The sequence below is a fragment of the Burkholderia sp. AU45388 genome (genome assembly GCF_030481585.1).
In the GTDB taxonomy this organism is placed as follows: Bacteria; Pseudomonadota; Gammaproteobacteria; order Burkholderiales; family Burkholderiaceae; genus Burkholderia; species Burkholderia sola.
On record NZ_JAUJPV010000009.1, the window covers coordinates 1 to 111,349 of the forward strand.

At 68.3% G+C, this 111,349-nt stretch carries 104 protein-coding genes, 1 tRNA gene, 1 other RNA gene, 1 pseudogene and 1 riboswitch (1 of these 108 cut by a window edge); of the genes and pseudogenes, 52 read left to right on the plus strand and 55 right to left on the minus strand.

Translation table 11 applies throughout. The annotated features are described in order from the left end of the window. Both QZM72_RS16605 and QZM72_RS16610 read right to left on the minus strand, forming a co-directional pair. Positions 1-335 (minus strand): ATP-binding cassette domain-containing protein (locus tag QZM72_RS16605; RefSeq protein WP_301738677.1); only part of this gene is annotated, 335 nt, incomplete at its 3' end. 22 nt (positions 336-357) lie between these two features. Then, positions 358-2,115 (minus strand): ABC transporter permease subunit, encoded by a 1,758-nt coding sequence (locus QZM72_RS16610; protein ID WP_089468155.1) that lies wholly within the window; start codon positions 2,113-2,115, stop codon positions 358-360. 503 nt (positions 2,116-2,618) lie between these two features. On the opposite strand from QZM72_RS16610, the gene QZM72_RS16615 reads away from it, so the two are divergent. Beyond that, entirely contained in the window at positions 2,619-2,885 is a 267-nt protein-coding gene (locus tag QZM72_RS16615; RefSeq protein ID WP_011545926.1) for a hypothetical protein, read from the plus strand. A gap of 42 nt (positions 2,886-2,927) precedes the next feature. Here QZM72_RS16615 and QZM72_RS16620 read toward each other — a convergent pair whose 3' ends face one another. Then, positions 2,928-4,247, minus strand: coding sequence for an ATP-binding protein (locus QZM72_RS16620; protein WP_301738678.1), 1,320 nt, complete (start codon positions 4,245-4,247; stop codon positions 2,928-2,930). Continuing rightward, entirely contained in the window at positions 4,231-4,956 is a 726-nt protein-coding gene (locus QZM72_RS16625) for a response regulator (protein ID WP_006493394.1), read from the minus strand. The genes QZM72_RS16620 and QZM72_RS16625 overlap by 17 nt, the downstream gene beginning before the upstream one ends. 223 nt (positions 4,957-5,179) lie before the next feature. On the opposite strand from QZM72_RS16625, the gene QZM72_RS16630 reads away from it, so the two are divergent. Then, complete coding sequence (locus tag QZM72_RS16630; RefSeq protein ID WP_089468157.1) at positions 5,180-5,734, plus strand: Spy/CpxP family protein refolding chaperone; 555 nt, start codon at positions 5,180-5,182, stop codon at positions 5,732-5,734. 68 nt (positions 5,735-5,802) lie between these two features. Here the strand turns inward: QZM72_RS16630 and QZM72_RS16635 are convergent, their stop codons facing one another. After that, positions 5,803-6,504, minus strand: coding sequence for a pirin family protein (locus tag QZM72_RS16635; RefSeq protein WP_301738679.1), 702 nt, complete (start codon positions 6,502-6,504; stop codon positions 5,803-5,805). Positions 6,505-6,869: 365 nt separating this feature from the next. Here QZM72_RS16635 and QZM72_RS16640 point away from each other — a divergent pair, with 365 nt between their 5' ends. The 4 genes from QZM72_RS16640 (at position 6,870) to QZM72_RS16655 (ending at position 10,079) form a co-directional block, all read left to right on the plus strand. Further along, the gene (locus tag QZM72_RS16640; RefSeq protein WP_144030096.1) at positions 6,870-7,652 is read left to right on the plus strand and encodes an ABC transporter substrate-binding protein; all 783 of its coding nucleotides are present in this window, start codon (positions 6,870-6,872) and stop codon (positions 7,650-7,652) included. A gap of 229 nt (positions 7,653-7,881) precedes the next feature. Then, complete coding sequence (locus tag QZM72_RS16645) at positions 7,882-8,571, plus strand: ABC transporter permease (protein ID WP_089468159.1); 690 nt, start codon at positions 7,882-7,884, stop codon at positions 8,569-8,571. Then, positions 8,568-9,281, plus strand: a complete 714-nt coding sequence (locus QZM72_RS16650) for an ABC transporter permease (protein ID WP_059576621.1) — start codon at positions 8,568-8,570, stop codon at positions 9,279-9,281. The genes QZM72_RS16645 and QZM72_RS16650 overlap by 4 nt, the downstream gene beginning before the upstream one ends. An 18-nt stretch (positions 9,282-9,299) precedes the next feature. Continuing rightward, complete coding sequence (locus tag QZM72_RS16655; protein ID WP_089468160.1) at positions 9,300-10,079, plus strand: ABC transporter ATP-binding protein; 780 nt, start codon at positions 9,300-9,302, stop codon at positions 10,077-10,079. A gap of 63 nt (positions 10,080-10,142) precedes the next feature. Here QZM72_RS16655 and QZM72_RS16660 read toward each other — a convergent pair whose 3' ends face one another. Continuing rightward, entirely contained in the window at positions 10,143-10,640 is a 498-nt protein-coding gene (locus tag QZM72_RS16660) for a GNAT family N-acetyltransferase (RefSeq protein WP_301738680.1), read from the minus strand. 134 nt (positions 10,641-10,774) lie between these two features. On the opposite strand from QZM72_RS16660, the gene QZM72_RS16665 reads away from it, so the two are divergent. Beyond that, positions 10,775-11,701 (plus strand): LysR family transcriptional regulator, encoded by a 927-nt coding sequence (locus QZM72_RS16665; RefSeq protein WP_301738755.1) that lies wholly within the window; start codon positions 10,775-10,777, stop codon positions 11,699-11,701. Positions 11,702-12,243: 542 nt separating this feature from the next. Beyond that, the gene (locus tag QZM72_RS16670; protein ID WP_089468269.1) at positions 12,244-13,329 is read left to right on the plus strand and encodes a porin; all 1,086 of its coding nucleotides are present in this window, start codon (positions 12,244-12,246) and stop codon (positions 13,327-13,329) included. Positions 13,330-13,506: 177 nt separating this feature from the next. Here the strand turns inward: QZM72_RS16670 and QZM72_RS16675 are convergent, their stop codons facing one another. After that, the gene (locus QZM72_RS16675) at positions 13,507-13,845 is read right to left on the minus strand and encodes a P-II family nitrogen regulator (protein WP_006398637.1); all 339 of its coding nucleotides are present in this window, start codon (positions 13,843-13,845) and stop codon (positions 13,507-13,509) included. A gap of 84 nt (positions 13,846-13,929) precedes the next feature. Beyond that, complete coding sequence (locus tag QZM72_RS16680) at positions 13,930-15,639, minus strand: NAD+ synthase (protein ID WP_089468162.1); 1,710 nt, start codon at positions 15,637-15,639, stop codon at positions 13,930-13,932. Positions 15,640-15,748: 109 nt separating this feature from the next. On the opposite strand from QZM72_RS16680, the gene QZM72_RS16685 reads away from it, so the two are divergent. Further along, the gene (locus QZM72_RS16685; RefSeq protein ID WP_089468163.1) at positions 15,749-16,927 is read left to right on the plus strand and encodes a GNAT family N-acetyltransferase; all 1,179 of its coding nucleotides are present in this window, start codon (positions 15,749-15,751) and stop codon (positions 16,925-16,927) included. A gap of 72 nt (positions 16,928-16,999) precedes the next feature. Here the strand turns inward: QZM72_RS16685 and QZM72_RS16690 are convergent, their stop codons facing one another. After that, positions 17,000-19,246, minus strand: a complete 2,247-nt coding sequence (locus QZM72_RS16690; protein WP_301738681.1) for a glycoside hydrolase family 3 C-terminal domain-containing protein — start codon at positions 19,244-19,246, stop codon at positions 17,000-17,002. Between the two features lie 151 nt (positions 19,247-19,397). On the opposite strand from QZM72_RS16690, the gene QZM72_RS16695 reads away from it, so the two are divergent. Both QZM72_RS16695 and QZM72_RS16700 read left to right on the plus strand, forming a co-directional pair. Beyond that, complete coding sequence (locus QZM72_RS16695; RefSeq protein ID WP_089468165.1) at positions 19,398-20,432, plus strand: AraC family transcriptional regulator; 1,035 nt, start codon at positions 19,398-19,400, stop codon at positions 20,430-20,432. Between the two features lie 49 nt (positions 20,433-20,481). Next, positions 20,482-21,336 (plus strand): GIY-YIG nuclease family protein, encoded by an 855-nt coding sequence (locus QZM72_RS16700; RefSeq protein WP_089468166.1) that lies wholly within the window; start codon positions 20,482-20,484, stop codon positions 21,334-21,336. Positions 21,337-21,390: 54 nt separating this feature from the next. Here QZM72_RS16700 and ppa read toward each other — a convergent pair whose 3' ends face one another. Then, complete coding sequence (gene ppa, locus QZM72_RS16705) at positions 21,391-21,918, minus strand: inorganic diphosphatase (RefSeq protein WP_006489643.1); 528 nt, start codon at positions 21,916-21,918, stop codon at positions 21,391-21,393. A gap of 338 nt (positions 21,919-22,256) precedes the next feature. On the opposite strand from ppa, the gene QZM72_RS16710 reads away from it, so the two are divergent. The 5 genes from QZM72_RS16710 to QZM72_RS16730 all read left to right on the plus strand — a co-directional run bounded on the left by QZM72_RS16710 (position 22,257) and on the right by QZM72_RS16730 (position 27,885). Then, the gene (locus QZM72_RS16710; protein ID WP_089468167.1) at positions 22,257-23,696 is read left to right on the plus strand and encodes an aldehyde dehydrogenase family protein; all 1,440 of its coding nucleotides are present in this window, start codon (positions 22,257-22,259) and stop codon (positions 23,694-23,696) included. A gap of 44 nt (positions 23,697-23,740) precedes the next feature. Beyond that, complete coding sequence (locus QZM72_RS16715; protein WP_175976488.1) at positions 23,741-24,499, plus strand: SDR family oxidoreductase; 759 nt, start codon at positions 23,741-23,743, stop codon at positions 24,497-24,499. Positions 24,500-24,695: 196 nt separating this feature from the next. Then, a complete protein-coding gene (locus QZM72_RS16720; RefSeq protein ID WP_301738682.1) occupies positions 24,696-26,000 on the plus strand; it encodes an MFS transporter in 1,305 nt (434 codons plus the stop codon). A 248-nt stretch (positions 26,001-26,248) separates the two neighbouring features. Beyond that, positions 26,249-26,662 carry a helix-turn-helix domain-containing protein gene (locus QZM72_RS16725; RefSeq protein WP_301738683.1) on the plus strand — a complete coding sequence of 138 codons (414 nt, stop codon included), beginning with the start codon at positions 26,249-26,251 and terminating at the stop codon, positions 26,660-26,662. Continuing rightward, on the plus strand, positions 26,659-27,885 hold the full coding sequence (locus QZM72_RS16730; RefSeq protein WP_301738684.1) for an alpha/beta fold hydrolase: 1,227 nt from the start codon (positions 26,659-26,661) through the stop codon (positions 27,883-27,885). Before QZM72_RS16725 ends, QZM72_RS16730 begins: the two co-directional genes overlap by 4 nt. A gap of 108 nt (positions 27,886-27,993) precedes the next feature. On the opposite strand, the gene QZM72_RS16735 is transcribed toward QZM72_RS16730, so the two are convergent. The 3 genes from QZM72_RS16735 to hemC are packed head-to-tail and all read right to left on the minus strand — an operon-like array spanning position 27,994 to position 32,158. Beyond that, positions 27,994-29,181 (minus strand): heme biosynthesis protein HemY, encoded by a 1,188-nt coding sequence (locus tag QZM72_RS16735; protein WP_089468172.1) that lies wholly within the window; start codon positions 29,179-29,181, stop codon positions 27,994-27,996. A 2-nt stretch (positions 29,182-29,183) separates the two neighbouring features. Further along, a complete protein-coding gene (gene hemDX, locus QZM72_RS16740) occupies positions 29,184-31,154 on the minus strand; it encodes a fused uroporphyrinogen-III synthase HemD/membrane protein HemX (RefSeq protein ID WP_301738685.1) in 1,971 nt (656 codons plus the stop codon). Then, the gene (hemC, locus tag QZM72_RS16745; RefSeq protein WP_301738686.1) at positions 31,154-32,158 is read right to left on the minus strand and encodes a hydroxymethylbilane synthase; all 1,005 of its coding nucleotides are present in this window, start codon (positions 32,156-32,158) and stop codon (positions 31,154-31,156) included. The genes hemDX and hemC overlap by 1 nt, the downstream gene beginning before the upstream one ends. A 208-nt stretch (positions 32,159-32,366) precedes the next feature. Between hemC and ppc the strand changes: the two genes are divergently transcribed. Continuing rightward, positions 32,367-35,393: a phosphoenolpyruvate carboxylase gene (gene ppc, locus QZM72_RS16750; protein WP_301738687.1), complete on the plus strand. Its 3,027-nt coding sequence runs from the start codon at positions 32,367-32,369 to the stop codon at positions 35,391-35,393. 141 nt (positions 35,394-35,534) lie between these two features. Here the strand turns inward: ppc and QZM72_RS16755 are convergent, their stop codons facing one another. Beyond that, on the minus strand, positions 35,535-36,287 hold the full coding sequence (locus QZM72_RS16755; RefSeq protein WP_301738688.1) for a class I SAM-dependent methyltransferase: 753 nt from the start codon (positions 36,285-36,287) through the stop codon (positions 35,535-35,537). Positions 36,288-36,511: 224 nt separating this feature from the next. Here QZM72_RS16755 and QZM72_RS16760 point away from each other — a divergent pair, with 224 nt between their 5' ends. The 3 genes from QZM72_RS16760 to QZM72_RS16770 all read left to right on the plus strand — a co-directional run bounded on the left by QZM72_RS16760 (position 36,512) and on the right by QZM72_RS16770 (position 39,634). Beyond that, positions 36,512-37,321 (plus strand): helix-turn-helix transcriptional regulator, encoded by an 810-nt coding sequence (locus QZM72_RS16760; RefSeq protein WP_301738689.1) that lies wholly within the window; start codon positions 36,512-36,514, stop codon positions 37,319-37,321. Positions 37,322-37,441: 120 nt separating this feature from the next. After that, on the plus strand, positions 37,442-38,851 hold the full coding sequence (gene argH, locus QZM72_RS16765; RefSeq protein ID WP_301738691.1) for an argininosuccinate lyase: 1,410 nt from the start codon (positions 37,442-37,444) through the stop codon (positions 38,849-38,851). A gap of 99 nt (positions 38,852-38,950) precedes the next feature. Continuing rightward, a complete protein-coding gene (locus QZM72_RS16770; protein WP_301738692.1) occupies positions 38,951-39,634 on the plus strand; it encodes an HAD family phosphatase in 684 nt (227 codons plus the stop codon). An 87-nt stretch (positions 39,635-39,721) separates the two neighbouring features. On the opposite strand, the gene QZM72_RS16775 is transcribed toward QZM72_RS16770, so the two are convergent. The 5 genes from QZM72_RS16775 to apbC form a co-directional block, all read right to left on the minus strand. Next, positions 39,722-40,540 (minus strand): lysozyme inhibitor LprI family protein, encoded by an 819-nt coding sequence (locus tag QZM72_RS16775; RefSeq protein ID WP_301738693.1) that lies wholly within the window; start codon positions 40,538-40,540, stop codon positions 39,722-39,724. Beyond that, positions 40,540-42,819, minus strand: coding sequence for an arginine/lysine/ornithine decarboxylase (locus tag QZM72_RS16780; RefSeq protein WP_006497175.1), 2,280 nt, complete (start codon positions 42,817-42,819; stop codon positions 40,540-40,542). Before QZM72_RS16780 ends, QZM72_RS16775 begins: the two co-directional genes overlap by 1 nt. A gap of 81 nt (positions 42,820-42,900) precedes the next feature. After that, positions 42,901-43,470: a dCTP deaminase gene (dcd, locus tag QZM72_RS16785; RefSeq protein WP_006398615.1), complete on the minus strand. Its 570-nt coding sequence runs from the start codon at positions 43,468-43,470 to the stop codon at positions 42,901-42,903. Between the two features lie 112 nt (positions 43,471-43,582). Further along, on the minus strand, positions 43,583-44,119 hold the full coding sequence (gene sodC, locus QZM72_RS16790; protein WP_048989052.1) for a superoxide dismutase [Cu-Zn]: 537 nt from the start codon (positions 44,117-44,119) through the stop codon (positions 43,583-43,585). Positions 44,120-44,252: 133 nt separating this feature from the next. Beyond that, positions 44,253-45,344 (minus strand): iron-sulfur cluster carrier protein ApbC, encoded by a 1,092-nt coding sequence (gene apbC / locus QZM72_RS16795; protein WP_301738694.1) that lies wholly within the window; start codon positions 45,342-45,344, stop codon positions 44,253-44,255. Positions 45,345-45,697: 353 nt separating this feature from the next. On the opposite strand from apbC, the gene QZM72_RS16800 reads away from it, so the two are divergent. Next, entirely contained in the window at positions 45,698-46,345 is a 648-nt protein-coding gene (locus tag QZM72_RS16800; RefSeq protein WP_050012048.1) for an OmpA family protein, read from the plus strand. 379 nt (positions 46,346-46,724) lie between these two features. Next, on the plus strand, positions 46,725-48,881 hold the full coding sequence (metG, locus tag QZM72_RS16805; protein WP_301738695.1) for a methionine--tRNA ligase: 2,157 nt from the start codon (positions 46,725-46,727) through the stop codon (positions 48,879-48,881). A gap of 94 nt (positions 48,882-48,975) precedes the next feature. On the opposite strand, the gene QZM72_RS16810 is transcribed toward metG, so the two are convergent. Further along, on the minus strand, positions 48,976-53,019 hold the full coding sequence (locus QZM72_RS16810) for a translocation/assembly module TamB domain-containing protein (RefSeq protein ID WP_301738696.1): 4,044 nt from the start codon (positions 53,017-53,019) through the stop codon (positions 48,976-48,978). 28 nt (positions 53,020-53,047) lie between these two features. Next, entirely contained in the window at positions 53,048-54,862 is a 1,815-nt protein-coding gene (locus QZM72_RS16815; RefSeq protein ID WP_301738697.1) for an autotransporter assembly complex family protein, read from the minus strand. Between the two features lie 249 nt (positions 54,863-55,111). Between QZM72_RS16815 and QZM72_RS16820 the strand changes: the two genes are divergently transcribed. The 4 genes from QZM72_RS16820 (at position 55,112) to panD (ending at position 57,711) form a co-directional block, all read left to right on the plus strand. Then, positions 55,112-55,300 (plus strand): DUF3460 family protein, encoded by a 189-nt coding sequence (locus tag QZM72_RS16820; protein WP_006478107.1) that lies wholly within the window; start codon positions 55,112-55,114, stop codon positions 55,298-55,300. Positions 55,301-55,304: 4 nt separating this feature from the next. After that, positions 55,305-56,177, plus strand: a complete 873-nt coding sequence (locus tag QZM72_RS16825) for a ScpA family protein (RefSeq protein ID WP_089468184.1) — start codon at positions 55,305-55,307, stop codon at positions 56,175-56,177. A gap of 263 nt (positions 56,178-56,440) precedes the next feature. Then, complete coding sequence (panC, locus tag QZM72_RS16830; RefSeq protein WP_089468271.1) at positions 56,441-57,280, plus strand: pantoate--beta-alanine ligase; 840 nt, start codon at positions 56,441-56,443, stop codon at positions 57,278-57,280. Positions 57,281-57,324: 44 nt separating this feature from the next. Continuing rightward, the gene (gene panD / locus QZM72_RS16835; protein WP_006484038.1) at positions 57,325-57,711 is read left to right on the plus strand and encodes an aspartate 1-decarboxylase; all 387 of its coding nucleotides are present in this window, start codon (positions 57,325-57,327) and stop codon (positions 57,709-57,711) included. Between the two features lie 138 nt (positions 57,712-57,849). Here panD and QZM72_RS16840 read toward each other — a convergent pair whose 3' ends face one another. The 3 genes from QZM72_RS16840 to QZM72_RS16850 all read right to left on the minus strand — a co-directional run bounded on the left by QZM72_RS16840 (position 57,850) and on the right by QZM72_RS16850 (position 60,930). After that, on the minus strand, positions 57,850-58,509 hold the full coding sequence (locus QZM72_RS16840; protein ID WP_089468185.1) for a ParA family protein: 660 nt from the start codon (positions 58,507-58,509) through the stop codon (positions 57,850-57,852). 148 nt (positions 58,510-58,657) lie between these two features. Then, positions 58,658-59,071, minus strand: a complete 414-nt coding sequence (locus QZM72_RS16845) for a DoxX family protein (RefSeq protein WP_089468186.1) — start codon at positions 59,069-59,071, stop codon at positions 58,658-58,660. A 356-nt stretch (positions 59,072-59,427) separates the two neighbouring features. Continuing rightward, complete coding sequence (locus QZM72_RS16850) at positions 59,428-60,930, minus strand: cobyric acid synthase (protein ID WP_301738698.1); 1,503 nt, start codon at positions 60,928-60,930, stop codon at positions 59,428-59,430. A gap of 74 nt (positions 60,931-61,004) precedes the next feature. Here QZM72_RS16850 and cobU point away from each other — a divergent pair, with 74 nt between their 5' ends. The 4 genes from cobU to QZM72_RS16870 are packed head-to-tail and all read left to right on the plus strand — an operon-like array spanning position 61,005 to position 64,423. Next, the gene (cobU, locus tag QZM72_RS16855; protein WP_089468188.1) at positions 61,005-61,559 is read left to right on the plus strand and encodes a bifunctional adenosylcobinamide kinase/adenosylcobinamide-phosphate guanylyltransferase; all 555 of its coding nucleotides are present in this window, start codon (positions 61,005-61,007) and stop codon (positions 61,557-61,559) included. Beyond that, positions 61,553-62,497, plus strand: coding sequence for an adenosylcobinamide-phosphate synthase CbiB (cbiB, locus tag QZM72_RS16860; protein ID WP_089468189.1), 945 nt, complete (start codon positions 61,553-61,555; stop codon positions 62,495-62,497). Before cobU ends, cbiB begins: the two co-directional genes overlap by 7 nt. Continuing rightward, positions 62,490-63,509: a threonine-phosphate decarboxylase CobD gene (gene cobD, locus QZM72_RS16865; protein WP_089468190.1), complete on the plus strand. Its 1,020-nt coding sequence runs from the start codon at positions 62,490-62,492 to the stop codon at positions 63,507-63,509. Before cbiB ends, cobD begins: the two co-directional genes overlap by 8 nt. Next, positions 63,506-64,423: a cobalamin-binding protein gene (locus QZM72_RS16870; protein WP_089468191.1), complete on the plus strand. Its 918-nt coding sequence runs from the start codon at positions 63,506-63,508 to the stop codon at positions 64,421-64,423. Before cobD ends, QZM72_RS16870 begins: the two co-directional genes overlap by 4 nt. A gap of 96 nt (positions 64,424-64,519) precedes the next feature. Here QZM72_RS16870 and cobC read toward each other — a convergent pair whose 3' ends face one another. From cobC to QZM72_RS16895, 5 genes are all read right to left on the minus strand, one after another. After that, positions 64,520-65,104 carry an alpha-ribazole phosphatase gene (cobC, locus tag QZM72_RS16875; RefSeq protein WP_089468192.1) on the minus strand — a complete coding sequence of 195 codons (585 nt, stop codon included), beginning with the start codon at positions 65,102-65,104 and terminating at the stop codon, positions 64,520-64,522. Then, positions 65,089-65,841 carry an adenosylcobinamide-GDP ribazoletransferase gene (locus tag QZM72_RS16880; RefSeq protein WP_089468272.1) on the minus strand — a complete coding sequence of 251 codons (753 nt, stop codon included), beginning with the start codon at positions 65,839-65,841 and terminating at the stop codon, positions 65,089-65,091. Before QZM72_RS16880 ends, cobC begins: the two co-directional genes overlap by 16 nt. A gap of 13 nt (positions 65,842-65,854) precedes the next feature. Next, positions 65,855-66,910, minus strand: coding sequence for a nicotinate-nucleotide--dimethylbenzimidazole phosphoribosyltransferase (gene cobT, locus QZM72_RS16885; protein WP_089468193.1), 1,056 nt, complete (start codon positions 66,908-66,910; stop codon positions 65,855-65,857). 61 nt (positions 66,911-66,971) lie between these two features. Next, positions 66,972-67,790, minus strand: a complete 819-nt coding sequence (locus QZM72_RS16890; RefSeq protein WP_089468194.1) for an ABC transporter ATP-binding protein — start codon at positions 67,788-67,790, stop codon at positions 66,972-66,974. Then, positions 67,787-68,785, minus strand: a complete 999-nt coding sequence (locus QZM72_RS16895; RefSeq protein ID WP_089468273.1) for an iron ABC transporter permease — start codon at positions 68,783-68,785, stop codon at positions 67,787-67,789. The genes QZM72_RS16890 and QZM72_RS16895 overlap by 4 nt, the downstream gene beginning before the upstream one ends. 157 nt (positions 68,786-68,942) lie before the next feature. Further along, positions 68,943-69,190, minus strand: a riboswitch (cobalamin riboswitch). Between the two features lie 154 nt (positions 69,191-69,344). Between QZM72_RS16895 and QZM72_RS16900 the strand changes: the two genes are divergently transcribed. The 5 genes from QZM72_RS16900 to QZM72_RS16920 all read left to right on the plus strand — a co-directional run bounded on the left by QZM72_RS16900 (position 69,345) and on the right by QZM72_RS16920 (position 71,724). Continuing rightward, on the plus strand, positions 69,345-69,695 hold the full coding sequence (locus QZM72_RS16900; protein WP_006478092.1) for an ATPase: 351 nt from the start codon (positions 69,345-69,347) through the stop codon (positions 69,693-69,695). Next, the gene (locus QZM72_RS16905; RefSeq protein WP_011352906.1) at positions 69,692-70,006 is read left to right on the plus strand and encodes a cell division protein ZapA; all 315 of its coding nucleotides are present in this window, start codon (positions 69,692-69,694) and stop codon (positions 70,004-70,006) included. The genes QZM72_RS16900 and QZM72_RS16905 overlap by 4 nt, the downstream gene beginning before the upstream one ends. An 81-nt stretch (positions 70,007-70,087) precedes the next feature. Beyond that, positions 70,088-70,269, plus strand: a non-coding RNA gene (ssrS, locus tag QZM72_RS16910) — 6S RNA. Between the two features lie 70 nt (positions 70,270-70,339). Beyond that, positions 70,340-70,801, plus strand: coding sequence for an EVE domain-containing protein (locus tag QZM72_RS16915; protein WP_089468195.1), 462 nt, complete (start codon positions 70,340-70,342; stop codon positions 70,799-70,801). 182 nt (positions 70,802-70,983) lie between these two features. After that, a complete protein-coding gene (locus QZM72_RS16920; RefSeq protein ID WP_089468196.1) occupies positions 70,984-71,724 on the plus strand; it encodes an SIMPL domain-containing protein in 741 nt (246 codons plus the stop codon). 150 nt (positions 71,725-71,874) lie between these two features. On the opposite strand, the gene lgt is transcribed toward QZM72_RS16920, so the two are convergent. Together lgt and QZM72_RS16930 are read right to left on the minus strand one after the other, a co-directional pair. Beyond that, the gene (lgt, locus tag QZM72_RS16925) at positions 71,875-72,771 is read right to left on the minus strand and encodes a prolipoprotein diacylglyceryl transferase (protein ID WP_089468197.1); all 897 of its coding nucleotides are present in this window, start codon (positions 72,769-72,771) and stop codon (positions 71,875-71,877) included. A gap of 89 nt (positions 72,772-72,860) precedes the next feature. After that, positions 72,861-73,766, minus strand: a pseudogene (locus tag QZM72_RS16930) (LysR substrate-binding domain-containing protein); the annotation flags it as partial. 144 nt (positions 73,767-73,910) lie between these two features. Between QZM72_RS16930 and ilvD the strand changes: the two are divergent. Together ilvD and QZM72_RS16940 are read left to right on the plus strand one after the other, a co-directional pair. After that, complete coding sequence (gene ilvD / locus QZM72_RS16935) at positions 73,911-75,584, plus strand: dihydroxy-acid dehydratase (protein WP_089468198.1); 1,674 nt, start codon at positions 73,911-73,913, stop codon at positions 75,582-75,584. A 125-nt stretch (positions 75,585-75,709) separates the two neighbouring features. Further along, positions 75,710-76,036, plus strand: a complete 327-nt coding sequence (locus QZM72_RS16940) for a c-type cytochrome (RefSeq protein ID WP_089468199.1) — start codon at positions 75,710-75,712, stop codon at positions 76,034-76,036. Positions 76,037-76,182: 146 nt separating this feature from the next. Here QZM72_RS16940 and QZM72_RS16945 read toward each other — a convergent pair whose 3' ends face one another. Genes QZM72_RS16945 through QZM72_RS16955 form a run of 3 tightly spaced genes read right to left on the minus strand, consistent with a single transcriptional unit; the run spans position 76,183 to position 78,923 of the window. Beyond that, on the minus strand, positions 76,183-76,935 hold the full coding sequence (locus QZM72_RS16945; RefSeq protein WP_089468200.1) for a DUF2486 family protein: 753 nt from the start codon (positions 76,933-76,935) through the stop codon (positions 76,183-76,185). A gap of 25 nt (positions 76,936-76,960) precedes the next feature. Continuing rightward, entirely contained in the window at positions 76,961-77,377 is a 417-nt protein-coding gene (locus tag QZM72_RS16950) for a DNA polymerase III subunit chi (protein WP_006484796.1), read from the minus strand. 34 nt (positions 77,378-77,411) lie between these two features. Then, on the minus strand, positions 77,412-78,923 hold the full coding sequence (locus tag QZM72_RS16955; RefSeq protein ID WP_089468201.1) for a leucyl aminopeptidase: 1,512 nt from the start codon (positions 78,921-78,923) through the stop codon (positions 77,412-77,414). Positions 78,924-79,045: 122 nt separating this feature from the next. On the opposite strand from QZM72_RS16955, the gene lptF reads away from it, so the two are divergent. From lptF to QZM72_RS16970, 3 genes are read left to right on the plus strand one after another with little or no spacing between them, the layout of a single operon-like run. Continuing rightward, a complete protein-coding gene (lptF, locus tag QZM72_RS16960) occupies positions 79,046-80,140 on the plus strand; it encodes an LPS export ABC transporter permease LptF (RefSeq protein WP_301738699.1) in 1,095 nt (364 codons plus the stop codon). Positions 80,141-80,143: 3 nt separating this feature from the next. Then, positions 80,144-81,292 (plus strand): LPS export ABC transporter permease LptG, encoded by a 1,149-nt coding sequence (gene lptG, locus QZM72_RS16965; protein WP_089468203.1) that lies wholly within the window; start codon positions 80,144-80,146, stop codon positions 81,290-81,292. 27 nt (positions 81,293-81,319) lie between these two features. After that, a complete protein-coding gene (locus tag QZM72_RS16970) occupies positions 81,320-81,700 on the plus strand; it encodes a sirohydrochlorin chelatase (RefSeq protein ID WP_089468204.1) in 381 nt (126 codons plus the stop codon). 84 nt (positions 81,701-81,784) lie between these two features. Here the strand turns inward: QZM72_RS16970 and cobA are convergent, their stop codons facing one another. The 6 genes from cobA to QZM72_RS17000 form a co-directional block, all read right to left on the minus strand. Further along, the gene (cobA, locus tag QZM72_RS16975; protein ID WP_301738700.1) at positions 81,785-82,534 is read right to left on the minus strand and encodes a uroporphyrinogen-III C-methyltransferase; all 750 of its coding nucleotides are present in this window, start codon (positions 82,532-82,534) and stop codon (positions 81,785-81,787) included. Between the two features lie 60 nt (positions 82,535-82,594). Continuing rightward, positions 82,595-83,911: a sulfate adenylyltransferase subunit 1 gene (locus tag QZM72_RS16980; protein ID WP_301738701.1), complete on the minus strand. Its 1,317-nt coding sequence runs from the start codon at positions 83,909-83,911 to the stop codon at positions 82,595-82,597. Positions 83,912-83,933: 22 nt separating this feature from the next. Then, a complete protein-coding gene (gene cysD, locus QZM72_RS16985) occupies positions 83,934-84,896 on the minus strand; it encodes a sulfate adenylyltransferase subunit CysD (RefSeq protein ID WP_089468207.1) in 963 nt (320 codons plus the stop codon). Between the two features lie 75 nt (positions 84,897-84,971). After that, positions 84,972-85,724 (minus strand): phosphoadenylyl-sulfate reductase, encoded by a 753-nt coding sequence (locus tag QZM72_RS16990; protein WP_301738702.1) that lies wholly within the window; start codon positions 85,722-85,724, stop codon positions 84,972-84,974. Further along, positions 85,721-86,263, minus strand: a complete 543-nt coding sequence (locus tag QZM72_RS16995; protein ID WP_089468209.1) for a DUF934 domain-containing protein — start codon at positions 86,261-86,263, stop codon at positions 85,721-85,723. Before QZM72_RS16995 ends, QZM72_RS16990 begins: the two co-directional genes overlap by 4 nt. A 24-nt stretch (positions 86,264-86,287) precedes the next feature. Beyond that, the gene (locus QZM72_RS17000) at positions 86,288-87,967 is read right to left on the minus strand and encodes a nitrite/sulfite reductase (protein WP_089468210.1); all 1,680 of its coding nucleotides are present in this window, start codon (positions 87,965-87,967) and stop codon (positions 86,288-86,290) included. Between the two features lie 214 nt (positions 87,968-88,181). Here QZM72_RS17000 and QZM72_RS17005 point away from each other — a divergent pair, with 214 nt between their 5' ends. From QZM72_RS17005 to QZM72_RS17015, 3 genes are all read left to right on the plus strand, one after another. Then, positions 88,182-89,123, plus strand: coding sequence for a CysB family HTH-type transcriptional regulator (locus QZM72_RS17005; protein ID WP_006478072.1), 942 nt, complete (start codon positions 88,182-88,184; stop codon positions 89,121-89,123). A 151-nt stretch (positions 89,124-89,274) separates the two neighbouring features. Further along, on the plus strand, positions 89,275-90,450 hold the full coding sequence (locus QZM72_RS17010; protein ID WP_301738703.1) for an ABC transporter substrate-binding protein: 1,176 nt from the start codon (positions 89,275-89,277) through the stop codon (positions 90,448-90,450). Positions 90,451-90,546: 96 nt separating this feature from the next. Beyond that, positions 90,547-90,631, plus strand: a tRNA-Leu gene (locus tag QZM72_RS17015). Between the two features lie 347 nt (positions 90,632-90,978). Here the strand turns inward: QZM72_RS17015 and QZM72_RS17020 are convergent. Then, positions 90,979-91,881: a LysR family transcriptional regulator gene (locus QZM72_RS17020; protein ID WP_089468221.1), complete on the minus strand. Its 903-nt coding sequence runs from the start codon at positions 91,879-91,881 to the stop codon at positions 90,979-90,981. 120 nt (positions 91,882-92,001) lie between these two features. Between QZM72_RS17020 and QZM72_RS17025 the strand changes: the two genes are divergently transcribed. Further along, on the plus strand, positions 92,002-92,739 hold the full coding sequence (locus QZM72_RS17025) for an SDR family oxidoreductase (protein ID WP_089468222.1): 738 nt from the start codon (positions 92,002-92,004) through the stop codon (positions 92,737-92,739). Between the two features lie 44 nt (positions 92,740-92,783). Then, a complete protein-coding gene (locus tag QZM72_RS17030) occupies positions 92,784-93,683 on the plus strand; it encodes an SDR family oxidoreductase (RefSeq protein ID WP_089468223.1) in 900 nt (299 codons plus the stop codon). Between the two features lie 30 nt (positions 93,684-93,713). Here QZM72_RS17030 and QZM72_RS17035 read toward each other — a convergent pair whose 3' ends face one another. Next, positions 93,714-94,604 (minus strand): alpha/beta fold hydrolase, encoded by an 891-nt coding sequence (locus QZM72_RS17035; RefSeq protein ID WP_301738757.1) that lies wholly within the window; start codon positions 94,602-94,604, stop codon positions 93,714-93,716. A gap of 106 nt (positions 94,605-94,710) precedes the next feature. On the opposite strand from QZM72_RS17035, the gene QZM72_RS17040 reads away from it, so the two are divergent. Continuing rightward, positions 94,711-95,598: a LysR substrate-binding domain-containing protein gene (locus QZM72_RS17040; RefSeq protein ID WP_089468224.1), complete on the plus strand. Its 888-nt coding sequence runs from the start codon at positions 94,711-94,713 to the stop codon at positions 95,596-95,598. A gap of 108 nt (positions 95,599-95,706) precedes the next feature. Here the strand turns inward: QZM72_RS17040 and QZM72_RS17045 are convergent, their stop codons facing one another. The 4 genes from QZM72_RS17045 to copC form a co-directional block, all read right to left on the minus strand. Then, on the minus strand, positions 95,707-96,636 hold the full coding sequence (locus QZM72_RS17045) for a LysR family transcriptional regulator (RefSeq protein ID WP_089468225.1): 930 nt from the start codon (positions 96,634-96,636) through the stop codon (positions 95,707-95,709). Between the two features lie 164 nt (positions 96,637-96,800). Continuing rightward, positions 96,801-97,574, minus strand: coding sequence for an SDR family oxidoreductase (locus QZM72_RS17050; protein WP_089468226.1), 774 nt, complete (start codon positions 97,572-97,574; stop codon positions 96,801-96,803). A 182-nt stretch (positions 97,575-97,756) separates the two neighbouring features. Continuing rightward, entirely contained in the window at positions 97,757-98,257 is a 501-nt protein-coding gene (locus QZM72_RS17055) for a DinB family protein (RefSeq protein WP_089468227.1), read from the minus strand. Positions 98,258-98,324: 67 nt separating this feature from the next. Beyond that, complete coding sequence (copC, locus tag QZM72_RS17060) at positions 98,325-98,699, minus strand: copper homeostasis periplasmic binding protein CopC (protein WP_089468228.1); 375 nt, start codon at positions 98,697-98,699, stop codon at positions 98,325-98,327. Positions 98,700-98,813: 114 nt separating this feature from the next. Here copC and QZM72_RS17065 point away from each other — a divergent pair, with 114 nt between their 5' ends. Next, on the plus strand, positions 98,814-99,530 hold the full coding sequence (locus QZM72_RS17065) for a 16S rRNA pseudouridine(516) synthase (RefSeq protein WP_089468229.1): 717 nt from the start codon (positions 98,814-98,816) through the stop codon (positions 99,528-99,530). 106 nt (positions 99,531-99,636) lie between these two features. Beyond that, positions 99,637-99,825 (plus strand): hypothetical protein, encoded by a 189-nt coding sequence (locus QZM72_RS17070; RefSeq protein ID WP_089468230.1) that lies wholly within the window; start codon positions 99,637-99,639, stop codon positions 99,823-99,825. Here QZM72_RS17070 and QZM72_RS17075 read toward each other — a convergent pair. After that, positions 99,808-100,845 (minus strand): NAD-dependent epimerase/dehydratase family protein, encoded by a 1,038-nt coding sequence (locus QZM72_RS17075; protein WP_089468231.1) that lies wholly within the window; start codon positions 100,843-100,845, stop codon positions 99,808-99,810. The two genes, QZM72_RS17070 and QZM72_RS17075, sit on opposite strands and share 18 nt — an antisense overlap. A 108-nt stretch (positions 100,846-100,953) precedes the next feature. Here QZM72_RS17075 and QZM72_RS17080 point away from each other — a divergent pair, with 108 nt between their 5' ends. The 3 genes from QZM72_RS17080 to QZM72_RS17090 all read left to right on the plus strand — a co-directional run bounded on the left by QZM72_RS17080 (position 100,954) and on the right by QZM72_RS17090 (position 103,919). Further along, positions 100,954-101,985: a CDP-6-deoxy-delta-3,4-glucoseen reductase gene (locus tag QZM72_RS17080; protein WP_089468232.1), complete on the plus strand. Its 1,032-nt coding sequence runs from the start codon at positions 100,954-100,956 to the stop codon at positions 101,983-101,985. 286 nt (positions 101,986-102,271) lie between these two features. Continuing rightward, a complete protein-coding gene (locus tag QZM72_RS17085; protein ID WP_301738704.1) occupies positions 102,272-103,456 on the plus strand; it encodes an acetylornithine transaminase in 1,185 nt (394 codons plus the stop codon). A 13-nt stretch (positions 103,457-103,469) separates the two neighbouring features. Further along, the gene (locus QZM72_RS17090) at positions 103,470-103,919 is read left to right on the plus strand and encodes a GNAT family acetyltransferase (protein WP_301738706.1); all 450 of its coding nucleotides are present in this window, start codon (positions 103,470-103,472) and stop codon (positions 103,917-103,919) included. A 36-nt stretch (positions 103,920-103,955) separates the two neighbouring features. Here QZM72_RS17090 and QZM72_RS17095 read toward each other — a convergent pair whose 3' ends face one another. The 8 genes from QZM72_RS17095 to QZM72_RS17130 form a co-directional block, all read right to left on the minus strand. After that, positions 103,956-104,627 (minus strand): DUF2278 family protein, encoded by a 672-nt coding sequence (locus QZM72_RS17095; protein ID WP_301738707.1) that lies wholly within the window; start codon positions 104,625-104,627, stop codon positions 103,956-103,958. A gap of 249 nt (positions 104,628-104,876) precedes the next feature. Then, the gene (locus QZM72_RS17100) at positions 104,877-105,593 is read right to left on the minus strand and encodes an ABC transporter ATP-binding protein (protein WP_089468236.1); all 717 of its coding nucleotides are present in this window, start codon (positions 105,591-105,593) and stop codon (positions 104,877-104,879) included. Further along, positions 105,593-106,369 carry an ABC transporter ATP-binding protein gene (locus QZM72_RS17105; protein ID WP_059576822.1) on the minus strand — a complete coding sequence of 259 codons (777 nt, stop codon included), beginning with the start codon at positions 106,367-106,369 and terminating at the stop codon, positions 105,593-105,595. The genes QZM72_RS17100 and QZM72_RS17105 overlap by 1 nt, the downstream gene beginning before the upstream one ends. A gap of 23 nt (positions 106,370-106,392) precedes the next feature. Beyond that, a complete protein-coding gene (locus QZM72_RS17110; RefSeq protein WP_301738708.1) occupies positions 106,393-107,562 on the minus strand; it encodes an ABC transporter ATP-binding protein in 1,170 nt (389 codons plus the stop codon). A gap of 19 nt (positions 107,563-107,581) precedes the next feature. Then, positions 107,582-108,532, minus strand: a complete 951-nt coding sequence (locus QZM72_RS17115; protein ID WP_174391173.1) for a branched-chain amino acid ABC transporter permease — start codon at positions 108,530-108,532, stop codon at positions 107,582-107,584. A gap of 211 nt (positions 108,533-108,743) precedes the next feature. Next, positions 108,744-109,382 (minus strand): amino acid-binding protein, encoded by a 639-nt coding sequence (locus QZM72_RS17120; protein ID WP_301738709.1) that lies wholly within the window; start codon positions 109,380-109,382, stop codon positions 108,744-108,746. A gap of 269 nt (positions 109,383-109,651) precedes the next feature. After that, on the minus strand, positions 109,652-110,632 hold the full coding sequence (ispH, locus tag QZM72_RS17125; protein ID WP_006488968.1) for a 4-hydroxy-3-methylbut-2-enyl diphosphate reductase: 981 nt from the start codon (positions 110,630-110,632) through the stop codon (positions 109,652-109,654). A 2-nt stretch (positions 110,633-110,634) separates the two neighbouring features. Beyond that, positions 110,635-111,090, minus strand: a complete 456-nt coding sequence (locus tag QZM72_RS17130; RefSeq protein WP_089468239.1) for a peptidylprolyl isomerase — start codon at positions 111,088-111,090, stop codon at positions 110,635-110,637. Positions 111,091-111,225: 135 nt separating this feature from the next. Between QZM72_RS17130 and radC the strand changes: the two genes are divergently transcribed. Then, on the plus strand, positions 111,226-111,349 hold the 5' portion of the coding sequence (gene radC, locus QZM72_RS17135; RefSeq protein WP_301738710.1) for a DNA repair protein RadC. It continues 650 nt past the right edge of the window; the window shows 124 of its 774 coding nt (coding positions 1-124); it begins with the start codon at positions 111,226-111,228; the stop codon falls past the right edge of the window.

Genomic DNA, 111,349 nt, shown 5'->3' on the forward strand with positions numbered 1-111,349 from the left:
GTGAGCCACGGGAACAGCGCGAAGGTCTGGAACACCATCGCGACGCCCTCGGCCGGGCCGCGCAGCGGCTTGCCGAGATAGGTCACCTCGCCGCCGGTCGGCTCGATCAGCCCGGCGATGATGCGCAACAGCGTCGACTTGCCCGACCCCGAGCGGCCGAGCAGCCCGACGATCTCGCCTTCGCGCAGCGACAGGTTCGCGTCGTCGAGCACGAGCAGCTCGCCCTGCGTCTTGTTGAAGCCGCGGCAGACGTGATCGACGCGCAGGATTTCTTCACCGAGGCGCGGCGGCTGGGACGTCTGGACGGGGGCGTTTACAGCATTCGGATTGTGCATCGCGTTTCGCTCTCAATCGGTCTCAGTCGAGCCGCAGCTTCGCCTCGGCGAAGGCATACAGCGGGCGCCACAGCAGGCGGTTGAACAGGGTGACGAACAGGGACATCACGGCGATGCCCAGGATGATCTTCGGAAAATCGCCGGCGGCGGTGGTCTGCGCGATGTAGGCGCCGAGACCATGCGCCTCGATGCGCGTGCTGCCCCACTGCACGGCTTCCGACACGATGCTCGCGTTCCACGCGCCGCCCGAGGCGGTGATCGCGCCCGTCACGTAGTACGGGAAGATGCCGGGCAGGATCGCCTGACGCCACCACTGCCAGCCGCGGATGCGGAAGTTGGTCGCCGCTTCGCGATAGTCGTTCGGGTAGGACGTTGCGCCGGCGATCACGTTGAACAGGATATACCACTGCGTGCCGAGCACGATCAGCGGCGACAACCAGATGTCCGCGTTCAGGTGGAAGCGCGCGATCACGATCACGAACACCGGGAACAGCAGGTTCGCCGGGAACGCGGCGAGGAACTGCGCGAGCGGCTGCAGCTTTTCGGCCAGCTTCGGACGCAGCCCGACCCACACGCCGATCGGCACCCAGATCACCGACGCGATCGAGATCAGCACGACCACGCGCAGCAGCGTGATGAGCCCGAGCACGAGCACGTGGCCGACTTCGGCCATCGTCACGCCGGTCGCCACGAAGCTGACGACGCGCCATACGATATAGGCCGTGCCGAGCAGCACGAGCCCCGCCCAGGCAATGTCGACCGTGCGCGACGCCTTCTTCTCGACTTTCGGCAGCGAGAAGCGCATCGCGCCCGACAGCGGCAGGCGCAGCGGGATCCGCGCGGCCTTCGCGAACAACCAGCCGGCCGGCACGAGCAACTGATGAATCAGCCGCGTGCGGCGCACGAGGTCGAGCAGCCACGATTGCGGCGCGTCGCCCGACGCGGTGTTCTCCATCCGGAACTTGTCGGCCCACGCGATGAGCGGGCGGAACAGGAGCTGGTCGTACGCGAGGATCACGACCGTCATCGTCAGGATCACCCAGCCGATCGCGCCGAAGTTCTTGTCCGAGATCGCCTGCGCGAGATACGCGCCGATGCCCGGCAGCGTGATCGTCTGGTTGCCGACCGTGATCGCCTCCGACGCGACGACGAAGAACCAGCCGCCCGACATCGACATCATCATGTTCCAGATCAGGCCCGGCATCGAGAACGGCACTTCGAGCTTCCAGAAGCGCTGCCAGGACGTCAGGTGAAAGCCGCGCGACACTTCGTCCAGGTCGCGCGGCACCGTGCGCAGCGACTGATAGAAGCTGAACGTCATGTTCCACGCCTGGCTCGTGAAGATCGCGAAGATCGCCGCGAGCTCGGCGCCGAGCACGCGGCTCGGGAACAGCGCGAGGAAGAACGTGACCGTAAACGAGATGAAGCCGAGCACCGGCACCGACTGCAGGATGTCGAGAATCGGGATCAGCACCATGCCCGCGCGGCGGCTCTTGGCCGCGAGCGTGCCGTAGACGAGCGTGAACGCCAGCGACGCGACCATCGCGGCGAGCATCCGCAGCGTGGTGCGCAGCGCGTATTCGGGCAGGTTCGACGGATCGAGCGAGATTTTCTGCGTCTGCAGCACGCCGATCGGCGCCATCGTTTCGTGAAAGCCGACCACCGCCATCGCGATCAGGCAGATGATCAGCGGAAAGGCGATGAAGTCCCACCGGTTCGGCAACACGCGCCACGCGGATGCGTTGGCGGTCCGGTTCGGATTGAAGAATCCGACGTTCATCAGGCGCCCTCCCCGGTAAGGCCGATCGAAGCCGGCAGTCGATGTTGATTCATGGCAAAGCGCACGGGCGCGGTAATTCGATTGACTGGCGATCTCGCGCACGCGGCGCGCCGTGCGTGCATGCATCGCCGCAGCCGGTCGAGCCGGGCCGCGACGGCACGACACTACACCAACCTGTATTTCAGGTACAACCGTCCGGGGACGGCGCAGGCAACGCATGGATCGTGCCCGGCGCGTGGACGGATGGCGGGCGCGCGGTACGGAACAGCCTGGCCGCAGTCCTGCGGCCGGCACGCAGGCCCGAATTATGCCGTGATCCGGCCCGGCCGTGAACCCGCCCCCCCGCACGCGGGCACAAACCGTGTCCCGGATCAGCAGCCGGATACGGCGAAGCAGGTATGATCGGGGCTAGCCCCCGGGGTCCGTTGCGGCCGTGTCGCCTCAAGGCGCACGCGCGCCGTGTCAACCGGCCCAGGGATCGACCGACGAGCGGGAGGAAGGGAATGGCAGGAAACTTGGTGATCGTCTGTCGCGATCAGGATGCCGACGCGTTCTATGAACTCATGCAGGAGTACGGGTCGTTCCAGACCCGGCTGTCGTCCACGGCGTGGTACCTGAACATGAACGTCGTGCCGGAATCGCTGCAGGAGGAAATCCTGGAGCGCCTCGGCCGGTATACGACCGTCTATATCTTCGAGGCCACCACGGTGACCTACAACACGATCGACAGCAACGCGGCCGAGACGCTCGGCACGCTGTTCGGCGAATGACGCCGTGCGGCGCCAGCCCGGCCGGGCCGGCGCCGCCACCGCTCATGCGGCCTGTGCGTGGGATTCGTCGTCTTTCGGCACGACGTCGAACGGGAACGTCATCGACACGCGCAGGCCGCCTTCGGGACGATTGCCGATGTCGCACGCGCCGCCCAGCCTGAGCACGAGCCGCTCGACGATCGCAAGGCCGAGCCCGCTGTGGCCGTTCCCGCCGCGCGCGGGATCGAGCCGCACGAACGGCCGCGTGGCGGCCGCGAGGTCGCGCGGCGCGATGCCGCCGCCGCTGTCGCCGACCGACAGCACGTAGCCGGCCGGCGTGCGCGCCGTCTCGACGAGCACGGGCGGCGCGCCGTACGCATGCGCATTGTCCAGCAGGTTCGACAGGATCCGGTCGAGCGTCGCCGTCGGCAGCCGGAAGCCGGGACCGGCCTCCAGCCGCGTCTGGACCGCGGGCGCGTTCGGCGCGACCGCACGATAGCTGCGCGCAACCCGCTCGCACGCCTGATCGACCGGCACCGGCTCGCTGCGGTCGGCCCCGCCATGCGCAAACACCAGGAACTGGTCGACGATGTGCGACATCGAGTCGACGTCGCGCACCACGCCGTCGCGCAGCCGCGCGTCGTCCATCATTTCCGCCCGCAGGCGCATCCGGGCGAGCGGCGTGCGCAGGTCGTGCGCGACGCCGGCCAGCATCACCGCGCGATCGCTCTCGGCCTGCGACACCTGCTCGACCATCTGGTTGAAGCCGTGCGTGAGCTGGCGCAGCTCGCGCGGCCCGCGTTCGCGCAGCGGCGGCACCGGCTGCCCGCGGCCGAAACGCGCGACCGCGCGCGCCAGCGAACGCAGCGGCTGCTGCAACTGCCAGGCCGCGAACAGCGCGGCGATCACGCCGGCCGAGAAGATCGTGCCGAGCCACAACAGCATCCGGTCGAGCGAGCGCGGCGGCCGCAACGGCTGCACGGGCACCACGATCCAGTTGCGGTCGGCCGGCTCCTTCACCCACAGCACCGGCGGATGGCCGGGCGTCCCGATCTCGACCTGCGTGCCGGGCGGCATGCGGTCGCTCACGTCGTCGCGGAACCGCTTCAGCGGCGGCGGCAGCCCCGCATCGCCGCCCTTCGGCACGTCGGCGCTATCCGGCGACACGAGCCGCACGCGCGACGGCAGCGGCTGGTCGGGCGTGCGCGCGACGTGCTGGCGCACCGCGTCGACCAGGAACGCGGCCTCCTCGACCGCATAACGCGTCTGCATCTGGTTGCGCTCGAGCCGTATCGCGAAGAACCACGCGAAGTGCGACAGAAGCAGGACGCCGACGACGAGCAGCGCCAGCCGCCCGAACAGCGAATCAATGGGTTTGCGCATGGGCCTCGCCGTCGGGCACGAACACGTAGCCGCGCCCGCGGACCGTCTGGATGAAGCGCGGCGTCGACGGATCCGTTTCGAGGATGCGGCGCAGGCGCCACACCTGGACGTCGATGCCGCGGTCGGTGCCGTCGTACTCGGGCCCGTGCAGCAGCTCGAGCAGCCGCTCGCGCGTGAGCGTGCGCAGCGCGTGGTTCACGAAGATCTTCAGCAGCGCGAATTCGCTGCTCGACAGCGTGGCCGGCTTGCCGTCGACCGACAGCGTGCGCGCCTGGAAGTCGAGCAGGAAGCGGCCGAACGCGAACGGCTCGCGCTGCTCGGGCGCGGCCGCCGACGGCGTCGCGCGGCGGCGGCGCAGCACGGCCTGCACGCGCGCGAGCAGCTCGCGCGGGTTGAACGGCTTGCCGAGGTAGTCGTCCGCGCCGAGCTCGAGCCCGACGATGCGGTCGACGTCGTCCGCCCGCGCGGTCAGCATGATCACGGGGATGTCGTCGCCGGCCGCGCGCAGCTGGCGCAGCGCGGTCAGGCCGTCCACGCCCGGCATCATCAGGTCCAGCACGATCAGGTCGGGCCGCTCGCGCTCGAGGCGCTTCTCGAGCGTCGCCGCGTCATGCAGCACGGACACTTCCATCCCCTGGCGCACGAGATAGTCGCGCAGCAGGTCTCGGAGTTCTTGGTCGTCGTCGACGATGAGGATCTGGGTAGTCATGGCTCGAAGTTTATCGCGCGAGGGAGGAGTGGAAGAACGAAACAAAGGGGCGAAAGGGTTACTGCGGGTTACCGCGCAAGGGAACTGTAATGCCCGGTAACCGGGCAGCCACCCCGCGTAACACCCGCCGGCGCCTGCATCGCTAACCTGCGTCTTACCGGATGCGGCACCGGCTTTCCCGGCACCGCATCGCCGGACCCTTTGGATACAAGGAGTTTCTGAAATGTATAAGAAGACTTCCCGCGTGGCCATCGCGGCCGCCACCGTGCTCGCTCTCGCATTCGGCACCGCGCATGCCGCGCAGCCCACCGACATGCCGCCGCCGGGCGGCCCCGGCATGCACCGGATGCACGACGGGCACGAAGGCGGCCCGTTCGGCGCGATCATGAGACTGCACGACCAGTTGAAGCTCAACGCGTCGCAGGAACAGCAATGGCAAGCGGCCGTCAACACGATGAAGCAGAATCGTGACGCGATGCGCAAGAGCCACGAGCAGATGCGCGAGCAGTTCAAGGCGCAGCAGAACCAGCCGATCCTCGACCTGAGCGCGATGCATTCGGCACGCCAGCAGGCGGAGGCGCAGAACGCGCAACTGCGCGAGCAGACGTCCGCCGCGTGGCTCACGTTCTACAACGGGCTGAACGACCAGCAGAAGACCATGGTCAGCACCGCGCTCAAGCAGCAGTTCGCGAAGATGGAACAGCGCCACGAGAAGATGAAGGAGCGCTGGGAGCAGCATCGCGCGGCCGCCAAGGGCGCGTCGACGCCGGCGCAGTAAGCTGGCGGGCCGCTTCCGCAGCGGCATCGAAGGGGACGCAGGCACTGCCCTGCGTCCCCTTTTTCGTTTCAGGCGACGTCGAACAGCAGCACCTCGGCCGCGCGGCCGCACGCGAACGCCACCGCGTCCACTCCGCCGATCCGCGCGCCGTCGCCGGCAGCCAGCGCGCGGCCGTTGACCTCGACCTCGCCGCGCGCCACGTGCACGTAGACGCTGCGCCCGGCCGGCACGTCGAACGCCGTCGTCTCGTCGCCGTCGATCAGCCCCGCGAAGAGGCGAGCGTCCGCCCGCATCGACAGTGCGCCGTCGCCACCGTCGGGCGCCGCGACGAGCCTGAGCCGCCCGCGCTTCTCGCCGTCGGCGAAACGCCGCTCCTCGTAGCCGGGCCGCCCGCCCCGCTCGGCCGGCTGCAGCCCGATCCGCAGCAGATGCAGCGGCCGGTCGCGCGACGCGTTGGTTTCGCTGTGCATGAGCCCCGTGCCGGCGCTCATCCGCGGGATGCCGCCAGTCCGGACGATCGCGCCGCAACCGAGGCTGTCGCGGTGCGCGAGTACGCCATCCAGCACGTAAGTGACGATCTCCACGTCGCGGCGCGGCTGCATCCCGAAACCGCGCGTCGGCGCGATCGGGCCCTCGCTCAGCACGCACAACGCGCCGACGGGCCGCACCGGCGCATGCGCGGTGCGGCAGGCGGACGAAAAACTTTGACTCGATTCGAGCCAGCCGTGACGCGTGCGCCAGCGGTCTTCGGCGCGCAGGATCTGGAACATTGGGGGGACGCTCGGCGGCGCGGATGTTCTGTTCGGGTTTACCTCCACTGCAGGGGGAGGCCGACAGCGCCACAATCCGCCGCCCGCGCACCGCATCGTTGCACTCGCGCAACCAATTGCAGAAATATTCGTTGCGAATACCACGATTGTCGCAACAGCCGAATCGAGGAATCGGTCGACCGTGCCGGATTGCCGTTTTCCGGGTATCGCGTTCGGGTAAAATACCGCCCTTTTGGCGTTCGCCGTTCCGGCGGCCGCCAACGTCAGAGCGCCGATCGGCGATTTTTGGCCGTCTAGAATACGCCGCGGCGCTCGGTTCGACCGGCCGCGAGCGCCCCCGGAAAGTCAGCAACAGAAGGATGGAAATGAAGAAGGCCGCCCTGTGCGCCGCCCTCGCCCTCGTGGCGGGCAGCGCCTTCGCGAAGGAGTGGAAGACCGTGCGGATCGGCGTCGACGCCAGCTACCCGCCGTTCGAGTCGACCGCGCCGAGCGGCGAGATCGTCGGTTTCGACGTCGATCTCACCAAGGAAATCTGCAAGCGGATCAACGTGAAGTGTGTGTGGGTGGCGCAGGATCTCGACGGGATCATCCCGGCGCTGAAAGCGAAGAAGTACGACGTCATCGTGTCGTCGCTGACCGTCACGGACAAGCGTCGTCAACAGATCGACTTCTCCGACAAGGTGTACGACGCGCCCGCGCGGATGATCGCGAAGACCGGCTCGCCGCTGCTGCCGACGGTCGCGTCGCTGAAGGGCAAGCGCGTCGGCGTCGAGCAGGGCTCGACGCAGGAAACCTACGCGAAGGCGTATTGGGAACCGCAGGGCGTGACGATCGTTCCTTACCAGAACCAGGACCAGGTCTATACCGATCTCGGCTCGGGCCGCCTCGACGCGACGCTGCAGGACGAGCTGCAGGCCGACTACGGCTTCCTGCGCACGCCGCGCGGCAAGGGCTTCGCGTTCGCCGGGCCGGAAGTGAAGGATCCGAAGACGATCGGCGACGGCACCGCGATCGGCCTGCGCAAGGAAGATACCGACCTGAAGCTCAAGATCAACCGGGCGCTGGCGGACATGCACAAGGACGGCACGTACGACCGACTGTCGCACAAGTATTTCTCGTTCAGCGTCTATTCGGCGCCGGCCCGCTGACCGCGGCCTAGGCAGAAGCAGCGGATGCGGGGCGGCCCCGCGTCCGGGCAGTACAGGCAGTCAACCACGCGCCGCCCGCTCCCTTGCCCGCCGCTCGCGCGACGGGCGGGCCCGGCACCGTTGCCGGGGCGGACGGTCATGATACGCACGGGGCGTTCCGCGCAGCTAGGCGGACGCGTCTTTCGCGGCGCACCGCGTGCGCCCTCAGGGACCACACCAGGGACCCCATATGTTTCTACAAGGCTACGGCCCGCTGATCCTCGCCGGCACCTGGCAAACCGTCAAACTGGCGGTGCTTTCGCTTGCGCTGTCGTTCCTGCTGGGGCTGCTCGGCGCCGGCGCGAAGCTGTCGCGCAACCGGGTGACGAGCGGCATCGGCACCGTCTATACGACGCTGATCCGCGGCGTGCCCGATCTCGTGCTGATGCTGCTGCTGTTCTACAGCCTGCAGATCTGGCTGAACATGGCGACCGACGCGCTCGGCTGGGACCAGATCGACATCGACCCGTTCCTCGCCGGCGTGCTCGTGCTCGGCTTCATCTACGGCGCGTACTTCACGGAGACGTTCCGCGGGGCGTTCCTGTCGGTGCCGCGCGGCCAGCTCGAAGCCGGCAGCGCATACGGGATGACGAACTGGCAGGTGTTCACGCGGATCATGTTCCCGCAGATGATGCGCTTCGCGCTGCCGGGCATCGGCAACAACTGGCAGGTGCTCGTGAAGTCGACCGCGCTCGTGTCGATCATCGGCCTGGCCGACGTCGTGAAGGCGTCGCAGGACGCCGGCAAGGGCACGCTGCGGTTCTTCTTCTTCACGCTGATCGCGGGCGCGGTCTACCTGGCCATCACGACGATCTCGAACTTCGTGCTGATGTGGCTCGAAAAGCGCTACTCGACCGGTGTCCGCAAGGCTGACCTATGATCGAACTCATCCAAGAATACTGGCGCAACTATCTCTACACCGACGGCTATCGCATCACGGGTGTCGCGATCACGCTGTGGCTGCTGGTCGTGTCGATCGGCCTCGGCTTCTGCCTGTCGGTGCCGCTCGCCGTCGCGCGCGTGTCGAAGAAGAAGTGGCTGTCGGGCGCCGTGTGGCTGTACACGTACGTGTTCCGCGGCACGCCGCTCTACGTGCAGCTGCTGCTCTGCTACACGGGCCTGTACAGCCTGCAGGCCGTGCGCGGCACGCCGATGCTCGATGCGTTCTTCCGCGACGGGATGCACTGCACGCTGCTCGCGTTCACGCTGAACACGTGCGCGTACACCACCGAAATCTTCGCGGGCGCGATCAAGGCGACGTCGTACGGCGAGATCGAAGCCGCGCGCGCGTACGGGATGTCCCCGTTCACGATGTATCGCCGCGTGATCCTGCCGTCGGCGCTGCGCCGCGCGCTGCCGCTGTACAGCAACGAAGTGATCCTGATGCTGCACGCGACCACCGTGGCGTTCACCGCGACCGTGCCGGACATCCTGAAGATCGCGCGCGACGTGAACTCGGCGACCTACATGTCGTTCCACGCGTTCGGCATCGCCGCCCTGCTCTACCTCGTGATCTCGTTCACGCTCGTGTGGCTGTTCCGCCAGGCCGAGCGCCGCTGGCTCGCGTATCTGCGCCCGCAAGGCAAGTAAGTTTCCGCAGGAATATTGATGAATTCCCAGACTCAAAAGCTTTTCGTCGACGATCTCCACAAGCGGTACGGCGACAACGAGGTGCTCAAAGGCGTGTCGCTGAGGGCGAACTCGGGCGACGTGATCAGCGTGATCGGCTCGTCCGGCTCCGGCAAGAGCACGATGCTGCGCTGTATCAACTTCCTCGAGCAGCCGAACGCGGGCCGCATCTTCGTCGACGGCGAGGAAGTGCGCACCGCGCTCGACAAGACGGGCGCATTGCGCGCGGCCGATACGAAACAGCTGCAGCGCGTGCGCACCAAGCTGTCGATGGTGTTCCAGCACTTCAACCTCTGGTCGCACATGAACGTGATCGAGAACGTGATGGAAGCGCCGGTGAACGTGCTCGGCATCCCGAAGAAGGAAGCCGAGGACCGTGCGCGCGAGTATCTCGAGAAGGTCGGCCTCGCGCCGCGCGTCGAGAAGCAGTATCCGTCGCATCTGTCGGGCGGCCAGCAGCAGCGCGTGGCGATCGCGCGGGCGCTTGCGATGCATCCTGACGTGATGCTGTTCGACGAGCCGACCTCGGCGCTCGACCCGGAACTGGTGGGCGAAGTGCTGAAGGTGATGCAGAAGCTGGCCGAGGAAGGGCGCACGATGATCGTCGTCACGCATGAGATGGGCTTCGCGCGCAACGTGTCGAATCACGTGATGTTCCTGCACCAGGGGCGCGTCGAGGAAGAAGGCGTGCCGGCCGAGGTGCTCGCGAACCCGAAGAGCGAGCGCCTGCGCGCGTTCCTGTCGGGCAGCCTCAAGTAACGCCCGCGCGCACCCCGCCCGAACGGGCGCCCCGCGGTCCGCCGCGCGGCGCCCGTTTTGCGTTTACGCGGTGCTCACCGGCATGCCGTCGGCGAACGCGCGCAGTTCGTCGCCCGCCAGCCGGTAGCGCACCCATTCGCTCTGCGGCGCCGCGCCGACGCTCTCGTAGAAGCGGATCGCCGGCTCGTTCCAGTCGAGCACGCTCCATTCGAAACGCCCGCAGCCCGACTCGACCGCGATCCGCGCGAGCGCCTTCAGCAGCCGCAGCCCCGCGCCGGCGCCGCGAAAACGCGGCGATACGTACAGATCCTCCAGATACAGCCCCTGCCGCGCGAGCCACGTCGAATACGAGAAGAAATACACGGCGAAGCCGGCCGGCTCGCCGTCGACCTCGCACATCAGCGCACGCGCCGGCGAGCCTTCGCCGAACAGGCTGCGTTCGAGCGATTCGGGCGTCGCGACGACTTCGTGCTCCGCCTTCTCGTAGACGGCCAGCTCGGTGATGAAGCGCAGGATCAGCGGCACGTCGGCGACGGTGGCGGAACGGATATCGATTTGCACGGGTTGAGCCCTCCTCCGGCCCGGATGTGAAACGGAAAGGCGGCGCCGCGTCCACGCGCTGGCGCCGCTCAAACCGTCATGCTACGTTCACGTGGCGCCTGCAGGAAGTGCAGTTTCTTCATCCGGACCTGAACATGATGCATCCCGATCTCCGCCGTCTCGACCTGAACCTGCTGCTCGTGTTCGATGCGCTATATCGCCACCGGTCGGTCGCGGCGGCCGCGCATGAGCTCGCGTTGAGCCCGTCGGCGTTGAGCCATGCGCTCGCCCGGCTGCGCGACGCGATCGGCGATGCGCTGTTCGTGCGCCTCGGCAACGAGATGCAGCCGACCGTGCGCGCCGACGACATCGCCACGTGGGCCGGCGACGCGCTCGACGCGATGTCGAAGGGGCTCGCCCGCGCGCGCCGCTTCGACCCGGCGCAAAGCGACCGTACGTTCGTGTTCGCCGCGACCGACTACACCGCGTTCGCGGTGCTGCCGGCGTTCCTCGCCCGCATCCAGCTCGTGGCGCCGCACCTGCGGATCCGCGTGGTCCATTCGGACCGCAAGATTTCCGTCGACGAGCTCGCGGCCGGCCGCATCGACTTCGCGCTCGGCTACCACGAGGAATCGGCGGCCGACGCGCCGGGCATCGAGGATTTCGACTGGTTCTCCGACGACTACGTCGTGATCGCGAGCGCCACGCATCCGGACATCCGCCGGCGGCTGACGCTCGACCAGTATCTGGCGGCCCGCCACGTGGTCGTCACGCCGTGGAACGAGTCGCGCGGCGTCGTCGACTACGTGCTCGATCGGCTCGGCCTCGCGCGGCACGTGGCCGTACAGTTGCCGACCGTGCTGGCCGCGCCGTTCGTGATCGCGGAGTCGGCACTCCTGATGACCGTACCGAATCGCGCCGCGCAGGCGCTGCGGCACGCGGCGCCGATCCGCATCTTCCCGGCGCCGTTCGAGATCCCGCGCTACACGGTGAAGGTCTACTCGCATGCGAAGCATGCGCGCACCGATGCGCATCGCTGGATTCGCGCGCAGTTGCTCGACGCACGGCCGAACCCGGACTAGCCGCGGCGCGTTGCCGGCCGGGTGTTTCCGGCACCCGCCAGCAATGGCGGCAATCGCCCGAATCATTACGAAATACTTACCTGTTTCGCGACTTTCGCGCTTACGCCGGCGCCTTTGCAACGTCAATAGTGGCAATCCTTGACCCACGTCCGTGGAATCCATGTCTCCCTTATGGCACAAGGGTTTTCCGGAAATCGAGCACCCTTGGCTCCCCGCTTGCGCACCGTGTTGCATGGCAATTTGGCGACAGCGGTTAGTCAAACAACGATTTCCATCGCCACAAAATTGTATTTTTGCTAAATTAGTAACCAAAGTAGCAAAACGAAGTTCGTGAAATGTAGTTTAGCTTCACGACACAACAAGGAGACCCCGCAGGCCGACCCGGCTGCGCGGGACCGCTCAACGGTTTTCCGTCTGCTTGCCCGCGTGCCGCGCTTACCAGCCCTGCACGAGGTCTCCCTGGTTATCCCGCTTTTGCCCGGCGCTCGCGCTCCGGGCATCTCGTGCAGTCTGGGTTGACTTTTTGACAGGGTATGGAGGAGATGATGAAGAAAGCTTTGGTCGCGGCCGCGCTGATGGCTGCTGGGGTGGTGACGGCGCACGCGCAGAGCAGCGTCACGCTGTATGGCCGCCTGGATGCAGGCATCGAATACCTGAACGGCCTGCAAAACGGCCACCAAGTGCGCGCGGAAAGCGGCGACTGGGGCACGAGCCTGTGGGGCTTGAAGGGTAGCGAGGATATCGGCGGCGGCAACAAGGTCCTGTTCCACCTCGAAGGCGCGTTCAACACGATGAACGGCGGCCTGGGCACGAGCGGCTCGATCTGGGATCGTTTCGCGACCGTCGGTATCTCGAACGAACGCTACGGTACGCTGCTGTTGGGTCGCGAGCTCGCGATCGCCAACGGCGTGTGGGACTTCGACCCGTTCGGCCAGTCGGCCTGGTCGACGGCCTCGCTGGTGCGCGGCCGCAACTGGAACAAGACCAGCAACAACGTGTCGTACCAGTCGCCGTCGCTCTACGGCCTCGACTTCTACGGCCAGTTCTCGTTCTCGAACTCGACCAGCTTCAACGGCAACACGACGGCCGGCCAACCGGGCCGTGCAATGGGCGGTCAGGTCACCTACACGAACTCGCTGTTCCAGTTGCGCGGCATCTACGACGAAACGCGCGACAGCAACGGCCGCTTCTCGGACGTGTTCAACTACTCGCGTGAATACTTCGCGGGCGTGAACGTGTTCCTCGGCCAGTTCAAGTTGCAGGCGGCCTATCAGGCATCGCGCGCCGACGGCAGCGGCGGCCCGGCAGTGAACGCCGGCGTGACGGGTACGCAACAGGTGTGGGGCGGTGTGACGTGGCAGGCCACGCCGGCAGCGGCGCTGATCGCGGCCGTGTATCACGTGAACGCGAACCACGGCGGCGGCAACGCGAACATCTACACGATCGGCGGTTCGTACAACATCTCGAAGCGCACGCTGTTCGACCTGCAGGCCGCGACGGTGCGCAACAGCTCGTCGGCGAACTTCGGCCTGAACGCGAACGGTGCAGGCACCGCCGTGTCGACCGGCAACCCGCATCCGGGCGGCAGCCAGACCGGCGTCTACGCCGGTATCCAGCACCTGTTCTGATCAGGCGCCGTCAAAGAACGAATCGACAACACTTTCCACGCTGCTGCGAGAGGCGCGTATCGGTGCGGTACCCAAACGGGTATCCGCACCGTTTTTTCTTGGCGGCCCGGATTCGTGCGACCCGTTGCCCGATCGGTCGATTCGGCCGCGCTTGACCGAATCGAGCGGACGCGGCGCTCAGACGGCCGCTTCGTTCTCTTCGCCGGTACGGATGCGGATCACGCGCTCGACGTCCGACACGAAGATCTTGCCGTCGCCGATCTTGCCGGTGCGCGCCGCACCGATCACCGCGTCGATCACCTGATCGACCTGCGCTTCCGCGACGACCACCTCGATCTTCATCTTCGGCAGGAAGTCGACCACGTATTCGGCGCCGCGATACAGCTCGGTATGGCCCTTCTGGCGGCCGAAGCCCTTCACTTCCGTTACGGTCAGGCCCGTGAGACCCACTTCGGCGAGCGCTTCGCGGACTTCGTCCAGCTTGAACGGCTTGATGATGGCGGTGATGCGTTTCATGATGGGTGTCCCTCAATGCTCGTTTGGATGAAAAAATCGCGTTCCCGATTGTAAGCCGGCGGGCCGCATCCGGCCCAGCACCGGTCAATCGAGCCGTTCGGTGAAGCGCGACGTGATCGGGTAGCGCCAGTCGCGCCCGAACGCGCGATGCGTGACGCGGATGCCGATCGGCGCCTGCCGGCGCTTGTATTCGTTGATCTTGATAAGCCGCGTCACGCGCTCGACGTCGGCCTGCGCGTAGCCGGCCGCGACGATCTCGGCGAGCGGCCGGTCTTCTTCCATGTACATCCGCATGATCGCGTCGAGCACGTCGTACGGCGGCAGGCTGTCCTGGTCGGTCTGGTTCTCGCGCAGCTCGGCCGACGGCGCGCGCGTCAGGATCCGCTCGGGAATCACGTCGCGCAGCGCGTAATCGGTCGTTTCGTTGCGGTAGCGGCAGAGTTGGTACACGAGGGTCTTCGCGATGTCCTTGATCACCGCGAACCCGCCGGCCATGTCGCCGTACAGCGTGCAGTAGCCGACCGCCATCTCGCTCTTGTTGCCGGTCGTCAGCACGATCGAGCCGAACTTGTTCGACAGCGCCATCAGCAGCGTGCCGCGGATGCGCGCCTGGATGTTCTCCTCCGTCGCGTCTTCCGCGCGGCCCGCGAATTCGCCCGCGAGCGCGGCGCGGAATGCATCGAACATCGGCGCGATCGCGATCTCGTCGTAGCGCACGCCGACGCGCCGCGCCATCTCCGCCGCATCGGTGGTCGAGATGTCGGCCGTGAAGCGCGACGGCATCATCACCGCGCGCACGCGCTCGGGCCCGAGCGCATCGCATGCGACGGCCAGCACCAGCGCCGAATCGACGCCGCCCGACAGTCCGATCAGCACGCCGGGAAAGCCGTTCTTGCCGATGTAGTCGCGCACGCCGGTCACGAGCGCGCGGTACACCTGCGCGTGCGTCGACAGCTCGGGCGCGATCGCGCCGGGCAGCGGCCGCGCGCCGTCGAATTCGACAATCGCGTGCCCTTCGTCGAACTGCGGCATCTTCGCGACGAGCGCGCCCTCGCCGTCGAGCACGAACGAACCGCCGTCGAACACGAGCTCGTCCTGGCCGCCGACGAGGTTCACGTACACCATCGGCAGGCCGGTCTCGCGAATCCGCGCGCGCAGGATGTCGATGCGCACCGCCTCCTTGTTCATGTGATACGGCGAACCGTTCGGGATCAGCAGCACCTGCGCGCCGGCCGCCTTCGCGATCTGCGCGGCCGACGCGTGCCACGCGTCCTCGCAGATGATCACGCCGTATTTCACGCCGTTCAGCTCGAATACGAGCGGCTCGGTGTCGGTCGCGAAATAGCGCTTCTCGTCGAACACCTCGGCATTCGGCAGATCCTGCTTGCGATAGGTGCCGACGATCTCGCCGCCGACGATCAGCGACACCGCGTTGAAGGTATCGGTGGGCGGCACGCCGCGCTCGATCGGGCGGTTTGCATTACCATCGACGGCTGATGCGCTGCCCGCCCCCCTGCCCGCACCGCGCAACGGATGGCCGACCAGCACCGCGAGCCCGTCGAACGCCTTCAGCGCGTCGGCGAGCGCATCGAGCGCGGCGGCCGCCGCCGCGTAGAACGCGGGGCGCAGCAGCAGGTCTTCGGGTGGATAGCCGGATAGCGCGAGTTCGGGGGCGACCATCAGTTGCGCACCATCGTTGTGCGCGGCGCGCGCGGCGGCGGCGATGCGCGCGACGTTGCCGGCGAAATCGCCGACGGTGACGTTGATCTGGGCGAGAGCGAGTCGGGTCTTCATGGCGGGATCGGCGCAACCCGGCGGCGCGCCTTGAACGGCTGACGAAATCGATCCGGGCGCGGGCCACGGCGGCCCGCATCCGGCAACATCCAACGGTACGGATTCACGCTTGAAACACGAACGCATCGATTATCGCACGGGCATCCTGTCGTCCCCCGCCGAGGTGCCGGCCGACGAATGGAACGCGCTGCTCGCGGGCGACGCGCAGCCCACGCCGTTCCTGCGCCACGAATTCCTCGACGCGCTGCACGTCGCGCGCTGCGCGGTGGACGACACCGGCTGGTCGCCGCACTTCGTCACGCTGACCGACGCGCGCACCGGCCGGCTCGCGGCCGCGGCGCCCGTCTACGCGAAGCAGCATTCGTACGGCGAATACGTGTTCGACTGGGCGTGGGCCGACGCATACCAGCGCAACGACCTGCCCTATTACCCGAAGCTGCTGTGCGCGGTGCCGTTCACGCCGGTGCAGGGCACGCGGCTGCTCGCGGCCGACGACGACGCGCGCCGCCGGCTCGCGGCCACGCTGCTGGCGTTCGCCGAGCAGAGCGACGTGTCGTCGCTGCACGTGCTGTTCCCGACCGGCGACGAAGCGCGGCTGCTCGAATCGATGGGGATGATGCTGCGCGAAGGCGTACAGTTCCACTGGCTCAACGACGGCTACCGTCACTTCGACGATTTCCTCGGCACGCTCGAACAGAAGAAGCGCAAGAACATCCGCGCGGAGCGGCGCAAGGTGCACGACGCGGGCGTGACCTTCCGGCGGCTCACCGGCGACCAGATCACCGACGCCGACTGGCGTTTCTTCTCGCGCTGCTATCGGCAAACGTACCGCGAACATTATTCGAGCCCGTACCTGAACCTCGACTTCTTCCGCACGATCGGCGCGACGATGCCCGAGAACCTGCTGCTCGTGATCGCGGAAGCCGACGGGAAGCCGATCGCGAGCGCGCTCGCCGTGTACCGGCGCGGCGAGCACGGCGGCGGCACGCTGTACGGCCGCTACTGGGGCGCGATCGAGCACGTGCCCTGCCTGCATTTCGAAACCGCCTACTACCAGTTGCTCGAATTCTGCATCGAGGCCGGGCTCGATACGTTCGAAGGCGGCGCGCAGGGCGAGCACAAGCTCGCGCGCGGTTTCCTGCCGACCGTCACGCACTCCGCGCACTGGCTCGCGCATCCGGCGTTTTCCGATGCGGTCGCGCGCTTTCTCGAACGCGAGACCGAGCATGTCCACGCGTACGTCGACGAACTGCGCGAACACGATCCGTTCCGGCGCAACACCGGCTAGCGTCATCCGGCGCGCCGCGCAGGCGGCGAAGCCACGCTGGGGCCTCGCCGCCTGTCGTCCGCCTCAGCCGGTTCAGTGCGCGGCGAGCGTCACCGTCTGCGACAGCGCCAGCGGATCGCGCGACGACGCGGCCGCCGACAGCCCGTAGCTGCCCGCGCCGATCCGCCATGCGTGCGCGCTCGCATCCCACACCGCGAAGCGCTGCGCCGGCACCGCGACGCTGACCGTGCGCGCCTCGCCCGGCTGCAGCGCGACCTGGGTCCAGCCGACGAGCCGCTTCGGCGGCTCGCCGAGCGACGCGGGCAGCGCCGCGTAGATCTGCACCGTGTGCGTCCCGGCGCGCGCACCGGTATTCGTCACCGTCACGCCGACCGTCACGTTGCCCGCGGCATCCGCCTGCGCGGACATCGCCGACAACGCATAGGTCGTGTACGACAACCCGTAGCCGAACGGGAACAGCGGCTCGATCGCCTTCGCGTCGAACCAGCGATAGCCGTACGCGAGCCCTTCCGCATAGACGTTCTGCAGGTTCGACGGATCGATCGTCGGCTGCGGCAGGTCGGCCTCCTGCTTCGGGAACGTGAGCGGCAGCCGGCCCGACGGGTTGGCGTCGCCGAACAGCAGGTCGGCGATCGCCTGGCCGCCTTGCGCGCCCGGATACCACACGTCCAGCACGCCATGCACGTTCGCGAGCCACGGCATCAACACCGGGCTGCCGTTCTCGAGCACGACGATCACGCGCCTGGCCTTCGCGGCGACCGCGGCGATCAGCGCGTTCTGGTCGTATTGCTGGTTGTACGGGTCCGCCTTCGCATCGGGCAGCGACAGGCTCGCGAGGTCGAGCCCTTCCGTCTGCCACTGCGTGGCGAACACGATCGCGACATCGGCCTGTGCGGCCGCGCTCGCCGCGGCATTCGCGTCGGTCCCGTCGAGATAGCTGACCGACGCGTTCGGCGCCTTCGCGCGAATCGCCGCAAGCGGCGCGGACTTGTACCAGGTCGCGCACCCGCCGAACAGCATGTCGGCCGGTTGCTGGCACGACGTCACCGCGTTGCCGTCGATCGCGGGCACCGCACCCGAGCCGCCGCCCGACAGCACGCCCGCGTCCGCATGCCCGCCGATCACGACGACCGACTTGAGCGCGCCTGCGGCGAGCGGCAGCACCGGTTGCGCGTCGCCCGGCGCGGCCGCGTTCTTCAGCAGCACCGCCGCCTGCCGTGCGATCGCGAGCGCATCGGCGTTGCCGGCGGCTTCGTCGATCGCGCCGCCCGGCTTCGGCGGCGCGTCCATCACGCCGATGCGGATCAGCGTGCGCAGCTTGCGCTGCACCATGTCGTTCAGCCGTGCGGCCGATACGCTGCCGGCCTGCAGCGCCGCGCGCAGCTTCGAATTGAAGTACGAGCCGAGCGGCGCGTTGCCGTCGTCGGCCGCGCCCGGCTGTTCCTCGTCGAGCCCGGCCTGCACGGCCGCGACCGTCGAATGCGTCGCGCCCCAGTCGGACTGCACGACGCCCTTGAAACCCCATTCGTTCTTCAGCACCGTCGTCAGCAAATACGGGTTCTCGCACGCATACACGCCGTTCAGCTTGTTGTACGAGCACATCACGTTGCCCGGTTGGCCGTCCTTCACGCCGATCTCGAACGCGAGCAGTTCGGCCTCGCGCATGGTTCGCTCGTCGACGACCGAATCGACCGTCATCCGGTTGGTTTCCTGATCGTTGAACGCGAAATGCTTGATCGTCGCGCTCACCTTCTGCGCCTGCGTGGCCTGCGTGCGCGCGGCGCTCAGCGTGCCCGCGAGCACCGGGTCCTCGCCCATGTATTCGAAGGTGCGGCCGTTGCGCGGCTCGCGCGCGAGGTTCACGCCGCCGCCGAGCCCTTCCGCGAAACCGAGCGCGCGCAGTTCGAGCGCGATGCGCGTGCCGTAGGTGCCCGCAAGCGCCGGGTCCCACGTCGCCGCGAGCGCGACCGGCGCGGGCAGCGCGGTCACGCGCGCATTCTTGACGTTCACGCCGCCCGCCGAATCGGCGCTGCTGACCGCCGGAATGCCGAGCCGCGGCACGCCCGGGATGTAGCTCGCGCCGTTCAGCGCGCCGGCCGGAAACGGGCCGCCCAGGCCGAGCGCGGGCATGCCCGTGCCATGCACGAGCTGCAGCTTCTCGTCGGTCGTCAGTTGCGCGACGAGCGCGGCCGCGCGCTGATCGGCTGCCGCGTCGGGGTCGGTCGGGGCGTGAATGTCGTCGCCGCCGCACGATGCGAGCAGCACCGTGAGCGCGCACGCGGACGCAATCGTCGAACACCGGAACAGCGAAGTTTTCATTGATCCTCCAGAATCGTTCTGTTGTACTTGTCGCCTCACTCCAGCGTCCAAGTCTAAAAATCGACCGGTCACCACGCTTGACCGGCGGGAGCATGCGTTGACCTCTCGCAGCGGGGACAAACCCGAACGGCATGACGACAGGGAGACAGACATGGAGCTGCAACAGAAATCGGTATCCGTCCGGATCTACCGCTGGCTGTGCGAAGACGCGCGCATGAACGGCATCGATCCCGCACCGCTTTACGAGACGCTCGGCATCGGGCCAGCCGAGCTCGCCGACGACATGCGCCGCATCGCGGGCGACCGGCACGTGGCCGCGATGCAACTGACGAACGACTGGCCGCTGTCGTGGCACCGCCCGCCGCCGCAGGTCGAGCCGTGGCTCGTGCCGTTTCCCGAACTCGCGGGCGTCACGTGCAACGCGGCGACGCTGCGCGACGCGCTGCACGGCTACCTGCGCTATCGCGAGCTGATCGGCAACGTCGACTGGGTCTTCGCGCATGAGAACGGCGACGCGATCGCACTCGAATACGTGAACGAAGGCAACGGCCGGCACGCGGGCAGCGCGTTCGCCAACCTCGCGATCCTCGCGGCGCTCGCACGCCTGTACGATCCGCGCGCGCGCATTCACGACGCCGAATTCGCCGGCCGCGCGTTCGCGCCCGTTGCCGCGCTACGCGACATGCTCGGGGCGCCGGTGTCGTTCGATGCCGCGCACAACCGCCTCGTGCTGCGCTCCGCGCACTTCGACACGCCGTTCGAGCGCTACAACGCGCCGCTTGCCGGCATCCAGCGGCATGCGGCCGACGCCGCACGCGAGCGCGTGCGCGCTCGTTCGACGTTCGGCGCGTCGGTCGAGCAATGCGTGCGCGACTGGCTGCGCACGTCCGACGCCGCCGACGTGCCGACCGATACGCTGATGCAGCACGTCTGCACGCGCTTCGCGATGTCGCGCTGGACGTTGCGCCGACGCCTGCATCGCGAAGCGGTCGGTTTCCATGCGCTCGTCGCGCAGGCGCGGCTCGGCGAGGCGCGCGACCTGCTGCTCAACACGCAGTTGCCGATCGGCGAGATCGGCGTGCGCGTCGGCTTCCGATCGACGAGCGCGTTCACGCGCTTCTTCACGCGCGAACTCGGCGCGGCGCCGAGCCGCTTTCGCGACGGGCACGGCAGCCGGCGGCGTTGACGCCCGTTTTTTCTGAGACACTGGCGGCTTCGCATCCCGCCGCCCTGCCATGTCCTGGTTTCTGTATCTGATCGAATGCGCCGACGACAGCGTCTACACGGGCATCACGACCGACGTCGCCGCGCGCTTCGACGAACACGCGTCCGGCAAGGGCGCGCGCTACACGCGCTCGCGCAAGCCGCGCGCGGTGCTCGCGGCGTTTGCGCTGCCCGACCGGTCGAGCGCGTCGCGCGCCGAATACTGGGTGAAGCGGCTCACGCCCGCGAAAAAGCGCGAGCTGGCGGCCGGGTTGCGGACGCTGGAATCGGTGTTGCCGGTGGTCGTCACGTCACGCGACGAGAGCGGAGACACGGCCCGGACGAAGGCGACGGCGCGCGGGCGGAAGAAAGGGAAGGCGGAAAATGTCGGCGATGCGGCGGAGACGGCTGCAACGGAACAGGTGGCCGGGAAAGAGGTGAAGGCCGGGAAAGTCGGCGGGGCTGCAACGGCCGCGAAGAAGGCGAAAACGGCGAAGGGCAAACAAGCCGCGAAGTCGACGAAGCCAAATCAAGCCGGGCCGGGCGCGAAACGTGCCAAAGCCGACGGCGATGCAGCCGCAAAAACGACCGCGTCGCGTGGCACACCGGTAAAGAAACCCGGCCTGCCGCCCGCATCCGCGTCGTCAAAAACGAAGGCGCCGGCCGCCGCTGGCAAACCAGCCGCCGCGAACGTACGCGAAGACGCCGCTTCCGCACCGGCCCGCCGCCGTCCAGCGGCCACGCAAGCCGCCGAAGCCGCCGCTCCGTCCGTTGCCGCGTCCCGCGCGAAACGCGCGAGGAAAGCACCGGCCACCCCGCTCCCGCCCGTCTCCGCGTCCGCCCGCCGGAAAACCGCGCGCGCAAAACAAAACCGCGCGGCCTCCTGAGGAGACACGCGCGGTTCGCGTTCCGTACGTGCCGGCCGCCGGCCGGCACGCCGCTTACTTCTTGTAGTTCGCGGCGCCGTCGGTGATTTCCTTGTGCGCGGCTTCGATGCCGGCCCAACCTTCGACCTTCACCCACTTGCCCTTCTCGAGCGCCTTGTATTGCTCGAAGAAGTGCTTGATCTGGTCCTTCAGGTACTCGGGCACGTCGTCGATCGTCTTCAGGTTCGCCGTCATCGGGCAGATCTTGTCGTGCGGCACCGCGACCAGCTTCGCGTCGACGCCCGACTCGTCGGTCATCTGCAGCATGCCGAGCACGCGCGAACGCACGATCGAGCCGGCCAGCAGCGGGAACGGCGTGATCACCAGCACGTCGACCGGATCGCCGTCGCCCGACAGCGTCTGCGGGATGTAGCCGTAGTTCACCGGGTAGCGCATGCCCGTGCCGATGAAGCGGTCGACGACGAGGAGGCCCAGTTCCTTGTCCGCCTCGTATTTCACCGGATCGCTTTGCGCGGGAATCTCGATGATCACGTTGAAATCTTGCGGCAGGTCCTTGCCGGCCGGAACATGATTGAAGCTCATGAGCACTCTCTGTAGGTCGATGGGAATTCGGGACAGGGCGCCGCGGCCGATGCATGGCCGCGGGCATTCCCCAAAAGGAATGCGCCATTATAGCCAATCGACCGGTGGCGTCCGGATGACGATCGGCGCGATAATCGTTCCGGATGTCCGGGCGTCGAACCGGCGGCGGCGCGGCACGTCGATCGCAAAGCATAGGCACGAGTCGGTGCCAAAGTGCTGACCGGGTCGACTGCGATGCATGGGATCCGAGCGAGCGCTGAAGCGCTAACTTGCGTCGACCGCTTTGCATGGGACCCAAGTAAGCGCTAAAGCGCTAACTTGGGTCGACAGGAGGAGACATGGAAGAGGCGAAGCACTTCATCGCGGGCGAATGGACGTTGCCCGCGCAACTGGAAACCATCGCGGTCGTCGATCCGTCCGACGGACAGCCGTTCGCGACGATCGCACGCGGCACCGCGCCCGACGTCGAGCGCGCGGTCTCCGCGGCCCGCGACGCGTTCGCGGGCCCGTGGGGCGCCGCGAGCGCCGCCGAACGCGGCCGCGTGCTGATGCGGCTGTCGGCGCGCGTGGCCGATTCGATCGAGGAACTCGCCGCGATCGAGGCACGCGACACCGGCAAGCCACTGAAGCAGGCGCGCGCCGATGCAGCCGCGCTCGTGCGCTACTTCGAGTTCTACGCGGGCGCCGCCGACAAGCTGCACGGCGAAACCCTCCCCTACCAGGCCGGCTACACGGTGCTGACGGTGCGCGAGCCGCACGGCGTCACGGGGCATATCGTGCCGTGGAACTACCCGATGCAGATCTTCGGGCGCAGCGTCGGCGCGGCGCTGGCCGCCGGCAACGCATGCGTGGTCAAGCCGGCCGAGGACGCATGCCTGTCCGTGCTGCGCGTCGCCGAGCTCGCCGCCGAAGCCGGGCTGCCGGCCGGCGCGCTCAACGTCGTCACCGGCTACGGCCACGAAGCGGGCGCCGCGCTCGCCCGCCATCCGGGCATCGACCACATCTCGTTTACGGGTTCGCCGGCCACCGGCAAGCTGGTCACGCAGATGGCGGCCGAGAACCACGTGCCCGTCACGCTCGAACTCGGCGGCAAGTCGCCGCAAATCGTGTTCGCCGATGCCGATCTCGACGCGGCGCTGCCCGTGCTCGTGTCCGCGATCGTGCAGAACGGCGGGCAAACGTGCTCGGCCGGCAGCCGCGTGCTGATCGAGCGCGCGGTGTACGAGCCGCTCGTCGAGCGCCTCGCCACCGCGTTCAACGGGCTGCGCGTCGGCCCGAGCCGCGCCGATCTCGATTGCGGCCCGCTGATCAACGCGAAGCAGCAGCAGCGCGTGTGGGATTTCCTGTCCGACGCGCAGCACGACGGCATTCCGATGGCCGGCCACGGGCAGGTCGTCGCCGACGCGCCCGAAACCGGCTTCTACCAGGCGCCCGCGCTGTTGCGCGACGTGCCGCCGTCGCACCGGCTCGCGCAGGAGGAAGTGTTCGGCCCCGTGCTCGCGGCGATGCGCTTCGTCGACGAGGACGAAGCCGTCGCGCTCGCGAACGGCACGCCGTACGGCCTCGTCGCGGGCATCTGGACACGCGACGGCGCGCGCCAGATGCGGCTTGCGCGGCGCCTGCGCGCGGGCCAGGTGTTCATCAACAACTATGGCGCGGGCGGCGGCGTCGAGCTGCCGTTCGGCGGCGTCGGCCATTCGGGCCATGGCCGCGAGAAAGGCTTCGAGGCGCTGTACGGCTTCACCGCGCTGAAGACGATCGCGATCCGGCACGGCTGAACGCGCGGCGCGCAACGACTCGATACAAGTACAGGAGACACACCATGCGGTTGAGCGGCAAGACGGCCATCGTCACGGGCGGCGGTTCGGGGTTCGGCGAAGGCATCGCGAAGACGTATGCGCGCGAAGGCGCGAACGTCGTCGTCAACGATCTGAACGGCGCGGCGGCCGAGCGCGTCGCGAGCGAGATCGCGCTCGCGGGCGGCAAGGCGATCGCGGTGGCCGGCGACGTGTCGAAGGAGGACGACTGGCGCGCGCTGCTGCAGGCCGCGCTCGACGATTTCCATTCGGTGCAGATCGTCGTGAACAACGCGGGCACCACGCACCGCAACAAGCCCGTACTCGACGTGACGGAAGCCGAATTCGACCGCGTGTACGCGGTCAACATGAAGAGCCTGTTCTGGTGCGTGCAGACCTTCGTGCCGTATTTCCGCGCACAGGGCGGCGGCGTGTTCGTGAACGTCGCGTCGACGGCCGGCGTGCGGCCGCGCCCGGGCCTCGTCTGGTACAACAGCACGAAGGGCGCGATGATCACCGCGAGCAAGTCGCTCGCGGCCGAGCTCGGCGCCGATCGCATCCGCGTGAACTGCATCAACCCGGTGCTCGGCGAAACCGCGCTGATGACCGAGTTCATGGGCTGCGAGGACACGCCGGACAATCGCCGCCGCTTCCTCGCGACGATCCCGCTCGGCCGCTTCTCGACGCCGCAGGACATCGCGAACGCCGCGCTGTACCTGGCGTCCGACGAAGCCGAATTCATCACCGGCGTGTGCCTCGAAGTCGACGGCGGACGCTGCATCTAGTCGTACCGGGCCGCACGATCGCCCGTCTTGCTTTGCACGAAAGCGGATCGGACGCGCCGCTGCGTCTGCGCCGGCCAACTACAACGACAGCGGTACATGGGATCCGGGCAACCGCCAAAGCACCAACTTGGATCGACCGCAAAGCATGGGATCCAAGCAAGCGCTAAAGCACCAACCTCGATCGACAGGAGACAACATGGCAACATCGACGCAGTCGCTGCCGGGCTCGTCCGGCGCATTCGAGGAAGCAACCTACCGCAAGGTGTCGTGGCGGCTCCTGCCGCTCCTGCTGCTGTGCTACGTGGTCGCGTATCTCGACCGCGTAAACGTCGGGTTCGCGAAGCTGCAGATGGCGAGCGACCTGAACCTGAGCGACACGGTGTACGGGCTCGGCGCGGGGATCTTCTTCTTCGGCTATTTCCTGTTCGAGGTGCCGAGCAACATCATCCTGCACAAGGTGGGCGCCCGCGTGTGGATCGCCCGCATCATGGCGACGTGGGGCGTGATCTCGATCCTGACGATGTTCGTCACGACGCCCGCGATGTTCTACGTGATGCGCTTCCTGCTCGGCGTCGCCGAAGCAGGCTTCTTCCCCGGCGCGATCCTCTACCTCACCTACTGGTATCCCGCGCACCGGCGCGGCCGGATGACGACGTTCTTCATGACGGCCGTCGCGCTGTCCGGCGTGATCGGCGGGCCGATCTCGGGCTTCATCCTGAAGGCGTTCGACGGCGTGAGCGGCTGGCACGGCTGGCAATGGCTGTTCCTGCTCGAAGGCATTCCGTCGGTGCTCGCCGGCGTGCTCGTGTTCTTCGCGCTCGACGAGCGGATCGCGAAGGCGACGTGGCTGACCGACGAAGAAAAGGCGCTGCTCGCCCGCAACGTCGACGCGGAGGAAGCCACCAAGGAAGACCCGCCGCTCGGCGCCGTGATGTCGAGCCCGCGCGTCTGGCTGATGGCGCTGATCTATTTCTCGTTCGTGATGGGGCTCTACGGCGTCGGCTTCTGGCTGCCGACGATCATCAAGGCGACGGGCGTGACCGACACGTTCATGATCGGCCTGCTGTCGGCGATTCCGTATGCGGCGGCGGTGGTCGCGATGATCCTGATCGCGCGCAGCGCGGACAAGCGCCGCGAACGCCGCTGGCACCTCGCGATTCCGGCCGCGATCGGCGCGCTCGGCCTCGTGCTGTCGGTGGTCTGGGCGCACCAGACCGCGCTCGCGATGCTGGGCCTCACGCTCGCGACGATCGGCATCCTGACGACGCTGCCGCTGTTCTGGAGCCTGCCGACTGCATTCCTCGGCGGCACGGCCGCCGCGGCCGGCATCGCGATGATCAACTCGATCGGCAACCTCGCGGGCTTCCTGAGCCCGTACCTGATGGGCTGGCTCAAGCAGGCGACGGGCGCCAACGATGCGGGCATGTACATGCTGGCCGGGTTCCTCGTGCTCGGCGGGCTGCTGGCGCTGTCGGTGCCGAAGCGGCTCGTCGACAAGTGACGACGCGCGGCGCGTAAAGGCGCACCCGGATTTCTCGAACACGCCGGCCGATTTCCGGCTCGTTTCCCCCGATACGCCCCGACGTCCGGCATTGCCGGTCGCCGGGGCGTTTTCGATTCCGGACAGGCACAACCCCGATCGGCGGAATGTCCCGCCCATCCGGCGACAATCCCTTGATCACCAAAATATTCCCTTATGCTCCTTCATATATGGAACAATAAGGACAATCAGGGAATTACCTACAACTCATGTTCCACACCGTCGAAGACACGGCCGCCCGCCTGCGCGTCCACCCGAAGACCGTCCTGCGGTTCATTCGCGACGGCAAACTGCGCGCGACGCGGGTCGGTCGCGCATACCGCATCCTCGATGTCGACCTCGCCGCGTTCGCCCGGACGGAGCCGGCCGCCCCCGCGCCGCGTGCGGTGCGCGTCACCAGCATCGTCGACATTCCGGATGGGTCGCAGTCGCTGCACCAGTACCTGTCGCGATCGCTGCACGTGATGGCGTCCGGCCGCACCTCGTATGTCGACCCCGTGCGAATCGACGTCACGTTCGATCCCGCGTCGAGCGTGGTCAAGATCATCGTGGCCGCGACACCGGCCGACACGGCCGCGCTGATGTCGTCGCTCGACATGCTGCTCCAGCAAAGCGGGACATGAGCGCAATCTTCAAGTCACCCCGCCATGCCCGCGCGATTCGCACCGCTTACGCGGCCGCGCTGTCGCACTGGCCGGCCGGACATCGGCGCGTCACCGTGCAAACGCGTCTTGGCGCGACGCACGTGATCGCCTGTGGCCCCGAACACGCGTCGCCGGTCGTGCTGATCCACGGCGCACAGACGACGGCGGCAAGCTGGCAGCATTACGCGGCCGCGTGGTCGACGCACTTCCGGCTCTACGCAATCGACGTGATCGGCGAAGCGGGACCGAGCGCGCCGTCGCGGCCGCCGCTCGCGGGCGACGCCTATGCGCAGTGGCTCGACGACGTGCTCGACGGTCTGCAGGTGCCGCGCGCCGCGTTCGTCGGCATCTCGCTTGGCGCGCGCACGGCGCTCGACTTCGCGTTGCGGCGGCCGACGCGCGTCACCCGGCTCGCACTGCTCTGCCCGTCCGGCATCGGCAGGCAGAAGCCGTTTCTGTGGTGGGCGCTGCCGCTGCTGCTGCTCGGCGATGCCGGGCGCGCATGCGTGCGGCGGCGCGTGCTGGGTCGCCTGCCGCCGGCATCGACGCCGGCCGAACGGGACGCGCTCGCCCTGATGCGCGCGATCGATCGCGGCTTTCGTCCGCGCATCGCGCCGATTCCGCGATTCGACGACGCCATGCTCCGCACGTTGTCCATGCCCGTGCTGGCGATCGTCGGCGGCCGCGACGTGATGCTCGATTCCCGCGACACGCGGGATCGCCTGACGCGCCTCGTGCCGCACGCGCAGGTGCGGTTTCTTCCCGAGCAGCCTCACTTCATCCGCGGGCAGCGCGACGCCTTGCGCACTTTTCTCTCATCGACGGAAGCACTCGACATGCACCATCGAATCGTTCAGGTGGCGGGCAGCCGCGTGCTGGTCCGCGATCCTTCCGCCGACCTCGTGCAGCGGGAAAGCGACGCGCTCGATCTCGTCGCGCTCGCACACGAGCATGAAGCCGACTGGATCACCGTTCCCGTCGACTCGCTGCACGACGACTTCTTCCGGCTCGACAGCAAGCTGGCCGGCGCCGTGCTGCAAAAGCTGGCCAACTACGGCGTCCGGCTCGGCGTCGTCGGCGACATCGACCGCTGGCTCGCGCATAGCGAAGCGCTGCGCGCGCTCGTTCGCGAGTGCAATCGCGGGCAATCGGTGTGGTTCGTCGCAAGCGAGGACGACCTGCTGCGCAGGCTCGGCGCGTAACGCGCCGCGCGCCGCGCACCCCGCTGCCTCGCGACGGACGAAAAAAAGCCCCGAAGGCCGATCGGCGTTCGGGGCTTTTTACACGGCGCAGAGCGGCGCAGCGCCGCGTCACACCACGGTGATCGCGAGCGCGCTTTCGCGGTAGTGCTTCGCAGCCTTGTCGGTTTCGCCGAGCTGCTCGAACAGGCGGGCGAGCGCACGATGCGCGCGCACCCTCAGCGCCTCGTTGTCGGCCAGCTTCAGCGCCGATTCGAGGAACGACTGCGCCTTGCCCCACAGCTGCTGCTGCTGGCAGAGGCGGCCGAGTGCGAACAGCAGGTCGGCATCGTCCGGATGATCCTTCTTCCAGCCTTCGGCCTTCTGGATCAGCGGCAGCGCATCGGCGCCGGCCGTGTCCGGGTAACGGCGCAGCAGGCGTGCATCCCAGTTGTGCGCGAGCGCGTCCTCGACGATGCGGCGCGCTTCGTTGCGGCGCTCGAGCGGCACCAGCAACTCGGCCGCGAGATCGGCCAGGCGCGGCGACTGGCGCTCGACCGGCGACAGCGACTGCCACACCTCGAGCAGCGCATCCGGATCGTGCCGGCGTTCGCGCAACAGGTTTTCCGCGGCCTGCTGACGCAGCCGCACGGCCGCGGCCGGATGCAGCGCCTCGCGCTTTTCGAGCGCTTTCGCGAGCTTCAGCACCTCGGCCCAGTTCTTCAGTTGCTGCTGCGCACGCAGCGCGACCTGCTGCGCGTGAATGCGCTTGCCGCCGGCCTGCATGTCGGCCAGCGCGGCGAGCGCGCCGTCGGCGTCGCGTGCATCCGCGCGCATGTCGGCCGCGGCGAGCAGCCGGGCATCCTGCCATTCGGGCGCGTCGACCTTCGACAGCCAGTCGTCGCGGCGCGTGTACTCGTGCATCCGGTGCGCGGCCGTGGCCGCGACGAGACTCGCGGCGCCCAGGTTCGCGTCGACCGACATCGCTTCGCGCGCAGCCTTCTCGGCACGCGAAAAACGACCCGCGTACAGGTTCGCGATCGCGTCGCGCAGCGACGCCTGCGCCTTCTCGTTGCGCGAACGCGCCCGATACGCGGCGACCCGCTGCGGCATGCGCCAGATGTTGCGCACGATGCGCAGCAGCGCGTACACGACGATGAACAGCACGACGATGGCGATCACGAACAGGTTCAGCGACACGTCGATCCGGTACGGCGGATAGACGAGCAGCACCTGCCCGGCGTCGAAACGGCCGACGGTGGCGAGCGCCGCGGCGATCGCGAACAGGACCGCGAGCCAGACGATTCCTCGAAGCGTCATCGTTACCCCCGGCTCTTGAACTGCTGAACGGCGTTCAGGCTCGTGTTCAGGTTCGGCACCGCGACCGTCAGCGATGCGCCGTCAACCTGCTTGAGCAGATCCTCGACGGTCTGTGTATCCTTCGATGCCTGATCGAAATACTTGCCGAGCGACGCCTGGGCGGCGTGCAGGTCGGCCTTCATCGCGCTGTCGTTGCGCGCCAGCAGCGACAGCCGCGCGGTGAGCAGGCGCAGCTTCACGTTCTCGCGCACGAAGTAGCCCTGGTCGGGCGACGCGAGCATCGCGTCCGCGTTGTCGATCCGGCGCACCTGCACGAGGCCCTTCAATTGCTCGCCGAGGCCGGCCGAGAACGCGTGCCACCATACCTTCCAGCGCGGCTCGCCGGCGGCGACCGACGAGGCCGGCTCGGCCGGCGCGGCCTTCGGCGCCGCGTGCGGCACGATCGCCTCGCCGGACAGCGGCAGCGCGTCGATCCTGGCGATCGCGTCGTCGAGCTTGATCGCGAGACCGGTGAGATCGGCCGCCGGCGCGGCCTTCAGCTTCTCGATGTCCTGCGCGAGCGCCTTGCGCACCGTGACGGCTTGCGCGCTCTGCGACGTCGCGAGACGCGCGTCGGCGTTCTGCAGCGCGATCAGCGCGAGCTGCGTGTTGCCGGTCAGTTGAAGCTGCTGGCTCGCGCTCGACAGCATCTGGTCGACTTCCTCGAGCATCCACGCGTCGCGGTTGCGCGACAGGTCCTGGTATTGCTGCTGCAGCGCCTGCTGCGCGCTCTGCGCATCGGCAAGCTTGCCGTCGAGCTGCGCGAGCTGCGTGTCGACCTGGTGCGTGCTGGCGAGCGCCTGCTCGGTCTTCATCCGCGTCTCGGCCGCTTGCGCATCGAGCGCCTTCTGGCGCGCGACGAACGTGCCGTCGAGCCGGTCGATCTTGCGGTTCAGCGCATAGCCGCCGACACCTGCCGCGCAGCCGAGCACGACGACGACGAACCACAGCACCGCGCTGCCGCCGCGGCGCGCACGCGGCTCGGACGCGAGATAAGGGGGGCTGGACGGCGGTGCGGATGCAGCGGCCGGCTGGGAAGCGACGCTTTTGGAATCGTTGGTATCTGTCATGCGTTTAGTCACCGGTGCGGCTGTCGCCGGTTGGACGGCCTCGTCGGCCATCGTTCGAAACGCGCGGACGATGCGCTCATCGCCCGCGCCGATCAGCGTAATCCTATCAAAACCCAATGCGCGCGCGGTCTGCTCGATCCGCGGGTGCGGCGTGACGAGCGGCGCATGCTTCAGCGCGTCGATCTCGGCATCGTTCAGATGAGCCCGCGCGAGTTCGTGCAGGTTGCGCACGCCTTCCGAACTCGTGACGAGCCACGCGTGCGGCTGGCCGTCGAGCAGCGCGTGCACGCGCTCCCACGCGCCGACGCGCGGCTCCGGCACGACGCGCCGGTACGCGGCGACGAGCGTGACGTCCGCACCGGCCTCGCGCAGGCGCTCGGCGAGCCATTCGCGCCCGCCGTCGCCGCGCACGATCAGCACGCGCTTGCCCGCCAGCGCCTGCGCGCCGCCGAACGCCGCGTCGATGCTCGCGAACAGGCTTTCCGAATCGTAATGGGGCACGCCGCCGTCGGCCGGCGCCTGCGGCGCGATCACGCGATGCGCGGGCGCCGCGATGCCGTGACGCTCGAGCGCCGCGACGCTGCCGGGCCCGACCACGCCGACCGGCAGCGCGTTCGGCCAGATCGCGCCGTACCGCGCGAGCGCGCGGTCGATCGCGTTCGGCGACACGAAAATCACCAGCGCGTAGTCGACCAGCGCCGCGAACGCGGCGTCGAGCGGCGCCGGATCGTCGACCGGCGCGATATCGATCAGCGGGAATTCGAGCACGTCGCAGCCGGCGTCGGCCAGTTGCGACGCGAGCGCGTCGGACTGGCCGTCCGGACGCGTCAGGACAGCGGTGAACGCGCGCGCGCCGCCCGTCATCAGGCGTCGCCCTTGCCCGCGGCCTGCGAGCCGGCGAGCAGCGCCTGGACGATGTCGAGCGCGCCTTGCGCCTCGAGCTCGTCGGACACCGCGCGGCCGAGCGTGAGCGCATCGGCGACGGTCACGACCGCGCCGCACGCCTCGGCCGTCAGCACGCGCTTGCCGTCGGTGGTCGACACGCGGCCGGTCAGGTACAGCTCGCCCGCACGCCACACCGCGTGCGCGGCAAGCGGCACCTCGCAGCTGCCGCCGAGCGCGCGCGACACCATCCGCTCCGCCTCGACGGCCAGCGCGGTGTGCGAGTCGTGCAGCGGCGCGAGCCACGCGGCGACGTCGTCGCGATGCGCGGCGATCTCGATGCCGAGCGCGCCCTGGCCGGCGGCCGGCGGGCTGGCTTCGACGTCGAGCAGCGCGCGGATCCGCGTTTCGAGGCCGAGGCGTTTCAGGCCGGCGGCCGCGAGGATGATCGCCGCGTAGTCGCCGCGGTCGAGCTTCGCGAGGCGCGTGTCGAGGTTGCCGCGCAGCGGCAGGACCTCGAGGTGCGGATAGCGCGAACGCAGCATCGCCTCGCGGCGCAGGCTCGACGTGCCGACGACCGCGCCGGCCGGCAGCGCGTCGAGCGACGCGTAGTCGTTCGACACGAACGCATCGCGCGGGTCTTCGCGTTCCATGATCGCGGCGAGCGAGAAGCCGTCGGGCAGCGCCATCGGCACGTCCTTCAGCGAATGCACGGCGAGATCGGCGCGACCATCGGCCAGCGCGGCCTCCAGTTCCTTCACGAACAGGCCCTTGCCGCCGACCTTCGACAGCGTGCGATCGAGAATCTGATCGCCGCGCGTCGTCATCCCGAGGATTTTCACGTCACAAGCTGGATATAATTTGCGCAGCGCATCACGCACATGTTCGGCTTGCCACATCGCCAAGCGGCTCTCGCGCGAAGCAATCGTCAACGTCGCGGGCGGCTGTGCCTGCTGCGGCCCGGCCGCGGGGGTCTCGGAATTCATTGCTGGAACATCGAAGGACGGGATTGAAGATCGAACAATGGTAGCACGCACGCCCCGGCCCGCCCGGGCCCGGAGCCTGCGCCCGGCCTGCTTCCGCGCGGGTCGCGGCGCCGTTGTGCGGACGTGCCGCACGTAGCTGGTTGCTTGACCGCAGTTCCCGCAGTTTCCGCAGTTCCTTTTGACTCGAGCTTTCCCAAGGAAACCCATCGTGAAGTCTTCCGGATCGGCGCGTACGGCGCGCCGCAATGCTGCCTTGCCCTCCCCCGATGCCCCGACGGACACCGTCGCCACCGCCGCGAACGGCCGTGCGAAAACGGCAACGAAATCCACGGCAACGAAACCGAAAGACCCGATACGTCAGACAAAACGCGCGACGAAAGCCGCGAGCCCCGCCCGCAATGCCGTCGCGCCGAAGGCCGGCACCCGCACGCGCGACGACAAGGATCGCCCGCTGTTCGAGGACATCCGCTTCCTCGGCCGCCTGCTCGGCGACGTCGTGCGCGAACAGGAAGGCGATACGGTGTTCGACGTGGTCGAGACGATCCGCCAGACCGCGGTCAAGTTCCGCCGCGAGGACGACAGCGAAGCCGCGCAGACGCTCGAGAAGAAGCTGCGCAAGCTGACGCCCGAGCAGACGGTGAGCGTCGTGCGCGCGTTCAGCTATTTCTCGCACCTCGCGAACATCGCGGAAGACCGCCACCACAACCGCCGCCGCCGCATCCACGCGCTGGCCGGCTCCGCGCCGCAGCCCGGCACGGTCGCGTACGCGCTCGACCAGCTGAAAACCACCGGCAACGCGTCGAAGCGCCTGCTGCAGCGCTTCTTCGACGATGCGCTGATCGTGCCGGTGCTGACCGCACACCCGACCGAAGTGCAGCGCAAGAGCATCCTCGACGCGCAGCACGACATCGCGCGCCTGCTCGCCGAGCGCGACCAGGAGCTGACCGCGCGCGAGCGCCAGTACAACGAAGCGATGCTGCGCGCGCGCGTGACCGCGCTGTGGCAGACGCGCATGCTGCGCGACGCGCGCCTGACGGTCGGCGACGAGATCGAGAACGCGCTGTCGTACTATCGCGCGACGTTCCTCGACGAGTTGCCCGCGCTGTACGGCGACATCGAGGCCGCGCTCGCCGAGCACGGTCTGTCGGCCCGCGTGCCCGCGTTCTTCCAGATGGGCAGCTGGATCGGCGGCGATCGCGACGGCAACCCGAACGTGACGGCCGCGACGCTCGACGAGGCGATCAACCGCCAGGCCGCGGTGATCCTCGAGCACTATCTGGAACAGGTGCACAAGCTCGGCGCCGAGCTGTCGGTGTCAAACTTGCTGGTCGGCGCGAACGACGCGGTGAAGGCGCTCGCGGCCGCATCGCCCGACCAGTCGCCGCATCGCGTCGACGAACCGTATCGCCGCGCGCTGATCGGCATCTACACGCGGCTCGCCGCGAGCGCGCGCGTGCGTCTCGGCGAAGGCACGGTGCCGGTGCGCAGCGCGGGCCGCGGCGCGCCGCCCGTGCGCGCGATCCCGTACGAGGATTCCGAAGCGTTCGTCGCCGATCTGAAGGTGCTGACCGCGTCGCTCGACGAACACCACGGCGCGTCGCTCGCCGCCCCGCGCCTCGCGCCGCTCGTGCGCGCGGCCGAAGTGTTCGGCTTCCATCTGGCGAGCATCGACCTGCGCCAGAGTTCCGACATCCACGAGGCGGTGGTGGCCGAACTGTTCGCGCGGGCGGGCGTCGAGGCCGACTATGCGGCGCTCGCCGAGGAAGACAAGCTGCGCGTGCTGCTCGCCGCGCTCGCCGATCCGCGCCCGCTGCGCTCGCCGTACATCGAATACTCGGCGCTCGCGCAGAGCGAGCTCGGCGTGTTCGAGAAGGCGCGCGAGGTCCGCGCGCAATTCGGTGCCCGCGCGGTGCGCAACTACATCATTTCGCACACGGAAACCGTCAGCGACCTCGTCGAGGTACTGCTGCTGCAGAAGGAGACGGGCCTGCTCGAAGGCACGCTCGGCGTGCCGGGCAGCGACGCGCGCAACAGCCTGATGGTGATCCCGCTGTTCGAGACGATTCCCGACCTGCGCGACGCGTCGCGCATCATGCGCGAATACTTCGCGCTGCCGGGCATCGACGCGCTGATCGCGCATCAGGGCGCGGAACAGGAAGTGATGCTCGGCTACTCGGACAGCAACAAGGACGGCGGCTTCCTCACGTCGAACTGGGAGCTGTATCGGGCGGAACTCGCGCTCGTCGACCTGTTCCGCGAGCGCAAGATCACGCTGCGGCTGTTCCACGGCCGCGGGGGCACGGTCGGCCGCGGAGGCGGCCCGACCTACCAGGCGATCCTGTCGCAGCCGCCGGGCACCGTGAACGGCCAGATCCGCCTGACCGAACAGGGCGAGGTGATCGCGAGCAAGTTCGCGAACCCGTCGATCGGCCGGCGCAACCTCGAGACGGTCGTCGCCGCGACGCTCGAGGCGTCGCTGCTGCCGCAATCGAACGCGCCGGCGCAGTTGCCCGCGTTCGAGGCCGCGATGCAGACGCTGTCCGATTCGGCGATGGCCGCGTATCGTGCGCTCGTCTACGAAACCCCGGGCTTCACCGACTACTTCTTCTCGTCGACGCCGATCACCGAGATCGCCGAGCTGAACATCGGCAGCCGCCCGGCGTCGCGCAAGCTGCAGGATCCGAAGCAGCGCAGGATCGAGGATCTGCGCGCGATTCCGTGGGGCTTCTCGTGGGGCCAGTGCCGGCTGCTGCTGACCGGCTGGTACGGCTTCGGCAGCGCGGTGAGCGCGTATCTCGACGGCGCGCAGGACGACGCCGAACGCGCGAAACGCGTGACGCTGCTGAAGAAGATGAACAAGACCTGGCCGTTCTTCGCGAACCTGCTGTCGAACATGGACATGGTGCTCGCGAAGACCGATCTCGCGGTCGCGTCGCGCTATGCGCAGCTCGTGTCCGATCGCAAGCTGCGCAAGCACGTGTTCGAGCGGATCGTCGCGGAATGGGAGCGCACGTCGCGGGCGCTCGCGGAAATCACCGGGCAGGAAGGCCGCCTCGCGACCAACCCGCTGCTCGCGCGCTCGATCAAGAACCGCTTCCCGTATCTCGATCCGCTGAACCACCTGCAGGTCGAACTGATCAAGCGTCACCGCGCGGGCGACACGAACGCGCGGCTGCGCCGCGGGATTCATCTGACGATCAACGGGATCGCGGCCGGCCTGCGCAACACCGGCTGATCGGCGCGCGGTGCGGGCGCCGGGCGTGGTCGGCGCCGGCCGGGAGAACGAAAGCCGCGATACGCGTTCCTGCGTATCGCGGCTTTTTTCATGCGACGACGAAATGCGAAATGGCGCAACGGCGCGGCGTGCGCCGCACGCTCAGTGCGCGTCGATCAGCAACGCATCGTGCTCGAACGAACCGTCGGGCTGCACCGCGTAATAGCCGCGCACCTCGTCCGGCGCGTGCGCCCACAGCGCGCGAATGCCGGCGACGCTGTCGGCCGGCGTGCGGATGCGCTGGACCCACGTGTCGAAATCGATCGGCAGCCGCCAGCGGCTGTGCACCTGCGCGTCGAAACCGGCTGCGCGGAACATCGCGAGCCATTCGTCCGCGCGGTAGTCGCGCACGTGCGACGCGTCGCGCAGCACTTCCGCGGCCTGCAGATACGTATCGAGCAGCGGATGGTCGTTGCCCGCGATGTCGATCATCAGCACGCGGCCGCCCGGCTTCAGCACGCGGCGCACCTCGGCGAGCGCCGCGCGCACGTCGTGCCAGTGGTGCGCGCTCATCCGGCTCACGACCCAGTCGAACGTCGCGGCGTCGAACGGCAGCCGCTCGGCCGGACCCTGCTGCGTGCGGATGTTCGCGAGCCCGCGCTCGCGCGCGGCCGCGTCGACGGTCTCGAGCATCGGCGCGGCGAGATCGTATGCGACCACGTCGCGCACGTGCGGCGCGATCGCGAAGCTCGCGTGGCCGGCGCCGCAACCGAGATCGAGCACCGCGGCATCGGGCGTCGCACGCACCGCGTCGGCGAGCGTTTGCAGGTCGGCGCCCGTCGCATGAACCGTGCTCGTCAGATAGGCGGCGGCCGTCGTGCCGAATGCGTCGGCGACCTGGTCGTGATGTTTCATCGTTCGCTCCTTTCCTGGATGCAGTCGGCCGAACCCGGCGCATCCGCGCGCGACTCGGCCCCGTGCAACGTTTTGTGGGACGCGCGCTGCCCTGCCAGCGCGCGAGCCGCTACAATAGGCCTGCGTTTGTACCAGTACAAGTTAAGCAGTTATTCTGGTATTCGATCCACCTGTCTGATCGTTCGATCGTTGCCGCGTTTTCGCCTCCACTTCGCCGTTTCCGCATGAACCAGCCGTCCTCCGCCCCCGTCCCGCCGCTCGACGCCACGCCCGCCCGCGCGCTCGGCGAATTCATCCGCGCCCACCGCGAGCGGCTGTCGCCGCAGGCCGTCGGCCTGCCGCCCGGCCCGCGCCGCCGCACGCCGGGCCTGCGGCGCGAGGAAGTCGCGCAACTGTGCGGCGTCAGCCCGACCTGGTACACGTGGATCGAACAGGGCCGGCCCGTGTCGGCCTCGGCCGACGCGCTCGCCCGGATCGCCGTCGCGTTGCAGTTGTCCAGGGCCGAGCGCGCATACCTGTTCGAGCTGGCCGCGCAGCGCGACCCGGCCGAGCCCGACGTCGCGGGCGGCGACCTGCCGCCGACGCTCGGCGCGACCGTCGCCGCGATCGCGACGCCCGCCTACGTGCTCGACCGCCAATGGAACGCGCTCGCGTGGAATGCGCCGGCCGCCGCGCTCTTTTCCGGCTGGCTCGACGGCGAGCACGACCGCAACCTGCTGCGCTTCACGTTCATGTCGCCGGCCGCCCGCACGCTGATCGTCGACTGGGAAACCCGCGCGCGGCGGCTCGCGGCCGAATTCCGCGCCGACGCGATCCGCCACCTGACCGATGCGCCGACGCGCGCGCTGATCGACGCACTGACGGCCGGCAGCGACGCGTTCGCGCAGTACTGGGCGTCGCAGGACGTGTTCGAGCGCGAAGGCGGGCTGCGCGAATTCGACCATCCGGCCCACGGCCGCCTCGTGTACCAGCAGATCACGCTGAAGCCCGCGCACCGCGAGGACCTGAAGCTCGTCGTGCTGGTGCGCGACTGAGCGCGCCGCCGCCCGCACCCGCGCCGGCCGCCCGCCGCCGGTCGCCCGCCGCGCGAATGTTAGAATCGCGGGATTCCCTCGGCGGCGCACGGCCGCCCAACTCCCCTTCGAAGAATCGCCATGACGTCCCAACTGCACAAAAAGGGCGAGGCCTGGTCGGCCCGCTTCTCGGAACCGATGTCGGAGCTGGTCAAGCGCTACACGTCGTCGGTGTTTTTCGACAAGCGCCTCGCGCTCGTCGACATCGCCGGTTCGCTCGCGCACGCGAACATGCTCGCCGCGCAGAAGATCATCAGCGCCGACGACCTCGCCGCGATCGAACGCGGGATGGCGCAGATCAAGGGCGAGATCGAGCGTGGCGAATTCGAATGGCAGCTCGACCTGGAAGACGTCCACCTGAACATCGAGGCGCGCCTGACCGCGCTGATCGGCGATGCCGGCAAGCGCCTGCATACGGGCCGCTCGCGCAACGACCAGGTCGCGACCGACATCCGCCTGTGGCTGCGCGGCGAGATCGACCGCATCGGCGGCCTGCTGAACGACCTGCGCGGCGCGCTGATCGACCTCGCGGAACAGAACGCCGACACGATCATGCCGGGCTTCACGCACCTGCAGGTCGCGCAGCCGGTCACGTTCGGCCACCACCTGCTCGCATACGTCGAGATGTTCACGCGCGACGCGGAACGCATGCGCGACTGCCGCACCCGCGTGAACCGCCTGCCGCTCGGCGCGGCCGCGCTCGCGGGCACGAGCTACCCGATCGACCGTCATGCAGTGGCGAAGACGCTCGGCTTCGACAGCATCTGCGCGAACTCGCTCGACGCGGTGTCCGATCGCGACTTCGCGATCGAATTCACCGCGGCGTCGGCGCTGGTGATGACGCACGTGTCGCGTTTCTCCGAAGAACTCGTGTTGTGGATGAACCCGCGCGTCGGCTTCATCGACATCGCCGACCGCTTCTGCACCGGCAGCTCGATCATGCCGCAGAAGAAGAACCCGGACGTGCCCGAGCTCGCGCGCGGCAAGACCGGCCGCGTGAACGGCCACCTGATGGCGCTGCTCACGCTGATGAAGGGCCAGCCGCTCGCGTACAACAAGGACAACCAGGAAGACAAGGAACCGCTGTTCGACACGGTCGACACCGTCGCCGACACGCTGCGGATCTTCGCGGAAATGGTCGCCGGCATCACCGTGAAGCCGGACGCGATGCGCGCCGCTGCGCTGCAGGGCTTCTCGACCGCCACCGACCTCGCCGACTACCTGGTCAAGCGCGGCCTGCCGTTCCGCGACGCGCACGAAGCCGTCGCGCACGCGGTGAAGATCTGCGACGACCGCGGGATCGATCTCGCCGACCTGACGCTCGACGAAATGAAGCAGGAACTGCCGAACGTCGCGCACCTGATCGGCGACGACGTGTTCGGCTACCTGACGCTCGAAGGGTCGGTCGCGAGCCGCAATCACCCGGGCGGCACCGCGCCCGACCAGGTGCGCGCGGCCGTCAAGGCTGCCCGCGCCGCGATCGGCAAGTAACGGCCTGCAGCCACGGACGCCTTCGGCGTCCGTTTTTCATTCGGGCGGCGGTCGCACCGCCCGTCGCCTTTCCGCTTCACCGCTTCACGGATGCCCCCGATGACCTTTTCCGCCGCGCTCTTCGACATGGACGGCCTGCTCGTCGATTCCGAGCGGACCATCATGAACACGTGGATCGACGTGTCGAACGCGCACGGCGTCGTGCTGACCGAGATCGATTACCTGCAGATCGTCGGCCGCTCGTTCGCCGAAGGCCAGGTGATCCTCGCGCGGCTGATCGGCGACGCCGATACGTTCGACGCGGTGCGCGTCCGCGTGCGCGAGCAACTCGCCGCACCCGAACCCCATCCGAAGTTTCCGCTGAAGTCGGGCGCGCTCGCGCTGCTCGACACACTCGCGCAGGCCGGCATTCCGTGCGCGGTCGCGTCGTCGTCCGCGACCGACGTGATCCGCGCGCGGCTCGACGCGGTCGGCGTGCTGCCGTTCTTCCGCGCGATCGCGGGCGGCAACGAAGTCGCGCGCGGCAAGCCCGACCCGGCCGTCTACCGGCTCGCGGCCGAGCGTCTCGGCGTGCCGGCGCAGGCCTGCGTCGCGTTCGAGGACAGCGACTTCGGCGCGCTGTCGGCGGCCGGCGCCGGCGCCGCGGTCGTCACCGTGCCCGACCTGAAGGCGCCGACGCCCGAGATCGTCGCGCTGAGCCTGCACGTGCTCGCGTCGCTCGACGACGCGGTCGCGCTCGTGCCGTCGTGGTTCGGCCGTCTGGACAAGCGGCAGCCCGCGTAAGCGGCGCACGCGCCGCCCCATGCAAACGGGCACCCGAGGGTGCCCGTTTTGCGTTGCCGCGCCGGCTCACCGGCATCGCCGCGATGCCTACCGATTGCCGGCCGTCTCCGACAACCGCTTCATCGTCGCGATGCGCGCGCCGATCAGGTCGACGCGTCCGTCCTCGCCGACGAGCGGCGCGGTCGCATCGCGGAACGCCACCCATGCGCGCTGCGCGCGCACGAGCGTCGCCGCCGAATGCGCGGGCATCTTGCGGTGCAGCTTCCGGTAATAGCGGTTCAGGTCGAACACCGCGTGTTCGCACGCGGCGTCCTGCACGCACGGCCGCACGCGGCGGATCGCCGGATCGCGCGGCGCCTTCGCCGGCTTGGCGCCGGCCGGCGCCGCCGCACCCGCACCGCCCTGCGCACCGCTCGTCGCCGCGACCGGCACGGCGGCGGGCGGCGGCGCATAGCGATCGGCCGCCCCGCGCAGCGCGAGCGCGCGATCGCGCACCGGCTGCAGTTGCAGGTCGGCGCTCGACATCGCATACGCGCTGCCGCGCGTCGTGTCGTACACGGCCTTCAGCAGCAGCACTTCGTCCTTGCGCCACGTGAGCCAGCGGCGCTGGCTGTCCTGCCAGCCGCGCTTCGCGTCGGCAGGCGCATCCTTCAACAGGCGCTGGTACGCGCCGTCCATCACTGCCTGCCACTGCTGCTGCGCTTCGCCCATGCACTGGATCTGGCCGGCCGGCGACGACCGGTCGCGCCGCGCGAAGCATTGCCGCATCGCGACGTCGATCGGGTCGGCCGCCGCGACTTCCGCATGAGCAACGCCCGCGCCGGCGAGCCCCGCCAATCCTGCCGCCCAGACGACGAGCGCGGCCAGCGCCGCGCGCATCGTCCGGAATCGTCCGCGCGTCGCCATCAGTCGCGCACGCAGTCGACGAAGTACTCGACCCGGCCGTTCACCTCTTCCGCGACGAGGCCGTGGATGTCGGTGTGGAAGCCCGGGAAGCGCTCGTTGAAGTCGCGCGCGAACCGCAGGTAGTTCACGATCGTCTTGTTGAAGCGCTCGCCCGGGATCAGCAGCGGAATGCCCGGCGGGTACGGCGTCAGCAGGATGCTCGTCACGCGGCCTTCGAGCTCGTCGAGCGGCACGCGGTCGATCTTGCGGTGCGCGAGCTTCGCGAACGCGTCCGACGGCTTCATCGCCGGCTCCATGTCCGACAGGTACATCTCGGTCGTCAGGCGCGCGATGTCGTTCGCGCGGTACACGTCGTGGATCTGCGTGCACAGGTCGCGCAGGCCGACGCGCTCGTAGCGCGGATGCTGCGCGACGAATTCCGGCAGCACGCGCCACAGCGGCTGGTTGTTGTCGTAGTCGTCCTTGAACTGCTGCAGCTCGGTCACCATCGAGTTCCAGCGGCCCTTCGTGATGCCGATCGTGAACATGATGAAGAACGAATACAGGCCGGTCTTCTCGACGATGATCCCGTGCTCGGCCAAGTACTTCGTGACGATCGCGGCCGGAATGCCCGTCTCGCCGAACTCGCCGTCGACGTCGAGCCCCGGCGTGATGATCGTCGCTTTGATCGGGTCGAGCATGTTGAAGCCTTCCGCGAGCGGGCCGAAGCCGTGCCAGTGGTCGTTCGGCTTCAGCATCCAGTCCTCGCGCGAACCGATGCCTTCCTCGGACAGGTTGTCCGGGCCCCACACGCTGAAGAACCAGTCGTCGCCGTATTCGGCGTCGACCTTGCGCATCGCGCGGCGGAAGTCGATCGCCTCGGCGATCGATTCCTCGACGAGCGCGGTGCCGCCCGGCGGCTCCATCATCGCGGCCGCGACGTCGCACGACGCGATGATCGCGTACTGCGGGCTCGTCGACGTGTGCATCAGGTACGCCTCGTTGAAGCGGTGCTTGTCGAACGTGCGGTTCTCCGAATCCTGCACGACGATCTGCGACGCCTGCGAGATGCCCGCGAGCAGCTTGTGCGTCGAATGCGTCGCGAACACGAGCGCGCCCGTGCGCGGACGGCCGTCGCCGATCGCGTGCATGTCGCGGTAGAAATCGTGGAACGTCGCGTGCGGCAGCCACGCTTCGTCGAAGTGCAGCGTGTCGAGCAGGTCGCCGAGCAGGTCCTTGATCATCTCGACGTTGTAGACGACGCCGTCGTACGTGCTCTGCGTGATCGTCAGGATCCGCGGCTTCATGTCCGGGTTCTCGCGCAGCGCCTCGCGCGCGAACGGGTTCGCCTCGATCTTCTTGCGGATGTTCTCCGGCTTGAATTCGTCGCGCGGGATCGGCCCGATGATGCCGAAATGGTTGCGCGTCGGCGTGAGGAACACGGGGATCGCGCCCGTCATCGTGATCGCGTGCAGGATCGACTTGTGGCAGTTGCGGTCGACCAGCACGATGTCGCCGGGCGCGACCGTCGCGTGCCAGACGATCTTGTTCGACGTCGACGTGCCGTTGGTCACGAAGAACAGGTGGTCCGCGCTGAAGATGCGCGCCGCGTTGCGCTCGGACGCCGCGACCGGGCCGGTGTGGTCGAGCAGCTGGCCGAGTTCGTCCACCGCGTTGCAGACGTCCGCGCGCAGCATGTTCTCGCCGAAGAACTGGTGGAACATCTGGCCGAGCGGGTTCTTCAGGAACGCGACGCCGCCCGAGTGGCCCGGGCAGTGCCACGAGTACGAGCCTTCGTCCGCGTACTTGACGAGCTCCTTGAAGAACGGCGGCGCGAGCGAATCGAGATAGACCTTCGCCTCGCGGATGATGTGGCGCGCGACGAACTCCGGCGTGTCCTCGAACATGTGGATGAAGCCGTGCAGTTCGCGCAGGATGTCGTTCGGCAGATGCCGCGACGTGCGCGTCTCGCCGTACAGGAAGATCGGGATGTCCGCGTTGCGGCGGCGCACTTCGGTGACGAACGCGCGCAGCTCGATGATCGCGGTCGCCAGTTCGGGCAACTCGCCGTCCGGGCCGGTCTCGCCGAGCATGAGTTCGTCGTCGTCGATCGACAGGATGAAACACGACGCGCGGCTCGATTGCTGCGCGAACGACGTCAGATCGCCGTAGCTCGTGAGGCCGAGGACTTCGACGCCCTCCTTCTCGATCGCTTCGGCCAACGCCCGGATGCCGGAGCCCGAGATGTTCTCGGAGCGGAAATCTTCGTCGATGATGACGACGGGAAAACGAAACTTCATGGGCGATTCTCCAAAAAGAACGACCGCGGCGCGTCACGCGCAGCGGTCACCCGGAAACTGGTGAGACGTTATGCAACCAGATCAGGTTTTCGGCAGCGTGACACCGCGCTGACCCTGATACTTGCCGCCGCGATCGGCGTACGACACGTCGCACACCTCGTCGCTTTCGAAGAACAGCACCTGCGCGACGCCTTCGTTCGCGTAGATCTTCGCGGGCAACGGCGTGGTGTTCGAGAATTCCAGCGTGACGTAGCCTTCCCACTCGGGTTCGAACGGCGTCACGTTGACGATGATCCCGCAGCGCGCGTAGGTCGACTTGCCGAGGCAGACGGTCAGCACGGTGCGCGGAATGCGGAAATATTCGACGGTGCGGGCCAGCGCGAACGAGTTCGGCGGGATGATGCACACGTCGCCCTTGAAATCGACAAACGAACCCTCGTCGAAGTTCTTCGGATCGACGATCGTCGAGTTGATGTTCGTGAAGATCTTGAATTCGTCCGCGCAGCGGATGTCGTAGCCGTAGCTCGACGTGCCGTAGCTGACGATCCGGCGGCCGTCCTCGGACGCGCGGACCTGATCGGGCACGAACGGCTCGATCATCTTGTGCTCTTCGGCCATGCGCCGAATCCATTTGTCGGACTTGATGCTCATATCAGGGCGCCTGGAAACGCTGCGTGACAATCTGAGAGGGCCGCTCGCGCGAGGCGGCGGCCGGGAAAGGCGCACATTTTACGCGATCATCGGCCCACGCACGCGGCAGCCGTCAACGGATCACGCCGCAGGCCAGCGCGGGCCCCGCGCCATGCTGTGCAAATGCCGGGTCGCTCGCGTCGCGGTGCACCAGCGCCGCGCGGTTCATCGCCGAGCGCACGCCGTCGAGGGCCAGATCGGGCGCGACGATGAAGCCGGCCGCGACGCCGTTCGCATCCGCGTGGATGTTGCCGAGATCGCCGGCGACGCGCGCGCCCGCGCGCAGCCGGTCGGCGGCCGGCGCGAACACCTGGCCGGCGCTCGAGCCGTCGCCCGCGTTGCAGTCGCCGCGCTCGTGCACCTGCAGCGCGTGATCGCTGTTCGGCGGCAGGCCAACCAGGTTGTAGGTGACCTGCACGCCGTCCGGGCGCTCGACGAACGTCACCGCACCGCGCGCCTGGGAGCCGACCGTCGGCTGCAGTTGCGCGTCGGCCCGTTTTTCGTGCGACGAGGAAAAGGAGGTACAGCCGGCCAGCAGGCCCAGCGCGGCGGCGGCCAGCAGCGCGCGCCGCGCGCGGCCGGCGCGCACGCCGTGATGTCGTTGTTTCATTCGATCCTCATGCCGGCTGGCCGCCGTTTGAGACGACGGCCGCGCCGGGCGGGTAAAGGGACCCGGGGAAAGTCGCCATGATACCGCGCCTCGCGGCGCCGCCAACAGCGTGAGGCCCCGCCCCGCAAGGGTTTTACGTATTTTGAACAACGATCGACGGGAACTTCGACGTCATGTCGCGCGATCGCTCGGCAATCGCCAGTGCGACGCCGCGCGCGATGTCGCGGTAACGACGCGCGAGCGCGCCTTCCCGATCGGCCGCGACCGTCGGCGTGCCGCTGTCGGCCCGCTCGCGGATCGCGATGTCGAGCGGCAGGCTGCCAAGCACGGTCACGTCGTAATCCTTCGCCATCCGATCCGCCCCGCCGGCGCCGAAGATGTGCTCCTCGTGGCCGCAGTTCGAGCAGATGTGAATGCTCATGTTCTCGACGATGCCGAGGATCGGGATCCCGACCTTCTCGAACATCTTCAGCCCCTTCTTCGCGTCGAGCAGCGCGATGTCCTGCGGCGTCGTGACGATCACCGCACCGGTGACGGGCACGCGCTGCGCGAGCGTGAGCTGGATGTCGCCCGTGCCCGGCGGCATGTCGACGATCAGGTAGTCGAGCTCGCGCCAGTTGGTCTGGCGCAGCAGCTGCTCGAGCGCGGACGTCGCCATCGGGCCGCGCCACACCATCGGGTTGTCTTCCTCGATCAGGAAGCCGATCGAGTTCGCCTGCAGCCCGTGGCCGACGAGCGGGTTCATCGACTGGTTGTCCGGCGACTCCGGGCGCTGGCCGTGAATGCCAAGCATCGTCGGCAGCGACGGGCCGTAGATGTCGGCGTCGAGAATGCCGACCGACGCACCTTCCGAAGCCAGCGCGAGCGCGAGGTTCACCGCCGTCGTGCTCTTGCCGACGCCGCCCTTGCCCGACGCGACCGCGACGATGTTCTTCACGTTCGGCAACAGTTTCACGCCACGCTGCACCGTATGCGCGACGATCTCCTGCGACACGGCGACGCGCGCGTCGCGCACGCCCGGCACGGCCTGGAGCGCCGCGGCGACGCGCGCGCGCACGTCGTCGTGCAGGCTGCGCGCCGGATAACCGAGCACCACGTCGAGCGCCACGACGTCGCCTTCGATCGCGACGTTGCGCACGCCCTTGTTCGCCGCGTACGGGCGGCTGGTATTGGGGTCGACGACTGCCGCCAGCGCGGCGTCGACTTGGGCCCGGTCAATGCTCATCAAGACTCCGTGAAAACGTTTTTCTCGCGCGCAAAACGTCAAAAAATATCAAATTTCGCGACGAAATTCGGGAAAAGTGAAAGAATCTGTTGCATGCCATTGCGCGAACGCGCGACCCGGCGCACTCTTCGCGTGCGGCATGCTATAGGGCCAAATCGGCCACTCACCGCCTATATTGTAGAGGCTGACGCGTCGCGCTGCCCGAACAGCCACGCTGACGGACAGGGCATGCGACCGCCTCGGTGGCTGCCGCGAGCGCAGGCCGGCCTTCCTTTTTCGGACGGCCCGCGCAGGGAGCCATGACTGTTGTTTGTCGTCGTTGTCGACTCGTTCAACCAAGAGAGGAATCCAAGATGAACATGAAAATCGCGACTCGCCTGTCCGTCTTCGCACTCGCCGGCGCACTGCTGGCGGGCTGCGCCACGCAGCAAGGCAACAATACGGCCGTCGGCACCGGCACGGGTGCGGCGCTGGGCGCGGGCATCGGCGCACTGGCCGGTGGCGGCAAGGGCGCGGCGATCGGCGCGGGCGTCGGCGCACTGGTCGGCGGCGTGACGGGTTACAACTGGCAAGCGATCAAGAACAAGCTCGCGCCGTCGGCCGCGCAGACGGGTACGCAAGTCACCGAGCAGCCGGACGGCTCGCTGAAGCTGAACGTGCCGAGCTCGGTCACGTTCGCGACGAACCAGTATGCGATCACGCCGGCGTTCACGCCGCTGCTGAACGACCTGGCGACGACGCTGAACCAGAACCCGCAAGTGACGGCGTCGATCGTCGGCTACACGGACAGCACGGGCTCGGCGCAGCTGAACCAGACGCTGTCGCAGAACCGCGCGCAAAGCGTCGTGAACGCGCTCGTGCAGCGCGGCGTGAACGGCGGCCGTCTGTCGGCGCAAGGCATGGGTCCGTCGAACCCGATCGCGGACAACGCGACCGAGGCCGGCCGCGCCCAGAACCGCCGCGTCGAGATCTACCTGCGCGCGCCGCAACAGCATCAATAAGCGCGACCACGAGAGGAAACGTGCGGGCGCCCTGCCCGCACAGCCCCGCCGCACAAGGCTTTCGGCGGGGCCGGTAACGAATCGAAAAAATTTTCGAACTTCTGTCGCAGGCCGTGGTCAGTATTTACGGTACGCGGCTGGTGTTGCCGGCGCGTCACCATTCTCCTCTTGTCGTTGTTGCTCCGGGGCCGTATCCGCCCCGGTTTTTTTTGCCCGCAGAATTCATGTTGCGGCGCAACATGTCGCCGCCGGGTACGCCGCGCGAGCGGCCTTGGCCGGCCCGGCGTCCGGCCCGCGCCGCCTGCCCGCCGCGCTGGCCCGCGCCCCTGCTAGAATCGCGGTTTCCCGTCGTTTTTCCCGCTGTTCTTCTCCAGACCCTATGTCCGCATCCGACCTCACTTCCGTGCAGGCTGCGGCGCCGCAAGGCAGCCGCCAGATCCTCGTTACGTCCGCACTGCCCTATGCCAACGGGCAGATCCACATCGGCCACCTGGTCGAGTACATCCAGACCGACATCTGGGTGCGGACGCTGCGAATGCATGGCCATGAGGTCTACTACATCGGCGCCGACGATACGCACGGCACGCCGGTCATGCTGCGCGCGGAGAAGGAAGGCCTGACGCCGAAGCAGCTGATCGAGCGCGTGTGGACGGAGCACAAGCGCGACTTCGACAGCTTCGGCGTGTCGTTCGACAACTTCTACTCGACCGATTCGGACGAGAACCGCGTGCTGAGCGAGAAGATCTATCTCGCGCTGCAGGAAGCCGGCCTGATCGCCGAACGCGAAATCGAGCAGGCCTACGATCCGGTGAAGGAGATGTTCCTGCCGGACCGCTTCATCAAGGGCGAGTGCCCGAAGTGCCACGCGAAGGACCAGTACGGCGACAGCTGCGAAGTGTGCGGCTCGACGTACCTGCCGACCGAACTGCTGAACCCGTATTCGGTCGTGTCGGGCGCGACGCCGGTGCGCAAGACCTCGAAGCACTACTTCTTCCGCCTGTCCGACCCGCGCTGCGAATCGTTCCTGCGCGAATGGGTGAGCGGCCTCGCGCAGCCCGAAGCGACCAACAAGATGCGCGAATGGCTCGGCGACGCCGGCGAAGCCAAGCTCGCCGACTGGGACATCTCGCGCGACGCGCCGTATTTCGGCTTCGAGATCCCGGGCGCGCCCGGCAAGTATTTCTACGTGTGGCTCGACGCGCCGGTCGGCTACTACGCGAGCTTCAAGAACCTGTGCGACCGTAACGGCATCGATTTCGATGCGTGGATCCGCCCGGGCTCGAAGGCCGAGCAGTATCACTTCATCGGCAAGGACATCCTGTACTTCCACACGCTGTTCTGGCCCGCGATGCTCGAGTTCTCGGGCCACCGCACGCCGACCAACGTGTTCGCGCACGGCTTCCTGACGGTCGACGGCGCGAAGATGTCGAAGTCGCGCGGGACGTTCATCACCGCGCAGAGCTACATCGACACGGGCCTGAACCCCGAGTGGCTGCGCTACTACTTCGCGGCGAAGCTGAACGCGACGATGGAAGACATCGACCTGAACCTCGACGACTTCCAGGCGCGCGTGAACAGCGATCTCGTCGGCAAGTACGTGAACATCGCGAGCCGCGCGGCCGGCTTCCTGCTCAAGCGTTTCGACGGCCGCGTGCAGGACAGCGCGATGAATCATCCGCTCGTCGCGAAGCTGCGCGATGCGCTTCCGCAGATCGCCGCGAGCTACGAAGCACGCGAATACGGCCGCGCGCTGCGCCACACGATGGAGCTCGCGGACGAAGTGAACGCGTACGTCGACGGCGCGAAGCCGTGGGATCTCGCGAAGGATCCGGCCAACGCGGTCGCACTGCACGAAACCTGCAGCGTGAGCCTCGAGGCGTTCCGCCTGCTGTCGCTCGCGCTGAAGCCGGTGATGCCGCGCGTGGCCGTTGCGGTCGAGGCGTTCTTCGGGATCGCGCCGCTCGCGTGGGCCGATGCCGCGAAGCCGCTGTCGTCGGCGCAGCCGATCAAGGCGTACCAGCACCTGATGACGCGCGTCGATGCGAAGCAGCTCGAAGCGCTGCTCGCCGCGAACCGCGATTCGCTGCAGGCCGAAACGACGGGTGCGGCCGCCGCGAGCGCGAACGCCGCGAAGGATGCGAAGAACAACGCGAAGGCGAACGCGAAGCCGGCCGCCGCGAACGGCGCCGACGACGCACCGATCTCGATCGACGATTTCGCGAAGATCGACCTGCGCATCGCGAAGATCGTCGCATGCCAGGCCGTGGAAGGCTCGGACAAGCTGCTGCAGCTCACGCTCGACGTCGGCGAGGAAAAGACCCGCAACGTGTTCTCGGGCATCAAGTCCGCGTACCAGCCCGAGCAGCTCGTCGGCAAGCTGACGGTGATGGTCGCGAACCTCGCGCCGCGCAAGATGAAGTTCGGCCTGTCCGAAGGGATGGTGCTCGCCGCGTCGGCCACCGACGAGAAGGCGGAACCGGGCCTCTACATCCTCGAGCCGCACAGCGGCGCGAAGCCGGGCATGCGCGTGAAGTAAGCGGAACGCGCCGCTGCCTGCTGCGCAAAAAAGCCCCGCACGATTTGAATCGTGCGGGGCTTTTTTATCGCTGCCCGGTACGCCGCGCCGTTCGTCACCGCTGCCCGAACCACCGGTCGAAGCGCCGCGTGTAGTTCAGGTCGACACCCTGGAACGTGCCGCCGTACGCGGACACCGACCAGAAGCGCGTCAGGTTGATCGTCGCCTTGAACGCGTTGCTCGCCGATTGCAACCCCTGCTCGAAGCCAAGCACGAACCGCTCGTTGATCGCCTTCGACACCAGCACGACCTGCGGATCGGTCAGGCCGACCTCGCTGCGGCCGACCGACACCTCGTCAAGGCCGAAGGTCTGCGCGACGCGCTTGCCGGTCACGCTGCCGAGCAGGCCGAGCGCCGCCGTCATCGCGCCCTGCTGACCGACGTTGTTGCCCTGGTCGGTGCCGTGCCCGAACAGCAGCCACGACAGCTTTTCGTTGTCCGTCACGTTCGGCTCCGACACGAGCTTCACCGTCGGCGACTGGATCGTGCCCGTCACCTGCACGCCGGCCTCGACCTCCTGGTTGCGCCGCATCGCGAGGATGTTGACGCCGGGGTTCGACACCGGGCCGTTGAACGTGAAGAAGCCGTTCTCGATCGCGAGCTTGCGGCCGAACGTCGTGTACGTCGAGCCCTCGGTCACGCGCACGTTGCCGACCGCGCGTAGCGGCACGCCCGGCGCGCTCATCACGGTGATCGTGCCGCGCAGCCCGAGATCCGCGCCGTGACCCTTGAAGCGGAAGTTGTTGCCGAGCCCGACGTCGATGTTCGCGCGCGGCGCCAGCGACGGCGCCGGCTTGTTTTCGACCGGCTTCGGCTTCGCGGCCGCGGTGCCGGTGGGCGTCTCGCCGCGCACCGTGCCGTCCGGCTGCACGATCACGACGTCGTCCGACAGGTGCGGCGCCGATTGCTCCGGCAGGTCGAACAGCGCGCGATCGACGACGAACTTGCCGTCGATCGACAGCGCGCCGCGCGGCCCGTCGTTCGCGACGGTGGCCTTGCCCGACAGCGACAGCTTGCGGTCCGGCGCCGCGAACAGTTCGAGCTTGTCCGCGACGATGCTGGCGGTCAGGTCCGGCGCCTCGCCGTCAAGGCGCACGCGGCCGAGCGCGCGCAGCGTGCCGTCGCCGCCGTGGAACTCGACCTGCTGGAATTCGACGAGGTTGTCCGACAGCTTCACGCGCACGATGCCGTCCTTCAACTGCACGCCCTGGTCGATCAGCGTCGCGGACAGCTCGTCGCCCGTCAGCGTCCCCGACAGGTTCGGTTTTACCGGCGTGCCGGACACCGTCAGCTTCAGCGCCGCGCGCCCGCCGAGCAGGTAGCTCGGCCCGAGCAGGTTGCCGGTGGTCTTCAGCGCGGGGATGTCGGCATCGATGCGGCCCGACAGCGGGCCGTCGTCGACGATGCCGAACACGCCGTCGCGCAGCGCGAACGGCACCGTGACGTTTGCGTCGAACGTGCCGATCCGGCTCGCCTTCGCGAGCGCGGTCACGTTGAGCCGGTTGCCGGGCGCGAAGCTCGCGCGCGCGGACAGGTCGGTCAGGCCGAGCGACGCGATGCCGCGCCCGGTCTCGATCGTCACGTCGCCGCCGCGGCGCTTCACCTGCACGTAGCCCGTCGCGTTCGCGCCGAGCGAGAAATCCCAGTCGGCATCGAGCACGACGTCGGTCCGCACCGGCGGCCGCTGGCCGGTCAGCGCCTGGCGCACCTCGAGGAAACGCGCGACCGATGCGCCGGTCACCGAACCGGCCGAGCGCATCTGGCCGTGATCGAACACGAACGATTTCAGGTCGATCGCCGCGCCTTCGAGCGTGAGCCGTGTCGCGCCGAGCGTCACGCGGCCGGCGCCCGCCGATATCGTCAGCGGCGCCTGCAGCGCGAGCGCCGGCGTGCCGCGATTCGCGAGCCGCGTGACGGTGCCGTCCCAGCGCATGCCGTCGCGGCTCTCGACCACGCCGCCGTTCGCCGCCAGCGTCAGGTCGATCACGCGGCCGCCGGCCGCCCCGAGCGCGGAGGCGTCGAGCGTGTGCTTCGCGCGCGTGCCGTCGAGGTTCGCGCGCAACGATTTCAGCTGGAACGAACCGAGCGCGATGTCGGACGCGTCGGCCGTGAACACGAGCGCGCCGTGCGCGCCGTCGCGGATATCCGCGCGGCCCTGGGCGGTGCCGATCCGGTTCGACCCGACGACGACGTGCTCGGCCTTGTAGGTGGCCGTCACGTTCGGATGCGCGAAGCTGCCGGTCAGGTCGCCCTGCGCCTGCACGAGCCCTTCGACGCCGAAGCCGAGCCGGTCGAGTTGCGGCGCGTCGACGACGAAGCGCAGCCGGTCGCCGGGCGCGCCGAAGCTGCCGCGCAGGTCGACGTGGTTGCCGGCGATCGACAGGTTCGCGTTGCTCGGCAGGATTCGCGAGCCGGCGAGCTGCACGACGCCGGCGCCGGTCAGCGGCACGCCGTCGTACAGGCTGTCGGCGAGCTTGAAGGTCGCCTTCGTCGACACCTGCGGCGCGAACGCGCCCGACGCGGTCAGCGTGCCGGACACGCGCGTCTCGCCGTGCCTGGCCGGCGCCTTGGCCGCTTTCGCGGGCGCCTTGCCGCCGCCTGCCTTCGGCGTGCTCATCGCGGCGAGCAGCAGCGGATCGAACGCGGTGAGCGTCGCCTTCGCGTCATAGGTCGAATGCGCGTCGTGGCGGAACACGGCCGTCAGGTCGATGCGCCCCTTGGCCGCAGTCACGCGCGTGTCGGTCAGCACGGTCTGTTGCTGCGTCAGCGCGACCTTGGCGCGCGCGCCCAGCGCAAGCTTCGGGTCGTTCAGGTTGAAATCGACGGTCGTCACGTCGCCCGCGAGCGTCACGCCGAGCGGGCCGCCGAGGCGCATCGGCCGCAACTCGGCGACGAACGCGTTCAGGTCGAGGTTCGCGACCTTCAGGTCGAAGCGGCCCTTGCCGCCCGCGAGCGTGCCGCCGCCGGTCACGCTGCCGTCGCGAATCAGCTTCAGCGCGAGATCGTCGATGCGCTGCGCGTGCGCGTCGAGATGCACGGTCGCGTGTGCGTCGATCAACGGCAACAGATGGTCGCCGAGCGTGCCCGGCTTCGCGTTGACGATCGACACCGGGCCCGTCACCGCGAACCCCTTCGCGGGTGCCGAGCCGGCCGGCGCGCTCACCGGTGCGAGTTCCGCGCGCACCGCGAGATCGGCCGCGGGCGCGCCGGGCGACAGCGCCTGCGGGTTCACGTGGTCGAACGCGAGCGACGCACGCGTGAGCGGCACCGTGCCGAACGGCGCGGCCTCGACGTGCGCGCGCCCGTTCAGCTTCATCCCGCTCGCGGAGACGTCCGCGACGAGCGCTTCGAGCGACCCCGACACGTTCGCGCTCGCGTTGACCGGTTCATCGGCGAGTTTGCCCACGTAGGTCGCATTGCCCGTCAGCGCGAACGGCTTCACGCCGTCGAGCTTCGCGCGCGCGGTCAGCGCGCCGTACGGCGTATCGACGCCCTCGAGCACGAGTTCATGGTGGCGGCCGTCGCTGCGACCGTTCAGCGCGAGATGGTCGAGCTGCGTCGTCGACGTGCCTTCGTGAATGGCGAGGCGATCGACGCGCAGGTCGTCGATCCGCACCTGCAGCGGCAGGCTCAGGTCCTGCGGCGTCTTACTCGGCGTGGACGGCCCGGGCACGATCCGCACGTCGATCGTGCCGGCGCGCAGATAGGCGACGGACAGCCGCCACGGCGCGCGCGTCAGGGCCCAGCGACCGTCGAGCCGGTCGATGCGGACCTCGGTGCCGGTGCCGTCGGGGCTGGTCCACGCGAATCCGCGCAAGCGCACGCCGGTCGCGAGCGACCCGCCTTCGAGCGTGCCCGCGAGCCGCGTGCCGAGCACCTTGCCGGCCACTTGCCACGCGAGCCGCGTGCCGCGCTCGGTCGTCACCGCGCCCAGCACGAGCCCCGCCGCCAGCACGACGAGCAGCACGACCGTCGCGAGCGTCCACGCGACGACGCGCCACGCGCGGCCGCGGCGCGGCGCGCGCGGCGGCGTACCGGGCGCGCCGTCGGGCGTATCCGGATCGTGAGGCGGCGGCGTGTCGTTCGGGTCCTTCGTCATGCGGTTCGTCGTCAATAGGGCGGCAGGTTCAGAAAGCGATGCCGAGCGTCAGGTACGGGCGCACGCTGTGGTTGCGCAGCCCGTACGCGACGTCGACGTTGATCGGGCCGACCGGGCTGCGCCAGCGCGCACCGACGCCCACGCCCGGGTAGAACACGCGTTCGCCCCACGCGTCGGTCGCGGTGCCGATGTCGAAGAACGTCGCGGCGCCCCAGTCGCGGTTGAACCAGTGCTGGTATTCGGCCGTCCCCGTCATCAGGTACTTGGTCGGCAACACGGAGCCGTCGACGCTGTTGCCGATGCTCTGGTAGCCGTAACCGCGCACCGAGTTCGAGCCGCCGGCGCGGAACAGCAGCGACGCCGGCACGCCGGTCGAGCTGCCGCTCGTGAACACGCCGCCGAGCTCCGCGCGAAACACGAACAGGTCGCGCTTGCCGATCGGCACGTACTGCTGCCCGCGCGCGTAGCCGCGGATGAAGGTTTCGTCGGCCAGCACGTGCTTGACCGCGAAGCCGGCCTCCGCGTGAATCAGGTTGCCCGAGCGCGGGAACAGCGGATCGTCGACGTTGCGGCGGGTCCACGCCCATTGCGGCACCAGCGCGCGGCTCGTGGTCGGCCCCGCACCGTTCTGGTCGAGCCGGTCCTGGTAGTACATCAACGAATACGAATAGTCGATGAACTGGCCGGTGCGCGTGCGCTGCACGCCGACCCGCGCGCTGTAGATGCGCGTATCCGACACGTTGGTGTTCGTGTACGACGCGAGCACGCTGTTGGTCCAGCCCTTCTCGCCCGGCGGCATCGACAGCTGGACCTGCCCGTACTGCTGGATCTGATCGACCCGGCCCGACACGGTCAGCGGCCACGCGGCGCCGAACGTGTTGAGATACGTATAGGAACCCTGCACGTGCGGCCCGGTGTCGGTCGCGAAGCCGACGCCGCCGCGGATGTTGTTGTACGGGAACTCGCTGACCTTCACGTGCACGGGCGTGAGCTCGGGCTTCGACGTATCGTCGCCGACGTCGATCGCGACGCTCGCGTAGTACGGCGTGTTCTGCAGCTGCCGCTGCAATTCGGTGATCCGCCGCACGTCGTAGATTTCACCCTCCGACAGCGGATTGACGTTCGTGACGATCTTTTCCGGATAACGGCGCACACCGTCGACGTCGACCTTGCCGATCGTAAACGTCGGGCCGCTGTCGAACGCGACCGCGAGCGTCGCGCGCTGCGTGCGCGGATCGATACGCGCCTCGGACGACGCGATCTTCGCGCCGAGATAGCGGCGCGACTGCAGTTGCCGGAGCGCCGCGCCCTTCGCGTCGTCCCAGTCGGACTGCGTGAACGGGTCGCCCGGCTTCATCGAGAACGCGAACCGGGTGGCCGACTCCTGCTTCGGATCCTCGGTTTCGACGGGCCCCTTGAACGTCAGGTCCACCGTCGACACGATGGTCTGCTTACCCGGATCGACCGCGATGCGCACGTCGCGCTTGCCGTCGCGGGTGCGCACGTCGGTGCGCACGACCGGCGAGAAATAGCCGGCCGTCGCGGCCAGATCGCGCACCTGCTGCTGCGTGGCGGTCACGAGGAAGTCGAACTGGTCGTCGCTGATGTCGTCGCGCTTCGCGAAGCGGGCGATATCGAGATGCGCCTTCAGGAGCTTGCGGATCGAGCGCGGCGCGTCGATGTCGACGTCGTACTTCGCATGGGCCGGCAGCGCGAAGCATGCGGCCAGGCAACCCGCGAGGGCCGCCCGCGCGACGCGGGCCGCGGCGTCGGCGCGATCGCGTGCCGCGCGCCGGCCCGCGTGATGCGCCGTGTGTGCTTGCTGGTTCGACTGCCCCGCCAAATATGACCTCGCCGTCCTGGAGTGTTACGGTTTCGTGGAAAACCCTGTATTTGACCACAGGGCGCCGACGTCGCAGCCAAACGATTGTGAAAGAGTGCCAAGGCCCCGGCAGCGCCGCCGCACGATGCCCGCCAGCGCCGGCCCGCGGATTCGACGCGCGATTGGCGCCGGCTGTTCCCCGCGATGCGGTAAAATCCCGCCATCGAGAATCCGGCGCATCGTGCGCCGCCCGAAACGGAAGATCCAGCCATGCCGTACCAGTCCGACGTCACGCAGTTCCTGAACCAGCTCAAGCAGCAGAAGCCGACGCTCGAGGAAGAGCAACGCAAGGGCCGTTCCCTGCTGTGGGACAAGCAGCCGATCGATCTCGAAGAGCGCGCCGAGCAGCAGGAATCGCGCGTGAAGCAAACGTCGTACGTCTACTACCAGAATTTCTGACGACGTGAGCGCCGCCGACGAGGCCAACGCCGCCCGGCAGGACGACGCGATCGCCGCGCCCGCGGGCGCCGATTCGACGCCCGACACGGTCGACGGTGTCGCGGCGTTCGCTCGCCTGTACGGCGAGCCGCTGTTCAAGCTGCCGCAGGATCTCTACATCCCGCCCGACGCGCTCGAGGTGTTCCTCGAGACGTTCGAAGGCCCGCTCGACCTGCTGCTGTACCTGATCCGCAAGCAGAACTTCAACGTGCTCGACATCCCGATGGCGCAGGTCACCGCGCAATATCTCGGCTACGTCGATCAAATCCGCACGTCGAACCTCGAGCTCGCGGCCGAGTACCTGCTGATGGCCGCGATGCTGATCGAGATCAAGTCGCGGATGCTGCTGCCGGTGAAGAAGGCCGACACCGGCGAGGAAGCCGAGGATCCGCGCGCCGAACTCGTGCGCCGGCTGCTCGAGTACGAGCAGATGAAGCTTGCCGCGCAACGGCTCGACCAGCTGCCGCAGCTCGGCCGCGATTTCCTGCGCGCCGAGGTGTACATCGAGCAAAGCGTCACGCCGCGCTTTCCCGACGTGAATTCGGACGACCTGCGCGCCGCGTGGGCCGACGTGCTCAAGCGCGCGAAGCTCGTCCAGCACCACAAGATCTCCCGCGAGGAGCTGTCGGTGCGCGAACACATGAGCCTGATCCTGCGCCGGCTGCAGAACGCGCGCTTCATGGAATTCGCCGACCTGTTCGACACGTCGCGCGGCGTGCCGGTCGTCGTCGTGAACTTCATCGCGATGCTCGAACTCGCGCGTGAATCGCTGCTCGAGATCACCCAGGCCGAACCGTTCGCGCCGATCTACGTGCGTCTCGCGTACCTGCCCGCGTAAGGGCCCGCCCCCGCCGCTTCCCGTTCCACGGTTCGCTCCGACGCTCGTCGCTTCGTCGCGGCGAATGGCCGTCCGGCGGGTGTCCGCCACGTCCCACTATAAAGTGAACGATCGTTCTTTTATCGATGCGTCGCGCGGCCAAATCCTCTACAATCCGCCGACGCCCGATGCGCCGCCCGCGCGCACCGGCGTTCTCCGCTTCGACCCCGATGCCGCTGCCGCGGCGTCAACGCGCGCCTGCGCGAGGAACCCGCTACCCGATCATGAAAGTCATCAGCTCGATCCAGGAACTGCGCGACCAGCTGCGCGGACAGAACCGCACGGCGTTCGTGCCGACGATGGGCAACCTGCACGAAGGGCACCTGTCGCTGATGCGCCTCGCGCGCCAGCACGGCGACCCGGTCGTGGCGAGCATCTTCGTCAACCGGCTGCAATTCGGCCCGAACGAGGATTTCGACAAGTACCCGCGCACGCTCCAGGACGACATCGAGAAGTTGCAGCAGGAAAACGTGTACGTGCTGTTCGCGCCGACCGAGCGCGACATGTACCCCGAGCCGCAGGAGTACCGCGTGCTGCCGCCGGACGATCTGGGCGGGATTCTCGAAGGCGAGTTTCGCCCGGGCTTCTTCGCCGGCGTGTGCACGGTCGTCACCAAGCTGATGTCCTGCGTGCAGCCGCGCGTCGCCGTGTTCGGCAAGAAGGACTACCAGCAACTGATGATCGTGCGCCGGATGTGCCAGCAGCTCGCGCTGCCGGTCGAGATCATCGCGGCCGAGACCGTGCGCGACGAGGACGGCCTCGCGCTGTCGTCGCGCAACCGCTACCTGACGACCGACGAGCGCAAGGAAGCGCCGGAGCTCGCGAAAACGCTGCAGCGGGTGCGCGACAGCGTGCTCGGCGGCGAACGCGATCTCGGCAAGCTCGAGCAGCACGCGCACACGCACCTGGCCGAACGCGGCTGGCAGCCCGACTACATCGCGATCCGCCGCCGCGCGAACCTGATCGCGCCGAGCGCCGCCGAACTCGAAGCCGGCGAGCCGCTCGTCGTGCTCGCGGCCGCGAAGCTCGGCGCGACGCGCCTCATCGACAACCTGGAAATCTGACGCGCGGCCCGCCCGCGCCTCTCACGACGCATCACGGAGACCCCATGCAGCGCCACATGCTCAAATCGAAGATCCACCGTGCGGCGGTCACGCACTGCGAACTGCACTACGAAGGTTCGTGCGCGATCGACGAAGACCTGCTCGAAGCGGCGGGCCTCATCGAAAACGAACGGATCGACATCTGGAACATCAACAACGGCGAGCGCTTCTCGACGTACGCGATCAAGGGCGAGCGCGGCAGCGGGATGATCTCGCTGAACGGCTCGGCCGCGCGCCGCGCGCAGCTCGGCGACCTCGTGATCATCGCGGCGTTCGCGATGGTCGACGAAGCCGAACTGCAGGCCGGCTGGAAGCCGAAGCTCGTGTTCATCGACGAAGGCAACAAGATCAAGGGCCACCGCGATCACGTGCCGACGCAGAACTGGACGTAAGCCGAGCGGCACGCTCGCGTGCCGGCGCGCGCGGGTGCCGCGACTCCGCTCGCTGCAGAAGGGCCGGATGCCGTATGCCACGGGATCCGGCCCTTTCTTATCGGGTCCCGGGTATCGCGCCGGCCGGACGGCGGCCGCTCAGGACGCCTTGACGGCCTTCTCGCCCTTCTGCACGCGACGCTCGGCCCATTCGACGATCGGCCGCCACTGTTCGAGATCCTTCTCCACGCGGCTTTTCGCGACATCCCACAGCGTCAGGCCGTGCGCGGCGATCTGCACGTAATTCTGCGTATCGCGCACGTAGCCGAGCACCGGCAGGCCGAGCCCTTCGACGAAGCGGTGCAACTGGTCGGACGAGCGCGTGCGCGCGTCGACCCGCATCCCGACGATCCCGACCTCGACGCTGCCCTTGCGCACGGCCTTCTCGCCGGCGAGGCGTTCCAGAAACTGCTGGGTCGCGAGAATATCGAACATCGACGGCTGCAGCGGCACGATCACCTTGTCGGCCAGTTGCAGCGCGACGTTGAGCCGCGTGCCGTGCAGGCCGGCCGGCGTATCGATCACCGCATATTCGAGCCCGCGCGGCGGCTTCGACGGCGCCTCCGCATCGAGCTCCCACGCCTCGATCGCCGGCAAGCCGGCCGGCCGCAGGTCGAGCCACGCATGCGCGGACTGCTGCCGGTCCAGGTCGGCCAGCGCGACCCATGCGCCCTGCGCCGCGAAATAGCCGGCTAGATTGGTGGACAGCGTGCTCTTGCCCACGCCGCCCTTCGGATTCGCCACCACGATGACCGTCATGAATTCCCCCCGAAAATGCCGCGCGGCGCCGGCCGCATGGCAGGCGCCGCTCGATTGCGGATACAGGGAGCGATGATATCGGCAAACCGGGGGTCACCGGAACCGGTGGTGTGGAACCATGCAGCCCTTTCGTCTGCTTTCCTTCGGATTACGCACGCTGGAGGGTGGCCTCCCGCGCGCCGAGCGCGAACGCGCCGCCGCCCAGCAGCGCCTGGACGGCCAGCGTAACGGCCCAGAACGCCGGATATTCCCAGCCGCCGTGCGGCGACGCGAAACTCCAGCCGTTCGGCAGATGCGCGGCGACCGCGCCGAGCATGAACGGCAGCAGCACCAGCGCGGCGACGCGCACGCGGAACCCCGCGAGCAGCGCGAGGCCGCCCGCCAGTTCGACGAACGTGGTCAGGTACGCGAGCCAGCCCGGCAGGCCGATCGACGCGAAGAACTGCGCGGTGCCCGGCAGCGTGAAGACGAATATTTTCTGTGCGACGTGCGCGAGGTACAGCACGCCGAGGGCGACGCGCAGCAGCGTCGCGGCGAAATCGTTCAGGCGGTTGGCGTTCATGACGAATTCCTTCGTGAGTGGAGGGGAATGGATCGCACTCTATTCGAATCGATTCGGCCGATAAACGCGCCAGCCCGCTTAAATTGATTCTCCTTTGGAATTAATAGACGCAAAAAAGGGCATGACCCATCATGCCCTGCGTCCGGCTCAGTGACCGCTCTTGCCTTGCGTGGCGTCGCCGCCGGACTGGCCGCCGCCCGGCGCATACGAATCGCACGCATGCGCGGCCGCCGATGCGCCCAGTAACACCGCGAGCAGGACGTCCCCACCACCATCGAGCCCTCCTTCGGGCGGACTTCCGCCCTCCTCGGTTGTATGCGATCGGGCAGAAAAAGCGAGGGCCGACCGACGCGGCCTCAACGAAACTCGGCGTACAGCGCGTCGAGGTCGAGGTGCTCGGCGAACGTGTCGGCCAGCTGCTCGAGCGACGCCTCGCGCAGCGCCGGGTAGTCGATGCGGGCCGCGCCGTCGAGCCCGGCCCACGCGAGCAGCGCCGCGCAAGCGTCGGGCGCGTCGAACAACCCGTGCACGTAGGTCGCGAGGATCTGGTCATCGGCCGACCTCGCGCCGTCGGGACGCACGCCGTCCCGCGCGGCATCGGCGGCCAGCGTCAGCGCGGGCGTCGCGAGCGCCGGCCCGCGTGTGTCGCCCATGTGGATCTCGTAGCCGCGCACGGCCGCCGCGCCCGGCAGCGCGAGTTGCCCGGTCACGTTCTTCAGCGTCTTGTCGGGCTGCAGCGTCGTGTCGAAATCGAGCAGCCCGAGCCCCGGCACGCTGCCGGGCGCGCCTTCGAGGCCGAGCGGATCGTCGAGCGTGCGCCCGAGCATCTGCATGCCGCCGCAGATGCCGATCACCTTGCCGCCGTAGCGCAGATGGCGCCGGATCAGCGCGTCCCAGCCGGCGTCGCGCAGCCACGCGAGGTCGCGCTGCACGCTCTTCGAACCGGGCAGGATCAGCAGGTCGGCGTCGGGCACGGGGCCGCTCTTCCAGTACGTGAATTCGACCTGCGGATGCGCGCGCAGCGGATCGAAATCGGTGTGGTTGCTGATGCGCGGCAGCGCGGGCACGACGACGCGCAACACGCCGGCATCGCCGCGGGCGGCGGCGCTGCGCGCCTGTGCGGGCAGCATGTCCTCGGCGTCGAGCAGCAGCCCGTGCAGATACGGCAGCACGCCGAACACCGGCTTGCCCGTCCGCGCGCGCAGCCAGTCGAGCCCCGGTTCGAGCAGCTTGAGATCGCCGCGGAAGCGGTTGATCACGAAGCCGCGCACGCGCACGCGCTCGCTGTCCGACAGGCAGGCGAGCGTGCCGACCAGATGCGCGAACACGCCGCCGCGATCGATGTCGGCGACGAGCACGACCGGGCAGTCGACGCGCTCGGCAAAGCCCATGTTCGCGATGTCGCCGTCGCGCAGGTTGATCTCGGCCGGGCTGCCGGCGCCTTCGACGATCACCGTGTCGTAACCGGCGCGCAGGCGCGCATACGACTCGAGCACCGCATCGAACGCGACCGGCTTGTAGTCGTGATACGCCCGCGCGTCGAGGTTCATGCGCGCCTTGCCGTGAATGATCACCTGCGCGCCGCGGTCGCTCGTCGGCTTCAGCAGCACCGGATTGAAATCCGTATGCGGCGCGACGCCGGCGGCCAGCGCCTGCAACGCCTGCGCGCGGCCGATCTCGCCGCCGTCGACCGTCACCGCGCTGTTGAGCGCCATGTTCTGCGGCTTGAACGGCGCGACGCGCGCGCCGCCGCGGCGCGCGAGGCGGCACAGGCCCGCGACGAGCGTGCTCTTGCCCGCGTCGGACGTCGTGCCCTGGATCATCAGCGTGCCGCGCGGCCGCGGCTCGGGTGCATTCATCGTGTGAAAGGTGTCGCGAGGCAAAGGCGGCATTATCGCCCGCGCCGGGTCGCCCGCGCCGTTACAATCACGCGATGATTCCGCACGACCTCACCTTCGTCCTCGGCGGCGCGCGCTCGGGCAAGAGCGCGCATGCCGAGCGGCTCGCCGCCGACAGCGGCCGCCCCGTCACCTATATCGCGACCGCGACCGCCGCCGATGCCGAATTCGCGCAGCGCATCGCGCATCACCGCGCGCGCCGGCCGGCCGACTGGGGGTTCGCCGACGCACCCGTCGATCTCGCGGGCACGCTCGCGCGCCTCGACGATCCGCACGCGTGCCTGCTCGTCGACTGCCTGACGCTGTGGCTCACGAACCTGCTGTGCCCGGCCGACGGCGCGCCGCTCGACGACGCACAATACGCGACGCACGTCGAGCGGCTCGAGCATGCGCTGCGCGGCGCGCGTGCGAAGGTGATCGTCGTCAGCAACGAAATCGGGCTCGGCGTCGTGCCGCTCGGGTCGGTCACGCGCCGCTACGTCGACGAGCTCGGCCGCCTGAACCAGCGCGTCGCCGCGCTCGCGACACGCGTCACGCTGCTGGTTGCCGGGCTGCCGCTCGACCTCAAGGCGGGCGCGCCGTCATGCTGATGCTGTCGCTGCCCGTCGTCGCGATGCTCGCGGTCGCGGCCGCGATCGTCGACCGCGCCATCGGCGAGCCGGCCGGCTGGCATCCGCTCGTCGCGTTCGGCCGCTTCGCCGCGCGCATCGAAGCCGCAATGAACACCGGCCGGCGCGGTCGCGTGAACGGCGTCGCCGCGTGGCTCGCGGCGGTCGTGCCGCCGGTGGCCATCGCGGCATGCCTCGTCGCCGTGCTGCCGTGGCCGTTCGCGGCGGCGCTGCACGTCGCGCTGCTGTGGTTCGCGCTCGGCGCGAAGAGCCTCGCCGACCACGTCGCGCCGATCGCCGCCGCGCTGCTGCGGCGCGACCTCGACGCGGCGCGCACGCTGACCGCGCGCATCGTGTCGCGCGACACGAGCCACGCGGACGAAGGCGCGCTGTCGCGCGCGGCCGTCGAATCGGCGCTCGAAAACGGCAACGACGCGATCTTCGGCGCGCTCTTCTGGTTCATCGTCGCGGGCGGCCCCGGCGCGTTGCTGTTCCGGCTCGCGAATACGCTCGACGCGATGTGGGGCTATCGCACGCCGCGCTTCCTGACCTTCGGCTGGGCCGCCGCGCGCATCGACGACGCGCTGAACTGGGTGCCCGCGCGCCTCACCGCCGCGAGCTACGCGCTGCTCGGCGACACGGCCGCCGCGTGGCGCTGCTGGCGCACGCAGGCGCGCCACTGGGACAGCCCGAACGCAGGCCCCGTGATGGCCGCGGGCGCCGGCAGCCTGAACGTGCAGCTCGGCGGCCCGGCCGTCTATCACGGCGAGATCGAGGATCGGCCGGTGCTCGGCATCGGCGCCCCGGCCACCGCCCTTCACATCGTCGCCGCGCTGTCGCTCGTCACGCGCACGCTCGCGCTGTGGCTCGCGCTGCTGATCGCGAGCGGCGCACTCGCCATGGCCACCCATCATGTCTGATTCATCCATCGCGCACGGCGGCAACCTGCATGAGGCCGCCCGCCGCCACGGCATTCCGTATGACGCATGGCTCGACCTGTCGACCGGCATCAATCCGGTCGGCTACCCGGTTCCGCCCGTGCCGGCCGACGCCTGGCGCCGGTTGCCCGACGACGGCGACGGCCTCGCGGCCTGCGCCGCGCAGTATTACCGCGCGCCCGACGCCGCGCACGTGCTGCCGGTCGCCGGCAGCCAGGCCGCGATCCGCGCGTTGCCGGCGTTGCTGCCGGCCGGCGACGCCGGCGTCGCACCGCTCGCATACGGGGAATACGCGCCCGCGTTCGCGCGCCACGGCCATCGCGTCGTCGCGCTCGACATCCGCGCGAATACGCTGCCCGCGACGCTGCGCCACGTCATCGTCGGAAATCCGAATAATCCGACCGCCGAGTTCCTGCCGACCGAACGCCTGCTCGGCTGGCACGCGCAACTGGCGGCACGCGGCGGCACGATGATCGTCGACGAAGCGTTCGCCGATACGGGCGCGACGCCGTCGCTCGCGCCGCAGGTCGATCGCGCGGGGCTCGTCGTGCTGCGCTCGGTCGGCAAGTTCTTCGGGCTCGCCGGCATTCGCGCGGGCTTCGTGCTCGCGCATCCCGCGCTGATCGCCGCGCTGCGCGACAGGCTCGGCGCATGGACGGTCAGCGGCCCCGCGCGCCACGCGGTCGCCGCGGCGTTCGCCGACCGTGCGTGGCAGGCCGCCGCGCGCGAACGGCTCGCGGCCGACCGCGAGCGGCTGGCCGCGCTGCTGCGTATGCACGGCTTCGCGGTGCGCGCGACGCCGCTGTTCAGTTGGACCGACGATCCGCGCGCCGCGGCGCTGCATGCGGCGCTCGCGGCACGCGGGGTCTGGACGCGGTACTTCCCGACGCCGTCGAGCGTGCGCATCGGCCTGCCCGGCAGCGAAGCCGAATGGCGGCGCCTCGGTGATGCGCTTGCGCATTGCGTGCCATTGCTGCCGCGGGCCTCCGCATGAGTGCACGCCTGTTCCGCCGATTCGCACCGGTCTCGCTGCTGGCCGCGCTCGCTCACGCACCGCTCGTCCACGCCGACGTCACGACACGCGACGACGCCGGCCATACCGTCACGCTGCCCGCGCCCGCGCAGCGCGTGATCAGCCTCGCGCCGCACGCGACCGAGCTCGTCTACGCGGCCGGCGGCGGCGCGAAGCTCGTCGGCACCGTCACGTACAGCGACTATCCGCCCGCCGCGCAAGCGGTGCCGCGCGTCGGCGACAACAAGGCGCTCGATCTCGAACGCATCGCCGCGCTGAAGCCCGACCTGATCGTCGTGTGGCGGCACGGCAACGCCGAGCGGCAGACCGATGCGCTGCGCGCACTGCACATCCCGCTGTTCTTCAGCGAGCCGAAGCATCTCGACGACGTGTCGTCGTCGTTGCGCCGGCTCGGCACGCTGCTGGGCACGCAACCGGCCGCCGACGCTGCCGCGGCCGCCTTTACGCGTGACATCGCGACACTGCGCGCACGCTACGCGGCTCGCCCGCCCGTCACGATGTTCTTCCAGGTGTGGGATCGCCCGCTGACGACGCTCAACGGCACGCACCTGATCAACGAAGTGTTCGAACTCTGCGGCGGCCGCAACGTGTTCGCGTCGCTCAAGCCGCTCGCGCCGACCGTGACCGACGAGGCGGTGCTCGCGGCCAATCCGGAGGCGATCGTGACGACGAGTGCCGGCGCGACCCGTTCGAACGAACCGCTGCCGAGCCTCGCGCGCTGGCGCGCGTGGCCCGCGCTGACGGCCGTGGCGCGCAACAACCTGTTCGCGATCGATGGCGATCTGCTGACGCGGCCGTCGCCGCGGATCGCGCAAGGCGCGGCCGCGCTATGCGAGGATCTGGATGCCGCCCGTGCGCGACGGCCGGCGCACTGATTTCCGGCGGCCGTCGCGTTCATCGCGCACTCATACCGAATGCGTCCGGTGCTCGGCTCCGTGCGCCGCGTCGTTCACATGCAGACGCAAGTGCGCCTATGCGTCCCAATGCACGACTTCCCACGTTCGCGCGGCGTCCTCGCTGCGCAGCCACACCACCCCACCCGTCAGCACCGGCCGCGACAGCAACGTGTCGAGCGGCACGCGCAACACATGCGACGCGAATGCGCGGATCACACCCGCATGCGTGACGATCCATTGCGGCCCGTCGAGCTTCACAACCGCATCGGCCCGCCGCGCCACCCGCGCGACGAAGCGCTCGACGCTTTCTCCGCCGTGCGCGCACGCATGCATCAGGTCGGCCGCCCACGCATCGAGCGCCGCGCGGTCGATATCGTCCCAGCGCTGCATTTCCCACGCGCCGAAATCCATTTCCTGCCAGTCGTCATCGCGCAGCAGCGGTACGTCGAACGCCCGCGCGAGCCGTTCGGCAACCGACGCGCAGCGCGTCAGCGGGCTCGTCCACACCCGTTCGGGCAACGGCGCATCCAAGTCCGCCAAATGCGCACGCACGGCCTGCGCACTGCGATCGGCCGATTCGGCTAGCGGCACGTCGCTGCGCCCGTAGCAGACGCCCGGCTCGATGCCGACGGCCGGATGACGGATCAGGACGACGTCCATCCGAGCACCACCAGATAGATCGCCAGTTCGCCCAGTTGCTGCGCGAAGCCGAGACAGTCGCCCGTATAACCGCCGATCCGCTTCACGAAATAGCGCGCCAGGCATGCGCGCACGAGCACGAGCGCCACGCATGCGGCAACGCCCATGCGCCAATCCGGCCAGAACAGCCACGGCAGTCCGAACACCGCCGCGACGCCCGCCGCGCGTGCGCCCATCCGTTGCGCGACCGGCTTCGCCTTGCCTTCGGGCCGCACGTAGTCGAGCGTCGTCAGCAGGCTCACCGCCATCGCACGGCTCGCCGCGTGCGCGGCGATCATCGTCCATGCGGCGCGCAGCGGCAGCATCGACGCCAGCGCCTGCCATTTCAAGCCGAGCGCGACGACGAGCGCGACCGCGCCGAACGTGCCGATCCGCGAATCGTGCATGATGCGCAGCACGTCGTCGCGCGTGTAGCCGCCGCCGAACGCATCGCAACTGTCGGCAAGGCCGTCTTCGTGGAACGCGCCGGTCGCGAGCAGCGTCGCAGCCATCGACAGCCCCACCGCGATCGATGGCGGCAGCGCGCGCAGCGCGACGAGATAGACGAGCGCTCCCCATGCGCCGACGCACGCGCCGACGAGCGGAAAATAGCGCGCGGCCTGGTCGAGGTCGCCGGCCGCGTAGCCGATCGCGCGCGGCACGGGCACGCGCGTGAAATAGCCGAGCGCGACGAAGAAGTAGTGCAGTTCGGCCCGCATGCCGCGCGCGCGCTCAGGCGTCACGATCGTCGACGCCGGCGGATTCGAAGCTCGCCATCTCGCTGAGGAACGCGGCCGCCGCGCGCACCAGCGGCAGCGCGAGCGCGGCGCCCGTGCCTTCGCCGAGCCGCAGGTCGAGCGCGAGCAGCGGTTTCGCGCCGAAATGCTCGAGCATGCGCCGGTGGCCGGCCTCGTGCGACGTATGCGAGAACACGCAATAGTCGCGCACGCCGGGCGCGAGGCGCTCGGCGACGAGCAGCGCGGCGGTCGCGATGAAGCCGTCGACGAGGATCGTCATCCGCTCGCTCGCGGCCGCGAGGTACGCGCCCGTCATCATCGCGATCTCGAAGCCGCCGAACGTCGCGAGCACGTCGAGCGGCGCGATCGCGTGCGAGTGCTTGGCGAGCGCGCGGCCGAGCACCGCGCGCTTGTGCGCGAGGCCCTGATCGTCGAGGCCCGTGCCGCGGCCGACGCATGCGTCGATCGGTACGTCGAGCAACCGGCTCATCAGGCACGCGGCCGACGACGTGTTCGCGATCCCCATCTCGCCGAAGCCGATCACGTTCGTGCCGAGCGACGCGTGCAGGCGGACGCGCGCCGCGCCCGCGGCCAGCGCCGTCATCGCTTCTTCACGCGTCATCGCCGGTTCCGCCGCGAAGTTGCGCGTGCCGCGCGCGACCGGCAGCGACACCAGCCGGTCCGACAGCGGCAGCGGCGACGCGACGCCCGCATCGACGATCTCGAGCGTGCTCTGCGCGACGCCCGAAAACGCGTTGATCGCCGCGCCGCCGGCGAGGAAGTTCGCGACCATCTGCGCCGTCACCGCCTGCGGATAAGGGCTGACGCCCTCGGCCGCGATCCCGTGATCGCCCGCGAACACGATCGTCACGGGACGCTGCACGCCCGGCCGCTCGGTGCGCTGGATCAGGCCGATCTGCAGCGCGAGCGCCTCGAGCTGGCCGAGGCTGCCGGGCGGCTTGGTCTTGTGGTCGATCACGTGCTGCAGGCGCGTGCGCAGCGCGTCGTCGAGCGGCGCGATCGCGGGCGGGAATTGGGTCGAAATGGTCATCGGGAAGCCGTGTGGTGGGGGCGGCGTGCGCCGCGCATCGGAAAATTCGGAACGGGAAAGATCATTGTCGCGCGGGCCACGCCGGCAGCAGCGCATCGCGGCCGTTCTCGCGGATCAGCACGAGCGGATAGCCGAACGCGTCGCTCGCGCGCTCCGGCGTCAGCACGTCGTGCACGAGGCCGGCCCACGCACGGCCGCGGCCGTCGAGCAACAGCGCATGCGTCGTGAAACGCCGTGCGAGATTCAGGTCGTGACACGAAAACATCACCGTGCGCGGGCCTGCCGCGAGCCAGGCGGCCAGCGCCGTCAGGCAGTCGATCTGGTGATGCAGGTCGAGATGCGCGAGCGGTTCGTCGAGCAGCATCAACGGCGCATCCTGGCACAGCGTCGCGGCCAGCGCGACCCGCTGCCGCTCGCCGCCCGACAGCGACATCACGTCGCGCGACGCGAGCAGGCTCAGGTCGAACGTCGCGAGCGCATCGCGCGCGGCCGCGCGGTCGCCGTCGCGCTCCCACCCCCAGCCGCCGAGATACGGAAAGCGGCTGAGCAGCACCGTGTCGAACACGGTCGCGCTGAACGCATCGTGCAATTGCTGCGGCATCAGTGCGCGGCGCTGCGCGAGGTGTTCGGGGCGCCACGCGGCAAGCGGCCGGCCGTCGATCTCGACGTGTCCCGCGGCGGGCGGCTGCAGTCCCGCGAGCGTCGCGAGCAGCGTCGTCTTGCCCGCGCCGTTCGGCCCGGCGACGCACCAGATCTCGCCGGGGCGGAACACCTGCGTGAAGTGGTCGAGCAGCGTGCGCGCGCCGGCCTTGAGCGTCAGGTCGACGGCCATGTAGCGCATGTCGCCGGCGGCGGCATTCCGTACTGCGGCGCCCGTCATCGCATCGGCCTCCTCAGCAGCATCCACAGGAACGTCGGCACGCCGATCAACGCGGTCATGACGCCGACCGGCAATTGCGCGGGCGCGATCGCGGTGCGCGCGAGCAGGTCGGCCGCCATCACGCCGCCGCCGCCCGCGAGCATCGCGGCCGGCAGCAGCATCCGCTGGTCGTTGCCGAACGCGAGCCGCAACGCATGCGGCACGACGAGGCCGACGAAACCGATCGTCCCGGCCGTCGTGACCGCGGCCGCGGCGGCCAGCGACGCGACGAGATAGATCCGCACGCGCAGGCGCGCGACCGGCACGCCGAGCGCGAGCGCGCTCGCGTCGCCGCGCAGCAGCACGTTCAGTTGCGGCGCGGCCGGCAACGCGACGCCTGCGCTCAGCAGCAGCGCGCCCCACGCGAACCACGGCGCCGTCGCGCCGTTCAGGTCGCCCGTCAGCCAGAAGATGATGCCGCGCAACCGCGCGTCGGGCGCGAGCGACAGCAACAGCGTGACGAGCGCGCCCCACCCCGCCGCGATCACGACGCCCGTGAGCAGCAGCCGCGGCGACGCGTCGCGCGATTCGCCGCGCCACAGCTCCCGCCTCGCGAGACCGAGCACCAGCGCGACCGATACGAGCGAACCGGCGAACGCGGATGCGTCGACGAGCCACCACGCGCCGCCCGCGATCATCGCGACGAGCGCGAAACCGGCCGCACCGCCCGACACGCCCAGCACGTACGGCTCCGCGAGCGGATTGCGCAGCAGCACCTGCAACAACGCGCCGGCCAGCGCGAGCAGCGCGCCGCACGCGAAACCCGCGAGCGCGCGCGGCAGGCGCAGCGTGCGCACGATATCGGCGAACAGGGTGTCGCCGCCGTGCGGCACGAGCGATGCGAGTGCTTGCCACGGCGACATCGGCACGCTGCCGATCGACAGCGACGCGACGAACAGCAGCGCGACCACGGCGCCCAGCGCGGCCCAGATGACGCCGGCGCGCGCGGCGTTCATGCCGCGCACGGCCGCACGCACGACGCGCGGCGCATCCGCTGGCGGTAGCCGGCCGCGCGCGACATGGGCGCGTGGCGGACGATTGGGGTCGGCATCGAAGAACGTTCCGTGAACATTGCGCGCCCCGCTTCCCCGCAGGCCGCGCGTCATGGAGCCCGTGCGGGCTCCCCGTCTCGGCCGGTATCCGGGCTGGCGGCGGTCCGGCTCGCCTTCCCGCGCAATGATGCGCAGTGGCCCGCGCCCGCGTGCGACCTGCACGCGAAACGCGCCCGAGCCGGCCTGCGTCACGCGACGCGGCCGCTTACCGTTGCGGGGGCAGCGCAGGTTGGCGTGCTCCTCGAGCCCGCACCCTGCTTCCCGTTTAACCGCGCGTCCTGCGCGAGCACCGAGGCGGCGCCAGTTTAGGAGCCGGTCGCGCGAGCGTCAAGGAAGCATCCGGACTCGCGCGGGAAGCGCCGATTCGCGGCAAGAAGCAGGGGTGTTACGACTGGAAACGTTACAGATGTCGGATTGGGCGGTATTCCGCGCTAAAATGCTGGGTCTTTAGAGGACGCAGCAAATGCTCAACGAACTCGAAACCCTGTCTCAAAATATTGGCCGTCTGATTTCGCTGAACAAGCGCTATCACTCGGAACGGCTCGCGCTCGAGGAGCAGGTCGCGCAATTGCGCGCGGAAGCGGACACGGTCCGCGCGGAACTCGCGCAGCTGCGCGACGAACGCAATGCGCTCGCGGCCGAGCGCGACACGTTGTCGGCGAAGATCGACGACGCCCAGGTAAAACTGAACGCGATTCTCGAAAAGCTGCCGCGCTCGAAGAGCGCGGAGCAAGCCGACAACCAGCTCGACCTGCTCGATGCGCAAGCGCGCACGGATGGCGATGATGCGGCCAGCCACGGAGAACATGCATGAGCACCAAGCAGATCGAAGTCTCGATTCTCGGTCAGGCCTATCGGCTCGCCTGTTCGGCCGAGACCGAAGCGGCGCTGCTCGAAGCGGTCGCGCGCGTCGATGCCGAAATGTCGAAAATCCGCTCGAACAGCTCGGTGCGCGGCACCGATCGCATCGCGGTGATGGCGGCACTGTCGCTCGCGTCGGAATTGCTGCGGTTGCAAACGAGCGTGCGGCACGGTGAAGCATTTCCGGCGGAAGAAATCCGTCGTACAATGCACCAGATGAACGAACAACTCGGCGCGGTGCTCGCACAGCACGAGACGCAGTAACGTTTCAAACGATGCGTCGATTCCGCTTGATCTCGACGGTCAACGGTGGTCAAATTGGCGCATCGAAACACAGTTCAGTCAGCTTCCCTGCCTGGTTCGCCAAGGTCATATATTCCTTGAACCAATGCCATGTGCACGGTTGCGGAAATTTGTAGCACGGGCGCGCGCGTCACTCTGTCTGATGTACCCGAAGTGCTGCTAACTGCGACCAATTCTGAACCTCAGGTTCAGGATGCCGGCCTAGCGGCCAAGGCGGGGGCCTATCCAACGGCATCGGGCAACTCCCGGTGCCGTTTTCTTTTGTAGCAGCCTCTTTTTGCGTCGATCACGACCATGCAATACTGGCTGATGAAGTCCGAACCGGACGAAGCAAGCATCGACGATCTCGCCAACGCACCGCAGCGTTCGCTGCCGTGGACCGGCGTGCGCAACTATCAGGCGCGCAATTTCATGCGCGACACGATGAAGATCGGCGACGGCGTGCTGTTCTATCACTCGAGCTGCCCCGAACCGGGCATCGCGGGTCTCGCCGAAGTGTCGTCCACGCCCTACCCCGATCCCACGCAGTTCGATCCGAAAAGCCCCTATTACGACCCGAAATCGACACAGGAAGCGCCACGCTGGCTGCTCGTCGACGTGCGCTTCGTGAAGAAGTCGCCGCTCGTGCCGCTCGCCTCGCTGCGCGAGCACGACGAGCTCGCCGACATGCGCGTGCTCGCCCGCGGCAACCGGCTGTCGATCACGCCCGTCACGCGCGCGGAATGGCGGTTCATCACCGAAAAGTTGATGAAGTAGGCACCGGCCAAAACGTCAAATCTGGTCAGTACGCACGGTCGTCACGGAACTCGCGATGCTTTCGCGCGGCCTAAGCAACCGCTGTCGGCCGATCGGGCCGGCTGTCGTTTTTTTCGTCGCGCGGTACGCCCGCGTCGCGCACGCGTGATCCGCGTGCGCGCCCTCGCACAAGGAGTCCAACAATGACCAAGAAATCCGCTCTCGCGCTGTCGCTCGCCCTCGCCGCCGCCGTTCCCGTCGCGCTGACGCTCGCGTCGCCCGCCGCGCACGCCCAGGCCGCGAACCCGCACTTTCCGGAGCCGGCCGGCGTGCTGTCGCTTTCGTCGCAGGCCAGCGCCGACGTGCCGCAGGACATCATCCACATCACGCTGTTCTACGAGCAGCAGGCCAAGGACCCGGGCAGTCTCACCGCGCAGTTGAACCAGCGCGCGGATGCGGCGCTGTCGCAGGCGAAGGGCGTGTCGGGCGTCACCGCGCACACGGGCGCGTTCTCGGTGTATCCGAGCACCGATCGCGACGGCAAGATCTCCGCATGGCGCGGCCGCACCGAAGTCGCGCTCGAATCGCGCGATTTCGCCGCGGCATCGAAGCTGGCAGGCCAGTTGTCGAACCTGATGCAAGTCGCGAACGTCGAGTTCTCGCTGTCGCCGGAAGCCCAGCGCACGGCCGAGCAGAAGCTCACGACCGAAGCGATCAAGTCGTTCCGCGCCCGCGCGGACGAAGCCGCGAAGGCGTTCGGCTACAACAGCTACACGATCCGCGACGTGAACGTCGGCAGCGGCCGCAACGTGCAGCCGTACCCGCGCATGATGGCGATGGCCGCGGCGCCGATGGACAGCGCGAAGATGAGCGCGCCGATCGCGGTCGAAGGCGGCAAGGCCACCGTGTCGGTCACCGTCAACGGCTCCGTGCAGATGAAGTAACGCGCATCGCGCCGTTGTCGGAAACGCAAAACGCCGGCCCTCGGGCCGGCGTTTTTCATGTGCATCCGGGTAGCCGATGCGCACGCCGGTCGCGCGTGCATCGATACCGCGTCATGCAGCCACCTCATGCGGCCACCTCATGCGTCCACTTCAAGCAGCCGCATTCGCATTCGCCGCGCGGCGGCGATACGCCCACACCATCAGCGCGATACCCGCGACGATCATCGGCAGCGACAGCCACTGCCCCATCGACAGGCCGAGCGCGAGCAGGCCGAGGAAGTCGTCGGGCTCGCGCGCGAACTCGACCGTGAAACGCGCGAGGCCATAACCGATCAGGAACAGCGCGGATATCGCGCCCATCGGCCGCGGCTTGCGCGCGAACAGGAACAGCACGAAGAACAGCGCGATCCCCTCGAGCGCGATTTCATAGAGCTGCGAAGGATGGCGCGGCAGCATCTGGTATTGCATGAACACGTCGGCGAGATGCCACCTCTCGACAAGCTCGGGATGTTTCGGCAGCCATGCCGCGTCGTCGCGCATCGCGCCGGGGAACAGCATCGCCCACGGCGCCGTCGGATCGGTCACGCGGCCCCACAGCTCGCCGTTGATGAAATTGCCGAGCCGCCCGGCCGCGAGCCCCGTCGGCACCATCGGCGCGACGAAATCGGTGACCTGCAGCCAGTGCCGCTTGCGCTGCCACGCGAACAGCACCATCGCGAGCGTCACGCCGAGGAAGCCGCCGTGAAACGACATGCCGCCTTCCCACACCTTGAACACGTCGAGCGGATGCGAGAAGTAGAAATCGGCCTTGTAGAACAGCACGTAGCCGAGCCGGCCGCCGAGCACGGTGCCGAGCACGCCGTAGAACATCATGTCGTCGATGTCCTTTGCGGTCCAGCCCTGCGCGGCGACGTGCGGCAGCTTCAGGCGGATGCGACCGACGACGATCGCCGCGATGAAGCCGACGAGATACATGAGGCCGTACCAGCGCACGGCCAGCGGCCCGAGATGGATCGCAACGGGGTCGAAATTCGGGTGAATGATCATGGGTTAGCGAAGAAGTTTTCGAATACGGTACGGCCATCGCACAGATGCAGGACCGCGCATTGGACGGCGACCGCGCGCCATCGTTCACGTCACGCGGCCGGACCGTGCGCACGCACGACGTCGATGAAGCCGGCGAGCACGGGACTCACGTCGCCGCTGCGCCACGCGAGGCCCGTCTCGACGACCGGCGCGTGACCGGCCAGCGGCCGGTAGACCACGCCGGTGCGCCGCAGGTTACGCAGCGATTGCGGCACCCGTGCGACGCCCATGCCGGCCGACACGAGGCTGACGATCGTCTGCATCTGGATCGCCTCCTGGCCGATGCGCGGGGTTTCCCCCGCCGCGCCGTAGCAGCCCGTAATGATGTCATAAAAGCCGGGCGCCAAACGGCGCGGAAAGATCACGAGCGGCAACGCGGCGACGTCGGCAAGCTGCACCGGCTCGTCCTCGGGCGCGTCGGACGTCCCGGCCGGCATCGCGATCACCAGCGGCTCGCGCACCACCGGCAGGTACGACAGCCCGGCCGCGTGGCGCGGCGGCACGGGCGGAATCACGAGCCCCGCGTCGATGCGCCCCGCGACGAGTTCGTCGATCTGCACGTCGCTCGTCGCCTCCGCGAGCTGCAGCCGCACCTGCGGATAGCGCGCGCCGAACGCACGCAGCAACGACGGCAGCAGCCCGTAATCGGCGGTCGACACGAACGCGAGCGACAGCGAGCCGGCCTCGCCGCGCGCGAGCCGGCGCGCCAGCGGCGGCAGCGCATCGGCCGACGCCAGCAGCCGGCGCACTTGCGGCAGCAGCGCCGCGCCGACCGCCGTCAGCGCGACCGAGCGCTTGGTCCGCACGAACAGCGCGACGCCGAGCGCGTCCTCGAGCGCGCGGATCGCCTGCGACAGCGGCGGCTGCGTCATCGACAGGCGCTCGGCCGCGCGGCCGAAATGGCGCTCGTCGGCGACGGTCGCGAAATAGCGCCACTGGCGGAGGTCGGGGGTGGGTCGGCCATGCTCGACTCATTCGAAAAACGACTTAATGTACGACAAATAATATATTGGACATCCCAGAACGGAAACTCCATGCTTGATCGACCCACCCGGCGCACCGGTCGCGCCGGCGTCGCCACAACAACGATGGAGCTCCCCATGTCGTACAACCGCCGCTCTAAAAACATCACGCAAGGCGTGGCCCGTTCGCCGAACCGCTCGATGTATTACGCCCTCGGCTACCAGAAGGACGATTTCGACAAGCCGATGATCGGCATCGCGAACGGCCATTCGACGATCACGCCGTGCAATTCCGGCCTGCAGCGGCTGTCGGACGCGGCGGTCGCGTCAGTGAAGGCGGCCGGCGCGAACCCGCAGATCTTCGGCACGCCGACGATTTCGGACGGCATGTCGATGGGCACCGAAGGGATGAAGTACTCGCTCGTGTCGCGCGAAGTGATCGCCGACTGCATCGAAACCTGCGTGCAGGGCCAGTGGATGGACGGCGTGGTGGTGGTCGGCGGCTGCGACAAGAACATGCCGGGCGGCATGATCGCGCTCGCGCGCCTGAACGTGCCGGGCATCTACGTGTACGGCGGCACGATCCGCCCGGGCAACTGGAAAGGCCGCGACCTGACGATCGTGTCGTCGTTCGAGGCCGTCGGCGAATTCACCGCGGGCCGGATGTCGCAGGAGGATTTCGAAGGCGTCGAGAAAAACGCGTGCCCGACGTCGGGTTCGTGCGGCGGCATGTACACCGCGAACACGATGAGCTCGTCGTTCGAGGCGCTCGGGATGTCGCTGCTGTATTCGTCGACGATGGCGAACCCCGACCAGGAGAAGGTCGATTCGGCCGCCGAATCGGCGCGCGTGCTGGTCGAGGCCGTGAAACGCGACCTGAAGCCGCGCGACATCATCACGAAGGAATCGATCGAGAACGCGGTGTCGGTGATCATGGCCACCGGCGGCTCGACCAATGCGGTGCTGCACTATCTCGCGATCGCGCACGCGGCCGAGGTCGACTGGACGATCGACGACTTCGAGCGCATCCGCAAACGCGTGCCGGTGATCTGCGACCTGAAGCCGTCGGGGAAGTACGTCGCGACCGACCTGCATCGGGCCGGCGGGATTCCGCAGGTGCTGAAGATCCTGCTCGACGCGGGGCTGCTGCATGGCGACTGCATGACGATCACCGGCCGCACGATCGCCGACGAGCTGAAGGACGTGCCGACCGTGCCGCGCGCGGATCAGGACGTGATCTTCCCGATCGACCGCGCGCTGTACAAGGAAGGCCATCTCGCGATCCTGAAGGGCAATCTCGCGGAAGACGGCGCGGTCGCGAAGATCACCGGCCTGAAGAACCCGGTGATCACGGGCCCGGCGCGCGTGTTCGACGACGAGCAGAGCGCGATGGACGCGATCCTCGGCGACCGGATCCGCGCGGGCGACATCCTCGTGCTGCGCTACCTCGGGCCGAAGGGCGGCCCCGGCATGCCGGAAATGCTCGCGCCGACCTCCGCGATCATCGGCAAGGGGCTCGGCGAATCGGTCGGCTTCGTCACGGACGGCCGCTTCTCCGGCGGCACCTGGGGCATGGTGGTCGGCCACGTCGCGCCGGAGGCGTTCGTCGGCGGCACGATCGCCCTGGTGCAGGAAGGCGATTCGATCACGATCGACGCGCACCGGCTGCTGCTGCAACTGAACGTCGACGACGCCGAACTCGCGCGCCGCCGCGCCGCATGGCAGCAGCCCGCGCCGCGCTATACGCGCGGCGTGCTCGCGAAATTCGCGGCGCTCGCGCGGCCGGCGAACCAGGGGGCGGTCACGGGTTGATGTAAAGGCAGCAGGACAGGCGACCCCGACAAACGGGCCGCCGGGGAACGCGCAAAACGCGCTTTCCCTTTGCTTCTATAATGCGCGGACCATGAAGCCGGCCGTCCCCGCCGGCGGAGAACCGCATGAAACAGACGATATTGCGCGTGCTGCTCGCGACGCTGCTGACCGGTAGCGCGGCGGCGGCGCGCGCCGACCAGGCTGACGGGCTCGCGCTCGCGCAGCGCAAGAACTGCATGGCCTGCCATGCGATCGGCAAGCCGCTGATGGGTCCGTCGTTCCACGACATCGCCGGCAAGTACGCGACGCGCAACGACGCCGCCGATTATCTTGCGCAATCGATCGTGAAAGGCAGCGTCGGCGTATGGGGCAGCGTGCCGATGCCCGCCAATACGCAACTGACGGGCACCGAAGCGCGCACGCTCGCGCAGTGGGTGCTGTCGGTTCGCTGAATCGGCTACCCGCGCGACGCACCGACGCCGTGTGCAGCGCGTGGCAGTTGGCAATCCCGTCCCCCCGACCGGCGGCGCATCACCGCCGGCCTCGCAGGCCCTGAGCGGGCCGCACCTTCTTCTTCACCGCCGCGAACGATTGCCGTTCAGCCGGAATGACCGGCGCGACGGCGGGCGATCTCTTCATCGACCGCATCGCGCACCCAGTCCATCACCTCGGTTTCCAGCGCGAGTGCGACTTCGCGCGTGACCTGGCCGACCAGCCAGGCCGAATGCTCGTGCAACGCATCGCGACAACGCGCTTCGATGGCCTCGCGCCCCGGCCCGGTCAGATAGGTCGTCAGGCGATTGCGAAGCCGTTCGGCGATGTGCTGCGCGTCCTCCGGCGTCAGCGCGGCCGCGGCCTGCGCATCCGGCTGCGGCGCGGCGCTGGTCAGACCTGGTTCCGGCATCGCCGTGTCGGGCGCGTGTGCGGCCGCGTCGCGCGCAATCGCGGCGAACGTGTACTGCGGCAACTCATCGTCGACCAGCGACGTGCGCAGCGGCGCCGTCATCGCCGCCGCCTCTTCGGCGACCACGTGCTCCGCTGCGCCGGGTTCGGCCGGCGCGTCGGTCTCACCCGCGGCGGCCGTCGCCACGTCGCCCGGCAGTTCGACGGCCGGCACGTGCGGCGTCGGCACAGGCTCGACCACGACGGAATCGGGGTCGGCTTCGGTTTGATGGAATTCGCCCGGCGCGGCAGCGGCGGCCGCCGGTGCGATCACGTCGGTGAGCACCGGAATCGTCGCGTCGTCGTGCGGCCCGGGGGCGACGGACGCGGGCGAGCGCGCCGGCACCGGCTTGCCGGGCACCAGCACGTCGGTCAACGTCGGGATCGAGGATGAATCGGCTTCTGTCACGGGAACACTCCGTCGACGGTTGCGGCTAGCCGCCCTGCTTGTAGTTGTTCAGCGCGTAGCCGCGATCGCGGTAAAACCGGTAGCGGTCGCGGCCCGCGGCCAGCTCGTCCGGCGCGTTGCCGACCACTTCGAGCAGGCGCTCGAAGCGGGCGAATTGCGCGGGCACGGTCGCGCCGAGGTTCAGCAGCACGTGATGATGCGGCGCGCGGTCGAGATCGGCGGCCAGCACGATCGGCGTGCCGGCTGCGTGCTCGCTGTCGACGCCGCAATGCGGGATGAAATCGAGCGGCGAGAACGTCCAGAGCCGCTCGTCGAGCGCGCGCAGGCGCGCGGGCTCGGCGAGCACGACGACCGGCTGCCCGGCCTGATAGGCCTTGCGCAGCAGCCGGCACGCGTATGCGAGCGAATCGCCGACGTTCGAGTGAAAATCGATCCGCGTCATTGCCCGCGCACCCGCAGCGTCGTCCGCCCCGCCATCACTGGCCGGCGCGGTCGATCAGGAACTGCGCGAGCAGCGGCACCGGACGGCCCGTCGCGCCCTTCGCGGCACCGCCCTTCCACGCGGTGCCCGCGATGTCGAGGTGGGCCCACGGATAGCTCTCGGTGAAGCGCGACAGGAAGCACGCGGCCGTCACGGCGCCGGCCGGACGCCCGCCGATGTTCGCGAGATCCGCGAAATTCGACTTCAGCTGATCCTGGTACTCGTCGTCGAGCGGCATGCGCCATGCCGGGTCGTTCGCTTCGCGCGACGCGTCGAGCAGCTCGCCCGCGAGCGCGTCGTTCGTCGAGAACAGCCCGCTGTTGTGGCCGCCCAGCGCGATCACGCACGCGCCCGTCAGCGTCGCGACGTCGATCACGGCGGCCGGCTTGAAGCGCTCGGCATACGTGAGCGCGTCGCACAGGATCAGGCGGCCTTCGGCGTCGGTGTTCAGCACCTCGATCGTCAGGCCCTTCATGCTGGTGACGATGTCGCCCGGCTTCGTCGCGTTGCCGCCCGGCATGTTCTCGCAGGTCGGCACGATCGCGACGACGTTGATCTTGAGGCCCATCTCGGCGACCGCACGCATCGTGCCGAGCACGGAGCCCGCGCCGCACATGTCGTACTTCATCTCGTCCATGCCCTCGCCCGGCTTCAGCGAGATGCCGCCCGTATCGAACGTGATGCCCTTGCCGACCAGCACGACCGGCGCGGCCTTCGCGGCGGCGCCCTGGTAGTGGAGCACGATGAACTGCGGCGGCTCGACCGACGCGCGCGCGACGGACAGGAACGACCCCATCTTCAGCGCCTGGATCTGCTTGAGCCCGAGCACTTCGGCCTTCAGGCCCCAATCCTTCGCGATCTTCTTCGCGGTGTTGCCGAGGTAGGTCGGCGTGCACACGTTGCCCGGCAGGTTGCCGAGGTCGCGGGTGAGATCCATCCCGTTCGCGAGCGCGACGGCCTGCTTGATCGCGACCTTCGCGGCCTTTTCGTCGGCCGGGTCGACGCTGAACACGACGCGCTTGAGCGTGTGCGACGCCGGTTCCGGCTTGCTCTTCATCTGCGTGAAACGGTAGGTCTCGTTGCGCAGCGCGAGGATCGCGGCGCGCACGCCCCAGTCGGAGCTGCGCTCGTCGACCGGCAGTTGCGCGAGCGAGAACGTGACCTGGACGACCTTGGTCGCCAGCAGCGCGCGCCACGCGGCCGTCACCGCGTCGTTATAGGCTTTCTGATTGAAAGCATCCTGCTTGCCGAGCCCGACGAGCAGCACGCGCGACGCACCGATGCCCGATACTTCGTGCAGGAACAGCGTCTTGCCGCGCTTGCCGTCCATGTCGCCGGCCTTCACCACGCGCGAGATCAGCCCCTTGGTGGCCGTGTCGATGTCGAGCGCCGCGCCCGACAGGGTCTGCGCCTCGAAGATGCCGAGCACGATGCAGTCGGACTTCCCGGTCAGGAACCCCTTGGCTTCGCCTTTGCTCCAATCACAGCCTTTTATGCTAAAGTCCATCGCGCTTGTCCTCGGATAAAATCTGGGCTAAGGATGAAAGCCGCAATTATCCGCTATTTTTCCCGTGGCGGCGCGAGCGCTCCACCACGCGTGCGCAGCCTCCCGCCCTCTTCTCATCAAGAATGATCTTCGAACGCTCCCTCCAGCGCGAGCTTGCGTATACGGCTGGCGCCGTGTTCATGGTGCTGCTCACGATCATGCTCACGACGATGATGATTCGCATCGTCGGCTACGCCGCGTCCGGCGAAATCGATCCGCGGGACGTGCTCGTGCTGATCGGCCTGACCGTGATCGGCTACCTCGCCGTGATGCTCGTCGTCACGCTGTTCGTGTCGATCCTGTTCGTGCTGACCCGGTGGTACCGGGATTCCGAAATGGTGGTGTGGCTCGCGTCGGGCGTGAGCCTCACGCGCCTCATCAAGCCGATCGGCGTGTTCGCCGCGCCGATCATCCTGTTGATCGCCTTCTTCGCGTTCGTCGGCTGGCCGTGGTCGAACCAGCAGAGCAAGATGATCAAGGCACGCTTCCAGCAGCGCGACGAAATCTCCTTGCTCGCGCCCGGCCAGTTCCGCGAATCGGCCGCGAACCATCGCGTGTTCTTCATCGAGAAGATGTCGCCCGACCAGAGCAAGGTGCAGAACGTCTTCGTCACGTCGACGGAAAACGGCAAGGTCAACGTGGTCGTGTCGCAAACCGGCCATACGGAAACCTCGAAGGACGGCGATCGGTTCGTCGTCCTCGAAAACGGCCGCCGCTACGACGGCACGCCCGGCCAGCCGAACTTCAAGATCATGGAGTTCGAGCGCTACGGCGTGAAGATCACGAGCAAGCCGGTCGTCAACGTGCAGACCACCAACAGCACGCCCACGCCGGACCTGTTGCGCAACCCGACGCGCGACAACCTCGCGGAATTCGCGTGGCGCGCGGGGCTGCCGCTGATCGCGCTGAACCTGATGGTGCTCGGCATCCCGCTCGCGTACCAGAACCCGCGCCGCAGCCGCACGATCAATCTCGTGATGGCGGTGCTGATCTACCTCACGTACTCGAACCTGCTGAACGTCGTCCAGGCGCAGATCGAGCAGGGCAAGATGTCGTTCGGCGTCGGTCTCGTCGGCCTGCACCTGCTCGTCGCGGCGATCGTCGCGTTCATTTTCTGGTTGCGTGTGCGCAATCGTCCGTTGTTGACACGCGCGCTGTTCGGCCGCTCGGGAGCATGATCGATGCGGCTCTATGAAAAATACTTCGCGCGGCAGATCTACGTCACGTTCATCTTCATCCTGTTCGCGTTCTCGGGCCTGTTCTTCTTCTTCGACCTGATCAGCGAACTGAACTCGGTCGGGCACGGCAACTACAAGTTCGGCTACGCGGTGCTGCGCGTCGCGCTGCAGACGCCGTCGCGCTTCTACGAGATCATCCCGGTCGCCGCGCTGATCAGCGCGATCTACGTGTTCGCGCAGATGGCCGCGAACTCGGAATTCACGATCTTCCGCGTGTCGGGCCTCGCGACCAACCAGGCGCTGCGCTCGCTGCTGAAGATCGGCGTGCCGCTCGTGATCGTCACCTACCTGATCGGCGAATTCGTCGGCCCGTACGCCGACCAGTTGTCCGAACGCGTGCGGTTGCAGGCGCTCGGCGCATCGGTGTCGTCGAACTTCCAGTCGGGCGTGTGGGTGAAGGACACGCTCGCGGCCCGCGAGAACGGCGAGCAGGTCACGCGCTTCGTCAACGTCGGCAGCCTGTCGCCCGACTCGACGATCAGCAACGTGCGCATCTACGAATTCGACTCGAAATTCCAGCTGCAGAACGTGCGGATCGCGCAGACGGGCCGCTACGAGCCGCCCGGCCACTGGTTGCTGAAGGGCGTCACCGAAACGGAGTTGACGCCGATCAAGCCGATCACCGGCCAGCCGGCCGACGCGCTGAACCCCGTGTACCGGTCGCAGCAGGTGTCGCTGCCCGAATACCGGCTGCGCTCCGACCTGACGCCGCAGATCCTGTCGGTGCTGCTCGTGTCGCCGGAGCGCATGTCGATCATCAACCTGTTCCGCTACATCCAGCACCTGCGCGAGAACCAGCAGGACACGCAGCGCTACGACATCGCGCTGTGGCGCAAGCTGCTGTACCCGTTCGCGGTGTTCGTGATGCTCGTGCTGTCGCTGCCGTTCGCGTACCTGCACACGCGGGCCGGCGTGGTCGGCGTGAAGGTGTTCGGCGGCATCATGCTCGGCATGAGCTTCCAGCTGCTCAACACGCTGTTCTCGCACATCGGCACGCTGAACACGTGGCCCGCGCCGCTCACCGCGGCGACGCCGGGCCTCATCTATCTCGCGCTCGGCCTGTTCGCGCTCAAGTGGGTCGACCGGCACTGAGCGCCGCGTCGCGACGGAGGCTTCGACATGCATTCGCACGGTATCGTCCTGTTCGGCCACGGCGCGCGCGATCCGCGCTGGGCCGAGCCGTTCGAGCGGCTCGCCGCGCGGCTGCGGGGCGCCTCCCCGGCCGCGCAGGTGTCGCTCGCGTTCCTCGAACTGATGACGCCGTCGCTCGCTGACGCCGTGGCCGCGCAAGTCGCGGCCGGCTGCGCGCGCATCACCGTGGTGCCCGTGTTCTTCGGCCAGGGCGGCCATGTCCGCCGCGACCTGCCGCAGCTCGTCGACGCATGCCGCGCCGCGCATCCGGGCGTCGAGATCCGCTGCGCGACGGCCGTCGGGGAAGACGACGGCGTGTTGGACGCGGTCGCGCGCTATTGCGTCGACCAGCTCGGCGACGACGCGTAGCCGCCCACGCATTCGTCGTCCCCAACGAAAAAGCGCCGGCATCTGCCAGCGCTTTTTTCGTTGGGGACCGCGTTCGAGCCGTGCTCAGGCGGCATTGCGGATTGGATCGCCCGCCTGCGCCTGCCGCGCGCGTTCGGCGAACGCATCGCCGATCATCAGCAGGCTCGGCTCCGCGGGATCGAGCCACGCCTGCGCATCGCCGGCCGCCATCTGCGCGAGCGTCAACGTCAGCGTGCGTTCGCGCGCGGTGCTGCAGGCCTCGACGATCGCCACCGGCGTCGCCGGCGCACGGCCGGCGTCGATCAATTCCTGCGCGATGCCGGGCGCGCTGTCGCGGCCCATGTAGTAGACGATCGAATCGGCGCGCGCGGCTTCGCGGATCTCGTCGCTGCCCGGTGCCCGGCTGTGCGTCGCAAAGGCCACGCTGCGCGATACGCCGCGCAACGTCAGCGAACGCTTGAGCGTCGCCGCGCCGGCCAGCGCCGCGGTGATGCCCGGCACGACCTCGTAGTCGATGCCGGCCGCCTCCAGCGCGCGCATTTCCTCTTCCGCGCGGCCGAACAGCATCGGATCGCCGCCCTTCAGCCGCACGACGCATGCATGCTCGTGCGCCGCATCGACGATCTGCTTGTTGATGAAATGCTGCGCGGTCGAACGCTGCCCACAGCGCTTGCCGACCGCGATCTTCCGCGCGTTCGGCGCATAGTCGAGCATCGCGGGCTCGACGAGCGCATCGTGCAGCACGACGTCAGCCTGCTCGAGCAGCCGCATGCCGCGCACCGTGATGAGGTCCGCGGCGCCCGGCCCTGCGCCGATCAGATATACCTTGCCCATATGTGTCGCTTCGCTAGGGTCCTGCCGCGGCGGCCGGTTCGCCGCCGCGCGGATTGACGATTACGCCGAGAACGCGCGGATCATGCCCGCGGCGACCGTGTGATGCGTCGCCTCGTCGATCAGCACGAACGCGCCCGTACCGGGGTGCGCATCGTAGGTGTCGCAGACGATCGGCTTTTGCAGCGTCAGCGCCACGCGGCCGATGTCGTTCATCTTCAGTTCCTGACGGTCGGTCGCGTGCGACAGCGTATGCACGTCGAGCACCTGCTTGACCGCGCCGATCTTCGCGAACACCGTGCTGGTGGTCTGCTTCAGCAGGTACTTGCGCTGCTGCGACAGCGGCGCGTCGTCGAACCAGCACAGGTCGGCCTCCAGCTTCTTGGCCGGCTCGACCGGCTCGGCGGTCGTGACGAACATGTCGCCGCGCGACACGTCGACGTCCTCTGCGAGACGGATCGTCACCGTCTGGCCCGCGAACGCGTGCGCGACCGCCGCGGTGCCGCCCGGCACCGGCGCGACGATCTCGGCGACCGTCGCGGTGCGGTTCGACGGCAGCACGACGATCGCGTCGCCGACCTTCACTTCGCCCGACTCGATCCGGCCCATGTAGCCGCGGAAATCGTCGGCCGAGCTGCCGTCCTGCCGCGCGACCCACTGCACCGGAAAGCGCAGCGCGTCATGCGCCTGCGTCTCGACCGGCAGCGACTCGAGCACGTCGAGCAGCGGCTCGCCCGCATACCACGGCATGCGCTCGCTCGCGCCGACGATGTTGTCGCCCTTGAGCGCCGACACCGGCACGAAGCGCACGTCGGTCAGGCCGAGCTGCTTCGCGAGCGCGACGTACGCGTCGCGGATCTCGTTGAAGCGCGCCTCGCTGTAATCGACGAGGTCCATCTTGTTGATCGCGACGATCACGTGCTGCAGCCCGAGCAGCTTGACGATCGCGCTGTGGCGTTTGGTCTGCGGCAGCAGTTGCACGACGCCGTTCTCGACCGTGATGCGCGTCGCGTCGATCAGCACGATCGCCGCGTGCGCGGTCGACGCGCCCGTCACCATGTTGCGCGTGTACTGCTCGTGGCCCGGCGTGTCGGCGATGATGAACTTGCGCTTCGCGGTCGCGAAGTAGCGGTACGCGACGTCGATCGTGATGCCCTGCTCGCGCTCGGCTTCGAGGCCGTCCGTCAGCAGCGCGAGATCGAGCTCGTCGCCGACCGTGCGCTTGTTCTTCGCGCGCGACAGCGCGGACAGCTGGTCGGACAGCACGGCCTTGCTGTCGTACAGCAGGCGGCCGATCAGCGTGCTCTTGCCGTCGTCGACGCTGCCCGCGGTGATGAAACGCAACACGCCGAGGTCTTCGGTGTTCTCGATGATGCTCATGATGTGAATGTCCTCGTGTGCTTCAGAAATAACCTTGCTTCTTGCGCTGTTCCATCGCGGCTTCGGATGCCTGGTCGTCCATCCGGGTCGCGCCGCGCTCGGTGATCTCGGTCACCGCCGTCTCGGCGATGATCTTCTCGACGTCGTCCGCGTCGCTCTCGACCGGGCACGTGCAGCTGATGTCGCCGACCGTGCGGAAGCGCACCTGCGCAAGCTCGCTCGTCTCGCCGTCACGCATCGGCGTGAGCGGCGTGACCGGCACGAGCAGCCCGTTGCGGCGCACGATCTCGCGCTGATGCGCGTAGTAGATCGATGGCAGTTCGAGGTTCTCGCGCGCGATGTACTGCCACACGTCGAGCTCGGTCCAGTTCGAGATCGGGAACACGCGCAGATGCTCGCCGTTGTGCAGGCGGGCGTTGTACAGGCTCCACAGTTCCGGGCGCTGCGCCTTCGGATCCCACTGGCCGAATTCGTCGCGGAACGAGAAGATGCGCTCCTTCGCGCGCGCCTTCTCTTCGTCGCGGCGCGCGCCGCCGATCAGCGCCGTATACCCGTGCTGCTCGATCGTTTCCAGCAGCGTGACGGCCTGCGCGGCGTTGCGCGAATCGGTTTCGCGGCGCAGCACGACCGTGCCGCGCTTGATCGAATCCTCGACGTGGCCGACCACCAGCTCGGCGCCCAGCTCTTGCGCACGGCGATCGCGGAAGTCGATCACTTCCTCGTAGTTGTGGCCCGTGTCGATATGCACGAGCGGGAACGGCAGCGTCGTCTTGCGGTTCGGGCCGAGGCCGAATGCCTTCAGCGCCAGATGCAGCACGACGACCGAATCCTTGCCGCCCGAGAACAACAGCGCCGGCTTGCTGCATTCGGCAACGAGTTCGCGCAGGATGTGGATCGACTCGGCTTCGAGCCAGTCGAGGTGGCCCATGCGGCTCTCGGCGCCGGTGGGCGGGGCAAAGGCGGATTGCTCGAGCGTCGTGCTCATGATTTCAGTCCTTCTCTTCTGGGTTCGTGCCGCCCGCTGTCGCAGGCGGCGCAATATTCGGTTTCTTGTCGGCTTTCAGTGCGCGGCGCCGGATTCGGCGTTCGCGGGAATCGGCGTGATCGTCGTGATGTGCAGCCCGCATTCCTTCGTGTCGCGCGATTCCCACCACCAGCGGCCCGCGCGGCTGTCCTCGCCGGGACGGATCGCGCGCGTGCACGGCTCGCAGCCGATGCTCGGATAGCCGCGCGCATGCAGCGGGTTGACCGGCACGTCGAACGCTTCAAGGTACGCCCACACGTCGGCTTCCGTCCAGTCGGCGAGCGGGTTGTACTTCGCGATTCCGCGCGCGTCGTCCTGTTCTTCCTCGTGCAGCTCCGCGCGCGTGACCGACTGCTCGCGGCGCTGGCCCGTCACCCACGCGCCGACGTCCGCCAGCGCGCGGTTCAGCGGCTCGACCTTGCGGATGTGGCAGCACGACTTGCGCAGCTCGACGCTCTCGTAGAACGCGTTCAGGCCGTGCTCGGCCACATACTGGTCGACCGCGTCCTGCCGCGGATGGAACTGCTCGATCTCGTAGCCGTAGCGCTCGCGCACGCGGTCGATCATGCCGAGCGTTTCCGCGTGCAGGCGGCCCGTGTTCAGCGAGAAGATGCCGATCGACACGCCCTTCGACAGGATCGCGTGCGTGAGCAGCATGTCTTCCGCGGCGAGGCTGCTCGCGAATTTCACCTTGTCGTGACGCTCGCCGATCCGCGCGAGCAGCGCGTCGAGGCGCTCGACCTTCGCGGCGAGTTCCGGCGTCAGCGCGGTGGCGGTCGCGGTGCTCATGCGCTCACCTTCGTGTCGGCCGCAGCCGCGCGGCGGCGGAACAGCGGCACCGGCTCGTCGAACGCGCCCTGGTAACGCTGCGTGAATTCCGTGAATGCGTTCAACGCGTCGTGGATGTCCTTGTCGGCGCGCACCGCGAATGCGTCGAAGCCGCAACGCGACATGTACAGCAACTGGTCGCGCAGCACGTCGCCGATCGCGCGCAGCTCGCCGGTCCAGCCATGACGTTCGCGCAGCAGGCGCGCGATGCTGTAGCCGCGGCCGTCCGCGAAGCGCGGGAAGTCGACCGCGATCAGCGAGATCGCGCCGAAGTCGGCCACCAGATCGGCCGGCTCGCTGTCCGGCGCGAGCCACACGCCGAGTTCGTCCTTCGTCTTCGCGGCGACGAGCGCCGCGCGCTCGGCCTGCCACCACGCGAACGGCACCAGCACCTTGCCGGCCGGCAATGCGTCGACCGCGGGCAGCGCACCGTCTTCCGCCGCGCGCACGACCTGCCATGCGTCGTCGATCACTGCGCGGTTCTTGATAATCGAAGCCATCTGCAAATTCCCCTACCCGGTTGGTTACGCGTTCACTGCCTGGCGCGCCGCATACACGCGCTCCTTGAACGGCGCGATGCCGATGCGATCGTACGTGTCGATGAAGCGCTCGCCGTCGATGCGCGCCTCGACGAACGTATCGATCAGCTTCGCGATCACGTCCGGCACTTCTTCCGCGGAGAACGACGGCCCGATCACGCGGCCGAGGCGCGCGCCGTTGCGGCCCGTGCCCTGCTCGCCGCCGAGCGACACCTGGTACCACTCGGCGCCGTCCTTGTCGACGCCGAGGATGCCGATGTTGCCGACGTGATGGTGACCGCACGAGTTCATGCAACCGGAAATGTTCAGCGACAGTTCGCCGAGGTCGTACACGTAGTCGAGATCGTCGAAACGCTGCTGGATCGCCAGCGCGATCGGGATCGACTTCGCGTTCGCGAGCGAGCAGAAGTCGCCGCCCGGGCACGCGATGATGTCGGTCAGGAGGCCCACGTTCGGCGTCGCGAAACCGGCCGCCTTCGCCTTTTCCCACAGCGCGAACAGGTCGCGCTTCTTCACGTTCGCGAGAATCAGGTTCTGCTCGTGCGACACGCGCAGCTCGCCGAACGAGTACGCGTCGGCCCAGTCGGCGACCAGCTCCATCTGCGCGTCGGTCGCGTCGCCCGGCGCCACGCGGTGATCCTTCAGCGACAGCGTGACGGCCGCATAGCCCGGCACCTTGTGCGGCGCGACGTTACGCTCGACCCAGCGCGCGAACGCCTTGTTCTCGAGCAGGTGCTGTTCGAACGACGCGTCGGTGTCGGCCAGCTTCTCGTAGACGGGCGGCTGGAAATACTGCGACACGCGGTCGATTTCGGCCTGCGTGAGCGTCGAAGGGCCGTCCTTCAGGTGCTGCCACTCTTCCTCGACCTGCTGCGCGAACTTCGCCGGCGACAGCGCCTTCACGAGGATCTTGATCCGCGCCTTGTACAGGTTGTCGCGGCGGCCGTAACGGTTGTACACGCGCAGCACGGCTTCGCAGTACGTGAGCAGGTGCTGCCACGGCAGGTCTTCCTTGATCACCGCGCCGACGATCGGCGTGCGGCCGAGGCCGCCGCCCGCCAGAATGCTCGCGACCACCTCGCCCTGCGCGTTCTTCTTCAGGTACACGCCGAGGTCGTGGATCTGCACGGCCGCGCGGTCGTGCTTCGAGCCCGACACCGCGATCTTGAACTTGCGCGGAAGCCACGCGAATTCGGGATGGAACGTCGACCACTGGCGCAGGATTTCCGACCACGGGCGCGGATCGATCTCTTCGTCCTGCGCGACGCCGGCGAACTGGTCGGCCGTGATGTTGCGGATGCAGTTGCCCGACGTCTGGATCCCGTGCATCTGCACCGATGCGAGCTTCGCGAGGATCTCGGGCGTGTCTTCGAGCTCGATCCAGTTGAACTGGATGTTCGAGCGCGTCGAGAAGTGGCCGTAGCCGCGGTCGTGTTCGCGGGCGATGCGGGCCAGCATCCGGAGCTGGTCGCTGCGCAGGTTGCCGTACGGAATCGCGATGCGGTGCATGTACGCGTGACGCTGCATGTACAGGCCGTTCTGCAGACGCAGCGGACGGAATTCGTCTTCGCTCAACTCGCCCGACAGCCGGCGGCGCACCTGATCGCGGTACTGCGCGACTCGTTCGTCGACGATCGTCTGGTCGTATTGGTCGTACTGATACATTCGGGGACCCCAGGGTTTTCGTGGTGACCGCGCGACGTCCTAGCCACGTCGCGCCCGAATCTCCGTTCCGTCGTCACCGCCGCCCACCGCGGCCGGCTGGATTGCTAATGACGAAAACAGATATCCATATTTGAAAAACTCCGGTGAATCGTAATAAACTCGCCTTATATTTCAAACGACTAAAAAATTCTGTTGATATGCGGAAGGGTTATAAATGAACCTGCACCAATTTCGCTTCGTGCGCGAGGCCGTCCGGCAGAATTTCAACCTCACCGAGGCCGCCAAGGCGCTCTACACGTCGCAACCGGGGGTGTCGAAGGCGATCATCGAGCTCGAGGACGAGCTGGGCGTCGAGATCTTCACGCGGCACGGCAAGCGCGTGCGCTCGCTCACCGAGCCGGGCCGGATCATCCTCGCTTCGGTCGAGCGGATTCTCCAGGAAGTGGAAAGCCTTAAAAGGGTAGGAAAGGATTATGCGGCCCAGGACCAGGGCAACCTGACCATCGCGGCTACCCACACGCAGGCCCGCTACTCGCTGCCGGCCGCGATCGCCGAGTTCAAGAAGCGCTTCCCGAAGGTGCACCTGTCGATCCTGCAAGGCAGCCCGACGCAGGTGGCCGAGATGGTGATCCACGATCAGGCCGATCTCGCGATCGCGACCGAGGCGATCTCCGACTACAAGGAACTCGTGTCGCTGCCCTGCTTCCAGTGGCATCACGCGGCCGTCGTGCCGGCCGACCATCCGCTGCTCGAACGCAAGCCGGTCACGCTCGACGATCTCGCCCAATATCCGCTGATCACGTACGACGACGCGTTCGCGGGCCGCAAGAAGATCAACCATGCGTTCGCGCTGCGCGGGCTGTCGCCGGACATCGTGCTCGAGGCGATCGACGCCGACGTGATCAAGACCTATGTCGAACTCGGCCTCGGCGTCGGCATCATGGCCGACATCGCGTTCAATCCCGAGCGCGATCGCGGCCTGCGGCTGATTCCGGTCGGCCACCTGTTCGGCAGCAACGTGACGCGTGTCGCGCTCAAGCAAGGCGCCTACCTGCGCAGCTATGTGTATACGCTCGTCGAACTGCTGTCGCCGACGCTGAACCGCAAGCTGATCGAGCAGGCGCTCAAGGGCGAAGCCGAATCGTACGAGCTGTAAGCGCTCCCGGGCCTGCCGCTTCGCGCCAGGCCTCCGGGGCGATCGAGAAAACCCGGGACGGCCCGGCGTTTTCCCGAGCCCGCGTGTATGAACACTGTGAACACTGGGGCGCCTGTCGCGCCCCGTTTTGTTGCCAGACGGAGATTCCCGCATGACGCTTCCCGCCCTGCCACGGCTGCCCGCCTCGTTGCGCCGCGCCGCCGGCGCCGTCCTCGTGCTGGCCTGCGCGGCCGCGCATGCCGACCTGAAGGTCGGCGTCGACCTGTCGTCGACCGGCCCGGCCGCCGCGATCGGCATCACGAGCAAGAACGCGATCCTGATGTGGCCGAAGACGATCGCCGGGCAACCCGTGCAGGTCACGGTGCTCGACGACGCGTCCGACCCGGGCGCCGCGGTGCGCAACATCCGCAAGCTGGTCGACGAGGACCACGTCGACGTCGTGGTCGGCCCGAACATCACGCCGGCCGCGCTCGCGGCGCTCGACGCGGTAGCCGCCGCGCAGACGCCGATGATCACGCTGGTCGGCTCGGGCTCGATCGTCGAGCCGCAGGAAGGCGCGCGAACCTGGGCCTTCAAGATGGCGCAGAGCGACCGCGCGATGGCCGACGTGATGACCCGCTACATGGCGAACCACGGCGTGAAGACGGTCGGCTTCATCGGCTTCGCGGACAGCTATGGCGACAGCTGGCTGAACGAATTCACGCGCTTCGCCGACCTGCGCAAGATCCGCGTGATCGCGACCGAGCGCTTCAACCGCACCGATGCGAGTGTCACGGGCCAGGCGCTGAAGCTGATCGCGGCGAAGCCCGACGCGATCCTGATCGCGGGCGCCGGTACGCCGACCGTGCTGCCGCAGCGCACGCTGATCGAGCGCGGCTACAAGGGCGCGATCTACCAGACGCACGGGATCGCGACGCCGGAATTCATCAAGCTCGGCGGCAAGGACGTCGACGGGACGCTGTTCCCGACCCAGCCGGTGGTCGTCGCGCGCACGCTGCCGGCCGACCACCCGGCCCGCCAGGCCGCGCTCGCGTTCGTCGATGCGTACGAGGCGAAGTACGGCGCCGGCACGGTCACGCAGTTCGCGGGCGATGCAGCGGGTGTGTATCCGCGCCTGGCCGATGCGGTCGGCCGTGCGCTGAAGGTCGCGCAGCCCGGCACGCCGGCCTTCCGGGCCGCGTTGCGGCGCGAACTCGAACGCGCGCATGAGCTCGTCGTGCCGAACGGCGTCGTCAATACCAGCGACAAGGATCACGTGGGGCTCGATCAGCGCGCGAGCGTGATGGGGATCGTGAAACAGGGGCGGTTCGTCTATCTGAGCCAGTAGCAGACGCGGCCGGTCGCCGGGCTGCTTGCCCGGTGCTCGGTTTTCCGCCATAATCCGCGTTTCGCCGCGCACCATCGCATGCGCGGCCAGGATCAAGCCCAGGTGGTGAAATTGGTAGACGCAGGGGACTCAAAATCCCCCGCCGCAAGGCGTGCCGGTTCGATTCCGGCCCTGGGCACCAGTCTTTCGCAGCGTCCGCGCTGCCTTCGTCGAAACCCGCGCAAGCTCGCCGCTTCGCGGGTTTTTTGTTTTTGCGCCGCGTTCGCCGCAACAGGTGCCCGCCCGGCAGTCCAAGCCTCAGGGAATGCCGACCACGGAGGCCGCCCATGTCCATGCGCGCGATTGCCTGCCGGATCTGCGGCGGCGTGCTCGCCACCGTGCTGGCGCTCATGCTCGGGGGGCGGCAGACCGAGCGCACCGCCCGTACCCGACTGTCCCGGGCCACATGCGCCCTATCCGTTCCCGGACAACCTTCCCCCACCGCACCGAATGACCTGACGGGCGCCCTTCGCCGGGCAGCCGCTCCACTCAAGCCGTCAACTCGCGCACGAAGTCGAGAAACACCCTCACCTTGGCCGAAACGAGATTCGACGCGTGGTGATACGCGTAAAGCGGGAAAGTCTCGTCCGCCCATTCGGGCAACACCTGCACCAACCGCCCGTCGGCCAGGACGTCCCGCGCATAGAGCTCCAGCAGTTGCGCGATGCCGACGCCGCCCACGCATGCGCCGAGCAGCCCGCCCGTATCGTTGACCGTCAGCCTGCCGGCGACGTCGACCGGCACGACTTCCTTGCCCCGATGAAACTCCCATTCGTACGGCCGCCCCGTCACCGGATCGCGGATCAGCACGCACCGATGACCGTCCGCGAGATCCCGCGGGTGCCTCGGCTCGCCATGACGCGCGACGTAGGCCGCCGACGCGCAGGTCAGCACGCGCGTCTCGAGCAGCAGGCGCGCGCGATATGACGACGGCTCCGGGATGCCGAAGCGCACGGCCACGTCGAAGCCGTCGGCGACGAGGTCGCCCATCCGGTCCCGCACGCTGATTTCGACCGACAGGTCGGGAAAGCGGTCGAGAAATTCCGCCATCCGCGGCGCCAGCACGGCGTGGCCGAACGTGCCGTCCACGTTGACTCGCAACCGCCCCCTCACGCGCGCCTTCGACTGGCCGGCATCGAGCGCCGCCTCCTCGATGCCGGCCAGCAGCGGCGCGACCGCCTCGTAAAAGCGTCGCCCTTCGTCGGTCAACGTGATCGCGCGCGCCGTGCGGTTGAAGATCCGGATGCCGACCCGCTCTTCCAGCCGGGCGACCGCGCGGCTCACCGCCGGTTGCGTCAACCCCAGCGCCTCGCCTGCCCGCGCGAAGGTGCCGGCCTCGATCACCGCGGAGAGCACCCCGATACCGCTGAGCAGCCTGCTGTCGAATCTCATGAGACATACTTTCAGTCATCCATTGACTGATCATTATTCATTATTTTTATTTATCGAGGAAGCCTACAGTAGCCCTGTCGCCGGATCGAACGGCATTCATCCACTCACCAGGAGCAGGACATGAGCACATCGGAACAAGTCGCCCTCGTCACGGGTTCGTCGCGCGGCATCGGCGCGGAAATCGCCCGCCAACTCGCCCGGGACGGCTTCCGGGTCGTCGTCAACTATGCCGGAAGCGCCGGCCCGGCCCGCGAAGTGGTCGACGCGATCGTCGCCGACGGCGGGCAGGCGGTCGCGGTGCAGGCGAACGTCGCCGACCCGGCGGCCGTGGCCGCGCTGTTCGACACCGCGCAACAAGCATTCGGCGGCCTGGACGTGGTGGTCAATTCCGCGGGCGTGATGAAGCTGGCGGCCATCGCCGACTGCGACGACGCGCTGTTCGACGAAACGATCGCCATCAACGTGAAAGGCACGTTCAACGTCTGCCGCGAAGCGGCCAGGCGGGTGCGCGACGGCGGACGCATCATCAACCTGTCGACCAGCGTGATCGGCATGCGCATGCCGACTTACGGCGTGTACGTCGCCAGCAAGGCGGCGGTCGAAAGCCTGACGCAGGTGCTCGCGCAGGAAATGCGCGGGCGCGGCGTCCGCGTGAATGCCGTCGCGCCGGGACCGGTCGCGACCGAATTGTTCCTGCAGGGCAAGAGCCCCGAACTCGTCGATCGGCTCGCGAAGCTGAACCCGCTCGAGCGGCTCGGCCAGCCCGACGACATCGCGCGCGTCGTCGCGTTCCTCGCCGGCCCCGACGGCGCGTGGGTCAACGGGCAGATCCTGCGCGCCAACGGCGGCATGTGCTGACGGGCCGCTCGCCGCCGCCTCATCTTTTCGCCAGGAGATCGCTCATGAAGGAAATCGTCCTCGTCACCGGCGCGTCCAGCGGCTTCGGCTGGCTGACGGCCCAGGCACTCGCCCGCGCCGGTCACACGGTCTACGCGTCGATGCGCGAGAGCACCGGGCGCAATGCGCCGCGCGTCGCCGCCATCGCCGCCTATGCGCGACAACACGGCGTCGACCTGCGCAGCGTCGAACTCGACGTCGGCGACGATGCATCGGTCGACGCCGCCATCGACCGCGTGATCGCCGACCACGGCCGTCTGGACGTCGTCGTCCACAACGCCGGTCACATGGTGTTCGGGCCGGCCGAAGCGTTCACGCCCGAACAGCTGGCGCAGCTCTACGACGTCAACGTCGTGTCGACCCAGCGCGTGAACCGCGCGGCGCTGCCGCACCTGCGCCGCCGGGGCCGCGGCCTGCTCGTGTGGGTGTCGTCCTCGTCGGCGCGCGGCGGCACCCCGCCGTTCCTCGCCCCTTACTTCGCCGCGAAAGCCGCGATGGATTCGCTCGCGGTGTCCTACGCGGCCGAACTCGCGCGCTGGGGCATCGAAACGTCGATCGTCGTGCCGGGCGCGTTCACCCGCGGCACGAATCACTTTCTTCATGCGGGCAAGCCGGCCGATACCGCCGTGCAGGCCGCCTACGACAGCGGGCCGTACGCAGGCGTCGCCGATCAGGCGTTGAAGGGCCTCGCCGCGCTTGAACCGGCCGACGCCGACGCGGGCGCCGTCGCCACGGCGATCGCCGAGCTCGTCGCGGCGCCGGCCGGCAAGCGCCCCTACCGCGTATTCGTCGACCCGTCGCAGGACGGCGCCGAGGAGGTGTTCCGCGTCGGCGACCGCATCCGCCGCGAGATGTTCAAGAACATCGGGCTCGCCGATCTGCTCGCGCCGCGCGCTGGCGGCTGATCCTTCGCGCGTCGGGCCGGCCGGCGCGCGTCACCCTCGCTCGCAGAACCGGAGAATCGCGTCCGCGACCGCCGCCGCGGATTCGCGCTGCGGGAAGTGACCGATTCCGTCAAGCACGTGCCGCTCGTAGCGCCCGGCGAAGAACCGCTCGCGCCCGGCCGAGCTGTCCGGATGATTGCAGGTGTCCGCGCCGCCGTGCAGCACGAGCGTCGGCACCGTCAGCACGGGCGCCGGGTTCAGCCTCGCATCGTCGTCGGCATAAGCCGGCGCGCCCGGCGCGAAGCCCCAGCGCTGCCGGTACGAATGCAGCACGACGTCGATCCAGTCGGGTCCGTCGAACGCCACGGCCGCCGCATCGAAATCGCTGTCGCGATACCAGTCCGGCGGCGACCACGTGTCCCACATCAGGCGCGCGAACGCGCGGCGGTCGTCGCGCAGCGCCTGCTCGCCGCGCGGCGTCGCCATGAACCAGTGATACCAGTAGTTGCGCGCCTGCTGCAGCGACAGCGGCTGGGCGGGATCGTTGGTGCCGTACCCGACCGACAGCATCACGAGATGCGATGCGGCGGCGTCGCGCAACCCGCACGCGTTCGCGGCCGCGCGGGCGCCCCAGTCGTGCCCGACCAGCACGGGCGGCTCGATACCGAGCACGTCGACGAATTCGAGCAGGTCGCGCCCGAGCGCCGCGAGCTGGCCGCTGCGCGGTACGGACGCGTCGCGAAAACGCGTCGGCGCGAAGCCGCGCAACGCGGGCGCGAGCACGCGGTAGCCGCGCGCGGCCAGCGCCGACGCCACCGCCTCCCATCCGACCGGGCTGTCCGGCCAGCCGTGCAGCAACACGGCCACGCGCTCGCCGCGCGGGTTCCATTCGAGATAGGCAATGTCGAGCGACGCGGTCGTCGCTTGCGCATAGGTCGTCATCATGTACTCCGTCAGGTCGGCAGGAACCTACGATGGTAGGCCACCCTTTCATCACGATTCGCGGAGTATCATGATTAACTCTTCAAATATTGCGTTGAATTCACCCATGCAACCGCCGACCGATCCCGCGTCCACCGCGCTCGACATCGCGCTGCTGCGCACCTTTCTCGAAGTCGTCGACAGCCGCGGGTTCGCGCCGGCCGCGGAACGCCTCGCCCTGACGCCATCCGCCGTCAGCGGCCACATCAAGCGGCTTGAACAGGCGGCCGGCACCGTGCTGCTGGCGCGCACGACGCGCCGGATCGCGCTGACGCCGGCCGGCGACACGCTGTACGCGTACGCGCGCAACATCGTCGACATGGAGCGCGAGGTGCGCGCACGGCTGCGCGGCGCGCCGGCGCACGGGCCGCTGCGGATCGGCGCGTCGGAGGATTTCGCGGGCACGTGGCTGCCGCGGGTGCTGCGCACGTTCCGCGACAGCCATCCGCGCACGTCGATCGAACTGAAGGTCGGCATCACCGCGTCGCTGCTGCGGGAGCAATCGTTGGGCCGGCTCGACGTCGTGTTCGGCAAGCAGTGCCGGCAGGTCGACACGCCGGGCGAACTGCTGTGGGAGGAGCCGCTGGTGTGGGCATTCGCGGCCGATACGGCGCTCGACGCCGACGAAGGCGTGCCGCTCGCGCTGTTTCCGGAACCGTGCGTGTACCGGGAAGCCGCGGTGTCCGCGCTCGCAGCCGCGCTGCGGCCGTTTCGCGTGCTGTTCGAAAGCGCGAGCATGGCCGGCTGCATGTCGGCCGCGCTCGCCGGCTTCGCGGTCACGGCGCTCGCGCGCAGCCAGTTGCGCGACGGCCTGCGCGCATGCGGGCCGCACGACGGCCTGCCGGCGCTGCCCGCCGCCCGCTTTTACGCATTCGCGTCGAAACCCGCGGGCGTCGGCGCCGCGCTGATCGACGCGGTGCGGGCGACCGGGCGCACGCGGCAGTTCGCCGCCTGAGCACGCGCGGCGCGCTCGCCGCACGGGCTGCCCCTCGCGCCGCCGCTCGAGCGGCGCCACGGGCCGGCAAACGGCGGGCGGCCCGCGGATACCGGCACGATCCCGCTTTCAGTCGCCGCCGTCGCTCGCGCCCGCGTCGTTCAATGCCTCCGCCATCAACGCGCCGAACCATTCGATGAACGCGTTGAGCCGCCTCGAGCGATGCCGGCGGTGCGGATACACGGCCGACACGTCCATCGGCTCGGCGCGGTGGCCGGGCATCACGTCGACGAGTGCGCCGCTCGCCAGCAAATGCTCGACGTCGAAGCGCGGAATCTGGATCAACCCCATTCCCGCAACACAGCTGGCGATATAGGTTTCGGCGTTGTTGACGATCACGCGGCTCGGCAGCGTCAGCGTGTGCCGCTGCCCGTCCGCGCAGTATTCCCAGCCGAGCTCGCGCCCCGTCGTCGGCGACGCATAGCCGATCGCCCAGTGCCCGTGCGCGAGCGCATCCGGATGCTCGGGCACGCCGCATTCGCGCAGGTAGCCGGGGCTCGCGCAGTTGATCAGCGTGAACTGTCCGAGCGGCCGCACGACGAGGCTGCTGTCCGCGAGCCGCCCGACGCGGATCGCGCAATCGACGCCCTCCTGCACGAGGTCGATCGCGCGGTCCGTGGAGCCGAGCGACAGTTGCAGCTTCGGGTGACGGCGAAACAGCGACGGCAGCGCGGGCGCCACGACGCGGCGTGCGATCCGGCTCGGCATGTCGACGTTCAGCCGCCCGACCACGTCGCGGTCGCGGCGCCGGAACAGGCGATCGAGTTCGTCGGCTTCCGCGAGCAGGCGCCGGCCGCGTTCGAGCAGCAGCGCGCCGTCGGCGGTCAGCTGCACCTGGCGCGTCGTGCGGTGCAGCAGCCGCGTGCCGAGCGCCGTCTCGAGCTGCTGGACGGCCGCCGACACGGTCGCGCGCGGCACGTCGAGCGCATGCGCGGCCTTGATGAAGCTGCCCATCTCGGCAACCTGCAGGAAGATCCTGACCTGATCCAGCTTGTCCATCGGCGGGAAACCCGGGTTCGAACCACGATCGGCGCCGGCCGCCGCGCATCGCGGCCGGCTTCGGCGACAAGAGAAAACGGGCGCGCGACCTCGTGGCCGCGCGCCCGTCCATTGTCCACGCAAACGCGCCAGTGCGGGGCGCCGCGCGGCGGCAAGCGGCCCGGTTACTTGGTCGTGTAGCCGCCGTTGATCAGGATCGTCTGGCCGGTGATCCACCAGCCGTCGGTCACGAGATGGCGGATGAACGGCACGACGTCCTCGATGTCGGTCAGCCCCGTCTTGCTGAACGGCGACAGCGCGGCGGCCGTCTTGTGATACGCGACCGCATCGGCGCCTTCGGCCGGATAGAAGAACGGCGTGTCCATCGGGCCGGGCCCGACGGCCGTCACCGAGATCCCGCGCGCGCCGTACTCCTTCGACGCCGCGCGCGTGAAGTGCTCGACCGGCGCCTTCGACCCTTCGTACGCCGCGTAGAACGGTGTGAACGCGCCGAGCAGCGACGTCACGAGCGTGACGAGCTTGCCGTGATCCTCCAGGTGCCGCCCGGCTTCCTTGATGAAGAAGAACGCCGACTTGCTGTTGACCGCGAACATCTCGTCGTACTCGGCCTCGCTGATTTCCGTGAACGGCTTCTTCAGCACCTTGCCCACCGTGTTGATCGCGATGTCGATCTTGCCGAAGCGCTGCTTCGCGTCGTCGAACAGCTTCTCGACCGCGGCCGCCGTCGTCAGGTCCGCCCGGAACGTCGCGGCTTCCGCCCCGGCCGCGCGCACCGCCGCGGCCGTCTCCTCGGCCTGAGCCTGCGACCCCGCGCTGTTGTAGTGAATCGCCACCGCCTTCGCGCCGTGGCCCGCCAGGTCCCGGGCGATCAGGCCGCCGAGATTCTTTGCGCCGCCTGCGATCAGGACGACCTTGTCTGCGAGCGTATGAGTTGCCACGGTTGACTCCTTTTTTCGTTGAACGAAGCTAGGAGTGTAGGCATGCGCGGCGTGCCGATCAGCCGGCCGCGGCTGGATGGATTATCCAGAAAACCGATCCAATCGAAGCGACGCAAGGTGGTCTGCCGCACCGACGGCGGCGGCGGATTCTGCAATTATTCGCGGCATGGCCGCCGGCCCGCTCAGCGCGCGTACCGCGCCGCGTCGATCTTGCCGAGCAGCCACTGCATGCCGGCGAGATGCTGCTGGTCGTGGCTGCACAGGTAATGGACGAGCCCGCGCACGGTCAGCGAACCGTAGCCGTCGAACGCGCCGGTACGCTCGAACTGTTCGGGCGTGACGCGCGACAGCCGCGCCAGCGTCTCGCGCCGCGCGTCGCGAATCGCCGCGAGCACGTCGGACGCATACGCGTCGTCGTAGCGCCGCTCGATCGCGAGAGAGTCGCCGTCGATCGACACGAGCAGCGGGTGGTCTTCGTCGAGCATGCGACGCAGCCGCACGTGATAGCCGTCGATCTCGATGTCGCGCACGTGGCAGAGCTGCCCGAGCGGCGAGAAGGGCTCGCTCGGGATGCCGGCCCAGTCGTCGGGTGTCCAGCGCGCATAGCCGTCGGGCACGGCCGCGAAATGCGCTTCGAGCTGACGGGGGAAATCGGCGAGTGCGTCGAGCGTCGTCGGATTCATGCGGGGAAACTCCCTGTCGGATAAAGGCGCGCGGCAACCCTGGCATGGGCCGGCCGCCGCCGTTGCGTCACTTCACGGTGAAGCCGTACGCGCCCTGCGTGCGATGCCCGTCGGTCGCGACGGCCACCCACTTCACCGTATACGCGCCCACGCCGAGCGCCGCGAGCGGCACCGTCATCCGCTTGCGGTTCGACGCGTCGATGCGCGCGCGGTCGCTCGACACCGTCTTGCCGTCGCCGTCGACGACGACGATCGAGCTGAATGCCGGCTCCAGCGGCTCGGTGAAGTCGATCGTGACGGCGGCCGGTGCGGTGGCCGGCGCGGCGCCCGCCACCGGGTCGCTCTTCGCGAGATGCGCGTGCGCGAACGCGGCAGACGAGACGGTCACGGCGACGACGACGGCGGCCGCGTGGCGGCCGAACGGGAATGAATCGAAACGCATGGACGGTCCGTGAAGTATGAACGGGCGCCGCGCGCGGCGCGGCGTTCCGGCAGCTTACCAGCGCATGCACGTTCATGCCGCCCCTGCGCCGCCGCTTGATAGAATGCGCGCGCTATGGATCTCGAAAGCATTCTCTACACCCAGGGCTTCGGCTCGCGCCGCCAGTGCCGCGGCCTGATCGAAGCAGGCCGCGTCGCCGTCGCGGGCGCCGCCGCGACCGACCCGGACGCCACCTTCGACACCGACGGCCTCGTGTTCGCGGTCGACGATACGGCATGGCCGTTCCACGCGCGCGCCTATCTCGCGCTCAACAAGCCGGCGGGCTACGAGTGTTCGCGCGATCCGCAGCACCATGCGAGCGTGTTCAGCCTGTTGCCCGCGCCGCTCGTCGCGCGCGGCGTGCAGTGCGTCGGCCGGCTCGACCAGGATACGACCGGCCTGTTGCTGCTGTCCGACGACGGCCAGTTCGTGCACGCGTACACGTCGCCGAAGCGCAAGGTGCCGAAGACCTACGTCGCGACCGTGCGCCACCCGCTCGACGATGCCCAATTGCACGCGCTGCGCACCGGCGTGCAGCTGCATGGCGAGCCGAAGCCGATCGCGGCGGTCACCGCCGACGCCCGCGACACGCACACGCTCGCGCTGACCGTGCTGGAAGGCAAATACCACCAGGTCAAGCGGATGGTCGCGGCGGCGAGCAACCGCGTCGAATTGCTGCACCGCGAAAGCATCGGCGGCTTCGCGCTGCCGGCCGATCTCGCGCCGGGCGCCTGGCGGTGGCTCGATGAAGCCGACCTTTCCATGCTGCGCAATCCGGTCAAAACCCTGTAAGGGAAAATCCGCACGACCGTTCGGTGTCTGGCGGCCTCTCGGCCGCAGGTTCCCCCGCTATACTGAAATCACAAGCTGCAAGAGCGGCGATGCAGGGGGAGACATCATGAACATCAACCATTCTTTCGAACTGTCGTCCGTGATGATCGCGTTCGCGGTCATCGGCGTCGTCGTGATCGGCGGCCTGCTGGCCACGATGCATCTGAAGCACAAATATCATCCGAACCTGATCGGCGCGCTGATCGGTGCGCTGCTGTGCTTCCTGCTGATCGAGGCGCTACCGGCGCTCACCTGACGCGCTGCCCGGCGCGAGCGTTTGAAGGAAATCGTCTACGGTCGGATAGCGCAACGTCACGCACAATTCGGCCTTGAGCCGTGCGTTGGACAGGCGCCGCGACTCGCGCATGAACGACAACAGCGTCGGCTCGAGCACGCGCTCCGCATCCGCGCGGCTCACGCGCGGCGGCTTCGGCAGGCCGAGCGCCTGCGCGACCCGGTCGAAATACTCTCCCATCCGCAGTTCGGTGTCGTCCGACGCGTGCACGGCGCGCGCCGGCTTGCCGCGCTCGGCCGCCCGGCGCAGGATCGCCGCGAGATCGTCCGCGTGGATGTGGTTCGTGTAGACGTCGTCGGCCGGTTCGAGCGCCGGCGTGCCGCGCTCGAGCCGCGCGACCGGCAGGCGGTTCGCCGCATAGATGCCGGGAATGCGCACGATGCGCGCGGACAGCACGCCGCGCACCGTCGCCGCACGCAGTTGCCGCTCGGCCGACACGCGCCGAAAGGCGCGCGGGTTCGCGGGGCGCAGCGGATGCGTTTCGTCGATGCGCGCGCCGCCGCAGTCGCCGTAGACGCCCGTCGTGCTGGCATAGACGAGCCTCGGCGCGCGAAAACCGTCGGGTACAATACGCGCTGCCCGAACGGGCGCGCCGGCCTGTCGCGCCGCGCTGCGCAGCGTTCGGAGCCGGCCGACGGCCGGTGCCGGCGGTATCGCCGGCCGACGCGCGGGCATGGACGTTGCGGCGATCAGCGCACGCGTGCGCCGGTCGTCGCGGCCGTCGGACGGCGGCGGCGCGAGATGCAGGATCGTGCGGGCAAGGCCCGCGAGACGGCCGAGCGTCGCCCGGCGATCGAGGTCGCCGACGATCGGCGTCGCGCCCGCGGCGCGCAGTTCGTCGCGGCGGGCCGGGTGGCTCGTCAGCGCGAGGATGCGCAGGTTACGGCGCGTGTCGCGCCATTGCGCGACGCATCGCATGCCGACGTCGCCGCAGCCGACGATCAGTACGCGCGGCCGGCGCAGGATTCGTGTCGCGATCATGTTGGTTGCGAGATCAGTAGCCGCCGTTGCGCGACGCGCAACGGTTTTGCATTGTAGCTGCCGTGCGCGACATGCACGGTCCCCCCCATTTTGTTCTAGTTTGGTTCTATGGCATTCAACGTCACTCTCAAGCAAAGCGGCCGGCAATTCCAGGTCGAGTCGGATGAAACCGTGCTGGCCGCCGCGCTGCGCCAGAACGTCCATCTGCCGTACGGCTGCAAGAACGGCGCGTGCGGCTCGTGCAAGGGCCAGATCGTGTCGGGCCAGATCGAACAGGGCCCGCACGCCGCGTCGGCGCTGTCCAACGACGAACGCACGCGCGGCCTCGCGCTGCTGTGCTGCTCGAAGGCGCAATGCGATCTCGAGATCGACGTGCGCGAGATCGCCGGCGTCGACGGCGTGCAGGTGAAGAAGCTGCCGTGCCGGATCGCCGCGCTCGAACGCAAGGCGGACGACGTGATGGTCGTGAAGCTGCAGTTGCCCGCGAACGAGCGCCTGCAGTACCTCGCGGGCCAGTACGTCGAGTTCATCCTGAAGGACGGCTCGCGCCGCAGCTACTCGATGGCGAACGCGCCGCACGAGGAAGGCCCGATCGAGCTGCACATCCGCCACATGCCGGGCGGCAAGTTCACCGACCACGTGTTCGGCGTGATGAAGGAGCGCGACATCCTGCGCTTCGAAGGCCCGCTCGGCACGTTCTTCCTGCGCGAGGATTCGGACAAGCCGATCGTGCTGCTCGCGTCGGGCACCGGCTTCGCGCCGATCAAGGCGATCATCGAGCACGTGAAGCATTCGGGCATCACGCGCCCGATGACGCTCTACTGGGGTGCGCGCCGCAAGAAGGACATCTACCTCGCCGAACTCGCCGAGCAGTGGGCGCGCGAGATCCCGAACTTCAAGTACGTGCCGGTGCTTTCCGAGCCGGACGACGCCGACCAGTGGACGGGCCGCACGGGCTTCGTCCATCGCGCGGTGATCGAGGACCTGCCCGATCTGTCGGGCCACCAGGTCTACGCGTGCGGCGCGCCGGTGATGGTCGAATCCGCGCAGCGCGACTTCACGCAGCACCACGCGCTGCCGGCCGACGAGTTCTACGCGGACTCGTTCACGAGCGCCGCCGATCTCGCGCATCCGGTCTGAGCGCCGGCCGCGCCCCGCTGCGCGCCGCCGTGTCACATCCGTGGCATCGCGGCGGTTTACAGTGGGGCGCGGGATGCCTTATGCTTGCGCACATGAACCGCTTCCTGTCCGCTCTCCGACGTCGCCGCTCGCCGCTCCGCCCGGATGCCGCCGGCTCGTCACGGACTCGCGCGTAACCCTCCTCCGCTTCACCGGTTACGCACAAGCTGTTCGACCCACCAGCCACGGCCTTCCGTGGCTTTTTTATTGCCCGTTTCCCTTTCAACGCCCGCTGGAGTCTGCTGCCATGCCCCTGAACGATTATCCGATCGACTCGCTGATGTACATCACGAACCGCCCCGACATCGTGTTTACGCACGGCAAGGGGTCGTGGCTCTACGATCACACCGGCAAGCGCTATCTGGACTTCATCCAGGGCTGGGCCGTCAACAGCCTCGGCCACTGCAACGACGGCATCGTCGAAGCGCTGAAGACGCAGGCCGACAAGCTGCTGAACCCGTCGCCGGCGTTCTACAACGAGCCGATGGCGAAGCTCGCGGGCCTGCTCACGCAGCACAGCGTGTTCGACAAGGTGTTCTTCACGAACAGCGGCGCCGAGGCGAACGAAGGCGCGATCAAGCTCGCGCGCAAGTGGGGCCGCAAGTTCAAGAACGGCGCGTACGAGATCATCACGTTCGACCACAGCTTCCACGGTCGCACGCTCGCGACGATGTCGGCCAGCGGCAAGCCGGGCTGGGACACGATCTACGCGCCGCAGGTGCCGGGCTTCCCGAAGGCCGAGCTGAACAACATCGAGTCGGTCGAGAAGCTGATCACCGACAAGACCGTCGCCGTGATGCTCGAGCCGATCCAGGGCGAAGGCGGCGTGATCCCGGCCACGCGTGAATTCATGCAGGCGCTGCGCGCGCTGACGAAGCAGCACGACCTGCTGCTGATCGTCGACGAAGTGCAAAGCGGTTGCGGCCGCGCGGGCACGCTGTTCGCGTACGAGCTGTCCGGCATCGAGCCGGACGTCATGACGCTCGCGAAGGGCATCGGCGGCGGCGCACCGCTGGGCGCGCTGCTGTCGAAGGCCGACGTCGCGGTGTTCGAGGCGGGCGACCAGGGCGGCACGTACAACGGCAACCCGCTGATGACGGCGGTCGGCTATTCGGTCATCTCGCAGCTCGTCGCGCCCGGCTTCCTCGAAGGCGTGCGCGAACGCGGCGAGTACCTGAAGCGCAAGCTGCTCGAACTGTCGGAGGAGCGCGGCTTCGAGGGCGAACGCGGCGAAGGCCTGCTGCGCGCGCTGCTGCTCGGCAAGGACATCGGCCCGCAGATCGTCGAGAAGGCGCGCGACATGCAGCCGGACGGCCTGCTGCTGAACGCCGCACGGCCGAACCTGCTGCGCTTCATGCCTGCCCTGAACGTGACGACCGAGGAAATCGACCAGATGATGGCGATGCTGCGGTCGATCCTCGACACGCTGTAAGGAGACCGCCGCGATGGATGCCGCCGATGCTGTCGCTATCCGCCCGTTCGAACGCGCCGACACCGATGCCGTGCTCGCGGTATGGCGCGACGCGTTCCCGCAATACGACGACGCCGCAGCGCCGCCGCACCGCGATCCGCTGCGATCGATCGAGCTGAAGCTCGCGACGCAGCCGGAACTGTTCTTCGTCGCGACCAGCGGCGCGCGCGTCGTCGGCACGCTGATGGCCGGTTTCGACGGACATCGCGGCTGGCTCTACTCGTTCGGCGTCGCGAACGACGCACGCCGGCTCGGCGTCGGCCGCGCGCTGATCGCGCATGCGGAACGCGCGCTCGCCGCGCGCGGCTGCCTGAAGATCAACCTGCAGGTGCTGCCCGGCAACGACGACGCATGCCGCTTCTACGCGGCGCTCGGCTATCGCGTCGAGGAACGGATTTCGTTCGGCAAGACGCTGTCGGCCTGACACTGTCGACCTGACGCGGCCGGCAGTCGCCTCGCTTCAGCGCGTGATCGGCCCCGCGCCCGGCAGCGGATTGCCGAGCGCGTCGGTCGGCACGGCCTGCTGTTCGAACGCCGCGAAATACGCGGCCCACTGCGTGTCGCTCACGCGCACGATCAGCGCGCCGTCCTGCCACACGTCGTTGTGATCGTTGTGGTCGTCGCCCGCGCGATGCAGGTAGTTCGGGCCCGTCGAACCCTGGTTCATGTGCGTGTCGTGGATGCCGTTGCCTTGCGCATAGGTGCGGCCGAACACGACGACGTCGAGCCCCTGCGACTGCGCCGCATTGACGAGCCGCAGCAGCGACGGGATCGGCTCCGCGTTCTCGGTGCCATCCATCACGGCGCTCGCGCGCCATGCCCCCGTGTCGTTCAGGACGTCGCTGCGCAGATAGTCGAGCGCGGGCAACGCCGTTTGGCCGGTCAGGTCCGTGTAGCCTTCGGCCGCGGCGGCGAGCGTCTGCGTGAGCGGATGGTGAAAATCGTAGACGAGCTTGTAGTTCAGCAGATCGTCCGCGTCGTTGGTGCCGACGTTGATCGCGACGTCCCAGTCTCCCGCCGGCAGCGCCAGCGTCAGGTGAACGTGATACTGGATCTCGCTGCCGTGCGGCGAGCCTTTCAGCTTCGCCACCGACTTCACCTTCGCCTTCACGAAACCGTAGTCCAGACTCATGCGTGTTCTCCAGGTGCCGATGGGTGATCGATGCTACGCGGCCCGTGTGTCGGTTTGCGGGCGCCCGGCCAGGGGCGACCGGCCCGCCAGCCGCACGCGCGGCGCAACAATCGAATGGAGTCTCCTGTGCGCGCGGCGTTCGACGCGAATCGCAAAACGAAAAAAAGCCGCCACGGTTGCTTCCCGTGACGGCTTTTCGACAGCCCGGGCGCGACGCACGCAACCGGACTCGTTCGTTCGCTCGACCGCTTACTCGCCCAGATACGCGGCCCGCACCTTCGGATCGTCGAGCATCTGCTTCGCGTCGCCTTCCATCGTGACCGTGCCCGAATCCATCACGTAGCCGCGGTCGGCCGCCTGCAGCGCGAGGCGTGCGTTCTGCTCGACCAGCAGCACCGTGATGCCTTCCTTCGAGATCTCGCGCACCACTTCGAAGATCTTCTCGACCATGATCGGCGACAGGCCCATCGACGGTTCGTCGAGCAGCAGCAGCTTGGGCTTGCTCAAAATCGCGCGCGACATCGCCAGCATCTGCTGCTCGCCGCCCGACAGCGTGCCCGCGAGCTGCGTCGCCCGTTCCTTCAGGCGCGGGAAGAAGCCGAACATCCGGTCGACGTCCTTCTTGATCTGCTCCTTGTCGTTGCGCAGGTACGCGCCCATCTGCATGTTCTCGATGATCGACATCCGCGCGAAGATCCCGCGGCCTTCCGGCACCATCGCGAGGCCGCGCTTGAGCAGTTCGTGCGACGGCACGCCCTTGATCGACTTGCCTTCGTACTCGATGTCGCCGGCCGAATACGGTTTCAGGCCGGTGATCGCCTTCATCGTCGTGGTCTTGCCGGCGCCGTTCGCGCCGATCAGCGTCACGAGCTCGCCCTGGCGGACTTCCATATCAACGCCCTTGACGGCCTGGATGCCGCCGTAGTTGACCTGCAAGCCCTTGATTTTCAACATTGCCGCTGCCATCAGTGCACCCCTGCGCCGAGATATGCCTCAATCACCTTCGGATTCTTCTGCACGTCCTGCGGCAGACCCTCGGCGATCACCTTGCCGTAATCGAGCACCGTCATCCGGTTGCACAGACCCATCACGAGCTTCACGTCGTGCTCGATCAGCAGGATCGTGCGGCCGTCCGAACGGATCTTGTCGAGCAGGCGCGTGAGTTCGACCTTCTCGGTCGCGTTCATCCCGGCTGCCGGCTCGTCGAGCGCGAGCAGCTTCGGGTCGGTCGCCAATGCGCGCGCGATTTCGAGCCGACGCTGGTGACCATACGACAGGTTGCGCGACGTGTAGTCCGCGTACTGCAGCACGCCGACGTAGTCGAGCAGCTCGATCGCGCGTTCCTTGATCTCGCGCTCTTCCTGGCGCTCGGCCGGCGTCTGGAACACCGCGCCGAGCAGCCCGTGCTTGGTGCGCACGTGGCGGCCCACCATCACGTTCTCGAGCGCCGTCATCCCGCCGAACAGGCGGATGTTCTGGAACGTGCGCGCGATGCCGGCCTTCGCGACCTGGTGCACGGCCGTCGGCGTGTAGTTCTGGCCGTCCAGCTTGAAATCACCGGAGTCCGGCGTGTAGAGGCCCGTGATCACGTTGAAGAACGTGGTCTTGCCGGCGCCGTTCGGGCCGATCAGCCCGTAGATCTCGCCTTCCTTGATCTGCAGGCCGACGTCGGACAGTGCCTGCAGCCCGCCGAAGCGCTTGTTCACGCCCGAGACGGACAGTCGGATTTGCTTGTCGCTCATGTGTTTATCCCCTTGTCCGTCGATTACGCGCGCACCGGCTTCTTGCTGTTGCGCTTCGCCAGTTTCGCGATCTTGTCCTCATGCTTCGGCGCGGGCCACAGGCCTTCCGAGCGATACAGCATGATGATCACCATCGCGAGGCCGTACAGCGCCTGACGGATCACTTCCGTATCGACGATGTCGTGACCGAACAGCGCATGCTGCAGCGGGCTCATCGTCGAACGCAGGAATTCCGGGAAAATCGCGAGCAGCACCGCGCCCAGGATCACGCCCGGGATGTGGCCCATGCCGCCGAGCACCACGCAGGCGAGCACGACGATCGATTCCCAGAACGTGAACGACTCGGGCGACACGAAGCCCTGGAACGCGCCGAACATCGAGCCCGACAGGCCGCCGAACGACGCGCCCATCGCGAACGCGAGCAGCTTCACGTTACGGGTGTTGATGCCCATTGCCTTCGCGGCGATCTCGTCTTCGCGGATCGCGGCCCACGCGCGGCCGATACGCGAGTGCTGCAGACGCGTACACACCCAGATCACCAGCAGCGAGCAAAGCACGAACAGGTAGTAGTACATGTACACCGACGGCAGCTGGAAGCCGAACAGCGTATGCGTCTGCGCGAGATTGAAGCCGCCGATGTGCACCGGATCGATGCCCGTGATCCCCTTCGGGCCGTTGGTGATGTTCACCGGACGGTCGAGGTTGTTCATGAAGATCCGGACGATTTCACCGAAGCCGAGCGTGACGATCGCCAGATAGTCGCCGCGCAGGCGCAGCGTCGGCGCGCCGAGCAGGATCCCGAAGGTCGCCGCCAGTGCCATCGCGATCGGCACGATGATCAGGAACGGGATGTGCAGCCCGTTCGGCGCGAGCGCCGCGATCCACTCGAACTGCGAGGTCAGGTGCGGCGAACTCAGCAGCGCCGCCGTGTAGGCGCCCACCGCGTAGAACGCGATGTAGCCGAGGTCGAGCAGGCCGGCGAAGCCGACCACCACGTTCAGGCCCAGCGCGAGCATCACGTACAGCATCGCGAAGTCGAGCACGCGGACCCAGTAGTTGCCGCCGGCCGAGCCGATCACGATCGGCGCGGCGATCACGAGGACCGCCGTGAGCAGGCCGATGACGACGGTCTTGGCGGTGTTGCGCTCTTCGACGAGCGACGTCGACGATTCGATCGGTTGAATGGATGTCATGTTGTTTGCTCCCCTTCCGTTACGCGCGGTCCGCGACACGTTCGCCCAGCAGGCCCGACGGACGGAACACCAGCACGATGATCAGCACGACGAAGGCGAACACGTCCTGGTAGTTGCTGCCGAATACGCCGCCCGTGAGGTTGCCGATGTAGCCGGCCCCGAGCTGCTCGATCAGGCCGAGCAGCACGCCGCCGACCATCGCGCCGCCGAGGTTGCCGATCCCGCCGAGCACCGCGGCCGTGAACGCCTTCATGCCGGGGATGAAGCCCATGTAGAAGTGCACGTTGCCGTATTCGGACGCGATCATCACGCCGGCCAGCGCGGCGAGCGCGGAGCCGATCATGAACGTCGCGGAGATCACGAAGTTCGGGTTCACGCCCATCAGGCTCGCCGTATTCGGGCTTTCGGCGATCGCGCGCATCGCGCGGCCGAGCTTGGTCTTGTGCACGAGCAGCAGCAGGCCTGCCATCACGAGGAACGCGACCGCGATGATCACGATTTCGGTGACCGAGATCACGGCGCCGGGCGTCGTGTCGGTGGCCTTGATCACGTTGATCGGATCGGTCGGCAGCAATTGCGGGAACGGCAGCGGGTTGCGCGACCAGATGATCATCGCAGCCGTCTGCAGCAGGATCGACACACCGATCGCGGTGATCAGCGGCGCGAGGCGCGGCGCGCGGCGCAGCGGCCGGTACGCGACACGCTCGATCGTGAAGCCGACGAACGCACAGACGACCGCGGCGATGCCCAGGCCGATCGTCAGCGTCGCGACGTTGCCGAGTCCGGGAAAGTGGTTCTGCAGCACGGTGATGGCCGACAGCGCGACCATCGCGCCGATCATCAGCACGTCGCCGTGCGCGAAGTTGATGATGCCGAGAATGCCGTACACCATCGTGTATCCCAACGCGATGATGGCGTACACACTGCCGAGCACCAGCCCGTTGAGAACCTGCTGGACGAAAATATCCATTTAAAGCTCCTTGGCCCGTGCTGCCGGAGGACGTTGCGCCCCGCGGGTAAGCGAGGAATCGCGCCTTCTCGGCGACACTGCGGGTACTAGTCGATACCGGTAAGGGTGGATCGTTCCGGCGCGCGCCGCCCGGCCTGTACGGCCGAGCCTGCCGCCGAAGCGGATACAAAAACGGCACCGCACTGTTCCGGTGCCGTCATGAGTCCCGTCGCTAAATCGTCACGACATCGAGGACGGTGTTCGTGGCCTCCTTGAAGTCGTGGGGCAGCATGCCGAGACGGCCGTCGTCCGGTTTCCCGGCATCCGTGCCTTGGCCCGTCCGGTGCCATGCAAGCATCGCGCCAGGACGGATCGGATTCCGCGCCGCGTCGCCCGTCAAGGCGTTGCGACGGCCGCGCCCGACGTTCGTCAGGACTGCATCGGAATCCATCGTACGAACCAGACGGCGCGCCACGACACGGTCGGTCGCGGCGGCGCGCTGCTTCGTCGAATCGAATTGAAGGGGGAACAGTGGGCTCGGCACGCTGCCGGCCACGCCGCGATCGTGCGGCAGCCGTCGATCGGCGGCTTGCCGCGATGCAGCCGGCAGGCCCGCTGCCGGACCGGTCGCCGGTCCAAGCGCGTTGATTTCCTCGATCGTCAAACGTGCCCCGTTTTCCTTGCCCAGTTGCGCGATACGGCGCGCCGATGGCGCCGCCCGTCCGGCTCCGGCGGCGCGCACGCCGCTGGCCGATGGCGCCGCGAACCCCGCAGCTTCCCTGCCCGCCTCGTCGTCGCTCTTTTTGCTGCAGCCGGCAAGCATTGCAACCGGTGCGGCGACGGACACGGCGTAAGCCAACTTCACATGCATTGAATGGTCTCCCGCGCCTTGCCAAAACCCGTTTCAAAGCCATTCCGGCTTGAAAACGGGCGCATTGTAACTCCATTTACAGGCCGCCAATATTCCTGATTCGATGGGGTTTTCCTGCATTGCAACCAATTTTGAGACACGATTGCGCGCGGCGGGAGCAACCGGGTTGCACCACGACTGGGAATAATGGTTGCGATTTGAATTCGGCGGCACAAAAAAAGCGCGCCGCAAGGGCGCGCTTCGGTGTTCCGCAGGGTGCGATGCGGCAATCAGGCGGCGGGCGGCAGGTTCAACCCGCGCGGCAGCGGAAACGACACGTTTTCCTCGATGCCGTCGAGTGCGCGGACGTTGCGCACGCCGAGTTCGCGCAGCCTCGCGATAACGGCCTGGGCGAGCACCTCGGGCGCCGACGCGCCGGCCGTCACGCCGATGCGACGCTTGCCGGCGACCCACGCCGGATCGATCTGATCGGGCGCATCGACCATGTACGCGGCCACGCCGCGCTTTTCGGCCACTTCGCGCAGCCGGCTCGAATTCGAGCTGTTCGGGCTGCCGACCACGATCACGACATCGCATTGCGGCGCCATGAACTTCACCGCGTCCTGGCGGTTCTGCGTCGCGTAGCAGATGTCCTGCTTCTTCGGCTCGCGAATCTTCGGATACTTCGCCTTCAGCGCGCCGATGATCTCGGCCGCGTCGTCGACGGACAGCGTCGTCTGCGTGACGAGCGCGATGCGTTCGGGATCGGCGAGCTCGAGCTTCTGCACGTCCTCGACGCTCTCGACGAGGTGCATGCCGCGCTCGACCTGGCCCATCGTGCCTTCCACTTCCGGATGGCCCTTGTGCCCGATCATGACGATGTCGACGCCGTCCTGGCGCATCTTCGCCACTTCGACGTGCACCTTCGTGACGAGCGGGCAGGTTGCGTCGTAAATGCGCAGGCCGCGCACGTCGGCCTCGTCGCGCACGGCTTTCGACACGCCGTGCGCACTGAAGATCACGGTGTTGCCGGCCGGCACTTCCTCGAGTTCCTCGACGAAGATCGCGCCCTTCTTCTTCAGATCCTCGACCACGTACTTGTTGTGGACGATTTCGTGACGCACGTAGATCGGCGCGCCGTGCATCGCGATGGCGCGCTCGACGATCTCGATTGCGCGGTCGACGCCCGCGCAGAAACCGCGCGGCTGGGCCAGCAGGATTTCGGCGTCGGCGGCGACGGTCTGCCCGGACAGCGTATCGGTGGTACTCATGATTACAGGATTCCGATGATTTTCACTTCGAACGTGAGCGCCTGGCCCGCGAGCGGATGGTTGAAGTCGAACAGCGCCGAGGTCTCGCCGACTTCCTTCAGCACCCCCGCGTAGCGACCGCCATCCGGTGCATTGAACTCGATGAGTTCGCCCGGCGTGAAGTCGTCGCCGACCATCCCGTTCTCGCGCAGCGTCGACAGCGTCACGCGCTGGAGCATGTCGGGATTGCGGGGACCGAACCCCTGCTCCGGGGTTAGCTGAAAAGTCGAGTGGTCGCCGACCCGGAGCCCGAGCAGAATCTGTTCCAGCGACGGCGCCAGTTGCCCCGCGCCCAGCAACAGCGTGGCCGGCTTGTCCGAGAAGGTGTTGACGATGTCGGCGCCGTCGGCCAGTGCGAGCCGGTAATGCAACGTGACGTGGGAACCGGGCTTCACTTCGGATAGATCGATGAGGCTCATGAATTACTCGTTCGGTCGGCGCCCGCTACGGCCGAATGGCCCGGCGCAAAGCCAATATTGTAAGTCACCTGAGCGTGCAAGGCGGAAAGTGCGACGACGTTGCGCACGCCGCCCGCCGCCAATGGAGTTCAGACCATGCCGTCACCCTGCCTCATCCTGCCGCCGGCCGAATGCCGCGACAGCCCCGATGCGCCGGCCGATCCGCCGGCCCGCGTGATCCCGATCCAGCGGCGCAAGCGCCGCCCGGCCGACTGGCGGC

What these genes read in the sequence shown, in the direction of transcription:
- QZM72_RS16895 (WP_089468273.1), bottom strand. Translation starts at nt 68,785, where the DNA reads ATGAACGCCGCGCGCGCCGGCGTCATCTGGGCCGCGCTGGGCGCCGTG.
- QZM72_RS17075 (WP_089468231.1), bottom strand. Translation starts at nt 100,845, where the DNA reads ATGATCGCGACACGAATCCTGCGCCGGCCGCGCGTACTGATCGTCGGC.
- QZM72_RS16845 (WP_089468186.1), bottom strand. Translation starts at nt 59,071, where the DNA reads ATGAACGCCAACCGCCTGAACGATTTCGCCGCGACGCTGCTGCGCGTC.
- QZM72_RS17100 (WP_089468236.1), bottom strand. Translation starts at nt 105,593, where the DNA reads ATGGCAGCGGCAATGTTGAAAATCAAGGGCTTGCAGGTCAACTACGGC.
- ispH (WP_006488968.1), bottom strand. Translation starts at nt 110,632, where the DNA reads ATGAGTACCACCGATACGCTGTCCGGGCAGACCGTCGCCGCCGACGCC.
- QZM72_RS16840 (WP_089468185.1), bottom strand. Translation starts at nt 58,509, where the DNA reads ATGACGGTCATCGTGGTGGCGAATCCGAAGGGCGGCGTGGGCAAGAGC.
- QZM72_RS16970 (WP_089468204.1), top strand. Translation starts at nt 81,320, where the DNA reads ATGCATTCGCACGGTATCGTCCTGTTCGGCCACGGCGCGCGCGATCCG.
- QZM72_RS16700 (WP_089468166.1), top strand. Translation starts at nt 20,482, where the DNA reads ATGTCCTGGTTTCTGTATCTGATCGAATGCGCCGACGACAGCGTCTAC.
- QZM72_RS16725 (WP_301738683.1), top strand. Translation starts at nt 26,249, where the DNA reads ATGTTCCACACCGTCGAAGACACGGCCGCCCGCCTGCGCGTCCACCCG.
- QZM72_RS16715 (WP_175976488.1), top strand. Translation starts at nt 23,741, where the DNA reads ATGCGGTTGAGCGGCAAGACGGCCATCGTCACGGGCGGCGGTTCGGGG.
- QZM72_RS16955 (WP_089468201.1), bottom strand. Translation starts at nt 78,923, where the DNA reads ATGGACTTTAGCATAAAAGGCTGTGATTGGAGCAAAGGCGAAGCCAAG.
- QZM72_RS16675 (WP_006398637.1), bottom strand. Translation starts at nt 13,845, where the DNA reads ATGAAACGCATCACCGCCATCATCAAGCCGTTCAAGCTGGACGAAGTC.
- QZM72_RS16650 (WP_059576621.1), top strand. Translation starts at nt 8,568, where the DNA reads ATGATCGAACTCATCCAAGAATACTGGCGCAACTATCTCTACACCGAC.
- QZM72_RS16810 (WP_301738696.1), bottom strand. Translation starts at nt 53,019, where the DNA reads ATGACGAAGGACCCGAACGACACGCCGCCGCCTCACGATCCGGATACG.
- lptF (WP_301738699.1), top strand. Translation starts at nt 79,046, where the DNA reads ATGATCTTCGAACGCTCCCTCCAGCGCGAGCTTGCGTATACGGCTGGC.
- QZM72_RS16630 (WP_089468157.1), top strand. Translation starts at nt 5,180, where the DNA reads ATGTATAAGAAGACTTCCCGCGTGGCCATCGCGGCCGCCACCGTGCTC.
- QZM72_RS16915 (WP_089468195.1), top strand. Translation starts at nt 70,340, where the DNA reads ATGCAATACTGGCTGATGAAGTCCGAACCGGACGAAGCAAGCATCGAC.
- copC (WP_089468228.1), bottom strand. Translation starts at nt 98,699, where the DNA reads ATGCGTTTCGATTCATTCCCGTTCGGCCGCCACGCGGCCGCCGTCGTC.
- QZM72_RS16730 (WP_301738684.1), top strand. Translation starts at nt 26,659, where the DNA reads ATGAGCGCAATCTTCAAGTCACCCCGCCATGCCCGCGCGATTCGCACC.
- QZM72_RS16680 (WP_089468162.1), bottom strand. Translation starts at nt 15,639, where the DNA reads ATGAAGACCCGACTCGCTCTCGCCCAGATCAACGTCACCGTCGGCGAT.
- sodC (WP_048989052.1), bottom strand. Translation starts at nt 44,119, where the DNA reads ATGAAACAACGACATCACGGCGTGCGCGCCGGCCGCGCGCGGCGCGCG.
- lgt (WP_089468197.1), bottom strand. Translation starts at nt 72,771, where the DNA reads ATGATCATTCACCCGAATTTCGACCCCGTTGCGATCCATCTCGGGCCG.
- cobU (WP_089468188.1), top strand. Translation starts at nt 61,005, where the DNA reads ATGATTCCGCACGACCTCACCTTCGTCCTCGGCGGCGCGCGCTCGGGC.
- QZM72_RS16615 (WP_011545926.1), top strand. Translation starts at nt 2,619, where the DNA reads ATGGCAGGAAACTTGGTGATCGTCTGTCGCGATCAGGATGCCGACGCG.
- QZM72_RS16695 (WP_089468165.1), top strand. Translation starts at nt 19,398, where the DNA reads ATGGAGCTGCAACAGAAATCGGTATCCGTCCGGATCTACCGCTGGCTG.
- QZM72_RS16645 (WP_089468159.1), top strand. Translation starts at nt 7,882, where the DNA reads ATGTTTCTACAAGGCTACGGCCCGCTGATCCTCGCCGGCACCTGGCAA.
- QZM72_RS17025 (WP_089468222.1), top strand. Translation starts at nt 92,002, where the DNA reads ATGAGCACATCGGAACAAGTCGCCCTCGTCACGGGTTCGTCGCGCGGC.
- QZM72_RS17005 (WP_006478072.1), top strand. Translation starts at nt 88,182, where the DNA reads ATGAACCTGCACCAATTTCGCTTCGTGCGCGAGGCCGTCCGGCAGAAT.
- QZM72_RS16880 (WP_089468272.1), bottom strand. Translation starts at nt 65,841, where the DNA reads ATGCGGGCCGAACTGCACTACTTCTTCGTCGCGCTCGGCTATTTCACG.
- QZM72_RS17080 (WP_089468232.1), top strand. Translation starts at nt 100,954, where the DNA reads ATGGCATTCAACGTCACTCTCAAGCAAAGCGGCCGGCAATTCCAGGTC.
- QZM72_RS16800 (WP_050012048.1), top strand. Translation starts at nt 45,698, where the DNA reads ATGAACATGAAAATCGCGACTCGCCTGTCCGTCTTCGCACTCGCCGGC.
- QZM72_RS16995 (WP_089468209.1), bottom strand. Translation starts at nt 86,263, where the DNA reads ATGGCTTCGATTATCAAGAACCGCGCAGTGATCGACGACGCATGGCAG.
- QZM72_RS17105 (WP_059576822.1), bottom strand. Translation starts at nt 106,369, where the DNA reads ATGAGCGACAAGCAAATCCGACTGTCCGTCTCGGGCGTGAACAAGCGC.
- cobC (WP_089468192.1), bottom strand. Translation starts at nt 65,104, where the DNA reads ATGGACGTCGTCCTGATCCGTCATCCGGCCGTCGGCATCGAGCCGGGC.
- QZM72_RS16635 (WP_301738679.1), bottom strand. Translation starts at nt 6,504, where the DNA reads ATGTTCCAGATCCTGCGCGCCGAAGACCGCTGGCGCACGCGTCACGGC.
- QZM72_RS17000 (WP_089468210.1), bottom strand. Translation starts at nt 87,967, where the DNA reads ATGTATCAGTACGACCAATACGACCAGACGATCGTCGACGAACGAGTC.
- QZM72_RS16980 (WP_301738701.1), bottom strand. Translation starts at nt 83,911, where the DNA reads ATGAGCATCATCGAGAACACCGAAGACCTCGGCGTGTTGCGTTTCATC.
- QZM72_RS16620 (WP_301738678.1), bottom strand. Translation starts at nt 4,247, where the DNA reads ATGCGCAAACCCATTGATTCGCTGTTCGGGCGGCTGGCGCTGCTCGTC.
- lptG (WP_089468203.1), top strand. Translation starts at nt 80,144, where the DNA reads ATGCGGCTCTATGAAAAATACTTCGCGCGGCAGATCTACGTCACGTTC.
- QZM72_RS17115 (WP_174391173.1), bottom strand. Translation starts at nt 108,532, where the DNA reads ATGGATATTTTCGTCCAGCAGGTTCTCAACGGGCTGGTGCTCGGCAGT.
- apbC (WP_301738694.1), bottom strand. Translation starts at nt 45,344, where the DNA reads ATGAGCATTGACCGGGCCCAAGTCGACGCCGCGCTGGCGGCAGTCGTC.
- QZM72_RS16670 (WP_089468269.1), top strand. Translation starts at nt 12,244, where the DNA reads ATGATGAAGAAAGCTTTGGTCGCGGCCGCGCTGATGGCTGCTGGGGTG.
- QZM72_RS16850 (WP_301738698.1), bottom strand. Translation starts at nt 60,930, where the DNA reads ATGAATGCACCCGAGCCGCGGCCGCGCGGCACGCTGATGATCCAGGGC.
- QZM72_RS16920 (WP_089468196.1), top strand. Translation starts at nt 70,984, where the DNA reads ATGACCAAGAAATCCGCTCTCGCGCTGTCGCTCGCCCTCGCCGCCGCC.
- QZM72_RS16950 (WP_006484796.1), bottom strand. Translation starts at nt 77,377, where the DNA reads ATGACGCGGATCGATTTTCACTCGAACGTCGGCGATTCGCTCGCATAC.
- QZM72_RS16710 (WP_089468167.1), top strand. Translation starts at nt 22,257, where the DNA reads ATGGAAGAGGCGAAGCACTTCATCGCGGGCGAATGGACGTTGCCCGCG.
- hemC (WP_301738686.1), bottom strand. Translation starts at nt 32,158, where the DNA reads ATGAATTCCGAGACCCCCGCGGCCGGGCCGCAGCAGGCACAGCCGCCC.
- QZM72_RS17045 (WP_089468225.1), bottom strand. Translation starts at nt 96,636, where the DNA reads ATGGACAAGCTGGATCAGGTCAGGATCTTCCTGCAGGTTGCCGAGATG.
- QZM72_RS16770 (WP_301738692.1), top strand. Translation starts at nt 38,951, where the DNA reads ATGACCTTTTCCGCCGCGCTCTTCGACATGGACGGCCTGCTCGTCGAT.
- QZM72_RS17035 (WP_301738757.1), bottom strand. Translation starts at nt 94,604, where the DNA reads ATGACGACCTATGCGCAAGCGACGACCGCGTCGCTCGACATTGCCTAT.
- QZM72_RS16755 (WP_301738688.1), bottom strand. Translation starts at nt 36,287, where the DNA reads ATGAAACATCACGACCAGGTCGCCGACGCATTCGGCACGACGGCCGCC.
- metG (WP_301738695.1), top strand. Translation starts at nt 46,725, where the DNA reads ATGTCCGCATCCGACCTCACTTCCGTGCAGGCTGCGGCGCCGCAAGGC.
- cobD (WP_089468190.1), top strand. Translation starts at nt 62,490, where the DNA reads ATGTCTGATTCATCCATCGCGCACGGCGGCAACCTGCATGAGGCCGCC.
- QZM72_RS16735 (WP_089468172.1), bottom strand. Translation starts at nt 29,181, where the DNA reads ATGACGCTTCGAGGAATCGTCTGGCTCGCGGTCCTGTTCGCGATCGCC.
- QZM72_RS16780 (WP_006497175.1), bottom strand. Translation starts at nt 42,819, where the DNA reads ATGAAGTTTCGTTTTCCCGTCGTCATCATCGACGAAGATTTCCGCTCC.
- QZM72_RS16625 (WP_006493394.1), bottom strand. Translation starts at nt 4,956, where the DNA reads ATGACTACCCAGATCCTCATCGTCGACGACGACCAAGAACTCCGAGAC.
- QZM72_RS17065 (WP_089468229.1), top strand. Translation starts at nt 98,814, where the DNA reads ATGGATCTCGAAAGCATTCTCTACACCCAGGGCTTCGGCTCGCGCCGC.
- QZM72_RS17130 (WP_089468239.1), bottom strand. Translation starts at nt 111,090, where the DNA reads ATGAGCCTCATCGATCTATCCGAAGTGAAGCCCGGTTCCCACGTCACG.
- ppa (WP_006489643.1), bottom strand. Translation starts at nt 21,918, where the DNA reads ATGAGCTTCAATCATGTTCCGGCCGGCAAGGACCTGCCGCAAGATTTC.
- QZM72_RS17090 (WP_301738706.1), top strand. Translation starts at nt 103,470, where the DNA reads ATGGATGCCGCCGATGCTGTCGCTATCCGCCCGTTCGAACGCGCCGAC.
- QZM72_RS17040 (WP_089468224.1), top strand. Translation starts at nt 94,711, where the DNA reads ATGCAACCGCCGACCGATCCCGCGTCCACCGCGCTCGACATCGCGCTG.
- QZM72_RS16610 (WP_089468155.1), bottom strand. Translation starts at nt 2,115, where the DNA reads ATGAACGTCGGATTCTTCAATCCGAACCGGACCGCCAACGCATCCGCG.
- QZM72_RS16760 (WP_301738689.1), top strand. Translation starts at nt 36,512, where the DNA reads ATGAACCAGCCGTCCTCCGCCCCCGTCCCGCCGCTCGACGCCACGCCC.
- QZM72_RS16820 (WP_006478107.1), top strand. Translation starts at nt 55,112, where the DNA reads ATGCCGTACCAGTCCGACGTCACGCAGTTCCTGAACCAGCTCAAGCAG.
- ilvD (WP_089468198.1), top strand. Translation starts at nt 73,911, where the DNA reads ATGTCGTACAACCGCCGCTCTAAAAACATCACGCAAGGCGTGGCCCGT.
- panD (WP_006484038.1), top strand. Translation starts at nt 57,325, where the DNA reads ATGCAGCGCCACATGCTCAAATCGAAGATCCACCGTGCGGCGGTCACG.
- QZM72_RS16690 (WP_301738681.1), bottom strand. Translation starts at nt 19,246, where the DNA reads ATGAAAACTTCGCTGTTCCGGTGTTCGACGATTGCGTCCGCGTGCGCG.
- QZM72_RS16990 (WP_301738702.1), bottom strand. Translation starts at nt 85,724, where the DNA reads ATGAGCACCGCGACCGCCACCGCGCTGACGCCGGAACTCGCCGCGAAG.
- cobA (WP_301738700.1), bottom strand. Translation starts at nt 82,534, where the DNA reads ATGGGCAAGGTATATCTGATCGGCGCAGGGCCGGGCGCCGCGGACCTC.
- QZM72_RS16870 (WP_089468191.1), top strand. Translation starts at nt 63,506, where the DNA reads ATGAGTGCACGCCTGTTCCGCCGATTCGCACCGGTCTCGCTGCTGGCC.
- QZM72_RS16900 (WP_006478092.1), top strand. Translation starts at nt 69,345, where the DNA reads ATGCTCAACGAACTCGAAACCCTGTCTCAAAATATTGGCCGTCTGATT.
- hemDX (WP_301738685.1), bottom strand. Translation starts at nt 31,154, where the DNA reads ATGACGGGCGGCGCGCGCGCGTTCACCGCTGTCCTGACGCGTCCGGAC.
- argH (WP_301738691.1), top strand. Translation starts at nt 37,442, where the DNA reads ATGACGTCCCAACTGCACAAAAAGGGCGAGGCCTGGTCGGCCCGCTTC.
- cysD (WP_089468207.1), bottom strand. Translation starts at nt 84,896, where the DNA reads ATGAGCACGACGCTCGAGCAATCCGCCTTTGCCCCGCCCACCGGCGCC.
- QZM72_RS16720 (WP_301738682.1), top strand. Translation starts at nt 24,696, where the DNA reads ATGGCAACATCGACGCAGTCGCTGCCGGGCTCGTCCGGCGCATTCGAG.
- cbiB (WP_089468189.1), top strand. Translation starts at nt 61,553, where the DNA reads ATGCTGATGCTGTCGCTGCCCGTCGTCGCGATGCTCGCGGTCGCGGCC.
- QZM72_RS17020 (WP_089468221.1), bottom strand. Translation starts at nt 91,881, where the DNA reads ATGAGATTCGACAGCAGGCTGCTCAGCGGTATCGGGGTGCTCTCCGCG.
- QZM72_RS17095 (WP_301738707.1), bottom strand. Translation starts at nt 104,627, where the DNA reads ATGAGTCTGGACTACGGTTTCGTGAAGGCGAAGGTGAAGTCGGTGGCG.
- QZM72_RS17070 (WP_089468230.1), top strand. Translation starts at nt 99,637, where the DNA reads ATGAACATCAACCATTCTTTCGAACTGTCGTCCGTGATGATCGCGTTC.
- QZM72_RS16905 (WP_011352906.1), top strand. Translation starts at nt 69,692, where the DNA reads ATGAGCACCAAGCAGATCGAAGTCTCGATTCTCGGTCAGGCCTATCGG.
- QZM72_RS17055 (WP_089468227.1), bottom strand. Translation starts at nt 98,257, where the DNA reads ATGAATCCGACGACGCTCGACGCACTCGCCGATTTCCCCCGTCAGCTC.
- cobT (WP_089468193.1), bottom strand. Translation starts at nt 66,910, where the DNA reads ATGACCATTTCGACCCAATTCCCGCCCGCGATCGCGCCGCTCGACGAC.
- QZM72_RS17010 (WP_301738703.1), top strand. Translation starts at nt 89,275, where the DNA reads ATGACGCTTCCCGCCCTGCCACGGCTGCCCGCCTCGTTGCGCCGCGCC.
- QZM72_RS17110 (WP_301738708.1), bottom strand. Translation starts at nt 107,562, where the DNA reads ATGACATCCATTCAACCGATCGAATCGTCGACGTCGCTCGTCGAAGAG.
- panC (WP_089468271.1), top strand. Translation starts at nt 56,441, where the DNA reads ATGAAAGTCATCAGCTCGATCCAGGAACTGCGCGACCAGCTGCGCGGA.
- QZM72_RS16890 (WP_089468194.1), bottom strand. Translation starts at nt 67,790, where the DNA reads ATGACGGGCGCCGCAGTACGGAATGCCGCCGCCGGCGACATGCGCTAC.
- QZM72_RS16775 (WP_301738693.1), bottom strand. Translation starts at nt 40,540, where the DNA reads ATGGCGACGCGCGGACGATTCCGGACGATGCGCGCGGCGCTGGCCGCG.
- QZM72_RS16640 (WP_144030096.1), top strand. Translation starts at nt 6,870, where the DNA reads ATGAAGAAGGCCGCCCTGTGCGCCGCCCTCGCCCTCGTGGCGGGCAGC.
- QZM72_RS17085 (WP_301738704.1), top strand. Translation starts at nt 102,272, where the DNA reads ATGCCCCTGAACGATTATCCGATCGACTCGCTGATGTACATCACGAAC.
- QZM72_RS16655 (WP_089468160.1), top strand. Translation starts at nt 9,300, where the DNA reads ATGAATTCCCAGACTCAAAAGCTTTTCGTCGACGATCTCCACAAGCGG.
- QZM72_RS16665 (WP_301738755.1), top strand. Translation starts at nt 10,775, where the DNA reads ATGATGCATCCCGATCTCCGCCGTCTCGACCTGAACCTGCTGCTCGTG.
- QZM72_RS17030 (WP_089468223.1), top strand. Translation starts at nt 92,784, where the DNA reads ATGAAGGAAATCGTCCTCGTCACCGGCGCGTCCAGCGGCTTCGGCTGG.
- dcd (WP_006398615.1), bottom strand. Translation starts at nt 43,470, where the DNA reads ATGAGCATCAAGTCCGACAAATGGATTCGGCGCATGGCCGAAGAGCAC.
- QZM72_RS17120 (WP_301738709.1), bottom strand. Translation starts at nt 109,382, where the DNA reads ATGCATGTGAAGTTGGCTTACGCCGTGTCCGTCGCCGCACCGGTTGCA.
- QZM72_RS16940 (WP_089468199.1), top strand. Translation starts at nt 75,710, where the DNA reads ATGAAACAGACGATATTGCGCGTGCTGCTCGCGACGCTGCTGACCGGT.